This window comes from Rhizobium cauense, assembly GCF_019511525.1.
GTDB lineage: Bacteria > Pseudomonadota > Alphaproteobacteria > Rhizobiales > Rhizobiaceae > Rhizobium > Rhizobium cauense.
On record NZ_JAEUAT010000014.1, the window covers coordinates 1 to 115,343 of the forward strand.

Below are 115,343 nucleotides of genomic sequence, written 5' to 3' on the forward strand. Positions count from 1 at the left end.
AGATAAATCGGAAGCAGAGCTTCAGCTTCAGTCGCTGGGTCTATAGGCAGCGAAATCAAGTGGAGAGGTTTTTCAATCGTATCAAACACATGCGGGGCTTGGCCACGCGCTACGACCGCCGCCCTGATAATTACCTTGCTGCACTGAAACTCGTTGCGACAAGAATTTGGATCAATTCAGTTTGCGAGTCCACGTCCTAGACCGAGCTCGCGTCCGTTCTTCACAATGCGCTCGATGGCACTGCGCGAGACGCCAATGTCGGCGAGCGTGTGATCGTCAAGACTTTGAAGCTGTGTCACGGCACGACGCGCTCGGACATACCGAACCAGTTGCTCGAAGCGATGAACCAGTTGGCTACACCTCGCTCTCGGGTCAAGCATATCGTTCCTCCTTTCCGGCGACCATCCTTCTTCGCCGCAGAGGCTTTCTCCGGTAGGGCGACTACAGTTGAGTTTCCAAACAGCCAATGTAGGTTTCGGCTGAAATCCCGATCGTCGTCATGCCTAGCCTCCCACTACGGATGAAACCAACGAGGGACGATTTGATAACTGTCGCATGTAGTCGAGCTGATATTCCCGGCCGATCGGCATCGGAGGTTCGTATATTGAGCTACCCAAACAATTCGCATCACGGATCGAATGATTGCGCTCATCTGCAGCTGGTGGCAATAAATGGCCGCATTATCGTACCTGGCTTCGACGCAATTACCCTCGACAAAGCATCTGGGAAAAGGGGCAGGCGCTCATTCTGGTGGAGACTGCTGCAGGAATTTGCGTGCGCGTGCGAACTTTACCATCCGGTGCAGCTGCACGAGAGACATCAGGCGTCGCACTGGTCTACCCAAAGGGCGGAAATCACGTAGATCAGCGAGGCTTTTGACCCTAGACTTTGAGATAGTTGTTTCAGATCCATTGGTCCCGTATTGCAAAGCAGCGGAGCTGCACGCTACCAGATACCCGCATTGGCGGTAGCCGCGGTTTGGCGGAAATGTCGGGCTGAGGTTTGTAGTAATGGGAACGGTTTCAATTGTAACATACGATCAAAGATTGAAATGCATTTGAAACCTTGTCGCGCAATACGCAATCCGGGCTTTTCTTGCCTTGCCTTGGGCTCTTGAGGCACTGTTCAAACCCTTTCCAGGAGGCCAAGATGAAGCATATCCTTGTCGTCGATGATGACAGCAAGTTGCGTGGTCTCCTTATTGATTACCTGTCACAGCACGCGTTTCGCGTGACCGGCGTCAAGGACAGCCATCAGCTCGGTCAGGTACTTCAGTCGGAACTGGTGGATCTCGTCATCGTCGACCTTAACCTTGGGCATGAAGACGGGCTTGAAATCGTTCGCACGTTGTCTGGAAAGTCAGACGCACCCATAATCATTATCAGCGGCGACAGGCTTGAGGAGACGGACAAGGTTGTCGGCCTTGAACTTGGCGCATCTGACTACGTGACGAAGCCGTTCGGGTTGCGTGAATTCCTGGCACGAGTTAGGGCCGCGCTTCGCGTGCGTCCAGTCGCGACTGACAAGAAGGACCGAAAGATCTATTCATTCGACAAATGGGTGCTGAACGTAAAGCAACGCCAGCTAAGATCCGGTGACGAGGACGAAGTGAAACTAACGGCCGGCGAGTTCAATCTCCTGACCGCCTTCCTCGATTCTCCTCGTCAGGTTCTTTCCCGCGAGCAACTCCTATCGGCAAGCCGCGTGCACGATGAAGAGATCTTCGATCGAAGCATCGACGTCCTAATCCTGAGACTGCGACGTAAGCTTGAGAATGACCCTTCCACCCCCAAGCTGATACGAACGGAACGTGGCGCTGGCTACATCTTCGACAGTGACGTGTCGGTTGAGATGCGAAGGCGCTCCAGGTGACAGCGTGCATGCGCGCCGGACGCGAGTTAAGCGCACTGAAGCGTGGCCGGTACGTCGTCGCCTGGTTGGTCGCGCTGACAATATCGTTCGGGGTCGAAGCCGTTCGCGCGTTGGACCATGCCAACCCTCGTGAGCCACTGGCGCCCCTGGAAATTCCAAACAGGCTCGACACGTCAAAGGTTCAGCTCGGTGCAGCTCTTTTTTCGGACCCCATCCTCTCCGGCATGAACAAGCTTTCCTGTATCACTTGCCACGATCTGACGAAAGGTGGGACAGTTAACGCGAAACGCACCATAGGGTATAAGGGTCGCCTTCATCGCTTCAATGCGCCAACGATCTTCAACGTCGGCAACAATTATCGCCTGGGTTGGCGAGGCGACTTCACTTCGCTGGAAGATCAGAATGAGCGCGTGCTGCTCGACGAAAATCTTATGGCCGCAACCTGGCCAACGCTTCTCTCACGTCTCAGGGCAAGCCCGCATTACTCGTCGAGTTTTGATCGCATTTATGGTCATCCGATTCAACGCGCCGACGTTCTCGATGCGCTCGCAACATTTCAACGTTCCCTGGTCACTCCGAACTCGCCTTTCGACCGGTACCTGAAAGGTGACGATGGTGCCCTCACGCAAAACGAAATCGAAGGCTATCATCTATTCAAGGAGTATGGCTGTGTCTCCTGCCATCAGGGGTCTAACATCGGCGGGAATATGTTTCAGAAATTTGGGATCTTCTCACCACCCTCCATGGCATCCTCCGAGAATGACGGTGATTTGGGTCGGTTCACGCTGACGGGGAAGGAAGACGATAGGGGCGTTTTCCGCGTTCCCAGTCTCCGCAATGTCGCTGTTACGGCACCATACTTCCATGATGGGCGGGTCTCTTCCCTGCCAGAAGCAGTTGAGATAATGGGACGTAGCCAGCTTGGCAGGAGATTGACCAGCCATGATGTTGATTCCTTAGTTGCCTTTTTAAACACCCTCACCGGCGAGTATAATGGACACAGGCTCCAAGCGGCCCCATCGGCGAGCGACAATTGAGCTATGGCGCATTTCCGTGCTCGTTGTGGGCGCGCTTTGTTTTGCCTTGCTTGCAATTGGGCGGGTGCCATCACGCGACACCCATGAGGCAATCCTCACCGCCCTTCGGGCAATCGACCTAAACCATGCGTCCTTGCAGCGTGACGTCCTGCAAGCAAGGGCGGGCTTGCTGAAAAATTATGATCCGTTGGTCAAGGCCATCGTCAATCTCCACGCCACCGTGGACGAACTCCGGGAGATCTTTCCCGAGAGCGGTGTGGAAAACACGGATATTCTGAATACAGAGCTCACGAACCTCTCCGCATCGATCGATGAAGATGAGGGGCTCATTGAGCGCTTCAAGACGAACAACGCGCTCCTGCAGAACTCACTGTCGATCGCCAATCGGGTGCTCTCGGAGCTTCACGCCAGCCACGACCCCGCCGTCCAGAATGCCCTAGGACGGTCAGCTGATCTTGGAAATCTCATGTTGCGATTTGCTGCTGAACCAAATGAACAGCTTGCAAAATCAATCGAAAGCCAACTGTCAGAGATGCTCCAATCTGACGCCACGGACAATCCTCAGCTTGGATCATACGTCGAAAATGCCAGAATAATTTTGAGGATACTGCCGGTCGTGGACGACACGATCGAGCTGATACTTGCATCCCGCACCTCCAACGAAGCTCAGATCCTGCAAAAGCAATATCTGGATGCGTTTGGCGTCATCAACGTTCGCTCAGCTTGGAGCCGGATACTTCTTGGCTCAATTGCCGTACTGCTGTGCATTTACATAGCAATTCTGGTGTATCGACTCCGGGAGCAGACCTATCGACTTACACAGCAACTGGACATCGAGAATCTGACCGCCGATATAAAGCGACGTTTCGGCGAAGAATTCGACGCCGTCTCGGCTGCAGTTGAAGATTCGCTGCAGACCGTCGCGGAGTTCTTCGATGCGCACAGATATGGTTTCCTGGTGATCGACGCCCAAACCAAAATGGTCGTCGAAAGTTTCGGAAATGCCGATCGGTCCAGTTTGGATCCCTTCGTTCAGCGATTCTCGGAGCAGGTAACGACTTCAATGATGAACGAGCGGCTTCACTGGGACCGCTTTTTCTATCAGAATCTCCAAGAGTTCCACGTACAGTCCCTTCCCGAAGGAGCGATGAGCGCAGGCTCGGTCGTGGCAACGAGCATCGCATCGCCTTTGGTCGAGCTTTTGCTATTGGAGCATTCCGAGATTCGCAAAAAGCCGGGTGCGGATGAAGTTCGCCTTTTGGGATCTGCGATCATCACACTCGCTCAGTGCCTCAAGGCTCAACGAGAGCGAAAGCAACGACAGGAACTCGAGATCCGCTTGGAACATTCGCAACGCCTGGAGGCCGTTGGGACGCTCGCCGGCGGCATTGCGCACGAATTTAACAACGCGCTCGGTGCAATAATGGGTTACGGCGAGATGGCGCTACAGCTCAACCGCGGCACGTCTCGGACCCGTCAATATCTGCAGGAGATCGTATCAAGCGGTCAGCGCGCCAAGCATATCATTGACCAGATCCTGACCTTCAGTCGTAAGCGAGACCGGGTGAGCAAGCCCTTTGACACGAAGGAGGCTGTTGAAGATATCCTGCCACTTGTGAGGCTTTCGATCTCAGACGCAGTTCAAGTGACCGTCGAGATCCCAAACGATTTGCCAGCAATTGTCGGGAACCCGCTTGAACTTCAGCAAATCATAATGAACCTGTCTATCAACGCTGCTCAATCTTTTGGAGCGAATGGTCGCATTCACATCAAGGCTGACCGAACGGTTACAAGCGAAAGCGTACCACTTTCCCATTCGCTCCTGCCTCCCGGAAAATACCTGATGCTTAGCGTCATCGACAACGGTAGTGGCATTGCACCAGGTATCTTTCCACACATCTTCGAACCGTTCTTTACATCCAGATCGAAGGCGGGAGGTACCGGTCTTGGTTTGGCAGCAGTCCACGGTCATGTCACTGCCATGGCGGGAAAAATCGACGTCCAGAGTACTTCGGGCGAAGGGACAACGTTCAAGCTCTATCTGCCCTATACGGCGCAGAAACCGGTCCCCCTGGCGCAATTCTTCAATGAACGAACAGTGCCGCTTGGCAACGGTGAAGTGGTCGTCATTGCCCAGCGAGAACACAATGTGCGCATGATGTTCGAGGAGAAAATTGCTGCACTCGGTTACGAGCCCGTCGGGTTTGCGAGTTTGAGCAGCTTGAAGAAATGGTTGTCCGCGAACGACAGAGAACCAGATCTCATCTTGCTTGATCTTGATCTATGGCAGACAGCGCCCGACCTTCGGGCCGTCGCAAGCGACTTCCTACCGGTCACCATTCTCTTCATGGCCGACCCGGAACGCGATGAGTTGGATCAACGAGCGTTTGCGGAAATACCCATGCTGCGAAAGCCAATCAGTTCGATTGGCCTGGCAAGTGCTCTTTTCAAGGCGATGAGCGACCGTCAGGTTCGACATTCGCTATCATAGGTTTTTGGGGTCCAGGCTCGTCGCGAGAAGATGGCGATCGCCGTCCATGGCGTAGTGCACCCTTCATCGTCGAAAAATATGCGCCGAGTAACAATGTCAGGACGCTGATGAATAGAAGGTAGTATGCGTGTGAAAACGGGTAGAGCGGAAGCAAGGCCGTCAGCACGACAGGTGTCAGACCGCCAAACACCGCGTAAGAAACATTGTATGAGAATGAGACGCCGGAAAAACGCACTGCTGCCGGGAAGCACGACACCATTGCTACAGGAACACCGGTTACCACTCCTCCCGAGAGACCAACAAGCGCGCATAACAGATAGGCGTACGAGGGATCTACCCATGAGATACCGACGAACGCAACGTCCCCAAGGGCCAGGACGACACCGCCTAGAATGAAGAACCTGGCCGGGCCAATTCGGTCGACAACAAGACCGGCGAACCCCACGCTCACCGTGAGCGATATCGCGCTGACAGCAGCTGCAATCAATGCAGCCTGATGGTCAAAGTGATAGGACCGTTCCAGGATCGTGGGGACCATAAGCGTCAGCATCACGACTCCTGCCGACAGGATCCAGGTGCACAACATCGACACGGCCACGCCGCGCGGATAACTCGTTACCACGACCTTGAGGGGAAGCTCGGGAACAAGAAGCTTCCGCGCTCGCAAGGCAAGAAATATTGGCGTTTCCTGAAGCATTCGCCGGAGCTGCACGCCGACAAGACCAAAACCTCCACCCAGAATAAAAGGCAGCCGCCATCCATAGCTGAGCATCGTTGCAGGTGTGAAAACCCAGGACATGAGAGCTGTTGTTGCAGCACCGAAAAACACTCCCAGACCAAGGCCCGCACAGACAACGCCACATGCCAGCCCAACCTGGCGCGACGAAATGTGCTCCGCGACGAAGGTCCATGCGCCTGGTACTTCGCCCCCTATAGCAATTCCTTGCAAGATACGCAGCACGATGAGCAAAAGCGGTGCTGCAATTCCAATGCTTTGATAGGAGGGCAACAACCCAACGGCCAACGTCGACAGCGCCATCAGAAGAATCGAGAATGCGAAGACGCGCTTGCGGCCAAAGATGTCACCAAAGTGAGCCAGGACAACTCCTCCAAGGGGCCGGAATACGTAGCCAGCGGCGAAGATCCCGAGCGTTTGTACGTTCGTTAGCCAAAGAGGCAAACCGGGCGGGAAGAAGAGGACCCCAATCAGATCGGCAAGAAAAACGAAGATTACAAAATCATAGAACTCCAGCGCTCCACCCGCGGCCGCCAGGGCGAGCATTCGCAAAATCCTCTGATGAGGTTCGGGCAAACCGGAATCTCGGTGCGTTGCGTCACTCAAATGCAATGTCTGGTCAGAAGGGGTCACAATGGATCAAGCTGGTTGAATGCAGGCAAATTTAAATCCTTCTAATATTTACCGGTTGTCGCAGGAAAGTATTTCTCGGTTACAGATGTAAGAAATACCGACTGGCACCTGGAGGTCGCATGATCTCTACGTTCTTGGAACCATTGCGAGCGTCCCACAGGCCAAGCTTCCATCAACGGGCCTCCCCGCAGTTACTGCCATCAGGCGTCGTTGCACGAGTGAGAGCCAGGTCTTTGGACTGTGGCACCGCTACATTTGCAATCAGAAAGGGACTGCTTGAAGTCTCGCTGAAATCACCTGTGAATACCGGGTTCTTGACGACACAAAATCGTCCTTGCTGAAACGAAATACGGGAAACAACACGTCGATGAGGATACTTATTGTAGGATCCGGAATTGCCGGACTTGCCGTGGCAAAGGCCCTGGAATTGGAAGGCTTCACGCCTGACGTTGTCGACCGATTCAATACTCCACCGACATCCGGGCAGGGCATCTTCCTACTTGGCAACGCGACACGCGCGCTGGGTGAACTTGGACTATTGGACGAAGTGCATCGATCTTCCTTTCCAATTGCCGCGCAGAGGATCCTGTCTGCCACTGGCAAATTGCTGAACGATGTCGCAACGGATTCTTTTTGGGGCGCTTGCGGTCCCTGCCTGGCACTTCCCCGCCGCGTACTTCTCGATGTGCTCCTGTCGTCGCTAAAGAGGACGCGCGTAAGCTTTGGAAGAGCGGTGATAGGAACTGAGGGCCATGCCACAGTCCGCACTGTGGATTTCGAAGATGGCAGCCGTTCGGAGTACGATCTGGTGATTGGAGCCGATGGAGTTCGCTCACTCCTGCGGAGTTCCGCGTTTGCAGATGCCCACCCGCGATCTTTGGGTCTGTCCTGTTGGCGTATGGTTGTGAGAAATCCTGGCCATCTGGACGCCTGGACCGCAATGTTGGGCAAACGTAGAACTGCCCTGGCGATACCGCTGAACGCATCGGATCTTTACGTCTATGCGGATTGCTCCACCGAAGAGTTCGCGGATGGCTCAATCCCGACCCTCAAGACATTGTTCGCAGACTTCGGCGATCCACTTGGATCGATGATCTCAAGCTTGCCAGCGAATGTCGTTATCCATCGCGCACGATTGGAAGAGATTCCGGCCGGCCGATACATTGCCGATCGCCTTGTGATAGTGGGCGACGGTTCCCACGCCAGTTCGCCCAGTATGGCCCAAGGTGCGGGCATGGCGATCGAAGACGCGATTGCCCTTGCAGATTGCGCATGGCTCCCAATGCCGTTCGAAATCTGCTTCTGCGCCACGTTGGCAACGCACTCTACAGACGCTCCTATGAACCGCTTACGGAACGATTCTAGGCTAAGCACACATGACGTCGGTGCTCATTCCTATCCGCTTTGATGTCCATGTGGCTCGCGCCAGTGGACAAATTTTGACCGCCATCAAGGTAGGCCTTCCGCTATGGAATGGCATTGTGTAGGGGCAGCCCAACAGAGAATCGACGAATGTTCTCCGCTACAGCTCGCGCTATGTCGCCAAGAGAGATGTCGGTGATTCCCGCGATGTGAGGCGTGACCATTACATTCGGGTTTTGTAGAAACGGATCGTCAATTCCAGCAGGCTCCTTCCAAAACACATCCAATCCCACACCACTGAGATGGCCGTCCCCCAGGCAGTTCTCGACTGCCGTTCGATCAATGAGCCCAGCACGTGCAATATTGATCAATACCGCACCCGGCCGCAACAACCTCAATTGCTTCTCGTCGATCAGTCCCGTTGTCTCGGGGGTGTGCTTGACGCAGACGATCAACACATCAGTCTGGGCGAAGCAGGCTTGCGCGTTCTCCATCGAATAACACCGGTCAAGATGGAACTCGGCAACTTTTCGCGGATCAGGCGTTCTCGTTAAGCCGACCAGCCTCACATCGAAGGCCTTCAGCCGTTTGGAGATCGCCTTGGCAACAGCTCCGAGACCATAAAGGCAAACCGTCTTTCCAGATAGCGCCCGACCGGTCGGTGCCCCCAATATCCCCTCCAAGACATTTCGCTGTGCCCGCACTCCCTGTCTCAGGAGCATCAGCAGCAACAGCATTGCATGTTCTGCAACCGAATCCGCATTTCCCCCCGTCCCCGGAACGTTGGCTACGGGGATACCTCTCGCTCGGGCGGCCGCGGCGTCTACCCCATCAAGTCCTACGCCAAACTGCTGTATGAACCGTACCTTGCCACGGTCCATATCAACCGCCCCTACCTGCAATGCACGCGGAATGAGGACGTCAATATTGGTCGGCATTGTTTCCGGATTGCCATCCCATACGGTAATGTCGTGTCCGCCATCGAGCGCTTGCTCGAGATATGCGGGCATATCTGGAAAGGTGTTCCCACAAAATACGATCTTCATGTGCCTCTCTTTCGATAGGTGCCTTGTTCAGGATTCAGCTGGGCCGTCGCGGACAGTGGGGAACCTGTTCTGTGTTTCGGATCGGTCGGCGTCTGTGCATCAATGCCTTCCAATCGTTAAGAAAAACAGGCTGCGCAGAATTCGTCTGGCATTCCGATAGCGGCCATCTGGGATGTGACGCGCCATGATCAGGCCGCGTGGGCCCGATCGGCTACGCTTCTGAAATGGGCAATTCCCGTGATCGCCCGGATGACGGGCATTTCGATACCACGGCGATTTGCCAATTCGATCACCGCGTCGCAAATAGAGGCAAGCTCAAGTCGATTCCCTTGTTCGAAATCCTGCAGCATTGACGTCTTGACATCGCCAAGGCTGCGTCCGGATTCAAGTATAGTCTGCGGATCGACCTCGAGATTTGCGCCGTAGGCCGCGATGACTGGAAGAACTTCCTGAAGCATCTGCCGGCTGATATCTGCAAGGTATTGGTTGCCAAAATTCTCACGCAACGTCGCGCCGGTGATGGCAGTCACAGGGTTGGAGATCAGATTCCGGACCACTTTTGTCCAAACGGCATCCCGAATGCGCGGAGCAATTCGCACAGCAATCCCTGCTAGGGTAAGAATGTCTGACAGGTCCGACAATCGTTCGGACTGCTGGTCATCGAGTTCGCCGATTGTCATCTGCAAGGGGTTGAATGTTCTTGCGGTTCCCACGCGCAAACGCTCTGCAGTTATGATCGTGGTCGTGCCGATCACCTGGCGGGAAGGAAGAAGTCCCTTCAAGACTTGGTTGGGATCTACAGACTTGATGCTCGGCCCGTCCCACTGCCCTCCAACGCCATCGAAGTACCACCACGGCATCCCGTTGACAACGGGAACGATCGTCGTGTGCTCTCCAATCAATGGCTGGAGCGCCGCAGCCATTTCGGGCAAATCGTGCGATTTCGGGCACAAAAACAGCACATCCTGGATGCCGAAATCCGTCGCCGTCCCGACGTCAACTTGCACACGATGGTCACCTTCTCGATCAATGAGGCGAATGCCGTTCGCCTTGATAAACGATAGGCTGTCACCCCTGGCAACCAGACGAACCGGAAACCCGGCAATCGAAAGGCGGGCGGCCAGCGTAAGGCCTATTGCACCTGGACCAGCCACACAGATTGGGCGTTGAAGCTTGTCGGGCATGCTCACGATGAATTCTCCTGGTTCTTTTGATCGAGAATTCAGCACGACGGCTTTGGGGCTATTACAGGCTTCGCCAGGAAGCGCTACAGATTTAACAGAACCGGGGCTCTCCTGCGTGTGACGGGTCGACCGTTGTCGACACCATCACCGACAGACGGTGCGCAGGATCTCGAGAGCCTCGGCAAGAATGGATATCTGGTGACCGGGGACCGCCTCAATAAATCTCATCTCACCAGTCGCGGTGCAAACCCCGACAAAACGCTCGTCTTTCAAACGAGCTTGTCCCACCGGTCCCCAGATTGCTTCAAGTTCTACGTCTGCTATTCGCGTGCGTATTGGCAGCGCGCCGAGATTGGAAACGACAGCGTCGTAGCTGAGTGAGCCCAATAGACCGGATGCCAGTGCTGGGCTGCAATTGGCCGATAGCAGGCGACCGAGTGTCGCGGTGGTCTGTTCAACATATCCAGGCGAGCGAAGTCGTTTCATCCAATCGCTATGGCGACGAGCATTGACCCAAAAGTCCTCTTCTATATTCGACATGGTAATGGTGCCAGCGATCGCTCGCATCGCACAGTCTGTGCGGTTCATTTCGAGAAGCGGCCGCACGTCGATCGCACTCAGTATCGAATAGTCGCTCTTGCCCTCTTGCTCATGGGCGGCAGTTGCCAAGGCGACACAGATGGCGCTGTTAACTGTCGACGCATGCAGACGAGCGAGCATCCTGAACCGATGCACTGCCGTAGTGTCGAGCGCTGCCGTTCTGATCGAGACTTCGTCACCATCAAAGGAGCGCCAGAGTGGCCGTCTCGCGATCTCAAGGAAACCCTGCTTCTGCGCCCAGTCCTGGTCATCGCTCCCTGTGCTTCCGGCCACTGTCGCGACGTTGAGGAACCCGTCGACAGCGCATGGCACACCCAAAGGCGCCAGGGTGTCCCCGGCTAAAGCGCGCAGCAGATCTTCAACTACGGCGGTCGCTGCAACACCATCGCTGATGGCGTGATGATAGGTAAATACGATGGTCGCCCCAAATGCATCGTAAAGAACCACGGCCCTGAACAACGCCTCCGCTTCGCTAAAGTCGGTTTCAAGTTCGCGCTCAACTACCTCGGTCCAATGCCAGTGCTGGTCACGAGACAGGATTGTCGGTTCTTGCAGCACTCCGCATTCGTAGAAATAAGGATTCCCGGCTGAATTCTAATCGATGTTTGCTCGCATTAACGGATGCTTCGCTTGCACGGCCTTTAGCGCGCGTAGATAATCGCTGCCGGATCTGTCAGCCTTGATTTGAGCGATGATACAAAAGTGTCGCGGATGCGACCTCGAGTAGTAGTACATCAGGCGCTCATGCGCACCCAGCATTCGGTAAAGCCGTCGTTTGACTTCCATCATTCGCCTCAACGCTATGCAGAAAACCAGCTTTGGTCTCTCACGGCGATGATCGCTGAATTTCAATTGGTTCTCTTTCGTTTCATATGAAGGACTGGCATCCTCATCTCAAGGCTCAGATAGTTTCAGTTGAAACCCGATGCCGCGTATCACGAAATCGCTAAGTGGCCACCAGATGGGAAGGTGTAATTCCCGGTCCAACGCCCACGCAAAAGAGGAGGCTGATGTGCAGTATCAAATGTCACGCTTTATCGGGTCAGACCCGACAATCAGGATACCTGCGATTGGTCTCAGTCTGCGAGTGCGGGTCCAACCTTCAGTAAATGATGGGAAGTTCTGTTTCATCGAAACGACCAATCAACCCGGATTTGGCCCTCCACTCCATCGCCACCCAGAGACGGAAGTGTTCCGGATATTGGAGGGCCGATATCTATTTGAAGTCGATGGGCAGAGATTTTACGCAGACGAAGGGGATGTTGTCTCGGTGCCAGGCGGTAGCGCTCATGCTTTCGTCAATCTCTCAGCGGCACCCGCGCGCCAGTACATCCTGATTGCTCCGGCAATGGATGCCGCCCGCTTCTTCACCGGCCTGGGAGAAAAGCTCGCCAACGGCCCACCGTCAATCGAGGCGCTGAACGAGTTCGGCATGGCCTGGGGAGTAGAATTCCTTGGGCCACCGATATCCGCTCCAAAAGGAAACTGAATGCCCGCAGGGCAGCACAAGCACTCCTGTGTGGAGAACGAGGGGGGGGGCTTGGTGCGGTCCAAAAGGCTTTAGCTGCCGCAGATGCTTGGGGTCGATGTCCGCGCCGCGAGGCGAAGGCGCCCCACATCCCGAAACCCAAACGCAAAGAGATATGTACCGATGCAAACGCTAGCTGGCCGAGCCCTGTCGGCATTCATCACGATTGTTCTATTGCTTGACGCCAGCGTCAACTACTTCGCACCTGACCTCCTCAAAGATGAGATGAATGCGGTACAGTTCCCTACCGACCGTGCTCCCGCGCTGGCCATTATCATGGTCGTTTGTGCTCTGCTCTATTCAATACCAAGGACCGCATTGTTGGGAGCAATTCTAGTTACCGGCTTCTTTGGTGGAGCCATTTGCGTCCATCTGCGCATGGGGGAGCTATTTTCTCCTCCGCAGCTGATTGCGTTGCTTCTAGGCACTGCCGCCTGGGGCGGGCTCTACCTCAGGTATGCGCGGCTCCGGGAACTGATCTTACGCGGTCTGGCCTAGGGACCTGCAGGTACCGGCCACGGTGATCGGAGAACCACCCGCTCATCGTGCCGCCATCCCAGGCGGCATGGTGGCATCACATTTATTGACTGATCATTCCATTATCGATATGTCATAACCCACCGGCTCCCAATCCGCTCTGCACTCCCGGTGCTATGGGGCGCATTCAGTTTACAGAAGCCGAAACGGGATCGCATCAATGCGAAGGAGATTGGCGCGTGAAACACCAGCAGTTGGCCCCATGAGACTGGCTCGCCAAAAGATTGCCGATCTTTCGGAAACAGGTGCGTACAAAGCTCGGCTTGTCGAGGCCCGGCCGATCGCTTTCCTGGCGGGAGCAGCGATGGCCGGGGTTTACCTTGGCATCGGCGATGTCGTGTTGTTTACCCTGGGTTCGTATGTCGGCCCGGCATGGTCGCATGTCATCATGAGCGTCGTTTTGGTCGCAACGCTTACGATCGTCGTGTCAGCGGGCTCGGAACTGTTTATTGGCGCTGCCCTCGTCATGCCGCTTGCGGTATTGACACGTCTGTCGTCAGTTCGCGGCATGCTGTCTGTATGGTTCATCTCCTGGATCGGCAACCTTGTCGGGGCGTTATCTCTCGCGGCGCTTGTCCATTTTGCTGGTGGGGGCGACTTGCTTGTCGACGGGAGCACAAAATTCTTTTCCGCCGTAGAGGCGAGAATGTCGGCGAGCGCCGTTCAACTCCTTGTTGGAGGAGCGCTTTGCAATTGGCTTGTGTGTCTCGCAATAAGCATGGGCCAGAGTGCCAAAAACACAACCAACAAAATACTCGTGATTTCGTTGCCGATCGGCTTCTTCGTCGTCCTTGGCCTCGAAGCGCTCTGTGTCGCAAACATGTTCACATTCGCTCTCGCTCTCATCGGTGACCACCCCAAAACGGTGACGCTCACTGGCGCAGCGCACAACCTTGGTTGGCTCACACTCGGAAATCTGATCGGTGCCCTGGCCTTCGCCGGGCCTGCATACTGGCTTGTCTGCCGCAAAAGAATGCGGCTCACCTAATCCTCATTGCCGATCCACAGCCCTCAAGATCCAAACCGCGCGAAGCCTGTCAGGCACGAAAAGAGCCGATGAATTCTTTCACAGTCGAACAGAATTCGTAAGGCTCTTCCATAAACGGAAAGTGGCCGGAGGCCGGAAACTCTACCAGCTTTGATTGTCGGATCGACCTGGCAATGAGGCGGCTAGCCCGCGGCGGACAAACCCAGTCATAGTGCCCAACCAGCACCAGCACCGGAGCTGTGATCTCGTGCAACCTCGACCGCAGGTCGTAGGACGGTGCGATACTGTGCATGAAATGACGCATCATCCCGATATCGGGCGAGCATATTTCCAACAATTGCTGCACACGATCCATATGCGAAGGCGCGGCATAGTAGGGTACCACTTCCTTGAAAAACAGCGAGATGGTCTCGGGCGTGATCTCGCCCGAGAATATTCTAGCGGCAACAGCCATTGCCTCAGCGGAGGCTCTTGATGCGAGGGTCGGGCTCGGCGAGCCCTCGTCGTCCTCCAGCGAAGCCGTTGTGGGGCTGCTGCTGCACAGGATAACGCCACGAGAAAAGGCGGGATGCTTCAACGCAATATGGAGGGCGATAAACCCACCCGCCGAGTGACCAAAGATGAAAGGAGACACAATCCCCAGTTGGCCACACAGGGAGACGATGTCATCAGCCATTTGCTCGAGTGTACAGGTATCAAGATCCGGCCTGCCGGATCGGCCTTGCCCTCTAAGATCGATAAAAACAATCTGGGCCACATCGCTTAGCCAGCTCAGATCTGGCTTCAAGTAGGCATGATCAAATCCCAACCCACCATGCAGGACGACGATCGTCGGCTTGGGAACCAGTCGCCCCGCCTGGACCGCAAGGCCGCTCCCAGCAATATCGAAGAAAATTCGGGTGTTATTCAAATTTGCGTACATTTCGAAGTCCAGGATGGTGACCGGAGCCTTCATCACTATCGACGAGAGCCGACCATGACGTTTCAATGCCCGCCTATTGGATTACAGATGAAACGCCGTCACCCGGATCCTCAGAAGAAAAGCGCGTCATCGACGCCCGATGAAGGCCTCCAACTTCAGCTCCTTCAGCAGAACCGCAAAACATGAGCCTGAAGCAGCAGGTCTCGCAGTCGAGCGAGACGGCAACGACGTTGGTTCTGGTCAATGTTGCGCGCGAAAAACCGGGTCTCTTGCATTATCTCGTGTGGCAGACTTGACGGCAACAGCAGGCACAAAGGAGTTTTGGGATTTCGCAAGATCAGACAGACCTGTATGACGGGCAAAAGAACATGGTCAAAAGGGGAAATTGTGGAACCAGCTCTACAACTGATAAGGGTCTCGCGTTCCTTGGGCAGGCGAGCCATCCTGCAAGACATAACGCTCGAGATCGGCCGCGGTGAGATCATTTCACTCGTCGGTCACTCCGGCTGCGGCAAATCTACGCTCCTGCGCATCATCGCCGGTGTCGAGACAATAGACACCGGACAAGTGTTAATTGAGGGTCAAGAGGTTGATGGGGCGAACTTCGTGGAGCCGGAGGCCAGGGCCGTTGGCTTTGTCTTCCAGGACTATGCGCTGTTTCCCCACTTGAGTGTTAGAGACAACATCCTTTTCGGCCTGAAACGAAGCCCCCGACAACAGGCAGCCGAAGCCGCCGCCGACATCATGCGGCGGATTGGCATCGAACATCTTGCAGACCGCTTCCCGCATACGCTATCCGGCGGAGAGCAGCAGCGCGTGGCGCTTGCACGGGCGCTCGCACCTCGTCCTGGCATCATATTGATGGATGAGCCTTTTTCGAACCTCGACCAGGGGCTCCGCGGCCAGGTTCGCGCGAATACGCTTTCACTTCTGCGGTCTCTCAATGCCACCGTTATTCTGGTGACACATGATCCGCAGGAAGCGCTTTCCGCTGGAGATCGGGTGGTGCTGATGCGCGGTGGCAGGATTGTACAAGCCGGTACACCCTACGATCTTCATGACAACCCTGCCAATCCATATGCGGCGGAGTTCTTCTGCGCCTACAATAAGGTGTCCGGCTCCTATCGCGACGGCACCATTGAGACAGTCCTCGGTGCATTTCCATGGTCAGGTCCAGTGAGACCGGACAGCCAGCCGACACTCTACATCCGCCCGCAGGCGATCACACTCTCCCGCGACGATGGTGAATTCACCGCGCGGATCTCATCGCGGTCATTCCACGGGGAAACGGAGCAGTTCGAGCTTAACGTGGACGGGCTTGAAAGTTCCTTGAGGGCTGTGACAAGGGAACGGTTTCCCGCCGAGATCGACGTCGTCAAAGTCTCCATTTCTCCCGAAGGTGTCCTGGTGTTTTGATCGGCTCTCCCCTCCTGCCGTGCGGTAACACCTGCGTGAGGATCGAGAAAAATGAAAGTTAAAACTTGACGTGCACGGTCAAGAACTGCTGGAAGCGGTAAGCGTTCAAACTTGGGGGAGTTTCATGAAACCGCACGCAATCCTAACATCCACACTTCTCGCAGCGTCTATGCTGACCGCACCTGCGCTTGCTTCGGCTGCGGAAATAAACGTCTACACGACCCGCGAGCCGGCGCTGATCGCGCCGCTTCTGGAGGCATTCACCAAGGCGACTGGTACCAAGGTCAATACCGTTTTCCTGAAGGATGGCCTTGCAGAGCGCGTCGCGTCCGAAGGAGAAAGTTCTCCCGCTGACATTTTGATGGCCGTCGATGCGGGCAACCTCGTCGATCTTGTCGACAAGGGAGTGACGCAGCCGATCGAATCGTCGGTCCTCACATCGTCGATCCCCGAACAGTTGCGGGACGCCAAGGGGCATTGGTTCGGCTTATCCATGCGTGCCCGCGTTCTCTACGCCGCCAAGGACCTTGATGTCACCGCGTTCAACTATGAGGATCTTGCCGACCCCAAGTGGAAAGGCAAGGTGTGCATCCGCTCCGGACAGCATCCGTACAACACGGCGCTGATTGCGGACTACATCGCCCACTACGGCGCGGATGAAACTGAGAAGTGGCTGACGGGTGTCAGGGCGAACCTTGCACGCAAGGCAGCCGGCGGCGATCGAGATGCGGCCAAGGACATCCTCGGCGGCATTTGTGACATCGGCATAGCCAACTCGTACTATGTCGGACTAATGAAGTCAGGCAAGGGTGGCGAAGAGCAGGTGAAATGGGCCGAAGCCATCAAGGTCATCCTTCCGACCTTCAAGAATGGTGGGACGCAGGTCAACATCAGCGGTGCCGCTATTGCCAAGCACTCGCCGAACAAGGCGGAGGCCGTGAAGCTGCTCGAATACCTCGTCTCTGACGAGGCGCAGAAGATCTACGCCGAAGCCAACTACGAGTATCCGGTCAAGCCTGGTGCTCCGACTGATCCGATCATCTCCTCTTTCGGTGAGCTCAAGATCGACAGCAAGCCACTGTCCGAAATTGTCGGGCATCGCAAGCAGGCAAGCGAACTGGTCGACAAGGTGGGCTTTGACAGCTAACGAATAGCGGGAGGTGCTCGCGAGGGCGCCTCCCTTCATGCTCCATGGATCCCTCTCGATGCCGGCCAGCACCTCGGTTTTTGTCTTGGCAAGTCGGTCAGGCCGCCGCTGTCTGACCTTTGCCGCATTCATCGCCATCGCCGTGGTTCTCCCGATTGGCGGACTGTTGATCGAGGCATTTCACGGGTCAGCGGGCCTTTGGGCGCATCTCTTCTCTACCATCCTGCCGTCCGCCTTGCTGGACACGATTGTCCTCCTGGTCGGAGTCGGCTGTGTCACGTCCTTCATCGGCACCACGACCGCGTGGCTTGTGACGGCCTATGAATTTCCTGGGCGCCGGATGCTCGAATGGATGCTTTTGTTGCCGTTGGCGGTCCCGACCTACATCATCGCCTATGCCTACCTCGACATCCTGCATCCCATCGGCTCGGTACAAGGTGCGTTGCGCTGGGTGCTCGGTTACGACAGCCCTCGGCAATTCCGTCTGCCAGACATAAGATCGATGACCGGCTGCATCCTTCTGCTCGGATTTGTTCTATATCCTTATGTCTATATCCCGACGCGGGCAATGTTTCTCACGCAGTCGGCAAACCTGATCGATGCTGCCCGCACTCTTGGTATTTCGCGCAGCAGGGTCTTCTGGCGTGTCGCCCTGCCACTGGCGCGCCCAGCAGTCGCGGTCGGCATTGCGCTCGCGCTTATGGAGACATTGAACGACGTGGGCGCCGCAGAATTCCTCGGGGTCAGAACGATCACGGTCTCCATATATACGACATGGATCACCCGCTCCGATCTCCCGGGAGCCGCGCAGATTGCGCTTGCCCTCCTGACGATCGTGGTTGGGTTGGTGGCGTTGGAGCGTTGGGCGCGACGCAAACAGCGCTACGCCACGGATTCGAGGAGGAGCCGCAGCCTTTCGCCGCGACCAGTGTCTCGCAGGATCGGCGTTGCTCTGCTCCTCCTCGGGCTGGCGCCGGTGCTGTTGGGTTTCGGCGCGCCAGCGTTCTATCTGGCCGTTGAAGCCTGGAAACGCTTCCAGTTTGCCGGCATCTCGTCTCGGATCGTCTCCGAGGCCGTCGCCACAACGGCTATCGCGTCAATCGCCACGCTAATAACAATCGCCTTCGGGTTGGTCGTCGCCTATGCCACGCGTATCGCTCCCGGGGCAAGGTCGTCATCGTTGCTTCGTCTTTCGACGATGGGATATGCCGCTCCCGGTACCGTCATTGCGATCGGCGTTCTGATCGTGCTTGGCGGTTTCGACCGGTTCATAGACCAGTTGACCCGGGAATGGCTGGGGTTCGGAAGCGGGCTCCTCTTCATTGGGTCCGGTGCCGCTCTTGTCTACGCGCTGACCGTTCGCTTCCTTGCGATTTCCGCCGGAGGTATTGAGGCCGGACTGTCGCGCATTCCGGTTGCGCTGGATCATGCCTCGCGCACGCTTGGTCAGTCGGTGGCCGGGACCTTCCGCCACTTGCACCTACCACTATCCAGGGCGTCTATCGCCGCAGCTGCCCTCCTTGTTTTCGTCGATTGCGTCAAGGAGTTGCCTGCGACCTTGCTGCTGCGTCCGCTCAATCTTGAAACGTTTGCGACCCATCTTTACGGGGAGGCTGCGCGTGGCACCTATGAGGAAGCTTCGATCGCCGCACTCGCCATCGTCGCCATCAGCACGCTCCCCGTGATTCTACTGTCGCGCGTCGCTCGCGTTGAGCAACAACATGCCTAGGGTCAAGAGTTGGGCGAGGCTAAGCGTCGCTTGAGTGATCGCGGCGTTGGCCATACTATCATTCGGGGACACTCTCCGCGTGGCAATCCACCGCACGCTATCGCCCCAGCAGGACGGCCATGCCTATCACCACTGGCCCCATTAGCGGTAGGAGGACGTTCGAAATCGCATAGGTGACCGTGTAGCCGATGACCGGAATAGAATTTCCAGCCTGGGAGACGAGCGTGCTGATCGTCGGTGTGCTGCAATGTTGGCCCGCAATCACCCCAAGCAGGATCGGAGGCTCGATTTTCATCAACCGGGAGCCGACAAAAAGCGACAGTGCCGCAGGCAGAACGGAAATCAGCAGGCCAAGGACTGGAAGGATCAAACCGTATTCGAGGATTAGACCAAGTGCGTGCGGACCGGCATCAAGGCCAATCGCGGCAATGAAGGCGGCAAGGCCAAAGTCCTTGGCAAACTCTGCCGCTGGAAGCGGAAACCCACCTCGCGTGGGGTTGCGCATATTGAGCCAGCCGAAGATCAACCCGGCCACAAGCGCGCCCCCGCCGGAACCAAGCGTTAGCCTAAGAGCACCGATTTCAAAGCTAAGGTGACCGATCAGGAGGCCTGCAACGATCCCGGCACCGAGAAAGGTGAGATCGGTCTTGTCTCCGGCCAAAATCGGCTTGCCGAGCGCTTCCGCAGCCCCTGAGACAGCCTTCTCAGGGCCGTACAGCGTGACGACATCTCCCTGCTGGAGTACGGTGCCGGAAAGAGCCGGAATGTTCTGACCAAGACGGCGGACATTCGAAACGAATACGCCGCGGTGTAGTTCTGGTGAGGCCAGATGTCGAAGGTCCCTTATCTGGCGACCAAAGGCCTCCTTGCGGGCAAGGACGACGTCGCGGGTTGCCACAATAATGCTTGTTCCATCGGGGACCGGAACTTCGTCACCAAACAACTCGCTCGCCGCTATCACAGCATTGCGTCGTCCGCGAACGAAAACGATATCAGCTGGTTCCAGCAGGAGATCGGGGGACGCTTCGAGGTCCTCGCTCAATCCTCGCCGAACGCGCTCGATGGCGATCGTCCAATTGCGGCCCTTCTCCAGCTCTCCTACCGATTTGCCCGCGGCGTTCCCCACTCGGAATGCACGACCAACCAGGAGCGGCAGGCCTTCCGCCTGATCCCCATCGTCTTCCGGCGAGCCTAGCCTGCGTGCCAGTTCTGATGCTTCCTTCTTGATGTCCACCCCGAGGAGCATGGGTGCGATCTGTGTCGTAAAGACTACGATACCGATCAGCCCGAAGAGGTACGTCAGACTGTAGGCAGTCGCTATGTTGGCCTGCAGCACCTGGATGTCTGCGTCTGCCAAAGGCAGGTGCGATATGGCCTCCGAGGCGGTTCCAACAACAGCGGACTCCGTTGCCGATCCCGCAAACAAGCCAGCGGCGGTGCCTATATCGAGATGAAAAATCACCACGGCGGCTGCGGCAAGCAGCAACGCGCAGGCGACCTCCATAATCGAGAAAATCCCATATCGCCAACCGCCGCGGATATTGGCGAAAAACTGTGGGCCTGCAGAAAATCCAAGCGCGTAAATAAAGAGTGCAAAGGCGCTTTCCTTCAGATCAGGACCGATCCGCACACCTGACTGGCCGAGCGCCAACGCCACAAGAAGCGTGCCGCATATCCCACCCAGCTGGATTGGACCAACGCGAAGTCGACCAATGAAGTAGCCGAGCGCGAGGGATACAAAGAGTGCAATCACCGGATTAGTGATCAACGGCATGGTCCGTCCCCTCGTTTGCGAGATCGAAATTTACGGTCATCTCGGCGCCACGCCGCTATTGCTCACAGCCGAGTGATCGGCATCAACCTTTGAATGATCATTCACAAGCTCGAAAATCGATATCTCCTCGAGGCGTCCCTTAAGCTGAGCATGCCCCAATGCCCGAAACTCGAACAAGTCCGCCACCTTGGCCTGAACTGCGCCGCTGGTCAGAATGCTGGTACCGAATTCCTTGTTCATCCCTTCGAGGCGTGATGCGACGTTTACGGTGTCGCCCATGGCCGTATACTGACACCGGCCTTTTGCGCCGACACTGCCGACGACAGCATGCCCCGTGTTCAACCCGAAACGGGTCACAAGCTCGGGACGTCCCGATCGATGGCTGGTGGCATTCAGGTCGTCGATTGCCGTTTTCATCGCCAGTGCGCATCGACAGGAATTTTTCGACATGACGGTCATCGCATGTCGGCGCGTTCCACATGCCGAAGATCGAGTCTCCAAGATACTGCACGATGGTGCCGTTGTGGCGCTCCACGGTTTCATTGAGGAGCTCGAAGTAGCCCGATAGCAGGTCCACGACATCTTCCGGAGAGTGCTTTTCGGAAATCGTGGTGAAATCCCTGATATCGGTGAACAGAACTGTGATTTCCTGCCTGTCGGCCGATCCGACAGCGGCCTGACCGGACGAAACAATACGGCGTACAAGCTCGCGTGGGACGTAAAGTGAGAATGTTGCAATAGTATTGCGCGCCGCGCCCAACGCGCGCGCCAGCACGTTAATTTCGGCGATCCACGAATGGGGAAGCCGACGAACTTCGAACTTCAGGTCACCTATGCGTCGAGCCTCGTCGGCTAGTGCAAACAGCGACTTGCTGATCAACCGGGCAAGTACGATCGCCGCAACGATGCCGGCTGCAACGAATGCAACCGCCGTTAGAAGGTTCTTGGCAAGAAGCCGATCGGTCGGCCCCACGAGATCGTCCAGGGGTGCAGCAATGACGACCGCGTTTCCCTTAAGCATGCCCGAAAACTCCACCGGAGAGATTTGTGCGACGTACGGTTTGCCGCTAACATCGAACTGAACAATCCCACCTGCAGTGCCTTGACGGGCGCTTAGTAGAGCACGGATCGGTGCTATTGCGAGGTCGGCCTCTTCAGAAACGGAGGCGCGACCTGTCCCCAGCGTTTCGAGGATGCCCGCCATGACATTCTCGTCCGAGTGAACGATGAGGCGGCCGCTGCCGTCGAACACATAACCTCGCGCATTATCTGAAATGGCTTCCTTGTTAAGTAGCCGACTGACTGTCTGCAGGAGGACATCGGTACCAACGACAATCGCAGGATCCTTGTTCATCGGCATTGCAAGAGTGAGGCTTAGAGACTTTGTCGTCGCGGTCACATATGGCCCGACCGACACCTGCCCCTTCTTGTCGAAGGCCGCCTGATACCAGGGGCGGGTTCGGGGATCGTAGGTTTCGTTTCTATCTTCGCGCTTTGCGATTTCAACGCCGTTCGCCCAAGAAACCGCCACAGCGCAGTCGTCGCACCCAGGCTCGTGGAAATGGTGCGTATCGCAAATGCTGTACCCCTTGGGGTTGCCAAGGCTTTGCTCCAGGCAGGATTTGCAGCGACATTGACCGCCTGAACGAAGCTACCGTCAGGATATCCAGCATAGATGCCGTCTATATAGTCCGCGCTTTGAAGCACTCTCAGCAGATAGTCGCTCTTCGCGTCGAAATCCTGTGACGGCGGCGACAGCATCTGCGGAAGGACCGACGCAGTAGCAACCGCGGAATATCCGTCTCCAAAGACGCTCTTGTAGTTCTCCACGACGCGCAAGCCGAGTTGGCGCATCTGCGATTCTCCGGATGCGAGCGCGGTCGCGCGACCCTGCTCATAAGCCATCCACATCAGTGGAGCCGAGATGCAGATCAGCAGGCCAACAATGACGACACTGAGGTGAACCCTCAGTGGCTTCGACCACCGATCGGCTTTGGGTTCTACATCCTGAGGAGCGGCTTCGTTTGCATCCATCTGTAGTCGGGGCAAGAGTCCTGTGGAAGTGAGTTCTTACCTGAAACATGCGCCCTTCCCGGCAATTGCGGAAGTACGTTACTGTAAATCCCGGCGTAAATTCTTTACGGGTGGTGACGCGGAGAAACCGTCCAAGGAGATTGTGCTTGCGGTCAGCGTGCTTCGTCAAATACTGACACCCCGAGCGGTAGAGAAAGGGAGGCGGTACATGGCGGAGGATCAATCTCCGATTGTCGTATGGTTTCGGGAGGATCTTCGCCTTTCCGACAATCCAGCCCTCTGGAACGCGGTAAACTCAGACCAGCCACTTCTTTGCGTATTTATTCTCGACGAGCAAAGCGCCGGGATCCGCCCGTTTGGGGGCGCCGCCCGGTGGTGGTTACACGGCTCGCTTGAGGCATTGGGCAATGCACTGGCCGATCGCGGTGGACAGCTGCATATATTTCGGGGCTCGGCGAACGAACTCATTTTACGCATAGCAACTGCGAGCAAGGCGTCAGCAGTTTTCTGGAACCGCCGGTACGGTGCGGCCGAGCGGAAAATCGATGAGACGGCAAAGCAGACGCTTCGCGAACAGGGTATTGCGGCCGAAAGCTTCAACGGACACCTCATTCACGAGCCTTGGACGGTGAAGAACAGCAGTCAACGTCCCTATCGCGTCTTCTCAGCCTTCTGGCGTGCGGTTCAAAGTCTCGGTTCGCCGGCCCAACCTCACCCCCGTCCCGAGCACCTCAGGCCCTCAGCGCTGCCCGCGGAGCTGTCCCGGTCTCTGGTCTCGCTCGACGACTTGAATCTCGAGCCACATCAGCCTGATTGGGCTTCGGGGCTGCGATTGACCTGGCAGCGAGGGGAGAGTGGTGCTCAACACTGCCTGGAGGAGTTTCTTGACGACCGTCTCACCTCCTATGCCACGGCACGCGATCGGCCCGACCAGGCTGGAACCTCACGCCTGTCGCCCTATTTGCGGTTCGGCAATATTTCCGTTCGAGAAGTCTGGTATGCCGCCCTCGCAAAAGGCGCGGCAAGTCTCGAATTCGGCACTGAACGCAATCTCGAGAAGATGTTGTCAGAGCTCGGCTGGCGGGAGTTTTCCTACCATTTGCTCTATCACCACCCTGAACTCGCCACTCGCAATTTCGACAGCCGCTTCGACGAAATAGCCTGGCGCTCTGATCCGCCGGCCATAGCCGCATGGCAGAAGGGACGTACGGGCTACCCACTTGTCGATGCGGGAATGCGCGAACTGTGGACGACAGGCTGGATGCACAACCGCGTTCGCATGATTGTCGCATCGTTTCTGACCAAACACCTGTTTGTTGACTGGCGCGAAGGGGAGCGATGGTTCTGGGAGACCCTGGTCGACGCAGACCCGGCAAACAATCCGGCGAGTTGGCAGTGGGTCGCAGGATCCGGGGCTGATGCCGCTCCCTATTTCCGGATATTCAACCCTGTTCTCCAGGGGGAGAAGTTCGATCCGGACGGAAATTATGTAAAGCGCTGGGTACCCGAGCTATCGAAACTCCCATCCGCCTTCGTGCACAAACCCTGGAAGGCGTCACCGGTCCAGCTACAGGCAGCCGAGGTCGTACTCGGTGAGACCTATCCCCATCGCATCGTGGATCACGAGTTTGCCAGGGATCGCGCCCTCGAGGGGTTTCGTGGGCTCAAGTCCTCACCCGCAAAGGCAAAGTGAACCTTCCCTGGAGAGGTGCGCGTAACGCCCCCCCCGAGATTTGGGGCACGTTCACATAGGATGACAAAAATTTTTCGAACGACGGAATAAACCTTCACTGGCTTCCGTATACTCAATCATGGAACGAAAAGAACGCCCATTCGATGTCATCGGTCAGCTCGCAGCGCTTCGTCGCTATGCGCGCGCGCTGGTGCGCAATTTGGATGATGCGGAAGACCTCGTTCAGGATGCCCTGTTGCGGGCTTACGAGAAAAAACAGAGCTTTCGTCGCGGGGGTAACCTGCGCACCTGGCTCCTGTCGATCCTGCACAACGCTCACATAGATCGCGTTCGACAGGATCGCTCGCTGGCACGTCGGCACGACGAAGCCGCCGTCGAAGCGGACCAATCGCTCCAGGCCGGCCAGGAGCATGCGGTGCGCCTCCAGCAGGTGCGGAACGCATTCTTCGATCTTCCCGAGGAGCAGCGCGAGGCGCTGCATCTGGTCGCAATCGAAGACCTTTCCTACCAGGAAGCGGCCGCAGCACTGGGCATACCGATTGGTACCTTGATGTCGCGCATTTCGCGTGCACGCGCACAGCTTCGCGATTTCGAGGAGAAGACACCCCGCGCAACACACCTGAGACTCATCGGAGGGAACGGCAATGAAGGCAATTGATCCTATCATCGACGCTGACCTCGACGCCTATGTCGATGGCGAACTCGACGTGGCCCGACGCATCCAAGTTGAGACCTTTCTCTCCGAGAATCCGACGATTGCCGCGAAGGTGATGGCAGACTTGAGCATGCGAGGGGAATTGCGCCTCGCGCTGGCAAGCGAAAGCGCGTTCGGTCGCCCGGAAACGCGTGATGCCGCACGGCGTCTCGAGCGCGGGCTCGCCTATGGCCGTATTCTCCATTCGATGCAGCGCATCGCAGCCGTTGGCGTTCTGGTCGCGGCGGGCTGGGTCGCGCACACGTCTTTCGGCGCATTTACGGCAACCGAGGTTTCGGCTTCCGTTCCGGCCCCTGCCTATGTCGAGGACGCCGTTCGCGCCTTCCATACAGCGATGTTGCGTCAGACCGTGCCCTCTCAGACGGTGGCAAGTTACAAACCGGAAGATATTCGCGCGGCAACTGCAATCGTAATGCCGCAACTGCCGGAGGACTGGAAGATCGCCGACGTGCAGATATTCCCGTCCGAGTTTGGTCCGAGTGTCGAGATGGCAATCAAGACACCATCGGGCAAACAGCTGTCGCTCTTTGCCGTGCGGCCGGGCGTATTCGCCGTGCAGTCGGTCAATCATGTCGCGCTCGACAAGGCAGAGGCCTCCTATTGGCAGATCGGTGATGTTGCCTATGCCCTCGTCGCCGGCGATCGCGAAATAAACCTGGATGCGGCGGCCGAAGGGCTTTCCCGTACTCTCTACTAGTTCAACCGAGGAGATCAGTATGAACCCGATCAATTCCCGTTACGGCTATGGCTCGGCTGCAGGCTCGCAAGCGCTGTTTGACGAGGGCCTGCGTCAGCATATGCTGCGCGTCTACAACTATATGGGCCTCGGCCTCGTCATCACAGGTATTGTCGCCTTCGTGGTCGGCAGTACACCGGCGCTCTACGTTCCGATCTTCCAGTCTCCGCTGAAGTGGGTCGTGATGCTCGCCCCTCTCGCCTTCGTCTTTTTCTTCTCGTTCAAGATTCAGACAATGTCGGCCAGCACTGCGCAAATGACCTTCTGGGCGTTCTGTGCGGTCATGGGCCTGTCACTCGCATCCGTCTTCCTGGTGTTTACGGGCACGAGCATTGCGCGGACCTTCTTTATCGCTGCCACCATGTTTGGCGCCACCAGTCTTTACGGCTACGTGACCAAGAAGGATCTGTCCCGTTTCGGCTCGTTCCTGATGATGGGGCTGATTGGCGTTATCATCGCGAGCATCGTTAACATCTTCCTTGGCTCGAGTGCACTGCAGTTCGCCATCTCTGTGATCGGCATTCTCGTCTTCGTCGGCCTGACCGCCTATGACACGCAGAACATCAAGGAACAGTATTCCGACAACTACGATCAGGAATCGAACCAGAAGCTTGCCGTCTTCGGCGCGCTCTCGCTCTACCTGAACTTCGTCAACATCTTCCAGCTTCTGCTCAATTTCACGGGTGAGCGGGAGTAAAAAGACAAGCGCTTCTGGGGGCAATGGAAGCGCTCGGGCACCCGGTTCGTACTCTGTGACAGGAGGTGCGGGCCGGGTGCTCATCTTTTACCAGCCTGGTTGCCACATGACTGGCTCGGTCGATTGAAGGTTCACGCGCAATCTGTCACCCTGCGGATGATGACATTAGCTTCGGTCAACTGTTCGGCATTTGCCGATCCACTCCCGCATAATGCGGGGCCGATATTGTTCCTTCAAGCCAAGCTGGCGTCAGAAAGATCCAAAAAGGCTTCCGATCGCGATCACGAAAACAAGAGCCACAAGCGCGCTTGCGATCGCTGCCATGGCAAGATCAAGGTATCCATCCTTGTGCGATACGCCGCATACGGCAAGGAGCGTCACGACCGCCCCATTATGCGGCAAACTGTCCAGCGTCCCCGCGCCGATAACCGCAACCCGATGCATGAGCTCGGGATTGAGGCCGGTTTTTGCGGCAATATCCATGTAGGTTGGCCCGAGCGCATCCAGTGCGATGGTTAGCCCGCCTGATGCCGAACCGGTTAGCGCGGCAAGGATGTTCGTCGCAACAGCAAGCGAGACTAGTGGCCCTCCTTCGATACCAAGCACCCATCCCTTGACCTGATCAAATGCGGGAAGCGCTGCGACCACTGCTCCAAAGCCTACCAGGCTGGCGACACTCAGCATTGGCAGGACCGCAGCACTGGCGCCTGCATCAATAACGGCACGTAGGCCAGTCAGACGTCTGAGATTGAGGAAAACAAGTATGACGATGCCGGCAAAAAGCGCCACGATCACCGACCATACACCAGCGACGGCCGACAGCGATGTCGCACCCCAGCGAGGTTCTGCCAGGAATCCAGCATCTATTCGGGGCAAAACGGCAAAGGACATTATGAGGTTGGTCGTGACCACGACAAGCAGCGGGAGTGCAGCAATCAAAAAGCTCGGCCGACCCGCCGCATGCCCGCCACGCTCAATCTCCCTCGGATCGAAGTCATGCGCGACTGCACCCCGTTCGCGAATAGTGTCGTCACTGGAAACGGTATTGATGGAGCTACCGCCGCTATAGCGATAGGTGTCATCCACAAGCCTTGCGCTCCGCCGGGCCCTTTCCAGCCACCACATTCCAAAACCGAACATAATCGCTGAGGCAATGATGCCAAGGCCCGGGGCCGCGAACGAATTCGTGCCGAAAAACGGCATCGGAATGGCATTCTGGATTGCCGGTGTACCTGGCATTGCGGACATGGTGAAGGTAGACGTGCCAAGCGCGATCGACGCGGGCATAAGCCTATGCGGAATGTCGGCTGCCTTGAAGACGGCGTGTCCCATTGGCGCAAGGACGAAAAAGGCAACAAACAGACTGACGCCTCCGTAGGTAACGAAAGCACCAGCAAGGACAACTGCGAGAATCGCGCGCCCGGAGCCGAGCTTTTCGGTCATCGCCGCAGCGATCGCCTCGACCGATCCGCTGGATTCCATGAGTTTGCCGAACAGCGCACCAAGTAAGAAGATCGGAAAGAACTGGGCAACGAAGTCGGCGGCGTTGCGCATGAAGGTCTGCGTCCAATTGGCAAGGACTGGCTGGCCTGCCAGCAGTGCGGCAAGCATGGCGCAAAGAGGTGCGAGAAGAAGAATGCTCCAACCACGGTACGCGAGCGCGACAAGGACACTCAGAGCAATCAGGACACCGGCGATACCCATGACGTGCCTCCCACGCTCACTGCAGGAGTGTATCGAGGAGACTTTCTATCTCGAAAGTTTCCCGCGTTCCGATATCAACGCCATGCCGGGCGAGGAATTCATCTGCGGCTGCCCGTCCCTCTTGGTGAAGCATTGAGAGAAAACCCCATTCGCCATTCATCTTTGAAGAAGCACTCATCTCCACCATGGTCGGTGGCGTTGCAATTCGGTGAAGGCGCATGCTTGTCCACTCTTTCGCCCAAGGGATTTGAGCGGGCTCTACACCATTGTCTGAAAGCATCTTCTTCAGCACGGCCATCGCTCGCAATTCCTTCTTCAAGCTGGAATTGAAGGAAATCTCGTTCATACGATTGAGAATTTCGCGGGCTGTCCTTGGCACACCTGGACGTTCGACGGGATTGACTTGAACAAGAAGGATGTCGCGCGCCGGGCTCTCCCTGACGGCAGGTGTTAGCAATGGGTTTCCGGAGAAGCCGCCATCCCAATAAGGGTCGCCGTCGATTTCGATTGCCTGATGCATCATCGGCAAACAGGCAGAGGCAAGTACGGCATTGGCCGTCAGATCTGCGTTGCGAAACACCCGGGGCAACCCCGTCCGCACATTTGTCGCATTGATGAACAGCTTGATCGGCGAGCGCTTTACGACATCAAAATCCACACATTCTTCTAGGATATCTCTAAGTGGGTTGATGTTGCCGGGATTGACCTCATATGGCGAAAACAATCGGCTGATAAGATCAAAGAACAGGTAGGCCGGTGAATTGTCGAGCGACCAATTGCCGGTGATCACGTCGAAAGCGGTTCGCTGAAAGGGACTGAAGCGGGCCGCTTTGCTCACTTCCTGCCAGAAGGTTTCGAGCGCCACTTTTGCACCCTCCCGGCCACCGACCGCGTAGCCGTGTGCAAGAACTACCGCATTCATCGCTCCGGCCGACGTCCCAGTGATGCTTGATACTGATATCCAGGGCTCCTCCAGGATCCGCTCGATTACGCCCCATGTGAAAGCACCGTGCGCTCCACCACCCTGTAAGGCCAGATCAATTGGGACCGGTTCGCGATCGGATCGCGCGGAGCGGGACATGCTGTGCGGTTCTGGTGGCATCGGGACCCCCGTGTTCAGCACCTCTACCTTAAAGGGAATGCTGCAGCGCAGCAATAGGCAATAGGTGTTACAAGGGGGCCTCAGGTGACAACTACGCCTTGATGCGTTTGAGAAGAAACGCGGAGCGCCAGGGACAGGCGCTTCAGTCGATGCCAGTATTAAATACTCACCAAAAGAGGATCAGTCGAACAGACATGCTACTCAACTCTGTGACTGCAAGGGTGCGGATGTAAGGTCATTGTGCGCTTCGCTGACCTGCTCCAGCAATCTCAGGAATGCCGCTTTGCCTTCATCATCCAGCGGCTCAACAATGCGTTCCTGGACACGGGCGACCGCCGGCTCGACATCGTCGAGCATCTTTTCTCCCGCCAGTGTGAGCCGCAAGAGCTTTACGCGACGATCCGTGGGGCTCGCCTCCCGCGTTATCCAACCCTTTGCCTCAAGGCGATCCAGCACACCGCCAATCGTTGCGCGATCGAAAGCAATGAGGCCAGACAACCGGGTGGCGTCGAGATCCTTGTGACTACGAACAGCCAGTAGCGCGGCATACTGTATCGACGTCAGGTCGTAAGCTGCGCACTCCTGGGCAAAAATCGCTGTGCTAATCTGGTGGGCCCGGCGAATGAGATGACCCGGCATGGTGTAAAGTGTTTTCATACGGCAAACCATAAGCCCATTGCCCGTCCCGAGGGAAGATGCGGGCCCCGCGCCAGATCGGCAATCATCTCTGCCGCAGCATGAAGCCGTCAAAGAACGCAGCCAGTTCGGTGTGTGCGTCGATTGGCAGAATATTCGCCACGTACTGATCGGGGCGAACGACGACCACGCAACCTTGCTCACGATTGACGCCGCGCATGTCAAAAATGTCGCTACCATTCCGAAGGTCGGCGCAGTAGATCTTTTCATAGTCTCGCAGACCATAGCACCCCTTTTTTGGGAGCAGGAGCGGTGGCGCGGCTTCAAGATCCAACAGACGATGATCCTGCTGGAAGACCGCTCTGAAATCGATCACCGCGTCTACGTCCGCATCAGGTGCGGTATGGCGAAGTATGGGCGAGCAAGGCGATTGGGCGAGGAACGCACAGAGCTTCTCAACGGCGGAGTTCGGTTCCCGCGGGTCTTCCGCGTCCGAAAAGACAATGATGCGCCAGCGGCCGTCCGCCTTGAATTCATGACCTAGATGGAGAGGTCTGGCATCCGCGAGCCGCACGACCGGCGCCGAATGGAGGCGCATACCGATGGTGAAACCTGGTGCCAGGTGCTGGTGGTCGGGCCGGGCGGAAATCACCGATGGATTGTATTGCGTCGCTGTTCCCGCCGTGAAGCGGCCCTGCTTAACGAAGTAGTTCTGGAATTCCACCGGATCGACGCCATCGCCGCCCTTGTCCGCCGAACTCTTTGGGCGCGCGCTGAACATTTTTGCGAACTCGCGGTCGAAATCGATCAATTCTTTGGCGATCGCCTGGCGCTCGGTCGAATAGGTGTGCAGGAGGTCCGGTGGTGACCGCCCCTCAAGAACAGCCGCCAGCTTCCAGCCCAGGTTGAACGTGTCCTGCATGGAAACATTCATGCCCTGCCCCGCCTTCGGGCTGTGCGTATGGCAGGCATCCCCTGCGATAAACACGTTGGGAGCAAGGCCCCCGCCTTGTTCGGGAGCGATATCGTCAAATCTGCCGCAAATCCGCTGGCCGATCTCGTAGACCGACCACCAGGCAATCTCTTTCACCTCCAGCGTGTATGGGCGAAGAATTCGCTTGGCTGCCTCCACGAGCTGATCGGAGGTGATGTTGCGACTGGAAACCCGCTCGTCCTCCCGCAGCTTGTCCAGTTCGATGTAGAAGCGAACCAGGTAGCCGCCTTCGCGTGGAATGATGAGAATACTGCCTTCATCGGCTGAATGGATCGCCGTCTTCAGGCGTATGTCGGGAAAATCGCTGACTGCCAGCACATCCATCACGCCCCACGCCTGATTGGCAGAATCACCCTCAAGGCTGAGGCCAAGCGATTTTCGCACCACACTACGCGCGCCATCGCAACCGACGACATAGCGTGCCTTTACCGTCTCGACCTGGCCTTCGTGTTCCTGATCGATGCGCTCAAGCTTCACGGTCACTGGATGACCCTGGGTTGCGGACCGATCTATCTCGATTTCGAGCAATCGGCGCGAATAGTCGGGCCGCATCCTGGCACTCGAATTGCGCATGACCTCCAAATAGAAATCATGCACCCGCGCCTGATTGAGAATCACATGCGGGAACTCGGACAGGCCCTCCTCGGTATCCCTGATGCGTCCGCCACGAGTTATCTTTTCCCTTTGACCGTCAGCTGGCTTCCAGAAAGTCGTTTCATTGACCCAGTAAGCCTCGTTCATCACGCGGTCGACAAAACCAAAGGCGTTGAACATTTCCATCGTGCGACAGGCAATGCCATCGGCCTGCCCAAGAAGGAGCGGGCCACCTTTCTGCTCGACAATTCGGGTCTTGATACCGGGAAAGGCCGCCAGTTGCGCCGCAAGCGTCAGACCGGCCGGACCACAGCCGATGATCAGGACATCGACTTCGCCGGGAAGCGCCGACGTATCGAAGGCATTTTCCCGGCATCCGATCGGCTCGAGGACTGCCGGATCCCCGGCGCGAAAGCCATTGAGATGAAATTGCATGATACCGTGTCCTCCATCTTCGCACGGAAAGCCTCGCCGCATCAAAAGGCGCACTGGGTCATTTGCCCGATGGCCTCGCCACACTTATAGTGTACACATATATTCAGTATACTGTCAATTTTGAATGCAAGCGATCGCTCGCCAGTTTTTGCTCTGCCCTGCCCGGACTTACGGAATAGAAATGTGAACCGCAGGGAAACGAATGTCAGGCAGACCTTGGCTGCGACCTGACACGAGCAAGCCTCTCACAAGATGCTACAAGTCCTTGATGCACTCGTGATCACGAGATAACGTATACATCACCGAAAACATTCCTGAAGTCTCATGTCCTCGAATTCCGACCGGGTAGACGTTGCCCATCGCACTCTCCGACAGGCCATTATCGAACAGGCGCTGAAAGCCGGCACCAAGTTGCCGGAGGACGAGATTGGCAGACACTTCGCAATGAGCAGAACGCTGGTTCGTGCCGTGCTGGCAAAACTGCAGGCTCAAGGGCTCGTCGACACCTACCACAAGCGAACCGCCACGGTGGCGCAGCCAAGCCTCGATGAGGCGCGTGATGCGTTTGCTGTTCGCCGCGCACTTGAACGGGAGGTGATGAAGGCGGTGATTGCGCGCTGGAGTCCGGCAATCGAAAAGATCCTGTGCGATCACGTGCGGGAAGAAGAGGCTGCCCATGCCAAGGGAGATGTGCGCCTCTCGACGAGACTGGCCGGCGAATTTCACCTCAAGCTTGCGGAACTCTCAGGCAATGCCCTGCTCGAACGATATCTGTCCGAACTCGTATCCCGCTGTTCGCTGATCCTTGCCATGTACAGCCGACCGCACTCAAGCGAGTGCGCCATTAGTGAACATTCCGGACTGATCGGCGCGCTCAAGAAAGGGGATATCCGTGCGGCTGAGGATTTGATGGACGACCACTTGTCATCGGTGGAGAGCAGGGCCCTATTCGAGGACGACACCGCGGCGGAGCTCGATCTCGGCTCGATCCTGTCGCGTTTCTCCGCCCGCGCCAGCGCGTAGGCTGCCGCTTTTTCAATCATGTATACATGATTATGCAATTTGCGTAGACACCAATCGGTGGTCGCGATGCATCGGCATCCGTTGTCGCACGCAGGTTTCCTTGAACGAATCCATATATCTAGCCTCAGGATAGCCTTCACCGGCCCTTCTCGATACAATCTGGCACCATTGTTGCATACATGATTTTCATAATCATGTAGCCAAGATTGCTCCTATGCCACACACGATATCGACACATACGGAACACCGCCTTGAACTGCGCAGCATTCGCAAGGCCTATCCGGCTGTCGTCGCCAATGACGGCATCGATCTCAGCGTCCGCCCGGGCGAAATCCATGCCGTCGTCGGCGAAAACGGCGCCGGGAAATCGACGCTGATGAAGATTATCTACGGCATGGTCCGCCCCGATTCCGGCGACGTGCTGTGGGATGGACGTGAGGTATCGATCGCCTCGCCAGCCGACGCCCAGAAGCTCGGAATCGGCATGGTGTTCCAACATTTCGCACTGTTCGACACACTGACTGTGGCGGAAAACATCGCGCTCGCGCTGCCGGGCAGGCCCGGCATCGAAACGCTATCGAAGAGGATTTCCGAGGTCGCCACCCGCTACGGACTGCCGGTGGAGCCAGGACGCTACATCTACACCATGTCGGTCGGAGAGCGGCAGCGCGTGGAGATCACCCGGGCGCTGCTGCAGAATCCGCGCCTCCTCATCCTCGACGAGCCGACGTCGGTTTTGACACCACAAGCGGTGGAGACGCTATTCGTCACGCTCCGGCAGATCGCGGCCGAAGGCTGCAGCATTCTTTATATCAGCCACAAGCTGAACGAGATCAGGGATCTCTGCCAAAGGGCAACGATCCTGCGCGGTGGCCGCGTCACCGGCACCTGCGACCCGAGGCAGGAAAGCCCCGCCTCGATGGCCCGGATGATGATCGGCGCTGATTTGCCGGGCTTTCGCCGGCGCGCCGGCACAATAGCAGGCAAGAAGCGTTTTGACGTCTCCGGCCTGACGCTTGCCACCGACGATCCCTTCGGAACGGCGCTTACCAATATTTCGTTTTCGGTTCGCGGCGGCGAAATCCTCGGCATTGCTGGCGTCTCGGGCAATGGCCAGCAGGAGTTGCTGGCGGCGCTCTCGGGCGAGGCACCCCTCTCCGAGGCTGACGTAATCACCATCGACGGCAAGCCGGCCGCAGATCTCAATCCCGCCAAGCGCCGCCGCCTCGGCCTTTGCTCGGTTCCGGAGGACCGACTGAAGCAAGGCTCGGTTCCGTCGCTGCCGCTCTCCGAAAACGTGCTCCTGACAGCCAATCGCGATGGCACCGTGCAGGCCGGACTGATCCGTTTCGATCGCGTCGCAGCCTTTGCCGAGCGTTGCATCAAGGCCTTCGACGTACGCACACCGGGACCAAAGGCTGCGGCCGGCAGCCTGTCCGGCGGCAATCTCCAGAAGTTCATCATCGGCCGGGAAATTTTGCAGGAACCCGGCGTGCTGGTCGTCTCGCAGCCGACCTGGGGCGTCGATGTTGGCGCAGCACTCGTCATCCGCCAGGCCTTGCTCGACCTTCGCGACCGGGGCGTGGCGATTGTCGTCATATCCGAGGAGCTCGATGAGCTCTTCGAGCTTGCCGACTGCATCGCCGTTTTATCGGGCGGTCGGCTCACAGAGGCTGAGCCGATAGCCGAAGCAAGCCGCGACGCAATCGGCATCGCCATGTCGGGTCATCCATCCCGCGAACTGGCGCGCGACCGCACGAACGAGGAGCTTGCCCATGCGCTTTGAGCCGCGCCCAAACCCTTCGAAAATCATGGTGCTGATGTCACCTGTCATCGCGATCGCGCTAACATCGCTTGTTGCCATGGTAATCTTCGCGTCCGCGGGTCTGAACCCCTTCGAAGCTCTCCTTACCTTCCTGACTGCGCCTTTGGCCGACCTCTATGGCCTCGGCGAACTGCTGATCAAGGCGGCGCCACTGGTGCTGATCGGCATCGGACTCGCCATAGGCTTCAGGGCAGGCATCTGGAACGTCGGCGCCGAGGGACAGTTGACGGTCGGCGTCATCTTTTCCGGCTACATAGCCCTGAAATATGGACCGGGGGACGGCATGTGGGTTCTGCCGGTCATGGTCCTGGCAGGCGCCATAGGCGGGATGGCCTGGGCAGCGATTCCCGCCTGCTTGCGGGTGGCATTCAATGCCAGCGAAATCCTCGTCAGCCTGATGTTGAACTATGTCGCCGCCCTCTGGCTTTCCTGGTTGATCTTCGGGCTCTGGCGCGACCCAGCCGGCTTCAATTTTCCGCAATCGGAACCGTTGGCACCGGCAGCGCTTTTCCCGACCCTGATCGAGGACACGCGTGCAAACATAAGTGTTCTCTTCGCGCTCGCAGCGATCTTTGCCGGCTGGCTGTTCATGAGCCGTAGCTTCGCAGGCTTCCAACTCAAGGTGACGGGTCTTTCCGAGGGGGCGGCGCGATATGCCGGCTTCGGCGTCAGGCGTGCAGTCTGGATTGGCATGCTAGCCAGCGGCGCTGCGGCGGGGATTGCCGGCGTCGGCGAGATTGCGGGCCCACTCGCCCAGATATTCCCGACCGCCTCCCCTGGGTACGGTTATGCGGCGATCATCGTCGCCTTCCTCGGCCGCCTCAATCCGATTGGCATCCTGTTTTCGGGCCTGTTGATGGCACTTCTCTATCTCGCCGGTGACCTCGCACAGATGTCGCTCGGCATGCCGTCCTCGATCACCGGCCTGCTGCAGAGCACTATGCTCTTTTTCCTGCTCACGACTGATGTCTTCATCCAATACCGCATCCGCTTCCAGTCCTCGAACCGGCAGGGAGCCTCCGCATGATAGACCAGGCCCTCCCCATCATCGTCGCAACACTGGTTGCCGGCACGCCCCTGATCTATGCCGCGCTCGGGGAACTCGTCGCCGAACGCTCCGGCGTTCTCAACATGGGCGTCGAAGGCATGATGGTCGTCGGTGCGGTGACCGCATTCGTCGTCATGATGGTAACGGGCAGCCTCTGGCTCGCCGTAGTTGCGTCCATGCTGGCGGCCATGCTTCTGGCGCTGATGTTCGCCGTGCTGGCCGTGAGCTTCCGCGCCAATCAGATCGCGATCGGGCTTGCCCTGACGATCTTCGGAACCAGCCTCGCTTCCTTCATCGGAAAACCCTATATCGGCATGGCAATCGTGATGGAGCCCTCTTCGGCCTCGATGCTCGCTGCCAGGATCCCATTTTTGGGCATCGTGCTCAGCCAGCTTCATCCGCTGACCTGGCTGTCATGGGCATTCTTCGCAGGTGTCTGGTATTTTCTCAATCGCAGCCGGACGGGGCTGATCCTGCGGGCCGTTGGCGAATCCCCGACATCAGCCCACGCGCTCGGTTATCCGGTCAATACAATCCGTTATCTCGCAACCCTTTTCGGTGGGGCCAGCGCCGGCATTGCGGGCGCTTATGTGTCGATTGTCTACACCTCGCTCTGGACCGAGGGCCTGATTGCCGGGCGTGGCTGGATCGCGGTCGCACTCGTTGTCTTTGCCACCTGGCGGCCGGGCCGCTGTTTCATGGGCGCATACCTGTTTGGCGGGGCCACCATCGCTCAGCTCTTCGCCCAGAGCGCTGGCATCGGCTTGCCGTCCGAGCTGATGTCCGCCCTCCCCTACCTCGTCACCATCGTCGTGCTGGTGCTGATCTCACGCAATGCCGCGCTGATGCGTCTCAACGTCCCCGCTTCCCTCGGCAAACCATTCGCTGCAGAGGGCTGAGCCTGCCTGACCAACCACCCGAACAACAATAGAGGGAACCGACATGACCACATTTTCCAGACGCGACTTCCTCAGGACCAGTGCGGCCGGCGCGCTCGCGCTCGGCGCCGGCACGAGGCCCCTGTTTGCGGAAGAGGAGCCGCTTAAGGTCGGTGTTATCCATATGGGCGCAATCTCCGACACGGGCTGGGAATATTTCCAGGCCAACGCCTGGAAATCGCTTGAGAAGGAGTTCGGCGACAAGGTTAAGGTGACGGTGCTCGAAAACATCGCTCAGGTCCAGGATTGCGAGCGGCTGTTCCGCCAGCTTTCCGCCCAGGGCAACAAGCTGATCTTTGGCACAACGTTCTCGCAGTATGCTTCGCTGAAGAAGCTCGCACCGACGCTACCCAAATCGCATTTCGAATGCTGCGCTGGTATCGAAGCCGGCAACAATCTCGGCGTGTTTGAAGCCCGTCACTATGAAGGCACCTATCTTACCGGAATCGCGGCTGGTCGGATGACCAAAACCAATGTTCTTGGCTGGGTAGGCGCTTTCCCCGTGCCACAGGTCATCTATAGCCTCAACGCCTTCCTGCTAGGGGCCCGTTCGGTCAATCCCGACGTCACGCTGAAAGTGGTCTGGGCCAATGCCTGGGTCGATCCGGGCAAGGAAAAAGATGCCGTGGCCGCCTTGATCGCACAGGGCGCTGACGTGCTTTCCGGCAGCCCGAATACACCCGTCCAGGGCCTAGCGGCTGAGGAAAAGGGCGTCTGGTCGATCGGTTCGACCGGCGATTTCTCGGCCTATGTGAAGAAGAAGCAGCTGGTCTCATTCGAACTCGACTGGAGTGCTGCCCATATCAACGCTGCCAAGGGCGTCATGGCTGGCAGCTGGAAACCGGAAAGCCGCTGGCTCGGCCTTGGGCCGGGCGGCTATGTCAAGATGACGACGAGCAATCCGGACCTGCCAGAGCCGGTCGCCGCCGAAATGAAGGCCGCAGAGGCCGCGATTGTCAGTGGCAAGCTGAAGCCGTTTTCTGGCGAGATCAAGGACCAGAATGGCAATGTAAAGGTTGCCAAGGGTCAGGAACTGGCCGATGCCGATATCAAGGGCATGACCTGGCTGATCGAAGGCGTGCAGGGAACCTTGCCGCAGAACTGATCGTCGCTCGACGATCGATTGACAGGCCTCCTCCCCGATCCCGTCGGGGAGGAGCATTGTTGATGACGACACAAGAAGACATCAAGGGAGATCCCGGTGACCAAAACACTCTTTACAAACGCCAAGCTGGCCGACGGCACGCTCAACGACATCCTGGTCTCCGACGGCCGCATTTCTGCCATCACTACGGCTGGCTCGAGCTCCGGCGCTACACCAACCGTCGATATTGCCGGTGCGCTTCTCGTCCCGAGCTTCGTCGAGGGCCACATCCACCTGGACACCAGCTTCTACGGCGACAAATGGATCCCGCATAAGCCATGTACCAACGGCTTTAACGTTCATGAGCGCGTCGCATTCCAGGCCGAGAACCTCGCGACCGCTGCACCTATGGACGAACGCGCCCGCAACCAGCTCGACCTCTGCATTTCAAACGGCGCTCTTCAAATGCGCAGCCATGTCATGGTCGATGGATCGGTTGGGCTCAAATCACTCGAAACCATCCTGGCCGTCCGCGATGAATACAAGGACATCATCGACATTCAGCTCGTGGCCTTCCCGCAGAACGGTATCCTCAAGAGCCCCAGCACGCCTGACCTGATGGACGAGGCGATTGGCATGGGGGCCGATCTGGTTGGCGGGCTCGATCCGTTGTCCTTCGATCGTGATATCAAGGGCCATCTCGACGTGGTGTTCGGAATTGCCGAAAGGCGCGGCGTCGATGTCGATATCCATCTCCATGATGCCGGCACGATGGGCGCGATGACGATCGAGGAGATCTGCGCGCGCACCGTGGCACTCGGCATGCAAGGTCATGTCGCGGTCAGCCACGCCTACGGGCTTGGCGATCTCGGGCTCGATGCCGCCAAGAAGATCGCCACCGTCATTGCAGAAAGCGGCGTCTCGATCATGACCAATGCACCCGGAAATCACAATTTCCCACCGGTCGCATTGCTGCGGGCCGCCGGGGTCAATGTCTTTTCAGGCAATGACAATATCCGCGATTCGTGGTGGCCCTTCGGCGACGGCGACATGCTCCGCCGAGCCGAAATCATCGCCTATCGCTCCGGCTTCTATACCGATCCCGAGCTTTGTGCCGCCTTCGATGTGGTAACGACAGCGGGCGCCAAGGCGCTCAATCTTCAAGGCTATGGCATAGCAGTTGGCGCCAAGGCCGATTTCGTGACACTCGCCGCCGAACATGTACCGGAGGCGGTCGTTGCCGTCCCCAAACCACGGCGCGTCTTCAAGCAGGGCCGGCTCGTGGCCGAAAACGGTGTAGTGGTCCGCTGATGCAATTTGCGAGCAGGCAGACCAGAACGGCCGGCGCGAAATCGCGTTATGGCATCGTGACAACACCGCACTGGCTGGCAAGCGAAGCCGGTGCCAGAGTGCTGGCACGCGGTGGCAATGCGATCGAGGCGCTGGTAGCAGCGGGAGCCGCGCTCTCGGTCGTCTACCCGCATTTCTGTGGTCTCGGTGGAGACGCGGTCTGGATGGTCGCCAACGAGACCGGCGATGCGCGGACGTTCCTCGGTATTGGCCAGGCGGCTGCGGATGCCGCGCCCAGCCAGCCGATTCCGCTTCGCGGCCCCGCCTCAACCTTGACGACAGCCGGCCTGGTCGACAGCTGGGACAAGGTACTCACCTATTCGGCGACTGCATGGGGTGGTACCGAGGGCCTGTCGGCGTTGCTGGACGATGCCATCGCCTTGGCCGGGAACGGCTATGTCGTGAGCGCTTCGCAGACTTTCTGGTTCGACTTCCGCGCCGAGGAATCCGCGATGTGGCCGGGTTTTCGCGATCTCTTCAGGCGCGACGGTATCCAGTGCCAGCCGGCTCTGGCAAGGAGTCTTGAAGCAATCGCCAGGAACGGCCCACGCGAATTCTACGAGGGGGAGCTAGGCAACAGCATTGCTCTTGGTCTTGGCGCAGCTGGTTCGCCACTCACCACTGCTGATCTTGCCGCGACGTGCACTCAGATCGTTGAGCCCGTGCGGCTACCCTACGGTGAAACGGTTCTTTTGGCGCCGCCACCCCCCACCCAGGGCTTGACCACACTCGGCATCATGGGTGTGCTCGCTCATCTGTCGCCGGCGGACAAGGCAGTTGGTAGCGCCTCCTATTACCACCTGTTGGTCGAGGCGGTAAAACAGGCCTTTATCGACCGGCATCTGATTGCTGACCCGAATTTCAGCGACGATGTCTCAGCCGCGCTCCTTGATCCCGATCGCCTTGCCAGCAAGGCCGCAGCAATTGACCCGACCCGTGCCACCGCCTGGCCGCATCCCTATCGGCAAGGCGACACGTCACTTCTGGCCGCGGTTGACTCCATGGGCCGGGCAGCCTCGATGCTTCAAAGCATATATTTCGATTGGGGCAGCGGCGTCGTTGCCGGGAATACCGGCATTCTCTGGCAAAACCGGGGCGCCGCCTTCAGCATTGATACCGTCAGCCCAAACCGCTACCAGCCCGGAAAGCGACCATTCTATACCCTCAATCCTGGCTTGGCGCTCAAGGACGGCCGCCCGCATCTGGTCTATGGTACACAAGGTGCCGATGGTCAGCCGCAGACACTGGCACTGCTCCTTAGCCTCCTTATCGACCATGGCCTTGATCCCCTGGCGGCCCTCTCGAGACCACGCTTCCTGCTTGGTCGTACCTTTTCCGATAGCCGCGACAACCTGAAGATCGAGGAGGATATCGGCGGGAAGGCGATCGCCGAACTTGCCTCGATGGGCCACGAGGTCGCGCCCATCACCCCACTTAGTCCTCTCGGCGGTCAGGCAGGCATCATCCGCATCGATGGTCGCGGCCAGTTGGAGGCAGCGCACGACCCTCGAAGCGACGGCGGAGCAATCGGCCTATGAGTGCTGTGAGCGATACTCCGCTTGACCTTCTCATCCGTAATGTCCGGGTGGAAGGGTATGGTGTACTCGTCGATATCGCCGTGCGTGGCAACCAAGTCATCGCAATCGAGCCCGGGTTTCGGTGCGAGGCCGTGGAGGACTTCGACGGCGACGGCGCGTTTGCGTTTGGTGGTTTCGTCGACACGCATGTCCATCTGGACAAGGCCTGCATCCTCGATCGCTGTTCGATCTGTGAGGGCACTCTTGCTGAAGCCGTGCGCGAAACCGCCGGCGCCAAGGTAAGCTTCACCGAGACAGATGTTTATGATCGCGCCGTCCAGGTCGTCGAAAAAGCGATCTCACACGGCACAGTGCGGATGCGAACCTTTGTCGAGGTCGACCCGCGCGCCGGCTTCCGCTCATTTGAGGCACTCAAGCGCATCAGGACGGAATACGCTTTCGCAATGGATATTGAAATCTGCGCGTTCGCGCAGGACGGCATTACCAACGAGCCCCAGTCCCTGGTCATGCTCGACCGAGCACTTGCCGAGGGTGCCGATCTCGTTGGCGGCTGTCCTTACACCGATCCCGATCCCGTCAGGCATGTTGACCTGATCTTCGAGCTCGCGGTCAGGCACGGCGTCGCAATCGATTTCCATCTCGACTTCCATCTCGATCCCGGCAATTCCGATTTGCCAGCGGTTATAGAGGCCACCGAGCGTCATGGCTGGCAGGGACGCGTTGCAATCGGCCACGTCACTAACCTTTCGGCCATGCCACTCACAGATGTCATTGATATCGCCGACAAGCTTGCCGCAGCGGGCATCGCGCTCACCGTGCTCCCGGCAACAGACCTTTTCCTCACTGGACGCACGCATGACCGGCTGGTGCCTCGCGGCGTCGCACCGGCACATGTCATCGCCAAGCGTGGCGTCGTAACCTCGATTGCTACCAACAATGTGATGAACCCATTCACACCCTTTGGCGACGCCTCGCTGATACGGATGGCCAACCTCTATGCCAATGTCGCGCAGCTTTCGCGAAACGATGACGTGCAGTCGGTCTTTGAAATGGTGGGGCGGTCAGCAGCGCGCCAGCTCGGCGCTCCCTATGGCCTCGCGGTCGGCAGTGAAGCGACCATCGTGCTTCTCGATACAGTCGGCCCTGTGGCGGCCGTGCGAGAAGTCGGGCGCGTCCTCGCCGGCTGGAAGAATGGCCACATGAGTTTCAACAACGGTCGAACTGATATCCGCAGATGTACGTCCGTCCGAAACCAGGTACGATATCGGCCATGAAACCGGTTGGTCCCTTGTGGGGGCTCTAGTCTGGGTACGAGGCTCCAGATCAGATCAAGGGTTGGAGGACCCTGTTTCAGCGCAGAAGTGCCAGCCATTGAACGACAAGAAAATTGACGCTATGTGCTCGGGCAGTGGAGCGCCACCCCTCCCAGTCGGTTGACGCTCATCGACGATGAAAATCGCCTGTCGCCTGCTCAGGCCTGACCAGATCACGATCGCATTGTGTAGGACTGGATCGTCGTAATCTTGGATCGGGCTGAATTTCAGATCCGCAGCCAACCAACTTCAGGCCTTCTGCCGACCATAGAGCAAAAGCATGCCTATGATCACTACGCCATAGATTAGCTGGCGACCGGCCTCTTCAATTTGCATTACAGAGAGGATCGACTGCAACAGGGTAATCAGGATAACGCCTGCCACGGTACCAAGGTAGGTCCCTTTCCCACCAAGCACGTGGGTTCCACCAAGCACAACCGCTGCGATTGACGGAAGAAGATAGGCGTCTCCCATCGACTGCGAAGCCTTTGACGCATAACCGGCCAGCAAGACCCCACCAAGCGCGCTGAGCGAACCCGAAATAACAAAGGCGATCATAGTAATTCGCCGCGTGTCGATACCGGACATGTAGGCCGCCCGCTCCCGGTTTCCAATCGCATAGAGCGACCGCCCGAAGGTGGTTCTGGTCAGGAGGAAGACCGCAAGGATGCCAACCGAAAGCCATACCAGAACGCCGTTGGGAACGGTGGGTATGATGTAGCCAGTCGCAAGAAATCGCATCGCTCTGGAGGCAGAGTCCTGTGGAGAGAACCCGCCAGTATAGACAACCATCAAGCCCTGCACGACGGCGTTGGTCGCAAGGGTGATGATCATGGAAGGAATGCGCAGGTAGGCGACGGCTAGTCCGTTCACCATTCCAATCGCTGCACCGCAGGCAATTCCGAAGGGAATTGCAAGAAACGATCCTCCTGCACCATAAGCAGTCGCAGCGCAGGCCATCATCGCGCCGGCGGTCACTGTCCACGGAACCGACAGATCAATCTGCCCAAGCAGGATAACCATCATCATCCCCGTCGCGATCACACCGAGGAAAGAGGCGACCTTCAACTGTTGCAGGAGATAGTCGGGCGAGAGGAAGTTCGAAGAATAGATCGAGCCACCAAGCAGCAAGAGCAGGATGCAACCGAAGGCGATCGCAACGGCGGGATCTCTTCCCCGCATACGAAGAGGGACGATTGAATGCCGCATGCCGAATGCATCCTCGCTCATTGGAACCATTCCAGTCGATTTCGTACACGGGCCAGTCCAATCGAACCAATGCCGATCGCCAGCATCAACACGATGCCCTGGAACAGGGGCTGCCAAAGTGGATCGAGATCGAACACGAAAAGTAGGTCGCCGATGGTGCGGAAGGCAAGCGCCCCGAACACGGCGCCGATAGCACTGCCCTTGCCCCCCGCCAAAGACACGCCTCCGAGGACAACTGCAGCAATGGAGTAGAGCGTGTAGGCGTTGCCGCTCGCAAACGCCGCCTCGCCGGTATAGGAAAAGAAGGTCAGATAAAGTCCGCCCATAGCCGACAAAAGCCCAGCAAGGGCGTAGGCCAGAAGCTTCGCCCGCTTGAGCGGCATACCAGACATGTAGGCAGCATTCTCAGCCGAGCCCGCCGCATAGGCCGCACGCCCATAGACCGACCGGCTGAACGGAACCCAGACGATCAATATCGTGGCAGCAAGCACGACAAGGCTGGTGGGCAACACCCCGAACATCTTGGAAGTAAAGACGTCCGCGAGGGTCTCGTTGACAGAGCCGCCCGGTGTTGGTCGCAACAGTAGCGCAAGCCCGAAAAAGATGGCACTGGTGGCGATGGTCGTCACAATCGGCTGCAGTCTGCCGAAGATGATGATCAGGCCGTTCAAGGTGCCGCAGGCAAGACCTGCCGCCAGCACGGCGACGATGCCTATGCCCGTCTGCAGCGGCGTACCCACAACCAGCCAGGAAGCGAGACAGTTGCACAGCACGAGGACCATCCCGGCAGAAAGGTCTATGCCTGCCGTGATGACCACGAGACATTGCGCCATTGCGACGAAGGCGAGCAGGGTTGCCTTGTTGGATGCTGTTTGCACGACATTCGGTGTGAAGCCCGCCGGGTGGTTGGAAACATAGATGACGAACATCACCACAAATAGGGTCGCGGCGAGAAGCGTCCCCCTGTGAAGCTCGTACCGGAATCGCCATTCGCCGACCGTTCCTGTGCTCACTGTGTTGGCCTCCGCTCCACCTGTCTGGCAGCAATGTTCAGCGCACTGCCGATCAGCTCGCGTTCATTGATGTGGTCACCTTCAAGCATGCGAGCGATCCTGCCGTCGTACATGACGAGTACTCGATCACAGCAACCAATCAGTTCGTCGTAGTCTGTCGAATAAAAGATGATCGCCGCACCATCGTCTGCAAGCTTTCGCAACAGTTGGTAGATCTCCTGCTTGGTCCCGACGTCGATGCCGCGTGTGGGATCGTTCAACAGAATGATCCGCGGTCGGTTCATCAGCCATTTGGCAATGACGACCTTTTGCTGGTTTCCACCGGACAGATTGCTCACCGGCATGTCGATGTTCGCCGCCTTGATGGCGAGGAGCTTCAAGAGTTCGTCAACGCGAGCTGCCTCCTCACTGCGATCGATGATGCCTTTGCGCGAAACACTGCCGAGTGCCGCTATCGAAAGGTTCTCCCGCACGGTCATCGGCAGCATCAGACCCTCGGTCTTTCGATCCTCCGGGATGAGTGCGATGGAGGTTGCCCGCGACTTCGCCTCCTTTGGACTGGCCAGGCGCACGCCGTGTCCATCGATGCGCACCTCCCCCCTGACGTCACGAAGCACGCCGAAAAGCGCCAGCAGGAGCTCACGCTGGCCCTGCCCGTCCAGGCCGCCCACACCTACAATTTCGCCCGGGCGTGCATCGAATGTAATGTCGGTCAAACGATCCCCCCAACATAGGCCAGAGCAGGAAAGGACGGGTTGTCGCGAAGGGTCGACGCCCGGCTTGGCAGGAAACACACTTTTGTATTCCCGACCGATCATCAGTTCCACGACCTGCTGATCAGTCTTTGTACCAGCTTTATAGGATTCGATGCTGCGACCATTCCGGAACACGGTACAGTCGTCGGCAAGCTCTGCAATTTCATGCATTCGATGCGAAATGTAGACAAGCGCCAACCCCTCCGATCGTAGTCGCTTCAAAACATTGAAGACCTTTTCGACATCAGACTTGCTCAAGGCAGAGGTAGCCTCATCAAGGATCATCAGCCGGGGGCTGCGGGCAAGAGCCTTGACAATCTCGACCATTTGCCTTCGGGAAAGCGGGAGGTCCTTGACCAACGATGACGGATGAATGTCGAGGGCACCTGCGCGTGAAAGGGCTTCTTCGGCGATCCTTCTCTGGGCGCGCCTGTCGATCATGCCGAAACGCTTGGGCGGATTACTGATGACGATGTTGTCGGCGACCGAAAGGTCGGGAATAAGCGACAACTCCTGAAACACCGAAACGATTCCGGTCGCATTCGCCATCGCAGGCGACGAGAAGGATACCGCCTTGCCGTCCAGAAGCATTCGGCCGTCGTCTGGTACCGTCACCCCGGCCATGATTTTGATCAGCGTTGATTTTCCAGCGCCGTTCTCGCCAAGCACGGCATGGATCGCGCCCGGTCGGATTGCAATATCAGCTTCGTTGAGGGCTATGACACCGCCGTAGCGTTTCGATATGCCTTCCATGCGCAACAGCGGTTCTGACAAGATCACGCGCCCCCTCCCATCGGGTGCACTTCACCTCTGACTGCGAGCACGAATGCCCGCAGTCAATCTCATGAGCACTGGCTGCTATTGGTTTTCCTTGGTCTGCCCCATGATTTCCTGCGCCGTGAAATTGATGCCGCAAGTGGGGAAGGAGTTGCCGACGAAGAAGTTGTCAGACTGATCAGGGTAAAAATCCTGATCCTTCTTGAAATCGGGATGCGACACAAGTGCCGTCGGCAGCTTGACGGCCTGCGGGACAACCTGGCCCTCAAGGGCTGCGATAGCGGTCTTTATCGCCACAGCCACCTGGGCAGGCCCTGTCCCGGCTGACGAGCAAACCAGCCCGTCACCCGAATGAGCGGCGCAAAGCTTGCGGAAGCCGTTTTCGGTCTCACCACCGAATGGCACGAAGGGGTGTTTCGCGTCGATCATCGCCTGAACGACACCGGTGTCGCCACCCTGGGCGGTGATTCCGTCAAAAGGTCCGTTTGTCGCGATGGCATCTGCGGTCGCCTTCTGGGCGACGCCGTCATCCCATTTGCCGACGACCTCGGTTACCTCGAACTTCTTGCCAGAGGCTTCAAGTGTTTCCTTGATGCCGTTATGACGGTCAGTATCAACGGAGGTGCCGGCGACACCCCTGACTTCCAGGATCTTGCCACCGTTCGGCAGGTGCTTGACAAGCCACTCGGCCCAGGTGACCCCAAGGCCCTTCTGATCGACGTTGACGTTGATCGCGTCCTTTGTATCCAGCGTGTTGTCGAAGGCGACGAGTACGACACCAGCCTCCTTGGCTCGCTTGATAACTGGGCCGAAGGCTGTCGGGTTCTGGGCATTGACGACGATCGCATCATAGCCGGCATCGATGAAGTTATTGATTGCCGAAATCTGTGCCGGAACGTCCTCGCCGGTTGAGACAACCTTGAATTCCTTCAGCTTTGCCTTGACGTCGGGTTGGGCTGCATAGGCTTTCGCAGTCTGGACCATTTGGATGCGCCATGTATTGGCAATATAGCCATTGGCGAGCGCAATACGGTAAGGCCCTTCCTTTTTCGGATACTGCAGAAACTGTGTATCGGAAGCCCAAGGCGTCATGCAGCCTGGATCTGCTGCCGGTCCGCTCACGACCTTTGGTTCCGCATATGCAGCGCCGCATAACAGCGCAAGGATTGGTGCGGAAACTGCTGCAACGCGCGCAGAATTCGCTTTCACATCTCTAAGCATGGATGTTCTCCTCCGCAGGCGGACGTGGCCGCCCTCCTCTATTTTCAACCTCCAGTATTTTCATTGGCATGTCTGGTCCGAAAGGGCTCCACCCCATCCTTTACGGAACGAACGAAACGTTAACACACATGACAGCGCTGTCAAATTCTATTTGATAGCGCTGTCAATTGTAGAGTATCACTTTCTTCTGCTTGATTGTCCGTCCCGCTAAGCTTTCTGTATTGGGGCAATGCTTTGATGCGCCGAATAACTCTCGAGGACGTTGCGAGCCTGGCGGGTGTTAGCCCGATCACGGTTTCGCGCGTGCTCCGCAAGCCGGCCACGGTTTCGGAAGCCTTGCGGCTGCGCGTTACTGAGGCCGTCGAAAAGTTGGGCTACGTGCCGAATGTGGCGGCGAGCCGGCTGGCCTCCTCGCGCACCCACACGATCGGGGTGATCGTGCCGACTCTCTATAACGTAATCTTTGCGGAGTACCTTTTTGCGCTGCACGAAGTTTTAATCGCCGCAGGCTTCCAGGTCATCGTCGTGAACAGCCGATACTCGGAAGTGGAGGAGGAGAACGCGATCAAGGCTCTCCTTGGTCAGCGGGTGGAAGCGATCATCATTGCGGGCATCCACCACACCGCTCTTTCGCGTCAGCTCCTGGTCCAGGCGAGACTTCCGGTCGTCCAGACCTTCGAATTGTCCGAGGATCCAATAGACCTAAACATCGGCATGTCACAGGAGCATGCGGGCCATATTGCGACCCGCCATCTCATCGACCGCGGGTTCCGACGAATTGCGTTCCTGACAGGCAATCTCGACCATCGCGCCCAGTCACGCTTCGACGGGTATCACAGTGCGATGCAGGAATTTGGCCTGAAAAGTCTCGAAATGATAGCGCATCGACCGCGCCACAGTTCGGTGGCGCTCGGGTCCGAGCTCTTTGGTGAGATGCATGAACGTGGCGACCTACCCGAGGCGATTTTCTGTACGGACGACAACCTGGCGCTCGGCGCAATGCAGGAGTGCAGGAAGCGACGCATCCGCGTGCCGGACGATATTTCGATTATCGGTTTTCACGACCTAGAATTCTCAGCGTGCGCGGCACCGTCCCTCTCGTCAATCGCCACCCGGCGCTACGAAACCGGCAGGCTAGCTGCCGAGAAGGTCCTTTTGGCGCTCGATGCATCGACAAGGTCCGGCATCGAGCAGATCGATATGGGGTTCTCGCTCGTCGTGCGTGAAAGCACATCCAGCGAAGCTGGGATTGGCGAACTGCAATAGCTATCCAAGGGCCGCGCAGAGAGGCGATGCTCGAACCCTGGGGGTGCCGGAGGCCGATGTCGGCAAGCGGACCGGATGTGCCGGCGGGTCAGTTTCGGTCTTGTCAAATGGTATCCCCAGTCAACCAGCGCCTGCTTCAGAAGGGCAGTTCGATCGATCCTCCACAACTACGATTAACTTTAGCCATCACGTATACGCTCTGATAAATCGAACCATGCTACAACCCAGAGAGGTTACTCAGGGGCGCAATATGAAGTTTCCAGCGGTTGTAGGGTTATGCTCGATAGCGGCATTCTTGGGAGCGGGCGGCTATACCGTGCTACCGGATGCCGTGACTGGTCCAATTGCTACTTCATTTGGCTCGCCGTCACAGCCGATGATCATTGACAACGGAGTGATCGTCCAACGAGGATCGACCTGCAATATCAAGGGTAACGTCAGCATCAATTCGGGCGAGCGCATTTATCACGTTCCAGGCCAGTACTACTACGCGGCCACGAAGATATCGCCACAGTACGGCGAACGCTGGTTCTGCTCCGAAGCAGAAGCGCGGGCGGCGGGCTGGCGCAAGGCAGGGTACTGAAGCATTCCCTTAGATCGGCGATCATATGCCTGGGTAGCCGGCCAACGCGGCGCAAAGAGGACGAGAATGGGCGACACCATGTCTCGTCGCTCCTCTGCACGGCATCGGTCCCGGTGGCCACCTTCTGCGGCGTCTTTACATCCGCAATCCCAGACCCTTCTTCAGCCCCCACGTCAGGTTGTACTCGCGACTGATTTCCTCGTACTCGGCGCGGCAGACAAGGCGAGCAATATCTTTTAGGCGTTGGATGCCCACCTCATCGCTCAACCCTAGCCGATCGAGCTCTTTCTTGAAGTTGCGCGGATCCGAACTGCCGAACCGCTTTTTAAGGGCATTCGCGACAGTCTTTGTCTCCTCCAACACCTGCTGTCCCTCCGGCGTGCCGGAGAGATTTGTAAGGAACCGCTGCTTTTTTTCCAAAGGTAAAGCGTCCAACTGCTTCAGGATGTTTTCACTGCGCATCGTGAGACCTGGAACTTCAACTACGTCTCTATTCCGGCGATGCCAGGCTTCTGATTGGCGTTCCTCGTCAAGCCGGTGCGTCCAGGTTTTGGCGGCCGAAGCAACATGATGACCGAGTGGTTTGGAATAGTGATGAGCTGCTTTGCGGTGACTGTCGTTTCCAAAGAAGCCTGCTTTGCCGCGCAACTCCCCAAATCTTTCAGGATGCTCGGCAACGGAGTTGGCGAGGGCATGCCCGTCTACCCGTAGATTAACGATCGCCGTGCCAATTCTGGCGGCGGCACTTTCGGGGTCGACATAGACATGTCTCCCCAAGTATCGGACCCTTTCCATAGCGCGATCGAAGTCAGGCATGGCCTTTTCGCGCGCGATATCCTCTATGCTGCGCGCATATGTCGTGATCGCCGTGATGAGTGGTTTGACGCTCTCGCCTGCGAGCGCGGGGTCCGGTTGGGCGGCTCCATGAAATGGCGTGATGGCGATTTCACTTCGTATGCCGAACTCTCCAGCAAGGCCTCGGCGCGTCGCAAAGGACTTGGTGTAGTCGAGTGTTGTTTCCTTCGCACCGGATCGTCCCATGCTGGCGCCGAGAACCTTGGTGTCCGTCATCTCATCCCTGCCGACGTAAAGCCTTGCATCCTCGCGATGTCGGGTCATTGCGACATAGGTCAGATGCCGGTCCATGGTGGTGGACGCCATGACGAAGGCGCGATCGAAGGTTGCTCCTTGCGACTTGTGAATCGTCGTCGCGTAGCCGTGATCAAAGGATCGATAACTGTCGACCGGAATCAAGACCGTGCGGACGCTTTTGCCGGCGCCGGCACTTCCGTCGAGACATACACGTAGCGCGTCCGTTTCGACGGCCTCAACGGTGCCAAGCATGCCGTTTCTTACGCCAAGATCGCGGTTGTTTTCGAGCAGAATGATGCGGTCGCCACGGGCGAAGGCACGTTCTCCGTCGTGCGTGTTGTACACGTGCTCCCGCCCCAACACCTCATTTTCTTCCTCCCCGCGTGCGAGCCGCCCTCGCTCCTGAAGACCCGACCGAATGTCAGCATTGATCGCGCGGACATCGGTGCGGCGATGCGCGAGTGCTATGCGCGAACCAGCCGCACGGGTCCCGTTGTCCTCTAGATAGTCGCGCACCAAAACCGCTCGAGCCTTTTCGCGATCATCGAGAAATTGAATTGCGCCGTGCTCCGCATAGATAGTTAGCCCCATCCCCGTCCGGTGCGTCGCAAAAGCCGTCGACGCCTCGCGCTGCCAAGCTTCCTCCTGACGACGGATTTCGGAAAGTTCGATCGCTCCAACCCGTTCCGCAATTGCGCGGAAGGGGGACCCGGCGCCGATGGCCTGCAACTGTTCGTGATCGCCGACGAGAACGAGCTTGAAGCCCTTCGATTCAGCCTCGTTCACAAAGCGTGTAAGCTGGCGACTTGCAACCATACCCGCCTCATCGATGACGAGGATGTCCTCCTTTCCCAGCAACCCTTTCTCATTGCGCCAGCCATATTCCCAGGATGCCAATGTGCGTGCCGCAATCCCGGAGGATTCCTCCAGTCCTTCGGCCGCCTTGCCTGCAAGCGTTGCCCCGTGAACACGATAGCCTTGGAACTCCCAGGCTCCACGCGCTGCCGCCAGCATCGTGGATTTGCCTGCGCCGGCAAATCCAATGACGGTCGAGATCTGCTCGGGTCCGGTGATGTGGTGGACCGCCGCACGCTGCTCGTCGCTGAGGCCAACGCGCGTCGACTTTTCTTCGTGATCAAACGGAGACTGGTATTTTTCACTGGTCTTCGCTGGACTCAAAGATGAAGCGCTCGCTCGAATGGCATTGTCCTCGTTACTCAATGCCCACTCGACATAGGAAGGATGAACAGGGTGGCTGGGCGATCGGCTCATGCGGTCTGCACTCGACGCCATCGCATACTCGATCTCAACCATTTCCCTCGTCGAGTATCGCGCCAGTTCCGTTGCGGTTTCAGCCTTTAGTTCAACAAGCGCTGGCGATGCCATGACCGAAGCAAACGCGTTTCGAAATTGATCGGGGTCGTCGATGTAGCGATGCAGGGCGCGCGCGACATCATGACGATCAAATACGCTCTTCTCGCCGGTGATGACTGAGAGGACCTCTTCGGGTTTTCTGCGGATCAATTCGCCGTTGGACCGACCCGCCATTTTATCGATCCGTCCGCGCGACACGTCCACGCCGCGCCGATCCATCTGCGACGCGTGCACGCCCATATGCTCCGTCGGCTCGATCTCCAGACCACGCTCCAGATGCGAGCGATGATCGACGCGGATGTCCAATCCAAGCCTGGCCAGATGCCTGTTTGTTTGGTGTTCCCAGAGTTGCCGGATATCACGAAGCTGCATGTGCGAGGTTGGCTGGTCGTGGTTCAGCAGCCATTTGTTCTCGCGCTCGATCAATGTCTTCTCACCCAGCCCGTTCTCCGCCAGGACCCGCGTCGTCATTACGACATGCGCGTGGACGTTCCGGATGTCGCTATTGCCCAGGGGCTGGTGGATCGAGAAATCGACGGCTGCGCCGTAGCGGTTCGCAAGCTCACAGGCGAAATCGCGCGTCAGCGCCAGGCGATCGCCAGCGGCCATCTCATGCGGAAGTGCGACCTCGAACTCGCGCGCGACACGTGCATCTTTGCGTCTCTCGGCGCGTTCAACCGTGTTCCAGAGTGTTGAACGATCAAGCGCCCACGCCGCGTCCACGCCATTGGGGAGCACGATCTCGGAATGCTCAACCCCTTGCTTTCGGCGAAAGTCGTGCGCTATGCCGTCGCGCTCGTTAACGATTTTTGTCGCCGTGCGATACGCAATGGCAGCGACTGCGCTTCGGCCTCCACTTCGAGCAATTGACTTCATACTGCAATGGTAGACCGCCAAAGAACACACTCTCCGGTTGCTCAGCCACTTTTATTGCATCGTTATGCGCGTAGTAGACCGCGCGCCTCCGGCCTTCGAGAAGCATATGGCGATCGCCGAGTGGATTGGGTATGCCGTAAATTCGGCTGCGGCTAGTCGCAAAACTGCTAGGTACGCGAACTCAAGGTGGGATTGACGTTTGTGCGACGCGACGCCGCGCGACAACCGCCTTCTTCACGCTCAGTTGAGTTCTTCCGCGTGTTCGATGAGAAATCCTTCGGGCCCTCGGATGTAGCGAAGTAAATAGGGATCCTCATAGCTGACCACCTCCGCGACCATCTGCGCACCGGGCTTGCGGAGCCTGCCAAGGTTCTTGCCGATGTCGTTCAAAGCAAAACATCACGCGGAGGCAACCAAAAGCGTTGACCGGGACGCTCCGGTGATCTGGGACAACGGACGGTGCTTGTCGCCCAAGACCCGTGATACGTCCGGCTTATTCTCCTTCGATCTCGTCCGGCCTTCGAACTCGAGGCGAAGCTCGCGGTAGAAACTCAATCGTCGGGACGACGATCTCCGACGACGATCCTACGTTGTCCAGCCGTTTTAGCGCCATTCGTTCCCCTGCGAAATAATAGCACTGTCCAGAATCGCGGGCGAAACCGCCATTCGGTCGTCAGGACAAGCATTAAGAGCAGGCCAACGATTGAATCGGTGCGTTATAAGGCATTGGCAGAACCTTATAGCATTGACGTCAGTAGTTGAAGTTATAAGGTATTGGCAAACACTTATAGCGTAGATGGAATGAATGAAGTTGACTATCGCGAGGGCGCCACAGTCGCAAAGGAGCGGTGATGATGAAAGAGGTCGACATCAGCTATCGGACAATGTTCGCGGAGCTAACTCAGCGGACGTTGGACCCGCAATTTTCTGCGGATTTCCCCTTGGAGGGATGGTTTGTAACCGTAACCGTGAAGAACCGCGAGTACTGGTATTTTGACCTCCCAACGCCGGCGGGCAAAGACAAGCGAAGCTACATCGGCCCCGCTAGCGACGAAGCGATCACCGAGCGGGTGAAGGCGCACATGGAGATCAAGGACAACATCCGGGAGCGGAGGCGGATGGTCAGCACACTTCGCCGTGCTGGCCTACCTGGCCCAGACTCATTTGCCGGTAACGTCACAAAGGCCCTGGCCGACGCCGGCCTGTTCCGTCTGCGGGCCGTCTTGATCGGGTCGGTGGCATTCAGTACCTACGCAGGAATGTTAGGGGTCCGGCTGCCTGCAGCGTCCATGCAGACAGGCGACGCGGATTTCGCCCAAGATTTCGCGATCTCAGCCGAAGTCCAAGACAGCCTGCCGCCAATCCTCGACATCCTCCGGTCGGTGGATCCCGAATTTCGAGCGGTTCCGCACCAGGCTGACAAAGCCGAGGTGGTCGCGTTCGTGAACAGAAAGAGCTACCGGGTGGAGTTCCTGACCGGGAATCGGGGATCGGACGAATACACGGGCAAGCCGTCGCCAATGCCGGCTCTCGGCGGCGCGTCGGCGGAAAGCCTGCGGTTCCTTGACTACCTGATCTATGACCCTGTCCGCACGGTGCTACTCTTCCGTGAAGGCGTGAACGTTCTTGTCCCGGCGCCCGAGAGGTATGCCGTCCACAAGCTGATCGTCTCCTCCCGAAGGCATAGGGACGCGTTAGGACGCTTGAAGGCGGACAAAGACTTGTTGCAGGCAGCATTACTCTTCGAGGCCCTCAAGGAGACGCGGCATGGAGATGAATTGGCTGATGCTTGGGAAGAAGCATGGGAGCGCGGAGATGCCTGGAAGGAAGCCATCGTCAGCGGTCTATCGAGGCTGCCCAAAAACGGGGTGAAGGCTCTGGAAGGGGCCCTCGGTCCCGGCGTGGTCGAAGCCCTTCTGCAAAGGAGACCTCGGGGCAACTTGCCTGAATGATAGGCTGCTGGGACCAAACATCATCGTAAAATGGGGTTGGGTGGGATCCCGTCATGCTGAGTTTGGCACTAAGTTCACTTCATAGCGGCACATCGTATAGTGTCCTACTGGCTTGCAACTTTCATGCTGCCAGGCTGGTGCCGGAGCCTGGCCAGGCCAGCTACACGCTCCTCTCTCAAAACGAAAAAAGTCCGCCTCAGAGACGGACCAATTTCAATGCCTATTCGATGTTGCCTATCGCAACCCATTACTTATGCGACGGGGATAGAATGCACTACGATCGTTAAGCCTTCGCTAATGTACAAAAGGTTCTCACGGCGTCGTCCGCAGTAATGCGTCAGCTTAACAACACCCGCCGCATCATGCTAACGGGTTAGAATCATTGGCGCTTTCCATCCTGCCTTCGGGATCACCGACTAAAAGCTGAAATAGACGGTCACACCTGACCTACGATGATAGGGGTAGTAGTCGCGATAGCCGTACCGCGGATACCCGTAATAGCGCTCACGGTAGCAGTTCCCATAATAGCGGCACGAACGGTATGCGTACCGACGATTCCAATCCCGATCTGATCGCCAACGGCCATGGTGCCGGTTTTTGACCTGCACGATATCGCCGGTCTGCACCTGCTCTGCTTTCGGCATGTGGATGGGTGCGGCGTTTAGCGGTAGTGCAAAAGACGCAGTCAAGACTACTGCTACGAGCGCGGAGAAGAGTTTTTTCATGATCGCATCCTTCCAGGTTGCGATTCTGGGTTAACGGGCATTAACCTCCCATGAACATGCTCCCGCTACAGACTCCCTAAGAAGCTTCAGTTGGCGCGATTTGCTGGCGCAAAACAGGGTTCTCGAGATCCTACTCGCGTGCTACACGTCGCGATCGTTTGGGCAAAAAGCCTTTCCTCTGCGCAAAAACCTTTTCTATTTTAGGCATTCCTAATGTTCCGAGATACTCGTCAGCTACTTGCTTTCTCGGCTGCCATCGTTGTGCGCGCCCGCCGCCATGATGACGTGCCGTTCTGATTAACAGTCACCATTGGCCGACGCTGCGCGCCTTGGTAACGCTGCTACCTCTTTGCACCAGTCGACAGCACCCGGTGTGTTGCATCGTCAAGCGCGTTACTTGTTTGGACACCATCCTGCTTCAAGCCGTACGCGGTGTTGGCGCAACCGGATAGGCAGAGCAAGGCAATGCAGATTGGGACGCCACCGCGACCACTCCTCGGCTGCTGACGGTTATCGGACCATCGTAACCATGGCCCCAAGCTACCAGTTGGTGAGTGCCCCGTCCTCGCGATAGAAGATCGGCAGGCTGGTCTGCTCGAAAGGATAGCGAGAAAGGCCATCCCAATCGACTTCGAGACCGAGACCCGGCTCGTCTGAGGCGATCAGCCAGCCGTTTTCCCAGCGGTGCGAACTGGTGATCACGTCGGCGAGGCTCTCGCCCGGCCGGCGCGGCAGTTCCTGGACCAGCATGTTCGGCGTTGCCAGATTGAAATGCAGGCAGGCAGCGGTGGAAACAGGGCCGATCGGATTGTGCACGGCAATGTCGATAAGATGCGTTTCGCACCAGCCGGCGATCTTGCGCGATTCCGTGAAGCCGGCGGCGATGCACATGTCGATACGCGCATAGTCGATCAGTTCTTCTTCGATCAGGGCGCGGAACTGCCACTTGGTGCCCAACTGTTCGCCGGCAGCAATCGGCACGGCGGTCTGCTGACGTAGCCGGCGGTAGGATTCCGGGTTTTCGACGCGCAGCGGATCCTCGATGAACATCGGACGATAAGGCTCGACACCGCGGCAGAGGCGAACGGCGTCAGCGACGCTGGTGCGGGTATGGGCGTCGAAGGCCAGCTCGATCTTGGGGCCGAGTTCGGTGCGAAGAAGCTTGAAGGCTTCGATGCTCCAGTCGACCGCATGCCGTGGGGCATAAAGTGTGGCGCCGAACGGGCCGCTGTCCCAGCGCAGGCAGTTCCAGCCTTCGGCGGCGCGCTGGCGGGCGACACCCAGCAGTTCCTCCGGCGAGGCCGCCGCCATATGGCAATAGGTATCGACCTTGTCGCGGACTTTGCCGCCAAGCAGTTGGTAGACCGGCACGCCCAGCGCCTTGCCCTTGATGTCCCAGAGCGCGATGTCGACGGCGGCGATCGCCGAGGTCAGTACCTGGTTGGAGGGATGAAAGCCGCTTCGCCACATCAGCTGCCAGAGGTGCTCGGAGCGCATCGCATCCTGCCCGACCAGCAGCGGCGCCAGGGATTCGATCACGCCCGCGACGCCCAATTCGCGCGACGTCAGCCCGCCTTCGCCGATACCCACAATGCCCTCGTCGGTCTCGACCTTGACGAACAGCATGGTGCGCCATTCCTTGACGAGATAGGGGGTGACTGCAATGATTTTCATATCGCTATACTCTCGTTACGGGCGCTGCGGCCCTTTAGCCTTACCAATTGGTGACAGAGCCATCGCGCCGGCTGAGCATCGGCGCCTGCCAGAACTTGAAATCCTGCTTACGCACAAGTTCCTCATTGATCTCGATGCCGAGACCCGGTGCATCGGGAACGGGATAGGTGGCACGCTCCAGCCGCGGCTGCACCGGAAAGAGGTCGGAATTGTCGAAGCCAAGATGCTTCTCTGCGGGCGAAGAGCGGGTTTCCAGCCAGGAAAAGTTGGCGACAGCCGCCGCAAAATGCACTGTCGCTGCGGTGCAGATCGGGCCTAGCGGATTATGTGGCATCAGGTCGACATAATGCGCTTCGCTCCAGCCCGCGACCTTCATCGCTTCGGTGAGGCCGCCGACATTACAGACATCGATGCGGTTGAACTGGTGAATGTCGCGCTCGATGTAAGGGAGGAACTGCCACTTGGAGGCAAATTCCTCGCCGATGGCGAAGGGGATATCGGTCATCCGGCGCAGGGCTTCATAGGCTTCCGGCGCTTCGTCCCGGATCGGCTCTTCAAGGAAGTCGAGCGTGCCGCTCGGCATTTTCTGGCAGAAGCTGGCGGCTTCGGCGACTGACAGGCGATGGTGATAGTCGACACCGAGAACGACATCGGACCCCAGAGCCTCGCGCGCCTTCACGCACCATTTCGCCGTCGTTGCAATGTGCTCGCGCGGTTCGTAGATCGTCTCGTCGTGGCCGGAGGGGGAGAGCCGCATTGCGGTCCAGCCTTCTTCCATCAGCATCTGCGCCTGTTCGATCATCGCCTCGCCGGGCTCGCCCGAGGTCGTGGCGAATGTCGGAATGCGTTCGCGTTGCTTGCCGCCGAGCAGCTGATAGACCGGCACGCCGAGCGCCTTGCCCTTTATATCATAGAGCGCGATGTCGATGGCCGATTGGGCTGCCGCCAGCACACGGCCGCCTTCGAAATACTGGCTTCGATAGAGCTTCTGCCAGATGCCAGCGATGTTGAACGGGTCCATGTCGACGATGATTTCGGCAAAATGCTCGAGCGCGCCGACCACGGCCTTTTCGCGCCCGGTCAAGCCGCTCTCACCCCAGCCGAAAATGCCCTCGTCGGTTTCGACCTTCACCAGGAGCTGCGTGCGAATGCCGACCCAGACCGGGAAGGGGCGAATGGCAGTAATTTTCATGGGATGTCCTTGATGTCCGGGTACGGGAGGCGCTACCAGTGCCAGAGCGTGCCGTCCTCGAGACGGTTCACCGGCAGATAGGCGCGTTGATAGGGGTATTTTGTCGCCAGTTCCTCGTTGATGTCGACGCCGTGGCCATGCGCATTGCCCGGGTGCAACATGCCATCTTCGAGGGTCCAGGCGCTCGGGAACACTTCGAGGATTTCCGGTAGGTAGCCCGAGAATTCCTGGATGCCGAAATTGGGTGCCCAGAGATCGAGATGGAGGTTGGCGCCGAGGCAGATGGGCGACATGTCCATCGCTCCATGGCAGCCCGTCCGCACGGAATAGACGGAGGCGAAATCCATGACCCGGCGCATCGGAGTGATGCCGCCGGCATGCACCACGGTCATGCGGATATAGTCGATCAGCTGCTCTTCTATGAGCAGGCGGGCGTCCCAGATGGTGTTGAACACTTCGCCCACGGCCAAGGGCGTGGTGGTGTGCTTCCGGATCAGCCTGAAACCTTCCTGCAATTCGGCTGCAACCGTGTCCTCAAGCCAGAAGAGATTGTAGGGCTCGAGCGACTTGCCGAGCCGCGCCGCCTCGATCGGCGTCAGGCGGTGGTGGGTATCGTGGAGAAGATGGACATCCTCTCCGTAGGTCGCGCGCACCGAGTCGAACAGTTTCGGGACGTAGTTCAGATATTTGGGCGTCGACCAGACCTCTTCGCGCGGCATGGCGTCATCGGCGGCATTGGTCGTGACCGCGTATTTTCCGGTTCCGTAGACATTGGGAAGACTCGGAATGCCGGTCTGGCATCGGATCGCCTTGAACCCCTGATCGAGTTTCGCACCGACGGCCTCGACGCATTCGGCGATATCGGTTCCCTGGGCATGCGTGTAGCAGAGGACGCGGTCGCGCGAGGCGCCGCCGAACAGCTCATAAAGCGGCATGCCAGCCGCCTTGGCCTTGATGTCCCAGAGGGCCGTATCGATGCCTGAGATCGCGCACATCGTCACCGGGCCGCGACGCCAATAGGCACCGCGATAGAGATACTGCCAGATGTCTTCGATCTGGCGCGCATCGCGCCCGATCAGGCAGGGGATGATGTGTTCCTCGAGATAGGCGACAACCGACAGTTCGCGGCCGTTCAGTGTGGCATCACCGACGCCATAGAGGCCTTGGTCGGTCATGATCTTGACGGTGACGAAATTGCGTCCGGGCGAGCAGACGATGACCTTGATGTCGATAATCTTCACGAAAGAGCCTCCTGGTAACGGACGCGGTTTTCCAGGCGCCGGTCACGCGGATCGGGATGGGGAATGGCGGAAAGCAGTGCGCGGGTATAGGCGTGCTGCGGATTACCGGTGACATCGTCAGTCGTTCCGGTTTCGACGATACGGCCGCGATACATCACGGCAACCCGGTCGCACATGTAGCGAATGACCGACATGTCGTGGGAGATGAAGATGAAGGAGAGACCCATCTCGTCCTGCAGCTTCATCATCAGGTCCAGCATCTGGCTGCGCAACGACACATCGAGAGCCGAGGTCGCTTCATCGGCGATGATGAGGCGCGGCTTGACGGCGATGGCGCGGGCAATACCGATACGCTGGCGCTGTCCGCCGGAAAAGGCATGCGGATAGCGCTCGCGCCAGGAGGGTTCGAGGCCGACCTGCTCCATCAGGGCCGCCACGCGCGCATCCAGTTCCTTGCCGCGGGCGAGCTTGGCGAGCTTCAGCGGTTCGGCGATGATATCGGCAACGGTCTTGCGCGGATTGAGCGAACCGACGGGATCCTGGAAGATCATGCGGATATCGCGTCGCGCCGATTTCAGCGCTTCGCCCTGGGCCGAGCACAGGTCGACGATCGAGCCGTCGGCCCGGCGGAAATTCGCCGTTCCTTCCTGCGGATCATAGACGCGCAGCAGGCATCGGCCCATGGTCGTCTTGCCGGAGCCGCTTTCGCCGACGATGCCGAGGGTTTCGCCGGGGGAGACTGTCAACGAGACATTGTCCAGCGCCTTGAGGCCGCTTGGGAATGTCAGGCTCATGCCGCGGACGTCGAGCAGGGTGTCGGGGGCCATCGACACCGGTTCACGCTGGACCCGGATCTCGGCCTTGCTTTCGAGCTTCACCACGGAGCCGATCAGCATCCGCGTGTAATCATTTTGCGGGGCATGGAATATCTGGTCGACAGGACCGCGCTCCATCACCTTTCCGCGGAACATCACCAGCACTTCGTCGGCGATCTCCGCCACCACGCCCATGTCGTGGGTGATGAACAGCACCGCCATGCCGTGCTCTGCCTGAAGCCGCTTGATCAATGACAGGATTTCCGCCTGCGTGGTCACGTCGAGGGCGGTCGTCGGCTCGTCGGCAATGAGGATGGAAGGATTGCAGGCCAGCGCCATGGCAATCATCACCCGCTGGCGCATGCCGCCAGAGAACTCGAACGTATAGCGGTCGATCGCCTTTTCCGGGTTCGGGATCTCGACATGCTTGAGAAGTTCGATCACCCGGGCGCGGCGCTCCGCCTTCGGCGTGCCGAAATGAATGCGCAGGGATTCGCCGATCTGCTCGCCGATACGGTGGATCGGCGAGAGAGACGACATTGGCTCCTGGAAGATCATGGCGATCTCCCGGCCGCGGATGGCGCGGATGTCACGGCCGCGCGGGTCGAGCGTAGCTATGTCGACGCTGCTGCCGTCGGCATGCGTCAATTCGATCGAGCCGCCGACGATGCGGCCGGGACGATCGACGATCTGCAGCACGGCGCGCGCCGAGACCGACTTGCCCGAGCCACTCTCGCCGACCACGCAGAGCGTCTTGCCGCGATAGAGATCGAAGGACACGTCGTCCACGGCCTTGACCACGCCGGTACGCGTCGGGAATTGCACTTTCAGGTTCCGGACGCTGAGAACGGACTGATTATCGGGAATGGAAGTCATCAATGCGCCTCATACGGGTCGGCAGCGTCGCGCAGGCCGTCGCCCAGGAAGTTCAGGCTGAGGATGGAAATCACGATAGCCACGCCAGGCACGAACAGGAGCCAGGGAGCTTGCGAAACCGCGCGGATGTTCTGCGCTTCCTGCAGCAGGGTGCCCCACGAGACGATCGGCGGCTGCAGGCCGATGCCGAGGAAGGAGAGGGCGGTTTCGGCGAGGATCATGCTCGGTATCGCCAGCGTCAGCGTGGCGATGATGTGGCTCATGAAGGACGGCACCAGATGGTGAAAGATGATGCCGATCTCGCTCATGCCGTCGAGCCGGGCGGCAATGACGAAGTCCTCGTTGCGCAGCGACAGAAAGCGTCCACGGACTTCGCGGGCAAGCGATGTCCAGCCCAGAAGTGAAACGATAAGGGTGATGACGAAATAGGTCTGCAGCGGTGGCCAGGACAGCGGAATGGCGGCGGCGAGACCCATCCAGAGCGGAATGGTCGGGATCGATCGCAGGAACTCGATGACGCGCTGGATGACCGTGTCGGTGAGGCCGCCGAAGAAACCGGAAATGCCGCCGATGGTGACGCCTAGGATGAGGCTGAGAAACACCCCGACAAGACCGATGGACAGCGAGATGCGGGCGCCGTGTACCACGCGGGAGAAGATATCGCGGCCAAGCCGGTCCGCACCGAAGAGATACATGGAATCGCCGGGACCGGCGCCGATCATGCCCACGAGCTTGTGCTGCATGGGGATGAGACCCATGAGGCTATAGGGCTCAGAGGGCACGAAGAAGCCGACCTTTACCGGCTTTTGCGGATCCGGCGTGAAGACGCGCCGCATGGATTCGGTGTTCAGTTTCATCGCCAGGCCGTCCACATGGGGGGCGAACTGACCGTCGAGGAAAAGGCCGAGCGTCTGCGGCGGCGCATAGGTGAAGCGTGCGTTGGTCTTGTTCGGGTCATAGGGCGCGATGAAATCGGCCAGCGCCGCGACCAGATACAGGAACAGCACGAGGAAGAGGCTGACCACCGCGACCCGGTGCTTGATGAATTTCAGCCAGAACAGCTTCCATTGTCCGGCAACGGCGATCTCTGCATTGCGCGGATCAATGAGGGTATGGTCGATACCCGAGGATGGCAGTTCGGAAATTTCTGTGGTCATTGCAGGCGGATCCTGGGGTCGGTGATGGCCAGGAGCACGTCTGAGATCAACGTGCCGATGACGGTCAGTACGGAGATGAGAAGGATCAGCGAACCGGCGAGATACATGTCCTGGGACAGCAGCGCCCGCAGGAGCAGCGGCCCTGTCGTCGGCAGGCTCATGACCACCGAGACGATGATTTCGCCCGACACCACGGCCGGCAGGATCCAGCCGAGCGTCGAGATCAGCGGATTGAGCGCCATGCGCACTGGATAACGCAGCAGCAGTTCGAGCTCGGACATGCCCTTGGCGCGCGCCGTCGTGACATAGGGGCGGTGCAGTTCGTCGAGCAGGTTCGCACGCATGATGCGAACCAGGGCGGCGAGGCTGCCGATGCCGATGACGAAGACCGGCAGCCAGACATGGGAGGCGAAATCCCACAGGCGCCCGAGGCTCCAGGGGGCATCGGTATATTGCGGCGAGAACAGTCCGCCGACGCTCAGCCCGAAATAGCTCGACAGCACGTACATCGAAACCAGCGCCAGAAGGAAGTCCGGCACCGCCAGCATGAAGAAGGCGATGAAGGTCAGGCTGTAGTCGGTGATGGAATATTGCCGCACGGCCGAGATGATGCCGATCGGGATCGCCAGTGCCCAGACGAAGCAGAGCGTCAAACAGGCAAGCAGGAAGGAGAAGCCGAGCCGTCCCCAGATGACCTCGGTCACCGGGCGGTTGAGTTCGAAGGAGATGCCGAAATCGCCGTAGAGGACGATGCTGGACACCCACTTCAAATACTGGATGTAGATCGGCTGGTCGAGGCCGAAGCGCTCGCGCAAAGCCGCCACGGTGCCCTCTTCGACGGCACCGCCCTGGCTCGCGAGGTCGGCCATCAAAGTCGAGAGATAATCGCCCGGCGGCAACTGGATGATGATGAACGCGACGATCGAAATCGCGATCAGCGTGGGAATGGCAAAGAGCAGGCGTCTGAGGATGAAGGTAAGCAGCTTTGCCTCCACTGAGTCATGTCAGGAAAGAACGGGGTGGCGGTCTCGCCACCCCGAGGGCTGGGAGGAGCCTTATTCAGCCCGGTCGAAATACCACTGGGTCAGCGTCGGAGCCGGATGCCAGAGGTTGCCGGTGATCGGGATGCCCTGCACGACATTCTTGATGTCGTTGTTGACGAGCATGTATTTCGGCATCGGACGCGAGATGCCGATGGTGAAGAGGTTGTCCGCGCTGATGGCGAGAAACTCCTTCATCTTTTCCAGACGATCCTTGTCGGTGACGGCGGCCTTGACGGCGTCGTAGGCAGCATAGGCATCCTTGACGCGCTGGGGAGGCTCTTCACCTGTCTTCGGGTCGGAATACCATTCGGACCACTTCGAAGCGAAGAAGATGTCCGCCTTCTGGAACGGGATGTAGCAGCGTACATCCGTATAGGCTTCGGACAGACCGCCGACGCAGTTCCAGATGTAGGCATCCTGCTCGTTTGCGTACCACATGGTGTTGAGACGCGCGCGGTCGGTGGTGCGGATCTGGATGTCGATGCCGACGTCGACAGCGTAGCGCTGCACCATCTGCATGATATCAGGGTAGGACAGACCGAAAACGTCGGCGACCATGAAGTTGATGGTGAAGCGCTTGCCATCGGGGCCGAGGCGGAAGCCCTGGGCATCCTTCTCCGGCATGATCTTGTCGAGCATCTGATTGGCGAGGGCCGGGTCGTACTGCGTGTACTGGGTCGACATCGTCTCGTTGTAGAGCTCATGCTCCGGCTGCGGCGCTACCTGCGAAGGAGCACCCTGACCTACGTAAACCAGATCGATGATCTCCTGCCGGTTGATCGCGTGGCTCATCGCGATGCGGAAGTCCTTGTTGTTGAAGATCTTATTCTTCACAGGATCCTTAACGTTGAGGTTGAGCAGCAATGTCGCATCGTTGGCCGGCAGGTCCTTGACGTCGACGAAATGGTACTTGCCCGTCTCCTGGCCGTCGAACAGCACCGACTTGTAGGTCGAGTTGTTGATGTGGCGGAAGGCGAAGTCGAGCTCACCGCTGGTCATGCGCAGCAGCATGAGCTGCGGGTCGTCGAGCTTGGCCCAGGTGACACGATCGATATAGGGCAGCTGATTGCCTGCCGTGTCGACCTTCCAGTAGTAGGGGTTGCGCACCGCTTCCACCCGGTCGCTGTCGGCATAGGGAACCGTCAGGACATAGGGATTGAGGGTCGGCAGGTCGAGGTTCTGCCAGTAGGCCGGCTGGAAGCTGACCGAAACCTTGGAGTTGAACAGCGCCACCCAGTCGGAAGCGGTCGCATTGCCCTTCAGCAGGGCTGGAATGCCTTCTGCATTGTACTTCTCGTGGAACTGCTTGAGATAATGCTTGGGATAGATGATCGGCAGGTGGCCCTGGCCATAGGCCAGCTGCTGCAGGAACAGGCCATATGGCGAGGCGAACTTGAACTCGACCGTCCGGTCGTCGATCTTGGTGACGACAACAGGCTTGCCGCCGACGACGAAGATCGGGTTCTTGTCGGGGCTCAGCGCCGGGTTCATGAACACGTCTTCATACCAGAACATGATGTCATCGGCAGTGAAGGGCTGGCCATCAGACCATTTCAGGCCTTCGCGCAGGCGGAACTTGTATGTCGTGGCATCGTCGGACGCGATGACTTCCTCGGCCAGCGACGGAACGACCTTCGTCCAGTCCGGCGTCCAGCGCACCAGAAGCTCGTTGGCGATGGTGCGCGTCAGATTGTAGTGGTCGCCATTGGCAAGAATAGTGGTGCGCAGCGTGCCGCCATATTTGCCGACGCCATCGACCATCGTTTCCTTGTAGGGGTTGGCCGGCAGTCGCTTGTCGACGGGCGGCAATTCACCTGACTGGACGCGCGCGTCCAGCATCGGCGCCTGATGGAAATCCTGCGCCCACGCCATGGAGCTTGATGCCATCAAGGCGGCAAACAGAGATGCAGCCGCGAGTTTAGCGAGGCCGTTCCCGGCCAATTTCAAAGACATGTCTCCTCCTCCGCCGACGGTAGCTGTCGGCCCCCAATAGGACTTTCTTGATTGCAGAAAAGTCCTCTTTCTCCATCGAACTTTTCAGCTTTCTAATGCGCTGATGCGTGATCCTTTTCAGATTGTACATTATCTGTCAATATCAGAGTAATATTTTGCAATTGGCGTACGACACAGATTCGCTTAAGACTAGCCCATGAGTTCAATCCTTCCCTCACCGCCCCCACCCTCTTTGCTGACCGCCGAACCCTACGCGGAGGTAAGCATCTACGATCAGATCCTGCGTGATATCCTTGAGGGACGGCTCGAGGCCAACGAGCGGCTGAAGGTGACAGCCCTCGCCAGCCGCTACGGAACCAGCACCAATCCGGTGCGCGAGGCGCTGCAGCAATTGCGGGGTGAAGGCTACGTGATCATCACGCCCAATCGGGGCGCCCGGGTTCGCCCCATCGATGAGGATTTCGCCCGTGACATCTACGAGGTCGAGGCGCTGATCGAGCCCTATCTGACAGCCTGGTTCGTCAGCATCGCCACGGACGAGGCGATCAAGAAGCTGGAAGCGGTTCAGGATGAGATCGAGGCGCTGGGCTTCGAGGATCCGCTGCGCCACTCCGAGCTCGACACGCGCTTCCACCAGATCGTCTACGACGGCCACTATAACCGCCACGCCGCCGACCTCTGGTGGCGGCACCGCGAAATCCTTCGGGCCATCGCACGGCGCTTTCCCTACTCGATGGTGCGGCGCAAGGAAATCCTCACCGAGCATCGCCAGATCATCGAGAAAATCAAGGCGCAGGACGCTGCCGGGGCGGCCGAGGTGGTGCGCACGCATATCCTGGGTTCGGGACGCCATATCGTGGAACACATGCGCGCCGCCCGAAACCGCAAGCTGAGCGCGAACGCTACAAGATCCTGATCGGCACGGTGATTCCGCGGATTGCCTTCTGGAACTCGACGGCGATTTCGGCGCTATTCTCGAAACACTCGATGAGCCTTGGCGTAGCGGACGATACCGTCGTCGTGTTCTCCGGTGACAACGGTCCGCAAGAACTGGAGCCGTGGCGCGGCCACCCTGGCTTCTTAGACGGATCATACTTTACCGGAATGGAGGGGTCGCTTCGAACGCCTTGCCTTATTCGATGGCCGGGACAGGTCCCAAGCGGCAGACAAAGCAACGAGGTGGTTCACATCACCGACATGTTCACGACCCTGCTGAGTTGGGCGGGGCTCCGGTCCCCCCTCTGGCCGGGTGGTCGACGGTATTCATCAGCGCAGCAAATCTGCGCGAGAGGGATTTCCATTCTGGATGGGAGACGTGCTGTACGGAGTGAAATGGAAAAACTTCAAAATGGCGATGTACACGTAGCGAACGTCGCTGGGACCCTCACTCAAGCTTGCCAGCCCGCATATCATCAATCTGCTCGTCGACCCGAAAGAGCGGAACGCCATCGATCTGCCTTACATCCACTCCTGGACAGCCGTTCATTCGGACGGATTCTAAAGGATTTTGCCGCCAGTGTTCGTCGGGAGCCCCTCATCACAGCAGGTTCGCCACTCGCCTTTGTACCGTAAGCCCACGGTGAAGGCCGTCTTGCGATGACGGTCTGCTGACTGTGAGTCCTAGAGCGTTTCATCTTTTAACGGAACCATATCCGGCATTTTCGAGATAGTTCTGGCATTCGGCGGGCTGGATGGTTTCGACCAGCCTGCCAATATACCGCCATGTGTCGTGGACGGTGCGCTTTTGTGCATTTCTCATCCAATGTTTGATCTTGGAGAAGGCCTGTTCGATCGGATTGAGGTCTGGCGAATAGGGCGGCAGGAACCAGAGCCGCGCACCGGCGGCTTTGATCAATTGACGGATGGTTGCGGACTTGTGGCTGCCGAGATTGTCCATGACGACGATGTCGCCTGGCTTGAGCACCGGCACCAACTGCTGCTCGACATAGGCGCGGAAGCACTGGCCGTTCATCGGTCCATCGAGACACAGGGTGCTGTAAGCCGATCGTTTCTCAAGGCGCCCAGGAATGTCAGCGTGCGCCAGTGGCCATGCGGTGCAAATGCCCGCAGTCGCTTGCCTTTTGGCCCCCAGCCCCTGATCGGCGACATGTTGGTCTTGATCCAGGTCTCATCAATGAAGACCAGCCGTTCGGGATCGAGATGATTTTGCAGGGCCTTCCACCGCTGTCTTCTGCGAGCGACATCGGCACGAGCCTGCTCAAGGGCGAACAGTGTTTTTTTTGAAGCGCAGCCCTTCGCTGCGAAGGAATTCCCAGATCGTATTGTGCGAGACGGAAATCCCCCGCTCGGACAGCTCCGCCTTCAGGCCATGGAGTGTCAGGTGCGGGTTCTCGGCGAGCCGTTGCACAATGACATCACGATGCGGTTCGAGTATCCGCTTGCGATGGCCGCCCATCTTGCCGGGATGAACCGATCCGGTCGCACGATGACGCTGCGACCATTTCACGACTGAAGACGCGGCAACTTCAAACCGCATCGCCACTGAACGAACGCTTTCGCCACTCAGTACGGCGGCAACAACGCGCTCGCGAAGATCATTCGATATCGGTGCGGTCATCGGATGCTGGCCTCCATCCAGCCAGCATCAATGAATCAGAACAAAACTGATTTGATGTTGTGGAACGGCTCTGCTCCCACCCTATCCTGAAAAGAGGCCGAGCATCCTGTTCGGTAAACAGCTTGGAGCGTTCTTATGACTTTGATCACGACAATCGGTCTCGACACGGCCAAACAAGTCTTTCAGTTGCATGGAGTAGACAACGAAGGGACGACAATCCTTCGTAGGCAGCTTCGACGCTCTGAGGTTTTGAGGTTCTTCAGGAAGATCCCGTCGTGTGTCGTTGGATTGGAGGCGTGCGGAGGCGCTCATTACTGGGCACGAGAGATCAAGGCTCTCGGACATGAAGTTCGGTTGATCCCACCTGCTTACGTGAAGCCCTATGTCAAAAGAGGCAAGAATGACGCGGCAGACGCTGAGGCGATATGCGAAGCTGTAGGCCGACCGTCGATGCGTTTTGTGCCGCTCAAGACCGTCGGCCAGCAAGCGACGGCTATGCTCTTGAAGGCAAGAGACCTGCTGGTTCGGCAGCGCACCCAAACGATCAACGCTTTGCGCGGTCATCTTACCGAAGGGCATTACCACATCCAGAGGTGTGGGAAAGATCGACGACCTTGCCGCCATCGTCCGTGACGAGGATGATGCCCGCTTGCCGCCCTTGGCCCGCATCGCCCTGTTGCCCCTGACCCATCAGATAGAGGCCTACACGTCGGAGATCGTTAAGTTGGAGAAGCACATGATCCGCGAAAGCCGACAGGATGCGACATTGAGCCGGCTGACCTCAATTCCAGGTGTGGGTCCAATCACTGCCAGCTCCATCGCGGCATTTGTACCCGACCCAAAGGCCTTCAAGTCTGGGCGTCATTTTGCGGCTTGGATAGGCCTGACCCCGAAATCAAATTCCACAGGCGGGAAAACCAGATTGGGAAGAATCTCAAAAATGGGAAACCCGGTCTTACGATCTCTTTTGGTTGTGGGAGCGTCCGCCGTTATCCAGCACGCACGTCGAGGCGCAAAGGCCTCAGCCTGGCTAACTGAGTTGCTGAGGCGCAGGCCATATAAAGTCGCCGCCATTGCGCTGGCCAACAAGATGGCCCGCATTGTTTGGGCTCTTCTAGTGAGAGGTGGTCAATTCCATAGCACGGCGAACGAAACGATGGCGGCCTAGGACCGAATGCAGATCGCTTGTCGTCGCTGACAAGCTGAGGCCCAAGGTGCAAGATCAATGATGACCCCGAGGAAAGACATCCGGATTGGATCAAGACCGTGATTCCCAACGTGCTTCGAGCTCGCTGATTTGTTTAGGTCACTCCAGTCGCGAACGTCATCAAGGCCAGTAGCCCAATTGCTGCGCGAAAAGGCCGGACATATGGGCGCACCAGCCCTCGGAATATCAACGATTGAACACCTTGACCGCAGAGCCGTTCCACATATGGGAATCGCTGTCGATTCAGAAAAACACGGAAACGCTCTAGTGGTAACACTAAAGCGTATCGCATCTTACGTGATTCAGGGTTGAACTAAGCCGCTAATCGCGGCGGATTTGAGCTGACTTTGAGAATGGCCTCTTGGCTGAGAGGATGAAGGTGTTGCGAACCCACCTTCCGACAGGAGACCCAGATGGCCGAGATAAGCCCTCTACGGCGCCGGATGGTCGAGGACATGACAGTCCGCAATCTATCACCGGCCACCGTTATGATATCGCGGAGTTTAACGTCCTACCGATCGGCTGTAACGGCCGGGGAAACTTTGTCCGCTATTCCGCGCCCCGGCCTGGCTAAAGACCGTGCGATATCGACGATGTCGTCACGGGAAGCTGTTGGATCCTCCTTATTCCAGGCAACACCAAGCCCGATCCGGAAGTCGATCCCCCTCACCTTCTTGAGCTCAAAGGCGCGGTTCGGCAGCTCAAGCGTCCATTCCGGCGCAAAGCCGATGCCAAGACCGGCCGAGACCAGTGATACCAGCGACCAGGTGTCATCGCAGGAGTAGGCGATGTTCTTGGTCAGGTCGTATTCCTCGAACTTCTCATTGAAGTACCGTTCCGTGAACGACAGGTTCTGCCGGTTGAAGGCGATGATCTTCTGGTCGCGCAGATCATCGATCGAAATGTCATCGCGCTTTGCCAGCGGATTGGAATGGCCAACGGCCAGATAGTAGCGCTCATGGGCAATCGAGAAGAAGCGCAGTGAGCCGATGTTTTCCACCGGGCGGATGAAGCCAAGATTGATCTGGCCACTCTCCAGGTTGCGGATGATGTCGCCGGTATTGCCCGATGAGATATGGATGCGGACATCGGGGAACTTGCGGGCGATCTTCGACAGGAATGTCGGCAGCATGCCGATGGTGGCGGGATAGACGGTGCCGATCCTGATCTGGCGGATGCGGCTACCGCCGGCCGCCCTCGTCAGCTCGGTGCCGAGCTCGACCTCGCTGAGGATACGCACACAGCGATCGTAGAACGTCTCCCCTGCCCTGGTCAGTTCGACCCGTCTGGTCGAGCGGATGAAGAGCGCGCAGCCAAGCTCCCGTTCCAGCGACATGACATGATTGCTCAGCGCTGGCTGGGCAATCCGCATCTTGGCTGCCGCCCTGCCGAAGTGCAGTTCCTCGGCCACTGCCTTGAAGTACGAGAGTTGGCGCAATTCCATAGACCACCTCCGACGCACGTGCCCTTTATTGCAACGATGCCTCGCAAAAGATAAGTTAGAGCGTCCTATCACGCGTCTGTTTTGTTTTCAATACTCAACTTTCTAAAAACGAAAGTTTTATGCTAAAGCCACCTCAATGTCGCGCCGCCAGAGCGCTTTTGGACTGGACCCAGAATGACCTTGCTGGGCGGACAGCAATAAGCGCGGTCTCCATACGCGCATTCGAGAAGGGCGGCGAAATGCGTGAAAGCAATCTCCGCCTCCTGAAATTGACTTTCGAAGCAGCGGGTGTCGTTTTTCAAGATGAAGGCGAAATGTCTTCAGGGGGGATCGGAGTGCGGCTACGATCACGCGATGAAGGTGCGCGCTGATGCGCGTGTTTAGGCTCCACGCTCGACCCTCCGGCCCAACAAAAGCGCGTCCTGCGAAGAACCACCTTCTCCGGCATGCCCCGCCAGAGGCGCTCCGCGCGTCAACAATGAGTACAAAAGGACAATCTGTAACGTCTGATGAAGGTGCGACCAGTCAACGCTGTGCGGCGCTGGGCTCGTATAGGCGGCATGGACGTGCCTGACATACGCCCCAAGAAGCAAGCCCGGCTATGCCTGTCGTTGATGCTCTTGCCCCTTCCGTGGGCCGAAACAAAACAGCCTCCAAACGCAGGAACGAGGCACTACCGACGTTTTAGGCTAGTGAACAGCAACCGATGTCGGCGCATTGACATGAGCGACGGGCACACCAGGAAACCGAGCAATAAGCATCCCGGTGAGTTCTTCTTGCGTACGATGACCGCGGTTGAAAAGGTCGACTGCGGCGCTGCAGATGACTTCCGACGTCCTGTCATCTGGCTTAGCCTTGTAATGTCGGTACCACGACTGAACGGAAAGCGAGAGTACGGCCAAATCGGCTTCCAGGATACTCGTGACTAGCATTCCTCATCTCCCCCAAGAAACAAACGTTGATGCTGAGCCCGGACCTGTAGCGAGCGCGCCGGTCCCCAGCCGATTGATTGGCACCGCCAGACGATCTGGCGTCTATTACGAAGCGACCGTCTGTCCTCCATCGTTCGCAAGATGCGCAACAATAGCGCGCCGGATTTCGGTAACCGTATCGAAGAGCCTGTTGTCCAGATCAATGACACTGAATCGGACAGCGATGAACTTCAGACGGCTTTCTACGGGAACAGCGATCCCGACTTCCTGACCGTTGAATATGACAGCCTGTTTTTGCATGGCAAACCCCGAGTACACACTTATCGTGCGGACCATAAGCAATTTTCGGTGATGGATTTACGACGTGTCAGAGCGACGATGCGGCTCGATATAGGGTCGAAACGCAATGGCACACTCGCCGCAAATTGGCGAAGAAACAAAGTCGCTGAAGCAACGTCTTATCCTCCCTCGAGCGTGGTCATCGACGCCGAGCCCAAGCATCAAGTTTTGATGTAGGGTACCTCTCCCACGAGAAAACGTATTCGAGAAAATCTCGGCAAGCAACTGATTTTTGAGATTTTTTAGCGTTTTGAATAATATGATAATTCCCGCACTTGCGAAGCGGAAAATGACGTACGTGCGTCGCTTCGACGGATGACAACGTCGCCTGGACGGTTACACGGGACGGGTCGACGCCACTCACCGAGTGAAGCTTCTGACTAAGCCGTGCGACTTCAACTGAGTGTTCCGATTTCAAGGGTCTGGCAACCCTGCAAATTGATGGAGCCTTCCGTTGCCGCGGCGAAGACAGCGAGCAAACGCACCCGCGATCAACACGGCCATCCCCTTGGAAAATTGGGGGCTCGAAAGGACCTCTGCGACGAGGATGTGATCGTGCGCCGTCTATTTCGGTTATCGACTGGCGTCCAAGGACATGCCAGCGGATCGCAAACCACTTCCCTCAGGCCTAAAACTCAACCGCATCTACCAGTATTGACGAAAGTCGCCAGTCGCAGACTGCAGGAGAGTGAGCGGATAACGGCCAGGGTGATGAACCAGGGCAGTCATATTGATCGGCCGGTCCCGCTCGTCAAAGGCAATTTGGTCGACAGTGAGTACGGCTGAAGGTGAGGCAAGTTCAAGCATCGCAGCCTCGTCTGAACTGGCCAGGCGTGCGCTGAGTGTCGTCTGCCCCCGTCGCGGCTGGATACCATAGACTTCGCGCAACTCGGCATAGAGCGATCGGTTTGCGACCGTCCAGTCCATGCCTGTCAGTCCCGGCGCGCGGGAGGCTGATATCCAGTCGGTCTGGAGCACGACAGGCACGCCGTCCAGCAGTCGAAGGCGCGATAGCACGATCACATCCGACCCGGGAGGAAGGAGCAGCGGCCGCGTGATGTCGAGAGAGGCTTTGATCACCTCCATCGCTAGGAGGCGATGTCCCGGTGCACGACCGCTTGCCATTGCGGTGCTGGTAAAGCTTCTGAGAACCTCGAGCTCAAACCCCCCACCGTTTTCCGCAACATACAGGCCCTTGCCCGGCTGGCTTTGGACAACACCCTGGCGGATCAGTTCGCGCACCGCGTGGCGCACTGTGATGCGACTGACATCGTAGAGTGAAACGAGTTCCCGCTCGGAGGGTAGCTTGCCGCGCAATGGCACCTTCCCTTCCCGGATGGTCGCCAGCAGGTCTTCATAGACCTGCTGATGAAGCGGACGAGGATCGGTCCGATCGATTGCTGCGTGCCTTTGCTTCGCTGCCACCGGCTGACGGCTTGTCACGTTGCGCTGCTCCCTGCGTCGGTGCCTGTTTGTGCTTTCGCATCTTTGCCCACAAGAGACAGAAGAGTCCAGTTGACATGACTGGTCATAACCAGTCCTATTAGGCTCAGGAACCATAGAGTTCCCCACAGCTCAAGTGTGATAAAGACAGGAACAGCTCATGTTGAAGAAATGCCTTACTGCGGTTGCAGTCTATGCCGGCCTTTGGGCCAGTGCCGCGCATGCGGAAAGCATCTCCGTTTTCTGCGCACCGACTGAGTTCGAACTTTGCACCAAGGTTGCCGACGCCTGGAAGGCGAAGACCGGCAACGAAGCAAAGATCAACAAGATGCCGGCCCTCCTCGACGACGCGATTCCGCTTTACCAGCAATTGCTGGCGGCGAAGTCCAAGGACATCGACGTCCTGTTTCTCGACGTCATCTGGCTTGGGATGTTCAAGGCCAACCTGCTTGATCTGAAGACTATGATTCCTGCGGCCGATCAGGACAAGCACTTCGCCTCTACACTCAACGCCGCCAAGCTGGATGACAACCTGGTCGCGATGCCAGCCTATATGGACGTCGGCCTGATGTTCTACCGCAAGGACTTGTTGGAAAAGTATGGCAAGCAGCCGCCGAAGACCTGGGATGAGCTCGCTGCCACCGCAAAGGATATTCAGGACAAGGAGCGCGCGGCCGGCAACGCCAAGATGTGGGGCTACGCCTGGCAAGCAAAAAGCTATGAAGGCCTGACCTGCGATGCGATCGAGTTGATTGCATCGAACGGCGGCGGCACGATCATCGCGGACGACGGCAAGGTGACTATTGACAACCCGCAGGCAGTTGAAGCGATCGAAAAGGCCAAGGGTTGGATCGGGTCGATCAGCCCGGAGGGCGTTCTGAACTACGACGAGGAAGCATCGCGTGCCGTCTTTGAATCGGGCGACGCCGTTTTCCACCGTAACTGGCCCTACGTCTGGGGCACGTCCCACAAGGAAGGCAGCTCGATCATCGACAAGGTGGGCGTCATGCCGCTTCCGGTCGGCAAGGACGGTCAGAAATCCAGCGGATGCCTTGGGCCGATGTACTATGGTGTCTCCAAGTACAGCGCCAAGCCTGAGGTCGCTGCCGATTTCGTGAACTTCATCACCGGTCCTGACATGCAGAAGATGCGTGCAGTAGAAGCAACCCTCAACCCCTCGATCCAGGCGCTCTACAGCGATCCTGAAGTTCTGGAAAAGATCCCCTTCCTGAAAGACAACCAGCAAGCGTTCGCCGATAGCGCCGTGCGTCCGTCCGGCTACACCGGCACAAGCTACAACCGTGTCTCACAGGCCTTCTACCGCGCCACGCATGACATGCTGTCCGGCAGCGGCGATGCGAAGGACGGCTATGCTTCGCTCGCCAAGCGCCTGGAAAAACTCAAAGAGAGCCGTTGATTAAAGGAAAGATGCGGGAGCGTTGCTCCCGCATCTTGTGCAGCCGGCGCTCCGCGCCGGTCGAGCCCCCATGCGCAAGCCAAGGTGAACGATGGCATCGGTTTCGATGGAGTCCGTTTCGAAGAACTTCGGAACACACAGTGTTATTCATGATGTAGACCTGAAGATCGACGATGGTGAATTCGTTGTCTTCGTCGGCCCCTCCGGATGCGGAAAATCCACGCTGCTGCGCATCGTGGCAGGCCTGATCTCCGCCTCCTCAGGAACGGTCAAGATTGGTGGCGACGATGTCACCGATGTCCCCGCCTCCAAGCGCGGGGTGGCTTTCGTGTTTCAATCCTATGCGCTCTACCCGCATATGACTGTCGCCCGCAATATTGGTTTTGCGCTCGAGACCATGGGCATCCGACGCGAAGCGATTGCTCAGAAGGTGCAGCAGGTTGCCCGCATGCTGAAGGTCGACCATCTGCTTTCCAGGCGGCCGAGAGAGCTGTCCGGCGGCCAGCGCCAGCGTGTTGCGATCGGCCGGGCATTGGTGCGGCAGCCCGAGATATTCCTGTTCGATGAACCGCTCTCCAATCTCGACGCGGATCTGAGAATGGAAATGCGTATGGAGATCGCCAAGCTTCATGCGGATCTCAAGACAACGATGATCTACGTGACGCACGATCAGTCAGAAGCCATGACGCTTGCGGACCGGATCGTTGTTCTCAATCACGGAAGGATCGAGCAGGTCGGCACGCCTTCGGAGCTTTACCGTCAACCTGGCAATCGGTTTGTCGCAGGGTTTATCGGCAGCCCGCGCATGAATTTCCTTGCTGTCGAGACACGAGCATCCTCTGGCGCCGAGCAAATCGTGGGGCCCGGCGGGCTGGCCATAGCGCGCCAGCAAAGCGATGGAGTGCCGGTTGGTGAAATCGGCATTCGCCCGGAGGCGCTGCGCCTCGTGCCGTCTGGAACCGGTCGCCTAGATTGCGTTCTCGAGCGCATCGAGGACCTTGGACATGAACACTTCGCCTATTGCCGGGTTGGGGACAGTTCGATCTGGGTTGTTCGCCTACCTGCCGCCCCCAGTAGCGACGCTATAGGCAAGCCAGCTGCACTCGCCTTCGATGACCATGCGGTGTTTCTCTTCGCCGCCGACGGCAGGAGACTTTTGCCGGCGATCGAGGCGCCAGGCACAATGAGGGCCCTCCCATGAGCGCGCGCCTTGCCCGCCGCGATCACCGTGCTGCCTGGCTCTTCCTGGTACCGGTCATTGTCTCAATGCTCATTGTCGCCGTCTGGCCATTGGGGCGGACATTCTTCTTCGCCTTTACAGATGCCTATCTCGACGACCCCAGCGTCTACTCCATGGTCGGCATCGACAACCTGATCGAGGTTTTCAGTGACCACACTTGGTGGATTGCCGTCAGGAACACACTGACCTTCACTATCATATCTGTAGCAATTGAAACAGCGCTTGGACTGGCAATCGCCCTTCTCATCAACGAGGCGATACCCGGCCGCGGACTTGCACGCGCAGCCATCCTGGTTCCCTGGGCGATCCCCGTCGTGGTCTCGACCAAGATCTGGGAATGGATGCTGAACGACCAGTTTGGTGTCATCAACAAGATGCTGGAAGCCCTTGGTGTCATCGATCATGGTGTCGCCTGGACGGCGAGCGGTTCGTTGATCATGGGTGTCGTCATCTTCATCGATGTTTGGATGACCACCCCGTTCATGGTTTTGCTCATCCTCGCAGGGCTTCAGATGATTTCCCAGGAAATCTTCGAAGCCGCCGAAGTCGATGGCATTCCGACCTGGAAACGCTTCTGGTCGATCACCCTCCCAATGCTGCGGCCGGCAATCGGAGTGGCTGTGCTATTTCGCGTGCTCGATGCGCTTCGCATGTTCGACCTTTCCTACGTGCTTGCTGCAAGCAACGAAAAGGTCATGACGGTGTCGATCTACGCACGCGACCGCCTCATCAGCTTCCAGGAACTCGGTGTCGGTTCGGCGGCCTCGACCTGGGTCTTCCTGCTGGTTGCCCTGGTGGCGATCATCATTATCGGCGCCTTGCGCCTCGACAAGGCAGCGGGGCACTGACCATGACTGACATTGCTCTAGCTCGCCCTGTCCGCAAGTCCAGCGCCTACTACAGGGCGCGACGCCGAGCGCTTCGGGCGCTGCAAATCTTTGCTCTATTGCTGGTGCTGATCTACACGCTGTTCCCATATTACTGGGCTTTCGTTTCGTCGACGAAGCAGGGCGCAGCGCTCTATCGGTCGGTACTTCTGCCAGCGCTCGACTTCACCTACTATCGACAACTGATCGACAATCCGGTGTTCATGGGATCACTCCTGAACTCCGCCTATGTCGCGGTCTCGACAACCTTCCTGTCCCTGGTGATCGGCATCAGTGCGGCCTATGCACTCGGACGCATCGACTTTCCACAGCGGCGCGCCGTCCTGATGGTTATCCTGATGATCTCGATCTTTCCACAGGTCGTCGTGCTTTCAGGCATGTTCGAGCTCATCAACTGGCTTGGGCTCTTTAACCGTCCAAGCGCGCTCATACTGACCTATCTTCTGTCAACGGTGCCGTTCACGACCTGGATTCTGACAACCTTCATTCGCGAGTTTCCACGCGAGTTGGAGGAGGCCGCGATCATCGATGGCTGTTCGCACCTTCGCATCCTTCTGAAGATACTGCTGCCGCTGATGGGACCATCACTTGCAAGCACGGGTATCCTGGCCTTCATACTGGCGTGGAACGAATTTCTCTTTGCCCTGACGTTTACGCTGACGGACGAGAACCGAACCGTGCCGGTCGCGATCGGTTTGATTGCCGGCACCAACCGTTATGAATATCCCTTCGGACAGATCATGGCTGCCTCGGTGACTGTCACGTTGCCGCTGATAGCAGTTGTACTGATCTTCCAGCGCCGCATCGTTGCTGGCCTGACAGCCGGCGCCGTCAAGGGGTGACCATCAAAGGACCAATTTCATGGACATGCTTGTCAAACTCTACGATCTCACGACGGATGTTTCCCTTGACGCGAAAATGCAACGGCAAGGCATTACGATCCGCCGCGTCCTGCCACCTGAACTGAAGGCCCTGACCGATTGGATCACCCCCCGCTTCGGCGCTGGGTGGTCTTCCGAAGCAACCGCAGCCACTATGCGCCAGCCACCGACCTGCTTTATCGCGATCCAGAGCGGCAAGCTGATCGGCTTCGCCTGCCACGACGCAACAGCAAAGGGTTTTTTCGGGCCGACGGGCGTCGACACTGCTGCCCGCGGCCAGGGTGTCGGCCACGCACTGCTTTTGACGACGCTCCTCGATATGTACGCACAAGGATACGCCTATGGCGTGATCGGCGGAGCCGGGCCCATGGATTTCTACCGCCGGAGCGTTGGCGCCATTCCAATCGAAGGGTCGGTCCCCGGAATATATCGGGGAATGTTGTCTGAGGCAGAGCCGGATGAAATCTCGCAATCACACAGTTAGCCGTGGTCGAAGCGATCCCGCCGGTCGGTGCTCTCATTATCTGTTGCAAGGGGGACTGCTTTAAACACGGATAGAGTACCTTTTGGGTCCTCTGCGAGACGTGACGAATGCCGCAAGACCTTGCCAAGAATGGCACCGCTCAGTTCGCGATCGCATGTTGATCATTCAGATTCCACCGACTGCGCCTTGTACTGGGAAGGGCTGCAGCCCACCAGGTCCTGAAATTGTGTGGACAGATGAAAGGCCGAGCTGAACCCTAAAAGACCGGCAACCTCCTTGATGGATTTGTCCGTGTTGGCAAAAATGTCCTGGGCGCGGCGTATTCTCAACGAGACCAGGTGCTGCTTGGGAGAAACACCGGCCTTCTCGCGAAAGACACGTCGGAAGTATGAGTAGCTGACCCCGAGCTCGCGCGCGACATCCTCGACCGATATTCGCTGTGTACAGCGTTCCATCAAGATCACGCGTGCCCGCTCGACGAGGCGATCTGCTGGGGCGGCTGATGCCAGCTCCTTTTGCTGGGACAACAACGCAAGGAGCTGCAGACCGAGTGTCGAAATGAGCGGTTGATTGGCGAGCCCCTCATCTTCGGCCAGACCGTGGATCCTCTCGAAGATGGAAGCAAATTCCGGCGTTGATGGCAGAACCGACCGTGTGGGATCGATCAGCCCCGCCATTCGCGCGAACTCGAACGCACTGCTGCGGCATTCGATCCAGTTTTCTGTCCATCCGAGATCGGGATCCGGCGCAAAGCGATGCCAAACGCCTGGAAACAAAAGAACGATCGATCCAGCCTCAACCAGCTGGCTCCTGCCTCGACGTCCGAATTCGAACAGGCCACGCCCTTCAGCGATGAGAATCACTTGGTAGGCCTGCAGGATGCGGCCTCTCTTCCAGTCGAAATGGTGGTCATCGGGATGGCGGATTGGGGGATAGACGGAATGAGGTAGTATTTTCGTATGCCCAGTGGAGATCGCGGTGCAACCCCATGCAGAACATAGCCGATTATCGGGTAAATAGACGAAATAATTCTGCGTCATGGGTCATCGCAAAGGATCAGTTTTTGTATGCTTCAGATCATTTTTGAAGAAAAGACCGGGATGTCAACTCGTATCTCGGGTGTTAGGTTCTAATCCAGAGGATAGGACCGGCAACGCAAGTTGCCGCTAAAGGCATAAAGCCACGCCGCAAGCCCAGTTTTGCGGCTCTGGAGGAGACAAGACAGTGTTATCGCTTTTGAGCGCGGCGGGCGTGCGCCTGCTGCAAGGTCCCGCGCGTTGTTTGCGAATGGCGTGCCGGGCATGACGGAACGCAAATTGAAAGTCGGCTTGTTTGGAATTGGCCTGGCAACATACTGGCCCCAATTCGAGGGGCTAGAGCAAAGGCTTTCGGGCTATGTCATGCAGATGGCCGAGAAACTGTCCCGTCCTGATATCGACGTCATCAATCTTGGCCTGATCGATACGCCAGAAAAAGCACTTGATGCTGGTCATCTCTTTCGTGAAGCGGATGTCGACATTATTTTTCTGCACGTCACCACCTATGCGCTGTCATCGACGGTCTTGCCGGTCGTTAGGCGAGCCCGGGTTCCTGTTGTCATCCTGAACCTGCAGCCGGAAGCGGCGATCGATTACCGAACCTTCAACGACCTCGGGGACCGCACAAGGATGACCGGCGAATGGCTTGCCCATTGCGGCGCCTGCCCGGTACCGGAAATCGCCAACGTTTTCCGCCGGTCACGCATCGCGTTCCATCAGATCACCGGCATGCTGCACGGCGACGAGGAGGTCGATCGGGAAGTCGCCGACTGGATCGATGCGGCGCGCGTCGCTCATGTAATGGCACACAACAGACTGGGCGTCATGGGCCACTACTACAACGGCATGCTCGATATTTACTCCGACCTCACTGCCCACGCGGCGGCTTTCGGCACACATATCGAAGTCGTCGAGATCGACGAATTGGCACGCCTGCGAAGGGAAGTGACGGAAGCGGACATCACGAGCTTGCTCGCAGTGATCGGGGAAGAGTTCGACATCGATCCGGACTGTGATCCAGTCGAGCTGCGCAGGGCAGCCAAGACGGCCGTAGCGCTCAGCAAGTTCATCGATGCCAGGAAACTCGGCTCCCTTGCATATTACTATGAATCCACACCCGGCCATGAGCATGAAGACGTGATCACCTCGGTCATCGTCGGTTGCTCTCTCCTGACGGCACAAGGCATACCGGTTGCTGGTGAATACGAGATCAAGAACGTGCACGCCATGAAGATCATGGACAGTTTCGGCGCTGGCGGATCCTTCACCGAATACTACGCCATGGATTTCAACGATGATGTCGTCCTCATGGGCCACGACGGGCCTGGCCATATCATGGTCGCCGAAGGAAAGACAAAAATCCGGCCTCTCAAGGTCTATCATGGGAAGGTCGGATCAGGCGTCAGTGTCGAAATGTCCGTCAAGCATGGGCCGGTGACGCTCCTTTCGGTGGTCGAGCGCGAGGGGCGCATTGTTCTCTTGTGTGCTGAGGGACAGTCGGTTCCAGGGCCGATCCTGGAGATCGGCAATACCAACAGCCGCTATAAGTTCCCAATCGGCGCGCGTCGTTTCGTCGAGAATTGGAATGCCGAAGGCCCGGCGCACCATTGCGCAGTCGGCGTCGGACATATCGCAACAAAAATCGGAAAACTCGGCAAGCTTCTGGATCTCGAGGTGGTCCAGGTCTGCTGAACAGGCTCAAGCAGGACCGTGACCCTAATCGTCCGGGAGAACAGATCAACAGGTGAGGAGGACCTGACATGGTAATGTTGAATTCGAAAGATCGATCTCGCAGACACGGCCTGCGTGGAATGGTTTTTGCAGCCACTCTTGCGCTCGCCGGCCAGACAGTGAGTGCTGCCGAGATCCATCTCGACGCGCCCGCGCCAACCCCACCTGTCGAAGTGGCAAAGTTCGAGCCCATCGCACCGGACAGCGCCAAGGGCCTGACTCTCGGCTTTACGCAGCTCATTCTTGGCGTTCCGTTCACCGACGCCCTGCAGCGCGGCATGGAAAAGGCATCCGAGACTGCCGGCTTCAAGCTTGTAACCTGCGATTCCAAGATGGACGCGGCGACGGCACTTGCCTGTGTCCGTCAGTTCAAGACGCAGAACGTCGATGGTCTCGTAACCTTCCAGGCGGATGCCGCAGCTGCCGCCAATATCTGCGCCGAGGGTCCGAAGGTTCCGGTCATTGCCATTGATATTGAACAGAAGCCATGTGAGACCGCCTTCGTCGGCGCAGCCAATTCCTATGCCGGGGAAATCGTCGGCCACGAGCTTGGCATGTATTTCGCAAAGAACTTCAATTGCGAATATGATGCTTTCGTCTCGCTGGAATCGACGGCTGTAGGCGTCGTCAACGATCAGCGCATGGGCGGTATCCGCAAAGCCTTCGAGGCCGTCTGCGGACCGGTCCAAAATCTGCGCATCATCGACACCGGAGCCGGCGGCCAGGCCGACGCTGCACAGCGCCAGGTTACCGACACGTTGACTGCGCTTCCGGGGGCAGCCAAGGTCATCACGGTCGGCATCAACGAAGACGTGATCACGGCGGCACTGGCGGCTGCGCGCACTCAGGGTCGAACACAGGACCTTTATCTTGGTGTTCAGAACTTCGATCCGGACAATTGCCAGATCTGGACCGCGCCGCATTTCATCGCAACGGCTGCGTATTTCCCGGAGCGTTATGCCGATCTGATCGTTCCCAATCTGGTCAAGGCCATCAAGGGCGAGAAGATCAACAACCAGATCCTGGTTCCACACGAGCTGATCACGCCTGAAAATATCGCCAAGGTCTATCCGGAGTATGCCTGCAAATGACCGCCGACTTCCTTGCCGTACGCGGCATCCGGAAATCGTTTGGCCCGGTTGAGGTCCTGCATGGCGTGGACCTTGACCTTGCCGCCGGAACGATCACCGCGCTCCTCGGAGAGAACGGTGCCGGCAAATCGACCTTCGTACGTATTCTGGCCGGTGACCACCGGCCAGACGAAGGAACGATATCCGTCGACGGCAAGGCATCTTCCTTCCACGGGGTGGGCGATGCAAGGCAGGCCGGCATAAGGCTAATAGCTCAGGAAATTGCCGACGCCCCGACGCTTACGGTCGCCGAAAACATCGTTCTCGGCACATGGCCGACCAAACGCGGCCTTCTCGATCCTCGAGCCATGAACAGGATGGCGCGTGATGCACTCGATCTCCTCGGTGCCGACCTGCCGCTGACGGCGAAGGTCGCAAATCTAAGACTCGGGGAGCGTCAGATCATCGAGATCGCCCGGGCCACGATCGGCGCCTCGAAATGCATAATTTTCGACGAGGCGACCGCCGCCCTCTCGGACGCCGAAGCGCGCAAGCTCTTTCAGCTGATCCGTCGCCTGGCCAAGCGCGGTGTCGCCGTTCTCTACATCACCCACAGGCTCGATGAGGTCTTTGCACTGGCCGACCGGGTCTGCGTGCTTCGTGATGGTCGCGTTTCACTTGATCGTCCAACGACTCAGGTCGACCCGGAACAAGTGATCGAGGCCATGGTTGGACGCGCTATCGCCCATTCCCGCCATTCGGTTCCGGCGTCCTCGCCTTCGGCAAGGGCCATTCTTGAGGCTGAACGGCTGGGATCCGATGCATTTTCGGACATTTCCTTTTCGCTGCGACCCGGCGAGATCCTCGGCATGTACGGCAAGGTCGGCTCCGGCGTTCAGGAGCTTTCAGCGTCGTTGGTGGGGGCAAGCTCGTTCGACAGGGGCGCGCTTCTGCTCGACGGCAAGCCTGTGCGCTTCCGTAACCCGGCCGAGGCAATCGACGCTTCCATCGGGCACCTGCCCGCCGACCGTGCCACAGAGGGTCTGCTGCGCACGATGACGCTCGCTGAAAACCTGTCGGCGCCCAGCTGGTCGCGACTTTCGCGCTGCGGCATGTTGAGGGCCGAGCGGCTAAGTGCAGCCTACAGCCGCTGGCATCGAGAGCTGCGCATCAAAGCAGAGCCGACCGGCACCCAGACCATCACAGAATTGTCCGGTGGCAATCAGCAGAAGGTCCTGCTTGGCCGCTGGCTGGAGGCCGGCTCCAGGATCCTCGTTCTGGCCGAGCCGACACGCGGGGTCGACGTGGGCGCCCGACAGGAGATCTATCGCGTTCTTGCTGACCTGGCATCCAAGGGCCATGCCATCATCATCGCGACGTCCGACTACGAGGACATTAATGCAGTCGCCAGTCGCGCGCTGGTCCTGGTTCGTGGGCAGCTGATCGCGGAAATTCCGCATGACCGTATTTCGACCGAAACCCTGACCGAAGCCGCGGGAGGCGGTGTCCATGCATGACAAGCTTCAATCCGAGTCCATCACCGCGATGACGGATATCGACGCAAATGGCGACAAGATCAGCTTCTGGCGCAGGACACCGGAATCAGCCGCGCTGCTGGCCTTCCTGCTGGCCGAGATCGTCTTCTTCTCGCTAAGCTCACCGTACTTCCTGACGTGGGGAAACTGGGTCAACGTGATCACCGCTCTGTCGATCACTGGCGTCCTTGCGGCTGGTGGAACGATGCTCCTGATTGCCGGCCAGTTCGATCTGTCGGTCGGCAGTGGCGTTGCCTTTGTTGCACTTGTGATGGCCCTGACTGTCAACAGTATTGGAATCGTTCCGGCAAGCGCTCTGGCGTTGCTCGTCGGCATGGGTATTGGCGTCATCAACGGCTTCCTGGTCACCAGGATCGGCGTCAACGCACTGATCACCACGCTTGGAACGTTGGCGATCTTCCGCGGCCTGACGCAATCGATCGGCGGCGGCAAGAACATGCTGATCGCGAACTTCGACTGGGCGATATGGCGCCCATTCTTCAACATTCCGCTTTCCGCGCTGGTCTTCGTTCTGGTTGCCATCGTTGTTGGCGTTGTCCTCAAGCGCACGGTTTTTGGCAGATCCATCTATGCGATCGGAGCCAACGAGAATGCAGCGCGATTGGTGGGGATCAAGACGAAACGCGTGGTATTTCTAAGCTTCCTGCTGTCAGGCGCGTTCATCGGTCTCGGCGGGCTGATGAGCGCATCGCAGCTCGGATCGACGTCTGGCACGACAGGTCTTGGCCTGGAACTTGCGGTTGTCACAGCTGTCATCCTCGGCGGGACATCGCTCAAGGGCGGCACCGGTTCGATGTTCGGCACGGTGATCGGTCTTTTGATCGTCGGCGTGCTGAACAATGGTCTGACGTTGATGAACATCAACTCTTCATGGCAGCAGGCCGCCACCGGTTTTCTGCTCATTCTTGCCGTCTCCTTCGATCAGCTGCGGCAGCGACTCGTCGGGGGGCGTTGAGAAAAGATCATGACGATAGAAGCAAGCTTCAGGCTGCTCGACAATCTCGATGTGGCAATGCGGGATGGTGTCATTCTGAAGACCGACATCTGGCTACCCGCAACGCAAGAGCCCTGCCCGGTTTTACTCCAGCGGACGCCTTATCGTAAGGAAACGCCATTCGGCTCGCAATATATTTCGGCGCTCGAGTTCCAGGCGGCACTGCGACAAGGCTTTGCTATTGCAGTCCAGGACACGCGCGGGCGTTATCAGTCAGGTGGCGATTTCATTCCTTTCGAGCAAGAGGGTCGAGATAGCGCCGATACGATCTCCTGGTTGACGGGCCAGTCATTCTGCGATGGAAAAGTGGCCATGTTCGGCGCGTCCTATGTCGGCGCGACCCAGGTTCTTGCACTGTCCGAGAACCCAGTCGGCCTGAAAGCGATTGCGCCACAGTTGACAACTGCACGCCATGGCGAAACCTGGATGTATCGCGGCGGCGCGGTTGAACTTGCCTTCCTGCTGCTATGGGTGATCGAGTCGCTCGGCCCCGACCACATTGAACACCGCACCACGGCTATGCCTTCAGATATCCGAAAGCGCGCTCAGGCCTTGCTCGAAAAAATGCGTGAGGATCCGGCGGCTGCCTTTGCCCGGCTCCCCATCCTTGATGGAGCGATCGCAGAGCTTGCACCATACTTGAATGACTGGTTCGACCCGCAGGCAATCAGCGGCAAGCGCCCATCTGACAGCAGAGACTGGGTCGGGACGAGCCAGACAGCCATGCTCGTTGTGGCAGGCTGGAATGACATCTTTCTCGAGGGCTCACTCGAACTCTTCGAAAAGGCAAAGTCACGCTGGGCAGGCAAAAGCCAAATGCCCGACCGCCTCATCATAGGACCCTGGTCTCACGGAAATCCGAGCGACTGGCAGGGTCAGGAGTGGCTCGGCTATGGTGCGTCGACAGCAGAGTTGCCTGGAGAAACCCTGGCCTTTTTTGACAGCGTGCTGGATGGAAGGCAACCGGCCTCATCTGCGGTACGCTACTTCCGTTCGGGATCGAATAGCTGGCATGCCGCAGAGGATTGGCCGCTGCCGGATACGATCAATGTGCCACACTTTCTCGATTGCGGCCGCAGCGCTCTTTCTTCCACATTGGGGTCAAAGGCAAGCAGCACATACACGTCCGATCCATCAAATCCGATCCCAAGCCTCGGGGGCGCGACCTTCCTTCCCGGCCTCCTTCAGGGACGCAATTCCGGCCCGATCGACCAGGCGACGATTGAGGCACGCGATGACGTCCTGGTCTTTACAGGACAGCCGCTTCGCGACGACCTTGACGTGACGGGGCTTGTTACAGCCAAGCTCTTTGTCGCCTCTTCGGCGACTACCTGCGACTGGACAGCGAAGCTTTGCGAGGTGGATCCTGACGGCAGGAGCCTTGGCATTGTTGATGGTATCTTGCGATGGGAGCCTGCGGGCGCATGCGAAGAGCCCGTTGAGATCGTCGTTCGGCTCGGGCACATCAGCCGTTTGTTCAAGAGGGGGCATCGACTGAGGCTCCAGGTCGCCTCGTCAAATTTCCCACGCTTCGATCGCAATCCACAGTCAGGCGTGGCGCCGACGCTTGCCAAGGCATCGGATTTTGTCCCCGCAAAACAGCGGGTGTTTTCAGGACCTGCATGTCCGAGCTGCCTCATCCTCCCAGTCGTGCAGGTGACCTCCCCCCCGGCCAGGTCACTGACCGGGTTGTAGGATCCAGCACCGACGTGACGGACCGTTCTGAAAGCGCCCCGCTGTCAAAACAGGTCAGGCGAAGATCGCCTGACTCAGGCTGATCCCCTGGCGACGAGGGTGCAGGGCAGTCTCTCAACACGAGGCTCCAGCTTTTCACCGCGAGACAGGCCGAGAATGGCCAGTCCGGCCTGGTGACCGAGTTCCTTCAACTCCATATCGATCGTCGTCAAAGGTGGACGCGTCTGCTTCGAGACGACCTCCCAGTTGTCGAAACCGACAACGGCAATGTCACCCGGAATGGAAATATCCCTGTCTCGCAGGGCATCGATAACGCCACGCGCAATCTCGTCGCTACCACAAAAGATCGAGTCAGGTCTTGGCCCCGGTCGCGCAAACACCCTCTCGATCGCCGCATGGCCCCATTCCTCGGACCACTCCCCAAACATGACCTGTGCCGAGGCGCCGACGATCTCGTGGTAGGCTTCGGCCCGGATGCGAGCCGCACGGTAGTTCTGCTCACCGGTAATGTGCAGTATCCGCGACCGGTTCAGTCCTTGAAGATGTTGAACGGCCAGGCGCGCGCCTTGCGCGTCGTCCGGATGAAAGCTGACACTGCCCGACGGTCCCTGCGCGAATGCGTAGACGACAGGTATGTTCAGCTTGGTCAGCTCTGGAGGCGGCTCCAGATCGATACGCGTCGCGGTAAAAATAATGCCGTCGACCTGTCTGTCGAGAAGTGCCTCGAGGTGCAATCTCGAAAGGCGCGGATCGTTGTTGGTGGCACACAGAAAGAGAGAGACACCGTGATCCACCAAGATTTCAGACACACCCGCCGCCATTGGCAGCGTCAGTCTGCCATAGGTATCGTTGGTCAGCATGCCTATTGCGTGGCTGCGCCGTGTTAGCAACCCACGCGCGAGTGCATTCGGACGGAAACCGAGCTCGTCAGCAATCCGCCTGACTTTTTCACGTGTCTCCGGATTGGTTCGCCCGGTGCCGTTGAGGGCATTCGAGGCCGTCGAAATGCTCACGCCGGCGGCCTGCGCCACATCGCGGATTGTATGGCGTCCGCCGCCTGGTTGCTTCAAATCAGCCTCCATTTAACTGTCATGCTAAAACCTTTTAGCAGAAATAATGTTGATGTTAAAAGGTTTTAGCAAAAAGCTGCCTAGAGAGCGTCTCCGACCTGTCGACATAAAAAATTTTCTCAACTAACGTCGTCTCCGTTCTTAGGCCCGAAGGGGCAATATAATAGAAGGGGAACACGCATGTTACGTCTTAAATCGACAATTGCTGCTGTCGCATTGCTGGCAAGTTCTTCCCTCGCCAATGCCGAGGAAATCACGCTATGGGTGCGCACATCGTCCGGCGCGGTACTACAGGGGCTGGCCGAAAAATACAACGCTACTCATTCCGACAAGGTCAACGTCACGCAGATCACCGCCGAGCAGATGGTACCAAAACTCGGCGCGGCCATCGCTGGCGGAGCTGCACCGGAAGGCGCCGTCCTCGACCTGATCTACTTGCCGACCTTTGCAGCCAGCGACAGCCTTGAAGACATTTCCGGCTTCGTCAAGGACCTCCCCTACGCGGATGCCCTGAGCCCTTCGCATATCCGCCTGGCGACCTATGATGGCAAGATTTACGGTGTTCCTGCGCTGCCCGATGCCTCGATCATCGCTTACAACACTGACCTCTTCAAGAAGGCGGGCCTTGACCCCGACAAGGCACCAGCGTCTCTGGACGAAATTGCCTCTGCCGCCAAAAAGATCCATGCGCTCGACAAGGAAACCTACGGCTTCTATTTCGTTGCCAATTCCGGCAGTTGGCTGATTTACGACTTCCTGCCGCACCTGTGGGCAGCGAATGCCGATGTCTTGAGCGACGACGGCCGGACTGCCACCGTAGATACTCCTGCACTGCGTGAAACCATCTCAGCCTATCGCGACATGTGGCAGGCTGGCGCCATCCATCCGACGTCGCGCTCAGGCAACGGCAACAATGCCGTCGAAGCCTTCGCCTCCGGCAAGGTCGGCATCCTCATGACTGGCTCCTACATCGTCAACCTGCTGACGAGCAAATACCCAGACATCAAGTTTGCTGTCGCGCCGATCCCCGGCCCCAAGGGCGGTGCGTCGAGCTTTGCTGGTGGTGACAGCCTGGCACTCATCAAGGGCATCAGCGACGAAAAGAAGAAGGTCGCGCTCGACTTCGTCAAGTTCTACATGGAACCCGAGCAGCAGCTCTACATCACACAAGAATCCGGAATGCCGTCGCGCACCGATCTTGCTAAGGAAGCTTACGCCAAGTTCGATCCGCGCAACCTGACCGCCTATGACATTCTGGCCAAGGCGCGCACACCTTACACCTTCTCCTCGGACGAATTGTTCGTCAGCCGCACCGGCCCGTTCCTCAACCTGATCCAGGGTACTATCTTTGGCGAGGACGTCGATGGCTCGCTTAAGAAGGCGCAGGACGACTTCACCAAGATCCTCGAACGCACCAATCCCTGATTCCGCTTTGCGGGGCCTGCGCTGTCGCGCGTGCCCCGCATCCAGACGGCTGCGAAGCAGCGGCTTCTTAAAGTCTCAAGGAACGACAGTGCTCGACACACCAATAAAGCAACCGGTTCAACCGATTTCCGGGGACCCGGAGCCAAAAGGCTGGCTTGGCCTTGCCTTCATCCTGCCAGGCTTCCTGTTCATCCTCGTTCTGTTTCTCATCCCGCTTGCCATGACCGTCTGGATGAGTTTCTACAACTGGCCGCTGCTCGGCCGCAGGAAGTTCATTGGTCTTGCCAACTACAGTGAGTTGGCAGGCGACATGCAGCTGTGGCATTCCCTAGGCTTCACGCTTCTTTATACTGTGCTGGTGACGGCTGCCATCTTCGTTGTAGCCTTCCCGCTTGCTCTTCTGGTCGACCGCCCACTGCGCTCGGCAGGCTTCTTCCGCACGATCTTCTTCATGCCCGTCGTCATCGGTTTCGGCGCCGCATCCACGCTCTGGATGTGGCTGTTAAACCCAGACAGTGGCGTTTTCGCCCAGGTACTGCGTGGCATTGGTCTGATCAGCTCCGCGCCCCGACCACTAGAAAGCTTCTGGCCAGCCCTTGCCGTGATCATCCTCATGGTTGTCTGGAAGACCTCAGGCTTCACCATGGTCATCTTGTTAACTGGCCTGCAGGGCATTTCCAACGACGTTATAGAGGCTGCCAAGATCGACGGCGCGAATGTCTTCAGCCGCTTTCGCCGTATCACCTTGCCCCTGATGCGCAATTCACTGGTGCTGGCGTTGGTCCTGAATGTCACGTCGTCCATGCTCGCCTTCGACCAGTTCTTCATCATCACCCAGGGAGGACCGGAAAACAGTACGATCTCGGCCGTCTTCTCGATCTATCTCGCATCGTTCTCGTCCTATCGTCTCGGCTATGGCTCGGCGCTCTCCTTCGCACTGCTTGTCGTGCTTGTGGCCATCAGTGCCATCCAGTTCGTACTGCTGCGCGAACGTCCGGAGGAAGGTTGATGACAACGTCCCCCACTAAGGCGAACCCGCGTGGCGGCCAGGCTAGCTACCTGCTCTTCCTGTTGGCATCGATCCTCTTCGCAATCTTTTTCATCATGCCGATCGTGTGGTCCTTCGCCAACTCGTTCAAGCCTGCGGCCGAGGCTCTCGCCAATCCGGCCGCGTTGTTCTCCAAGTCGTTCTCGCTGGAAAACTACAGACGGCTGGAAAACGTTGGTGCCGGTTGGTACGTCTATGCCGGCAACTCCGTACTGATTGCCATCGGGACAGTGGCGTTGACCGTCATCGTCTCGGTGCCGGCGGGCTATGGCTTTTCAAAGTTCCGGTTTCCCGGCCAGTCCATTCTATTTGTACTCATCATGGCAACGATGATGATCCCGTTCCAGTCGATCCTGACACCGCTGTTCCTGATCCTGAAGATGCTCGGTCTGCAAAACAGCATCTACGGCCTGGTCCTGATCTACGTCACCTTTCAGCTGCCTTTCTCGGTTTTCATGATGCGAAATGCCTTCGACGCCGTGCCAAAGGCCCTCATCGAGGCAGCGCGCATAGACGGTGCGTCTCAGGCCACGATCCTGCGCCGTATCATGCTGCCGATTGCACTGCCCGGCGTGGCAACGGTGGCGATGTTTGCCTTTCTCAACTCGTGGAACGAGTTTCTGGCCGCTCTTATTTTCCTGTCTGATCAGAACAAGTTCACCTTGCCGATTATGCTCGTGAACGTGTCATCGGGCCTTTATGGCATCATCGACTGGGGCGCTTTGCAGGCAGGTATCGTGGTCACGATGATCCCCTGCATTCTGCTCTTCCTTCTTTTGCAACGTTACTACGTGCGCGGCCTGACGGCCGGCGCCGTGAAATGATAGCGGCACGCCCGCTCAAGGAGCCCCCATGCCTACTGCAGAGAAATTGAAGCAGCGCTCGCTGATCGAGCGCTATGTACCGGTCGACCACACCCAGGTGAAATTTGATGGTGGGTTCTGGAAAAGCTGGACAGAGACAGTGCGCGACGTGACCATTCCGACGCAGCACATGCGGCTGGAAGAGGAAGGATTTCTCGAGGTGCTCGACTTCGACAAACCCGCCGGCCCGCTGGTCCGCCCGATCCAGCCGAGTGGGCTCTCGATGCAGCACTTCTTCGATTCCGATTTCGGCAAGTGGATCGAGGCGGCAAGCTATACCTTGAGGGCTCATCCGAACCCCGACACAGAGGCCAGGATCGACTCGATTGTTGAAAAGCTAGAAGCCGGTCAGATGGCCGACGGCTATCTCAACAGCTGGTTCATTCGTCGCGAACCGGACAAGCGCTGGACCAACCTTCGCGATCTGCACGAAATGTACTCGATGGGACACCTCCTCGAAGGAGCCGTTGCCTACTTCGACGCGACCGGCAAGCGACGTTTTCTGGACGTCATGATCCGCGCCGTCGACCATATCATTGACACGTTCGGTCGCGAGCCGGGTAAACTTCGTGGCTACGACGCTCACGAAGAGATCGAGCTTGCACTCATCAAGCTTTACCGTGTGACAAAGGATCCGCGCCACCTGAAACTTGCGACCTACTTCGTCGATGAGCGTGGCCAGATGCCATCCTACTATGACGACGAAGCGCGAAGGCGTGGAGAGGATCCGTCTGACTACGTCTTCCAGACCTATGCCTACAGCCAGGCGCATATGCCAGTGCGCGAACAAACGCAGGTAGTCGGGCACGCAGTGCGTGCCATGTATCTCTTCTCGGCGATGGCTGATCTTTCGGTAGAGAACGACGACGAAAGCCTGAAGGTTGCCTGTGAGCGCCTGTTCGACAACCTGGTGGGACGCCAGCTTTATGTCACCGGTGGCCTTGGCCCCTCCGCGTCGAACGAAGGCTTCACACGCGAGTATGATCTACCGAACGAGACTGCGTACGCCGAGACCTGCGCTGCCGTGGCGCTCGGCTTCTTCAGCCATCGCATGGCTCAGATCGAACTCGACAGCAAGTTCACTGACAAGCTTGAAACAGTCCTCTACAACGGTGCGCTCTCAGGGATCTCGCGCGATGGCGAACACTACTTCTATGAAAACGTGCTCGAGAGCCATGGACAGAACCGCCGATGGAAGTGGCACTATTGCCCCTGCTGCCCAACCAACATCGCTCGCTTCATTACATCGCTTGGCCAATACTTCTATTCAACCAGGTGTGACGAGGTCGCCATCCACCTCTACGGCGAAAGTTCTGCAGAACTGTCAGTGGGTGATACTCTCCTGCGTCTCAAGCAGACGACCGAATATCCGTGGAACGGTGATGTCAGGATTTCGGTTGGCCTTGATCGGCAGAAGCGTTTTGCCATGCGTGTGCGCGTTCCGGGCTGGTGCCGTCAAGCGAAGGCATCCGTCAATGGAGAGAGCATAGCGCTCAATGTGATCAAAGGATATGCAGCAATCGAGCGTGAGTGGCTTGACGGCGACGAAGTGCGACTTGACTTCAACATGCCCGTCGATCGCCTCTATGCGCATCCGGCCGCAACGGAGGATAACGGCCGCTTTGCGCTGCGCCGTGGACCGGTCATTTTTTGCGTGGAGGAAGCCGACATTGGTACGGAACCGCAGCGACTGCGGTTGCCCTCGCGAGGCGAGATTGCAGTGAGGTACGACGACACACTTCTAGGCGGCGCGACGGTCCTGGAGGGCGACGCCATGGAGGCAGACGCAACCGACTGGAAGGAAACTCTCTATCGCACGCAGCCGCCCGCGTTAAAGCCGACACGCTTCAAGGCTATCCCCTACCACCTGTGGGCCAACCGCGAGCCCGGCGCGATGGCCGTTTGGCTGCACGAGAAGTAAGGAGGCGACGATGGCACGGCTCGAACTGCGAAATGTAGTCAAATCCTACGGCATCTATGAAGCCGTACGCGGCATCAATCTTGAGATTGAGGACAACGAGTTCGTTGTCTTTGTAGGTCCGTCGGGCTGCGGCAAGTCGACGACACTCAGAATGATCGCCGGGCTGGAGCACATAACAGGCGGCGATATCGTCATCGGCGATCAGGTGGTAAACCGCCTTGGTCCGGGTCGACGCGATATCGCAATGGTGTTTCAAAACTACGCTCTCTATCCGCATATGAGCGTACGTGAGAACATTTCCTTCTGCCTCGAACAACAGAAGCTGCCGCAGTCCGAAATTGACAGCCGCATATCCCGTGCAGCTGAAACGCTCCATATTACGGAGTTGCTGTCGCGCCGTCCGGGCCAGCTTTCTGGTGGACAGCGCCAACGGGTCGCCATGGGGCGCGCCATCGTACGCAATCCCAAGGTCTTTCTGTTCGATGAACCGCTGTCCAATCTCGATGCCAAACTGCGCGTGCAGATGCGCACCGAGATAAAGAGGCTGCATCAGCTTCTTCCGACCACGACCGTCTATGTGACACACGACCAGGTCGAAGCAATGACAATGGCTGACCGCGTCGTCGTCATGAACGGTGGCATCATCGAGCAAGCGGGACCGCCTCAGGAGCTCTACCACCATCCCGTCAGCCAGTTCGTGGCCGGTTTCATCGGTTCGCCGGCGATGAATTTCCTTTCGGCGCGACTGGAAGGATATGATGATGGACTTGTCGTGGTCCTCGAGGACGGAACCCGGCTTGCGGTACCTCCCGCCAGAGCCGAAGCTTATAAGGCTCACGCGGGCAGGCCTGTCGTCTTCGGTATCCGACCAGAAGCAATCTCGTCTGAAGCGTCGAAGCCTGGTTTCGAAACCATCAAAGCGGATGTTGATCTGGTTGAGCCACTCGGGCCTGAAACGATGATCTATTTCAACATTGGCTCGGTCATTATTTGCGCAAGCATTGATCCTGAAAGCGACCCGCGCCCTGGCACCCGAATGCCCCTCTCGTTCAACATGAACCGCATGCACCTGTTTGACCCGGACGGAGGCAGATCGCTTTCGCTCTGATGGCCACCGTCAGTGTGAACAAAGCGGTCTGAGTTCACTCCCGAGCGAACAGGGGTGAACTCGTCCGCCTTGATCGTTTGCCGGTCAATGTTAGCTAGCGAGCGGCCCTCCGCGATCACGCACCATCTGCCTGAGCCGCGAAAAGACAGCTGGTGATTGACGTACGCCGTCATGTTCGAACTCGTTGGTGACCCAGGTTTGAACGTTGCCAACGAGGCGCGCGGTCTCCAACGACAGTTCCGCGTCAACGTACATGTCGTCGAAGTAGACTGCGGCAGCCACAGGAATCTCGTTTGATGCGAGTCTCGCCGGCTCGTAAAGTTGCTCGAACCGATCGTAGCGCGCCAACCCCTCCACTGCGTTACGGAACGGGCGCAGTGAACGGATTTCCTCAAACATCCATGGGTACATCATCTCGCCCGTTAGATAGAGCGGGCGCTCTGACACACCGAACTCCGGAAAGTCTGACCGCACGCGCTCGGCCGCCCATCCTGTTGGCTCTGTCGCCTGTCCGTAGATGCTTTCCTGAAGCGCCGCGAACATCGGGTTGCCATCATAAGAGGTCAGGGACATGACAGCGCTAAGGAAGGCATCAGAAAATCGCGTTTCCTCAGGATCAGCAAAAGCCTCATCAACAAGCCAGTGAATATTCTCGTAACCGGGCGCCATCCCAAAATCGATGCCGATGGTCTGAAATCTGCGCACCGTCAGGCAGTCTCCGTCCGGAAGCCTAACATCGCCCGCAGCGATACAGTCAGCAATCCGACCAATTCGATCGTGGTCTGTAGGATAGCGCTTGTAAAACTCACGGTTTTTGGCGGCCACCCGGGGATATGTGCGGCGGTAAACCTCATCGGCTGTAGCTGACAAGCCGGCAAGCCCGCCGGTGACATAGCACGCCGCCAATCCTTCTGGTGCCTGCGAGAGATAGGTGAGTGTCAAAAAGCCGCCGTAGCTTTGGCCGAGCGTTTCCCATCGTCCACCACCGAAAACTGTCCTTCTGATATGTTCGCAGTCGGCAACAATGCTGTCGGCGCGAAAATGACTGAGGTACTCGGCCGCCGCTTTCCCATTGCCGAAACCCGCCATGGTGGCGCTCTCGATGCGTGTGCTCCTGCCCGTGCCGCGTTGGTCGAGAAGAACCACGCGGTGCGTCTTCAGTGCCTCACCTAGCCAGGGCGGACCGCCTCCGACAGGACGCGGCGATTTTCCGCCGGGGCCCCCTTGCAGGAAGAGAAGGATCGGCAAGGTGTCCTTCCTGCGTGTCGGATCTGATACCTCGCGCGCGAACACCTTGATCGTTGCCTGTTCCTGGCGCTTCCAGTCCAGGGGAACGTCGACGAGATGATCGCGGATGTGAATGCCTGGAATCGTGTATTCGCTGATGAGCATGTTACAAACCTGGATTTGCGTGTCGACAACTTGCCTACAATTGCCCTAACCTGGAATCAAGCATCTCGTTTCGAAGCATTGGTCGCAGGTAGATAGTCGCATGTTGCATTCCCCCTGGTCTCATCCCGTCTCGGCAATCACGCAAGAGGAGCGCTACGGCCGTTTGTCGCGACTGCGTGAACGGATGCACACCGATGGCGTCACGGCAACCTTCCTTGGGCCAAGCGAGAGCCTGCGCTACTTCACCGGTCTTGTCTGGCATCTGAGCGAGAGACTGCTGGGCGCAGTCGTGACAGACGAGACACTCACCTACATCGTGCCGGGCTTCGAGCGCAGTCGCGTTGAGTCACTCCCTCACCTGCCGGGTGACATTCTTGGTTGGGAAGAGGACGAAAATGGCGTCGAGCTCGTTGCGAGATTGCTCGGTCCAATAGGCAGCCTCGCACTTGATGACGCGCTCCCGCTTGCCTTCTACCATGCATTTGCCGAAGAGATGGGTGCTGCCCGGCTTGTTGACGCCGGACCACTCCTCCGCTCGATACGGGCGATCAAGTCACCAGGCGAGATCGCTCTAATACAATACGCAATGAACATCACGTTGGGCATCCACCGTGAGATTCGAAGCACGATCGCGCCTGGTGTCGCCGCATCGGAAGTGGCTCGCCTGATCGACAAGATGCATCGGGATGCCGGTGCCGACAATGGCTCGAGTTTCTGCATAGTGTCATTTGGAGCCGCGACATCGCTGCCGCACGGCGCAGATGGTGAGCAGGTCCTCGAACCTGGTGACGTCATTCTGGTTGATACCGGCTGCCGCATTGACGGATATCACTCTGACCTGACACGCACTTACATGCTTGACGGTGGCGATCGCGATTTCGAGCGAGCATGGTCAATCGAACGCCAAGGACAGGAGGCGGTGTTCGAGGCGGCGAAGCTCGGTGCGCCGTGCGAAAGCCTCGACGATGCGGCTCGCAATGTGTTTGCCCGTCATGGCCTCGGCCCGGACTATCGTCTGCCTGGCTTGCCGCACCGCGCCGGTCATGGCCTCGGTCTCGAGATCCATGAGGCACCGTTCATCGTCAGGGGGAACAAAACACAACTTGCTCCGGGAATGTGTTTTTCGAACGAGCCAATGATTGTCTTTCCCGGTGCATTCGGCGTCAGATTAGAGGATCACATCCACATGACCGAAGCCGGTCCGCACTGGTTCACGACGCCCGCAGGAAGTCCAACCGAGGTTTAGAGCGAGAACTGCAGCCGCTGAAAATCCGCTTCGCCGTCAGCGAGGCCCCTTAGGCTGATCGCAACCAAATTTGTCACCGCCGTTCGCTGCATCAGGCAGCCGGCAAAGAGGGCGGTGATGGCCACTGAGCCTTCTCCGTCACTGCCGGCGGTTCCTATTTTTCCTCGACCGAGATCCCCTTCTCGCCGATCGAAATATTAACCCCTGAAGGCTTTGTTTCCTCGCGGAAAATGTAAATCCCCATGCCCAATACCACGACTATCAAAATTCCGATCAGGAGGTACGGGCCATTGCGCATGTTTGTTATCCTCTTGCTATTGAACAGTTTAACATAGGAAGCCAGCATGCGTTGGCAACTCAGTCAGCGGGAGTGCGCCGTGACATCGCAAATCCATGCCGTCCAATTTCTGGGTTTCGACACCTTCGGCACGATCGTTGACTGGAGGACGGGCGTTGCGCGAGCGGTAAATTCGTTTGCAAGCGAACATGGTCTCTCAATCGACCCTTTTGACTTCGCCGACCGATGGCGGGCACTCTATCAGCCAGCGATGGAGGAGGTTCGTTCCGGCAGGCGTGGATGGGTAGCGCTCGAAGTTCTGCATCGTGAAAACCTGGAAACAGTCCTTCGCACCATGGGATTGGATGTCGCCGCCTTCGACGATCAGCAGCTCGCGCACGTCAACCGTGCCTGGGAGCGGCTCGATCCGTGGCCGGACTCCGTCGAAGGTTTACGACGCCTCAAGAAGCGCTATACGATCGCTCCCATTTCGAACGGAAGCATTGCCGGCATGACGGAACTAGCGCGGTTTGGTGGCTTGCCGTGGCAGTTTATCCTTGGAGCAGAGATCACAAGGACCTACAAGCCGCAGCCGCAGACCTATCTCGGATCGGTGAAGGCAGCAGGGCAGAGACCGAAAACAAGTGCAATGGTCGCCGCTCACAACAGCGATCTATCAGCGGCACGCGCTCTGGGCATGGCGACAGTGTTCATTCGTCGACCAATCGAACATGGCCCAGATCAGACAACAGATCTCGAACCAGAGGACGACTGGGATATCATAGCTCAGAACCTGATCGAAGTGGCCGAACGCCTTGGATGCTGACGCATGGCCAAAGAGCCCGCCAATGTGCCGACGCCAATGGCGTCGCAGTCCCTCCCGCGTTCACGCGGCGCATGCTGCAAGGACCTCTCATCTTATGGGCGCTCCAGATGGAATTGGTACACGTCAATCGTGCCGATGCGGAACCCTGTGGCGCAGTAATGCAGATAGTACCGCCACATCCGATGGAACCGCTCGTCGAACCCCAGCGTCCGAATGCGTGTCCAGTTTTCGACGAATGAGCGCTCCCAGTGAAGCAGTGTCCTCTCGTAATCACGACCGAAAGCGAATTCATCGGCGAGGACCAGTCCGGATCCTTCGGCCCTCTCCCTGAAGATCGTCGGTGATGGAAGCATGCCCCCAGGAAAAATGTAGGCCTGAATGAAGTCAGCGTTGTGCCGGTAGCGTTCGAAACGCGTCTCATCAATGGTGATGACCTGGATCATCGCCTGGCCGCTCGGCACGAGCAGTTCTCTCAGGTGATTGAAGAAGCCCCGCCAATTCTCCTCGCCAACCGCCTCGAACATCTCGATCGATACCACCTTGGTGAAGGGTCCCTCACAATCGCGATAGTCCTGCAAGCGGACCTCGGCCCTATTGGCGAGACCCGAGGCCAACAAACGCTGGCGCGTGTACTGCGCCTGCTTTGCCGACAGCGTCAGTCCGGTGACGCGGCAACCCGTTCGCGAGACAGCGTGTTCCATGAACCCGCCCCAACCGCATCCGATCTCGAGAACGTGGTCCTGCGGACCGATCCGAAGCGCCTGAAGAATCCGGTCGTACTTGGTACGCTGCGCCTCGTGCAATGATTGTCCCTCCTGCGTGAAGATGGCGGCCGAGTACGTCATCGTTTCGTCGAGCCAGGCGGCGTAGAAAGCGTTGCCGAGATCGTAATGGAAGGAAGCGTTGCGGCGACTGCCCGCAGGAGAGTTCCGCCGCAAGCGGTGCCTGAGATAGGCAAGCCGGCCAAGCACCGGGAAGGATGCGAGAACTGTCCGCAGCGACGCCTCGTTGGAGATCGCCATTTCCATGACCGCTCCAAGATCCGGCGTGTCCCAGTCACCATCGAGATAGGCACGCGAAAAGCCGAGGCTGCCACCTGTCACAAGCCTCCAGAACGGTCTCGCATTGTGGAACCGGATGGCGGCGGACGGACCAGCCTTCTTCCCCGTAACCACGTGCTTTCCACCGTTCGGAAACTGGAGCAGAAGGTGTCCGCGCTCGATCCCCTCGGCCCAACGACAAACAATCTGCTGCCAAAGCGACCAACTGGCGGCGAGGAAATCTCGAGCCTCCTCTTCAGCCTGACTCATGCTGTGACTCTTTCAACGAATTGAGGGGAACGACGGTCGTAGCAATGGTGGTGCGAGCGGTAACGTGGCGATGGACCGGAACGCCCTTCAACCAGAGGCGCAGTGCCTCCCAATGGATGCCGCCGATGACCTTCAACGTCATCAGCGGATAAGTGAAAAGCATTGAAAGCAGGCGGCGGTCAGACAATTCGACGCGTGCTCCGGTGAAACTGGCAACGAGCACCGGCCCCTTGCTGTCGTGCTCGTTAATCACAATCGCTACACGCTCTTCCGGCAGCGATATCCGGAAATTGTAGAAGCAGTCCATGGGAATGAAAGGCGAGACATAGAGGGCTTTTGGACAGGACTGTCGGATCACGTCACCGCTGGGGTCGGCAACAGGGATCACATAGGTGTGCCGCTCCTGAAACGTATTGCAGACCTCATAGAGAACAGCACGAACCCTCCCGTCATGCCCGCTGCAAAAATAGACCGTCAGCGGATTGAATACAAAGCCAAGGATACGTGGATAGCAGACGATACCGATCCGGATGCCGTCGATAGCGACGCCGGCTGCCACGAGTTGGCGCACGATCCAGGCGCGGAGTCCACCGGGCAACCCGTCACCGTGATCGCTGTCATGGAATGAGTAGATCGCCCGCCGGTTATGTCCGAACAGCCGAAGATTGTGGTCGAGCACCGGCAATTCGTCGAGGTCCAGAAGCACGGCGAAAACGCTGTATCGCAGCCGATGCCAGCGCGGACGATGGCGCTGATGCGTGACCTGACCGGCATAAAGGCAAGAGTTGCATGTCATTGGACCATCGCAACGTTCGCAGTGGACGGGAGCAAGCCGGACCCACCTGCCCAGGGACGAACCTCCCCGCTGATGGTCTCGGCGACGGAAAGTCCCGATTGCAGACCGTCCTCATGAAAGCCGCTGCCGAAGTGGGCACCACAGTACCACACCCCACCGCGCCCCTGCAGCCGCCAGAGTTCCTTCTGCGTCCCAAGTGTCGATGTATCGAACAGTGGATGGTCATAATCGAACTCTGCGAGGACCCGTTCGGGCGCGATCTCTCGGTGTGGGTTCAGCGTGACGAACAGTGGCGTGGCCGGATCGATACCCTGCAGCCGGTTCATCCAGTATGTAACGCAGAGCGGCCGATCGCCGCCACGCTCCGGGTCTGCGATGTAGTTCCAGCTCGACCAGATCTTTCGGCGCCTCGGCATCAACTGATCGTCGGTGTGCAGCACGGCCCTGTTGGTTGTGTATCCGATCGTGCCCAGCAAGGCCCGCTCCTGCCGGTCTGGATCCGCCAGCATGGCCAGTGCACAGTCTGCATGTGTTGCAATCACAACGTCGGTGAAGATGTCGCGATTGCCGCTTCGTTCCGTGACAACCACACCGCCATTGTCGCGACGAACCTCTTTGACAGCGCTGCTTAGGCGGATCTCACCGGAGAAATCTTTGAGGAGCCGTTTGACATACTCGCGACTGCCGCCAGTGACCGTTCGCCAACGCGGGCGATCGGAAAGGGCAAGCAGGCCATGACGTTCGAAGAAGCGGACGAATGCTTGGAGGGGGTAGTCGCGTATCTGCGTTGCAGTCGTTGACCAGATCGCCGCCCCCATCGGCAGCAGGTGATCTTTTACGAAAGCGTCGTTGTAGCAGTTTTCGTCGAGATATTCACCGAGCGTCTTCAATTCCAGTTCCTTTTGGAGAAGCGCGCCCGGCGCCTGACGATAAAAGCGCAGCGTCTCGGAGAGCATGCGCCAGAAGCGCGGCCGCAAAATGTTGCTGGGCTGGCCGAGCAAGCCGCCAATACCGGAGCCGGAATATTCGAACGCGCCCCCATCGAGCGATGCCGCGAAAGACATTTCCGAGCCTCGTGTCGTCACCTTGAGATGCTCGAAGAGGGCAACGAGGTTTGGGTAAGTGCGATCGTTATAGACAATGAAGCCCGTGTCGACCGCGACAAGTCCTGAACGCGTTAGCACTGATACCGTATTAGCGTGTCCGCCGGGGCTGTTTGTGGCCTCATAAAGTACCACGTCCATGCTGCGGCTGAGAAGCCAAGCCGCGGACATTCCAGATATGCCAGCACCGATCACGGCCACCCGCCGGCGCGAAGCAACGGCACGATCGCGATCGATGCGCATTATATCCTCTTCCGTCAGCCACAGTTCTGCTTGTCATTACGGCGGGAACCTACGACCGGATCTACGCAACCTCAGTTTTTTGAGCGGCGGTGATCCGGCACTCTGCCTCCACCGTAACGGACCCCGTCCAGGCGATTGCACGATCAAGCCCATTGGCCACAGCGCAGCGAAGGTTTCGTCGTTCGCTGACGCGATGGGGGCCACTCACTCCAAAGGAGCATGCAGCGAAATGGCCTACCTGATTTCGTACGCAGCAACGGCTCTGGTGTTCCTCGGCCTCGATTTCATCTGGCTGACGCGCATCTCGCCAGCATTCTATCGCAGCCACATCGGCGAGCTTCTGATGGCGCAGCCAAACTTGATCGCAGCCGCTACATTCTACCTTCTCTATGTGGCTGGCATCGTTTTCTTCGCTATCGCGCCGGCGTTGAGCACGGGCAGCTGGACCACTGCCCTCCTCTCCGGCGCAGTCCTCGGGCTTGTCGCATTCGGCACCTACGATATGACGAACCTCGCGACGCTAAAGGGGTGGTCTGTACAAGTTTGCATCGTCGACATGCTCTGGGGCATGGCAATCACGGCCACGTCCGCTACTGCTGGGTACATGGTGACCGTGCTGTCACGTTCAATCGGGAACGCATGACATCATCCCCCTAAAATAAGCGACCTCTGTCCGTTTGAGATCAAGCTCAGGTGGCAACAGGTTATTTCCTAGTGCCCTTCACAAGGCTGCGACCACGAACCTGCTCGACGAAATCGCCGAGCTTTGTACACAGGTGATTACTGGAGCGTTGAGGCTGTAGCGCTAATCCGACGCAGACAGAAAACTGAGACAGACCCGCCGCAGCCCCCGGACCGCACGCGAACAGTCAGCGGCAGATGCGAGCAGCGCATTTCTTCAAGCAGACTGATGAACTCCGTCAGGTCGGTAGACCAACGCTGCGGATAACCCAAGACGTACGATCCATTGCGCGCAGTCGACCCGACCATGGTGAAGACGTACAATTCACAGAAGCCAAGTGCTCACAGGAGGCTGCCAAGTGGCCAGTCATATTGCTTTGACCCCTTCCGCGCGCCGATTGATGATGGATATAGGCGCTGTGTGGGACGACGACATTGCAAGGCATCGTGACGTTGTTCTTAACGTCTACGGCGAAATTCTGCGTAAGTCCTCCAACACGGGAGTGTCGGTAACGCGTGACATTCCTTACGGCGCGCATCCGCGCCAGGTGCTTGACTGTTTTGTCCCGGATGACGCCAGCAATTCGCCTGTAATGTTTTTCTTGCACGGAGGGTCATTCGTCGGCGGCTGTAAACGCGTAACCGACGAAGTTTACGACAATGTGCTCTATTGGGCTGCGCGACAGGGTTTTGTCGGCATCAATGTGGAGTATCGCCTTGCTCCTGAATCTGTGTGGCCGGGCGGGGCCGACGACTTCGCACTGGCATTGGAATGGATGCAGACCAATGTATCAAGGTATGGAGGAAACCCGGCATCGGTTTTCGCGATGGGGCATTCAGCTGGGGGCACGCACCTTGGCACCTATGCCTTTGACCCCGCCGCGGCTTACTTTGGACGCGGTCTGAAGGGCCTTGTCTTGCTCTCGCCCCGGATGCGGGCTGACGCTCTACCGGAAAATCCGTTCGCCGGGAGCGTCCGGTCCTATTTTGGAGCCGACGATGCACTCTATGACGCGCGTTCACCTGCGACGCATGTTGGAATATCCATGCTTCCGCTTATGATCGCTATCTCGGAGTTCGAGAACCCGCTACTGGATGTCTATGGCCTGGAATTGGCATATAGAGTTGCCTCAGCACGCAGGAAAGCCCCCCGTTTCATCCGGTTGGCCGGACATAACCACATTTCCATGATTGCACATTTCAACACATGCGAAGATGATTTGGGCCAGGAAATAGTAGCGTTTACGCGCTATCTTATGTAGCAGGCTTGGCTTCCACCAGCCTGCGAAAGGGCAGGCACCGCCACACCGTTGCAAGCATGCAATGACGTTGGCCCTGGACGCGCGCTCGCAAGCCTCGCCTCACCCTAAAAAAAGGTGCAGGCCGCCCCGGCGCCACATGAACACCGTTGAACTGCTGCCAAGCTCCAGTGTCACGCGTACGATGCTGCGCGAACCGTGCCGGCACGCAATAGCACCGTTGGCCTAGTCCTGACGCGCAACCGCCGGCAGCGAACTTTCGTCGTGCAGGCGGCCTTCCGTCTGTCGAGCTGCCGCCACGAGGCGGCGCTGTGCTCGAATGGCATGCCATTGCTGGTCGATAAGCACGCCGATAAGGATCACACCACCCATCACGGCAAAGTTCAATGACGACGGGATGCCGAGCAGGTTCACAAGGTTCTGCAATTCCTGGAGCAAGACTGTGCCAAGCACGACACCGACAATCGACCCCTCGCCGCCACGCAGCGAAAACCCGCCGAGCACTGCAGCAGCAATCGCATAGAGTTCGTAGAATTGGCCATGGCTTGCCGGTGAGATCGAGCGCGTGTACATCGCAAAATAGATCGCCGAAAGAGCCGTAAGCAATCCACAGATGACGTAGGCCGACATGATCATTCGGCCGGTGCGGATGCCGGAATAACGGGCTGCTTCCTCGTTCTTCCCAATGGCATAGAGGTAACGCCCGAATACGGAACGGTGCAACACCACCCACATCACCACCGTGATGATCACAAGCGCAATGAAGGTGTTGGGTACGCCGTAAAATCGACCGGCCGTCAGGAATTCGAGGTCCGGGAAATTCTGGCCAAATGCAAATCCCGCTGTCCCATCAGCAGTGTAGAAACGAGCCGCACCGCGATAGATCAGCAAGCCACACAAGGTGACGACAAAGGGTTGCAGATTGAGCCGGGTTATCAGCCAGCCGTGAATGGCCCCGATGAGTGCGCCGAGCACAAGAATGAGCGGCAGCGCCAGCATCCAGGACATCTCCTGAACCGCAATAAAATCGATGAAAAGGACACCGAGAAGCGCGACGAGCGAGCCCACGGAAAGCTCGATACCACCTGTAATGATGACAAAGGCCTGGCCAATGGAAAGGATACCGAACAGACCGATCAGGTTGGCGGTGTTGGCCAGGTTGATCGGCAGCAGGAAACGTGGATTGATGATGGCGACGACGATGCCGACGACGACGATCAAAAGCAGCAGTCCGAGGTCTTTTTTTATCATTGGAGATCCGTTCCCCGATACTTGGTTTTACGTGGCCGCGGCCGTTAGTTTACTCTCTTGCCGACGGCAAGCAAAAGCACGCTTTCCTGGCTGAAGTGATCCTCGTCCAAAATGCCGGAGATTTGCCCCTCGTGCATGACCGCGATGCGATCAGATACGCCGATCACCTCTTCCATATCGCTTGAGATCATCAGGATGGCGACTCCAGCGTCGGCAAGCGCTCGCATCAGGCCGTAAATCTCGTTCTTGGCCCCGATGTCAATGCCACGTGTCGGCTCATCAAAGATCATCACCTTCGGCTTCATCGAAAGCCATTTGGCAAGGACCACCTTCTGCTGATTGCCGCCCGACAGCGTGCCAGTCCGGGTCGAAACGGAAGGCGCCTTGATGCCCAGGCGAACCCGTTGCTTCTCGGCGGCCGCCGTTTCCCGGTCGGCAGAAAGCATGTGGCGGGTCGCAAGCTTGGGAAGATCGGCAAGGGTAATGTTTTGAGCTATCGGAAAATCAAGAAGAATGCCGTTGCGCTTGCGATCTTCCGGCACCAGGAAAATACCGCGCGAGACAGCGTCACGCGCAGAGCGGATCGCAATTTGCTGACCGTCCTGCAGAACGGCTCCGCCATAACTCTTGTCAATTCCAAAGAGTACCCTTGCAAGCTCGGTACGCCCTGAACCGACAAGTCCGGCAAGCCCGAGGATCTCTCCATAACGAATATCCAGATCAACTGGTCGGGACGGGTAGGCCTCAGTGCGCACACCGCGCGCTGTCAGGGCAACTGACCCAGGCGCCCGCTGAGGCTTTGCCGTGCGGGCCGCAAGCACTCGGCCAATCATGAGCTTGACCATCTGGTCATGGCCGATCTCAGTCTTGGCCAGCGTGCCGACGAGCGAGCCATCGCGCAACACAACGACCCGGTCGGCCACACGCTCGACCTCGTGGAGGCGATGGGAAATGAAGATGACACTGATGCCATCGGCCTTCAGCGACTTGATGATGCTCAACAGCCGCTCGGTTTCGGCCAGCGGAAGGCTGGATGTCGGTTCGTCGAAAATGACGAGCCTGGCGTTGATGGACAAGGCCTTGGCGATCTCAACCATCTGCTGCTCTGCAAGCGAAAGCGATGCGACGGGCGTGTCAGCAGAAAAATGCGCGCCCACGCGCTTCAGGAGCGGCCTTACCATTTCTCTTAGCCGATCACGATCTACGAGCTTGAAGAGACCCGCCTTCAGCGGCTCACGGCCGAGGAAGATATTGGCGGCGACGTCGAGATTTTCGAAGAGATTGAGTTCCTGGTGGACGAAAGCGATGCCGGAAGAAATACTCGACTCTACACTGAGCGAGTGCAGTTCCTGACCGTCAAGCAGGATCGTACCCCGGTCAGGCGCGATCACGCCGCCGAGGATCTTCATGAGCGTCGATTTTCCTGCCCCGTTTTCGCCGACGAGGCCGATGACCTCCCCCGGCATGATGTCCATTGACAGGCCATCAAGTGCGACGACGCCCGGATATGTCTTGCCAACACCGGAAAGAGAAAGGAACGGTGTCGCTGGTACGTCCGGCGACGGGATGTCGGAGCTGTGGTTCATTACCTGACCATGGCTGCTGATGCTTGGCTTGATACGTCGCTCGCGGCGGCAACACGCGTCACCGCCGCGAGGATCTGTTACTTGCCTGCCATGGCTTTCAGGTTGGCGGCATATTTGTCGACGTCGTCCTTGCCGATGATAACCGTCGGGATGATGATCAACCCATTGGCGGGAACGCCTGATTTGTCGCCCTTCAGATAGGCAGCCATCAGCTTCATACCCTGGTAGGCCCACTCGAAGGGTTGCTGCACCACGGTGCCGGCGATCGTTCCTTCCTTGACGCCACCAAGAGTGATCGGATCGTCATCAAAACCGACGACGGTGACCTGGCCGAGTTTGCCTGCGTCGCGCAGCGCCTCATAGATGCGCGGCGTATTGTAGGAGTAGAAGCCGACCATGCAGGTTACGTCGGGGCTGGCAACCAGCGCATCCTCGACATTCTTCTTGGCACGGGTCTGGTCGATATCGTCGCCGCGCACGTCGGCGAGCTCGATCTTCGTACCCTTCAGCCCCTCCTTCATGCCCTCGATGCGTTCCTTGGCATTGTCTGCACCAAGTAGCCCAACGAAGCCGATGCACTTGCCGCCATCAGGCATCGCCTTCTTGGCGATTTCAGCGGCCTGCTTGCCGGCATCAACGTTCGACGAGCCGATATAGGCGACGCGGTTGGTCTGCGGAGCATCGCTGTCGGTTGTAAAGAGTGCCGTCTGCGAGCCGATCTTGTTCAGACCATCGGTCTGGGTCTTGGGATCGACGGCGGAAACCATGACCCCTTTGACACCGGCGCTGACAAGGTCTTCCATCAGGCGCTGTTGAACTGCGACCGAAGCCTGCTCAGGATATTTCAGCTGCATGTCGTAGTCTGGCATTTCGCCCTGGGCCTTCTTCACACCTGCCTCGGCGGCCTTCCAGAAGTCGGAAGCCCCGTTGACCACGAATGCGAGCGTGGGCTTGTCGGCGGCATGGGATACCGCCATAGGCGCGGCGCTCAGCATCAATCCGGCGAAGAACAAGGCTGCATTGCGTTTCAGCTGATTCATAATACACCTCCCGAAGGGCCGCAGTAGCAAGGGCCCGATTGCAACTTGCGGCCGGCCGGATGCGCGCCCCCTCCTAGGGCGGTCGCAGAGCGACGAGTGGCATAAGGTTCCGATCGCTCCATGACGGTATACAAGAATTTTAATTAGTAAATAGTATTATCAATCAAGATCAAAACATTTCATGGAATGGTTGCGGAAGATGCGCATTTGTTTAGATCAGACGAGGTGCGTTCGCGCTTATAGCAATTCATGCGATTGCTAGCGTGGCCTTCTCAGTGCTAATATTAATTATCAACGCCACGCAATGATTTACCTTTACAGATTTGTGCAAGCGGATTTTCAAGAATGCGGAAGAACAACATTTCGGACGGAAACGAGCCTGCGACAAGCAAGCCTTCGCGAGGGCGAAAGGCGTCTCGTCCGGAACGCGTGACGATGATGGATATCGCCAAGGCCGCGGGTTGCTCTCAGGCGGCCGTCTCCTTCGTCCTCAACAACACGCCCGGCACCCGCATTTCGCAGCAGACCCGCGATCGGGTGTTCGAGGCTGCTCGAGCGCTAGGCTATGTTGGAGCAACATATCCAACGCCAGCCTCTTACTCGGGCCTGGATAACGTCATTGGCTTCGCTGTCGACCAGCTTGCGACCAGCCCTGAAGCGATCGTTGCGATTGAAGGCGCCCGACAGGCCTCCTGGAAAGCCGGTAATGTCCTGTTGGTGGCGCAAACTCTTAGCGATCCGGTCATGGAGCCGAGGGCAATCAAGGCGCTGACGAGCGGCGGCATATCGGCGCTGATTTACATGACGATCTTTACCCGCGAGGTTGAACTCCCTCCCTATATCTACAAGCTCAACATCCCAACCGTGCTTCTAAACTGCTATACCGCTGATTACGCCTTTCCCTCCGTGGTACCGAGCGAAATCGCGGGAGGACAGAGTTCCACGCGTCACCTGATTGCGCACGGACACCATCGTATCGCGACGATCACCGGAGAAATCTGGATGCAGGCCGCGCAAGACCGGCTTACCGGATACCGTCGCGCGCTGGCGACAGCCGATATTCCTTTCGATCCGGAGCTGGTCATCGAAGGCGACTGGTCGGCCAGCGCCGGTTATGCCGCGACGACGAAGCTGCTCGCTCTGAAGGAGCCGCCCACGGCGATTTTCTGCCAGAACGACAGGACGGCGATTGGGTGCTACGAAGCACTAAAGGATGCCGGTCTTCGCATACCGCAGGACATGTCGGTGGTGGGTTACGACGACGAAGACATCTCGCGACATCTCGTACCGCCGCTGACGACTTCTATCCTTCCCCATCTCGCCATGGGGCAATGGGCGATCGAACATCTCAACCCGGAAAGCCTTCCAGGCAAGAAGCGCTATCCGATTACGAAGCTCGAATGCTCGCTCGTCAAGCGCCTCTCCGTCGCCGCGCCGAAAACCAAAGCGCCACAGATTCTCGACGGGGCGCTCACTCTGAAATAGGCCTCGATATCGAGCCTCGGGAAAGACGACGCGCATGGCAAAGCTTCGGTTCCAAAACCTCGTTCGAGCGTTAGGCCATTGCAAACTCTCTTTGGATTATAGCCAGCGGAAGGATGCTCTGCCCCGCCGATTGAGGTCATGCAATGTAATCAATTCCGAAAGACCACTTGTTGGATCCGAAAGCCGTAACCCTCTTTTTCCGACCATCAAGGAAAGCAGACGAGGGCATCCGCGGATCGTTCCGCCGTCGGTGTTCGCTGTAAAAATACAAGGGCCCGACAGGCTCGTGCCATAGAGGCCAATTCTTCCGCTTTTTGGCATGTCAATTTCCAACGAGTTTCACGTGGCAGATAATGGCCGCATGCATCATCTGTGTGACAGAAGGGGCCCAACGGATGAAGGTGCGACGCAGTGAGCGCAAGCACGTGGCCAGGAGTGCCGTGGAAAGCCTAGTCTCTTTAGGTGCACAGCCGATGCCGTGGTGTCAGGTGCGCCTATACCTAAGTTCAATTACGATGCGCCGTTGCACTGGTTTAACTCTCCCTTAGATTGACGATCTGCGAAACAAGGGCTTCCGCGCCCTACAGTAGCTTTCTGATCTAGCGCGGGCTGTCTCTCCCGCATTTGCTTCAAACGTGTCGCAGCAGCAACCCGACCATGGAGGAGCCCGAATTAGTCGCCAGGCATCAGCCTCCAATCGCAACAACCGACATACCGGCCACTCCCGTGACTTAGCGGTTGGACACACGGCGTACGACAGGCAGGCTAGACTTAGCCAAAGTCTTCAACTCAAAAGCCGCTACTCCGATTCAACCTGAAAGGAAGTACCAATGCAGAACGAAGAGCGCCCACCGTTTCCGCCGTTTACAAGAGAGACCGCAATCTTGAAAGTTCGGGCAGCAGAAGACGCCTGGAACAGCTGCAACCCACAAAGGGTATCGCTCGCATACACGCAAGATAGCCATTGGCGTAATCGTGCAGAATTCATCAACGGCCGTGCTGCAATCGTGGATTTCCTATCCAGGAAATGGACGCGCGAGTTGGACTATCGGCTAATCAAGGAACTATGGGCGGCAAATGAGAACCGCATTGCGGTCAGATTCGCCTACGAGTGGCATGACGATTCCGGCAATTGGTTCAGGTCTTACGGCAACGAAAACTGGGAGTTCGCCGCAAATGGCCTGATGCTTCGTCGTTTTGCTTGCATCAACGACCTTCCAATTGGAGAGCAGGACCGTAAATACAGGTGGGATCGTAGCGGCCCACGCCCGGCCGATCATCCAGGCCTTACGGACCTCGGCCTATGACGGACCACCGCCTCGGCGAAACTGCGACCGCGCCTCTCGCGGGCGGACGATAAGGCTAGTGACGGGCGACCAACCGAGTTTCGGGTGGAGCAAAGGGTTCCGCCAGGTGGCATTAGCCCAGCATTGTCATTTGCGAGGCCACTTGCTCCTCGAAGAATTTCGAGAAAGTAGCAATGCGCGGCGGCAGTGCCTGATAGGGCGGATAATATAACGTCAGCCAAAGGTCTGGAGGCGCCCAGCCCTTGAACACATGTACGAGACGCCCCGTTCGCAGATGTTCGGCAATGTGGAAGCCGGGCAGCATCGCAACACCCGTCCCATCGGTCGCCATGTCGGCCAGGACTTCACCATTGTTGGCGCTGAAGGAGCGCCCCGCCGAAATCGTCATGCTCGACCCGCCGTCCGAAAGCACCCAGGTCTCCCTTCGGCTCTCGCCGCTGTAGGCTAGGCAATCGTCCGGTGTAAGCTCGCCTGGATGCTGCATGGTTGCGTAGCGGCTTCCGGGCGCCGCCACGAGAATACGGGGCACGACGCGGATCTTGCGCCAGATGGTGAACTTGTCGGACGGCTCGGAGGATATGCGGATCGCCAGGTCATAGTCCTCATCGACAATATTCACGAGCCCGTCCGACAGCGAAATCTCGAAGCTTATCTTTGGGTACCGCTCCCTGAAGCCCGAAAGTATGGGCGGCAGCACAGCCTTGCCGAACCAGGTCGGCGCGCTGATCCTTAAACGCCCCTCATCAGCCTTGTGAGCATTCATCACCTCCTTGCGCGCATCCTCCAGCATAGCGATCGCCGGCTGTATCTGGGCGGCAAACACAGCGCCGTCGGTCGTCAGCGACACTTGGCGCGTGGTGCGTACGAAAAGTTGAAGGCCGAGATCGGCCTCGAGTGCGGCAATTGCTCGCGTCACGGCAGCGGGGGTCATGTCGAGTTCACGTGCGACCTGGGCGAAGTTACGCTTCTCGGCCGCCAGGAGAAAGGTTTTCAGGGCTTTATAGTCGTTCATCTCGATTATTTCAAAAATGGTAATTCAATCGAAAGGAATATTGCAATTCCGGAGATTGATCAATCGGCTTACATCTTCGTCATCAAACAGACCAATGCCCGAGAGAAAGGCCAGGAACATGATCAAAGACATCAAGGGACTGCATCACGTCACATCGATGGCGTCGGACGCCCTCCAGAACAACCGGTTCTTCACCGACACGCTCGGCCTGCGCCGCGTCAAGCAGACCGTAAACTTCGACGACCCGAGTGTTTACCACCTCTATTATGGTGACGAGAACGGTTCGGCCGGCACGGTCATGACTTACTTCCCCTTCGAGCACATGATGCGCGGTCGGGCCGGTGTCGGCGAAGTTGGCGAAACCCAGTTCTCAGTGCCGAAGGGCTCGCTTGCCTTCTGGCGTGACCGTCTTACCGCACAGAGTGTTGGCGGCCTGCAGGAAGACACGGTCTTCGGCGCCAGGCGCCTGCGCTTCAACGGCCCTGATGGAGACGGCTTTGCGCTCATCGAGACACCCGATGACGCCCGACCTGCCTGGACTGGCGCTGATGTCAGCCAAGAGGCCGCGATCAGAGGTTTTTCCGGAGCTCGCCTCAACCTGCATGACACTGCTGCGACGGAAGAACTGCTCGGCTTCATGGGCTACGAGCGCACCGGCAAGGAGGGGGATGTCACCCGCTTCGTCATCCCGGGCGGCAATGGTGCCGACACGATCGATCTCGTCGCCTTGCCAGAAACGCCCTTTGCCCGTCAGGGCGCGGGTTCGGTCCATCATATAGCGTTTGCCGTCGAAAATCGCCAAAAGCAGATCGAAGTGCGCAAGGCGCTTATGGATACCGGCTACCAGGTAACCCCTGTCATCGATCGGGACTACTTCTGGGCCATCTATTTTCGCACGCCGGGTGGGGTCCTGTTCGAGATTGCGACGAACGAACCTGGCTTTAATCGTGACGAGGACACCGCCCATCTCGGCGAAGTGCTGAAACTGCCGACCCGTTACGAGCCGTTCCGCGATAGGATCGAAGCCAATCTCCAGCCTCTGGCTGCCTGACGGACCCCTTGGCGATAGACGCCGGCAATTCCAAGCGCCGCAGGACTAACCTCCTGCGGCGCTTCACGATTTTGTGTTCTGCGGATTGTCGCAAACGTGCCTTGAAGAGGCGTGGCACCGCCCGTAAACGAACGTTCGGCTCACTAGGCGATTACCGTCGCGAGCTGCGGCATCGAGATGCCGTACCGAATGCTTCGAACGGAAGGTTGCTGACTTGGGACTCATCTCTATCGATCACACCAAACCCGTCCAGTTAAAGCCAACGGACAGTTTTGGCTGCCCATTTGATAAGCTCTACAAGGACCAGTCGGTCGTGGGTGCCGATATCGCCTTTTTCCGCAAGGGCAGTCGCGACGGCCATCTGCAGCAGGTTGAGGCCCCGGCCAGCGATCGCGGTTTCGTCGTGGGCGTATCCACGAGCGGCGGGCATTCCCGGCGTGTCTTCCATGAGCACCACGCGACCAATCATGCCTTCGATCGGGACGCAATCTACATCCGAGACCTGTCCGACCATTACAAGGCCGACCTCGGCGGCGCTTTCGACTTTCTGCTCCTTCAAATTTCACCGGCCTCGCTGGAACGGATAGCTGCGGAGGCTGAGCTTGCCGGCGTGAATTCGCTCGCTGCGGAAATGGCGTCGAAGGATGTCGTGCTCTCTAACCTTGCCCGCGTGCTGATACCCGCGCTGGAAAGCCCCGAAGAGGCGCCGCAATTATTTGTCGACCAGATGGCGACCGCAATCGGCAGCTACCTCGTACAGCGCTATGGGAAGAGATCGGCGCCTAACACGCCCCGGTCCAGAAAACTGTCGCGCGTTCAGGAGACGCGGGCCAAGAGCCTTCTCCTCGACAACCTCGATGGCGAGATATCTGTCCTAGACGTCGCCAGGGCATGCAACCTGTCGCGCGGCTACTTCATTCAGGCCTTTCGCCAGACGACGGGCATGACACCTTACCAGTGGCTCCTCAACGAACGGGTTTCGCGTGCGCGAGAGCTCTTGCGCACGCCCGATATCTCGCTTTCCGAAGTCGCAATCTCATGCGGCTTTGCAGACCAGAGCCATTTCACGCGTGTTTTCACCAGTCTCCTCGGCACGACGCCTGGAAACTGGCGGCGCAGTTGCTGACCTCAGCGCTGCGTGCAACGGTGATTTCTAGGTTTTGTCAAATGCAAGTACATTTCGTCCTATCGACCTGACTTTTGGACAAGACCCGCCTCCGCAATTGAGCGATTCTCCGCCCCATTAAAATTAGGGGGTTTTCCGGTGGAGCCTGTAATCTTAAAGGGACTATTACCAGATTAATTATTGCACCCAGAGCAATTCAATCGGAATTAATATTGCAATTCCGGCACGCGCCAAATCGGTCTAGGTTTCGTTTCAGCAGCCAAGACGAAGTGAAAGAGACCGGCCGCTAACACTGATTAACCGGCTCCGGCCATCCACGAGCACTCTGAAAGCCACCCCGCGCCGACCAGAAAAGTGCGTCATAGTAACCCGCCGCATTAGCGGCTCAAGAAGACGGAAGAGGAACCTGAAATGTCCAAGAAGCTCGAAGTCCTGACCCCGAAGAACAGCCAGCTCATCTTCATCGACCAGCAGCCGCAGATGGCCTTCGGCGTCCAGTCGATGGACCGCCAGGTCCTGAAAAACAACGTTGTCGGCCTCGCCAAGGCTGCCAAGATCTTCAACATCCCGACGACCATCACGACCGTCGAGACACTGTCCTTTTCTGGCCACACCTTCCCTGAGCTCCTCGCCGTCTTCCCGGAAAATGACATTCTCGAACGGACCTCGATGAATTCCTGGGATGACCAGAACGTCCGCGACGCACTGGGCAGGAACGCCGCCGAAGGCCGCAAGAAGATCGTCGTTTCCGGCCTGTGGACAGAAGTCTGCAACACCACCTTCGCGCTGTCTGCGATGCACGACATGCCGGACTACGAGATCTACATGGTGGCCGACGCTTCGGGCGGCACGTCGTCCGACGCCCACAAATACGCGATGGACCGGATGGTTCAGGCCGGCGTGGTTCCGGTAACCTGGCAGCAGGTCTTGCTCGAATGGCAGCGCGACTGGGCTCACCGGGAAACCTATGACGCGGTCACCTCGCTTGCCAAGGAGCATTCCGGCGCCTACGGCATGGGCATCGATTATGCCTACACGATGGTCCACGACGCAGCTGAACGCGTCACCCACGGCAAGCGCATCGGCCCGAACCCGGCCAAGTAAGTCCGCCATCCAACCCATTCGGCCCGCTTTGGCAGTATGACGAACGATGTCTTGCCGAAGCGGCGCCTCCATCGTCGAGGACGCAGTGATGAAACTTTACCTCCTGTCTCTGGGTGCCGGTCTCCTGGTCGGCATTGTCTATAGCCTGCTGAACGTCCGCTCTCCGGCTCCGCCGGTGGTCGCGCTGATCGGCCTTCTCGGCATCCTCGTCGGAGAGCAGATCATTCCCCTTGCCAAGTCCTACTGGAGCAAGGAGCCAGCTGCCATTTCCTGGATCAATCAGATCAAGCCGCACATGTTCGGCCACATGCCGAAGGGCACCAGCGCGGATCTGACGGCAGCCCGCAAATCACCGGCCAAGGTCGAAAGCTGATGACAGCGAGGGCGTTAATACTGCCGTCGCGATCAAGGACGGTAACTTTCTGGAGGTTGGCACCGATGCCGAAGTCATGGCCTTCGCCGGCCCCGACACCAGGATCGTCGACCTCAAGGGCAAGCGTGTCCTGCCGGGCCTGATCGATAACCACACCCACGTCGTGCGTGGTGGCCTGAACTTCAACATGGAACTGCGCTGGGATGGCGTTCGCTCGCTTGCCGATGCCATGGACATGCTGAAGCACCAGGTTGCGGTGACACCTGCCCCGCAATGGGTGCGCGTCGTCGGCGGCTTTACCGAGCACCAGTTCGTCGAAAAGCGCCTGCCCACGATCGAGGAGATTAATGCGATTGCGCCCGACACGCCGGTCTTCCTGCTGCATCTTTATGACCGGGCGCTCTTGAATGGTGCAGCCCTTCGTTCCGTAGGCTACACAAAGGACACGCCGAACCCGCCAGGCGGCGAGATTACCCGCGACGCCAATGGCAACCCGACCGGCATGCTTCTGGCCAAGCCGAACGCTGGCATTCTCTATTCGACGCTGGCCAAGGGTCCGAAACTGCCCTTCGACTACCAGGTCAATTCCACCCGCCACTTCATGCGTGAACTGAACCGGCTTGGAATTACCGGCGTCATTGATGCCGGCGGCGGTTTCCAGAACTATCCGGACGACTACGAAGTCATCCAGAAACTGTCGGACGAAAACCAGCTCACCGTCCGCCTCGCCTACAACCTCTTCACCCAGAAGCCCAAGGCCGAAAAGGAGGACTTCCTCAACTGGACGTCCTCGGTTAAGTACAAGCAGGGCAATGATTACTTCCGCCACAACGGCGCCGGCGAGATGCTGGTCTTCTCAGCCGCCGATTTTGAGGATTTTCGCCAGCCGCGACCAGAAATGGCACCGGAAATGGAGGGCGAGCTCGAAGAGGTCGTCCGCGTTCTCGCCGAAAACCGCTGGCCCTGGCGCATGCACGCTACTTATGACGAAACCATCTCGCGCGCACTCGACGTCTTCGAGAAGGTCAACAAGGACATTCCTCTCGAAGGCCTGAACTGGTTCTTTGACCATGCCGAAACGATCTCGGAACGCTCGATCGACCGCATCGCAGCACTTGGCGGCGGCATCGCCACCCAGCATCGCATGGCCTATCAGGGCGAATACTTCGTGGAGCGATACGGCCATGGCGTTGCCGAGGCAACTCCGCCGATCCGCCGTATGCTCGACAAGGGCGTCAACGTTTCGGCCG

The 115,343-nt window shown here is 58.1% G+C and carries 94 protein-coding genes and 6 pseudogenes (1 of these 100 running past the window's edge); 55 read left to right on the forward strand and 45 right to left on the reverse strand.

Annotated elements, in window-relative coordinates:
- Positions 1–200, forward strand: a pseudogene (locus JNB88_RS22870) (IS5/IS1182 family transposase); the annotation flags it as partial.
- Here JNB88_RS22870 and JNB88_RS22875 read toward each other — a convergent pair.
- A complete protein-coding gene (locus JNB88_RS22875; protein ID WP_220357426.1) occupies positions 177–380 on the reverse strand; it encodes a DUF1127 domain-containing protein in 204 nt (67 codons plus the stop codon). The pseudogene JNB88_RS22870 and the gene JNB88_RS22875 sit on opposite strands and share 24 nt — an antisense overlap.
- 769 nt (positions 381–1,149) lie before the next feature.
- On the opposite strand from JNB88_RS22875, the gene JNB88_RS22880 reads away from it, so the two are divergent.
- The 3 genes from JNB88_RS22880 (at position 1,150) to JNB88_RS22890 (ending at position 5,400) form a co-directional block, all read left to right on the forward strand.
- Complete coding sequence (locus tag JNB88_RS22880; RefSeq protein ID WP_037135546.1) at positions 1,150–1,872, forward strand: response regulator; 723 nt, start codon at positions 1,150–1,152, stop codon at positions 1,870–1,872.
- A 110-nt stretch (positions 1,873–1,982) separates the two neighbouring features.
- Positions 1,983–2,909 carry a cytochrome-c peroxidase gene (locus JNB88_RS22885; protein ID WP_223217296.1) on the forward strand — a complete coding sequence of 309 codons (927 nt, stop codon included), beginning with the start codon at positions 1,983–1,985 and terminating at the stop codon, positions 2,907–2,909.
- Complete coding sequence (locus JNB88_RS22890; RefSeq protein WP_220357428.1) at positions 2,866–5,400, forward strand: two-component system VirA-like sensor kinase; 2,535 nt, start codon at positions 2,866–2,868, stop codon at positions 5,398–5,400. The genes JNB88_RS22885 and JNB88_RS22890 overlap by 44 nt, the downstream gene beginning before the upstream one ends.
- Here the strand turns inward: JNB88_RS22890 and JNB88_RS22895 are convergent.
- Positions 5,357–6,682, reverse strand: a complete 1,326-nt coding sequence (locus tag JNB88_RS22895) for an MFS transporter (RefSeq protein WP_220357429.1) — start codon at positions 6,680–6,682, stop codon at positions 5,357–5,359. The two genes, JNB88_RS22890 and JNB88_RS22895, sit on opposite strands and share 44 nt — an antisense overlap.
- 454 nt (positions 6,683–7,136) lie before the next feature.
- On the opposite strand from JNB88_RS22895, the gene JNB88_RS22900 reads away from it, so the two are divergent.
- Positions 7,137–8,177, forward strand: a complete 1,041-nt coding sequence (locus JNB88_RS22900) for an FAD-dependent monooxygenase (protein ID WP_223217297.1) — start codon at positions 7,137–7,139, stop codon at positions 8,175–8,177.
- Between the two features lie 58 nt (positions 8,178–8,235).
- On the opposite strand, the gene JNB88_RS22905 is transcribed toward JNB88_RS22900, so the two are convergent.
- From JNB88_RS22905 to JNB88_RS22915, 3 genes are all read right to left on the reverse strand, one after another.
- A complete protein-coding gene (locus JNB88_RS22905; protein WP_220357430.1) occupies positions 8,236–9,177 on the reverse strand; it encodes a 2-hydroxyacid dehydrogenase in 942 nt (313 codons plus the stop codon).
- Positions 9,178–9,365: 188 nt separating this feature from the next.
- Positions 9,366–10,361 carry a ketopantoate reductase family protein gene (locus tag JNB88_RS22910; RefSeq protein WP_220357531.1) on the reverse strand — a complete coding sequence of 332 codons (996 nt, stop codon included), beginning with the start codon at positions 10,359–10,361 and terminating at the stop codon, positions 9,366–9,368.
- Between the two features lie 144 nt (positions 10,362–10,505).
- Positions 10,506–11,519: a condensation domain-containing protein gene (locus JNB88_RS22915; RefSeq protein ID WP_220357431.1), complete on the reverse strand. Its 1,014-nt coding sequence runs from the start codon at positions 11,517–11,519 to the stop codon at positions 10,506–10,508.
- A gap of 466 nt (positions 11,520–11,985) precedes the next feature.
- Here JNB88_RS22915 and JNB88_RS22920 point away from each other — a divergent pair, with 466 nt between their 5' ends.
- The 3 genes from JNB88_RS22920 to JNB88_RS22930 all read left to right on the forward strand — a co-directional run bounded on the left by JNB88_RS22920 (position 11,986) and on the right by JNB88_RS22930 (position 14,014).
- Positions 11,986–12,450, forward strand: coding sequence for a cupin domain-containing protein (locus JNB88_RS22920; protein WP_220357432.1), 465 nt, complete (start codon positions 11,986–11,988; stop codon positions 12,448–12,450).
- A gap of 162 nt (positions 12,451–12,612) precedes the next feature.
- Entirely contained in the window at positions 12,613–12,987 is a 375-nt protein-coding gene (locus JNB88_RS22925; RefSeq protein ID WP_220357433.1) for a DoxX family protein, read from the forward strand.
- A gap of 241 nt (positions 12,988–13,228) precedes the next feature.
- Positions 13,229–14,014: a formate/nitrite transporter family protein gene (locus tag JNB88_RS22930; RefSeq protein ID WP_220357434.1), complete on the forward strand. Its 786-nt coding sequence runs from the start codon at positions 13,229–13,231 to the stop codon at positions 14,012–14,014.
- Positions 14,015–14,063: 49 nt separating this feature from the next.
- Here the strand turns inward: JNB88_RS22930 and JNB88_RS22935 are convergent, their stop codons facing one another.
- Complete coding sequence (locus JNB88_RS22935) at positions 14,064–14,969, reverse strand: alpha/beta fold hydrolase (protein ID WP_220357435.1); 906 nt, start codon at positions 14,967–14,969, stop codon at positions 14,064–14,066.
- A gap of 354 nt (positions 14,970–15,323) precedes the next feature.
- Between JNB88_RS22935 and JNB88_RS22940 the strand changes: the two genes are divergently transcribed.
- The 3 genes from JNB88_RS22940 to JNB88_RS22950 all read left to right on the forward strand — a co-directional run bounded on the left by JNB88_RS22940 (position 15,324) and on the right by JNB88_RS22950 (position 19,228).
- Positions 15,324–16,352: an ABC transporter ATP-binding protein gene (locus JNB88_RS22940; protein ID WP_420832209.1), complete on the forward strand. Its 1,029-nt coding sequence runs from the start codon at positions 15,324–15,326 to the stop codon at positions 16,350–16,352.
- A gap of 169 nt (positions 16,353–16,521) precedes the next feature.
- Positions 16,522–17,499: a Fe(3+) ABC transporter substrate-binding protein gene (locus tag JNB88_RS22945; protein ID WP_223217305.1), complete on the forward strand. Its 978-nt coding sequence runs from the start codon at positions 16,522–16,524 to the stop codon at positions 17,497–17,499.
- Between the two features lie 58 nt (positions 17,500–17,557).
- Complete coding sequence (locus JNB88_RS22950; RefSeq protein WP_420832210.1) at positions 17,558–19,228, forward strand: ABC transporter permease; 1,671 nt, start codon at positions 17,558–17,560, stop codon at positions 19,226–19,228.
- Between the two features lie 97 nt (positions 19,229–19,325).
- Here the strand turns inward: JNB88_RS22950 and aspT are convergent, their stop codons facing one another.
- Together aspT and JNB88_RS22960 are read right to left on the reverse strand one after the other, a co-directional pair.
- The gene (gene aspT, locus JNB88_RS22955; protein WP_220357439.1) at positions 19,326–21,002 is read right to left on the reverse strand and encodes an aspartate-alanine antiporter; all 1,677 of its coding nucleotides are present in this window, start codon (positions 21,000–21,002) and stop codon (positions 19,326–19,328) included.
- Between the two features lie 36 nt (positions 21,003–21,038).
- A pseudogene (locus JNB88_RS22960) lies at positions 21,039–23,036 on the reverse strand (adenylate/guanylate cyclase domain-containing protein).
- A gap of 208 nt (positions 23,037–23,244) precedes the next feature.
- Here JNB88_RS22960 and JNB88_RS22965 point away from each other — a divergent pair.
- The 4 genes from JNB88_RS22965 to JNB88_RS22980 all read left to right on the forward strand — a co-directional run bounded on the left by JNB88_RS22965 (position 23,245) and on the right by JNB88_RS22980 (position 26,877).
- Positions 23,245–24,729, forward strand: coding sequence for a cryptochrome/photolyase family protein (locus JNB88_RS22965; protein ID WP_220357440.1), 1,485 nt, complete (start codon positions 23,245–23,247; stop codon positions 24,727–24,729).
- A 118-nt stretch (positions 24,730–24,847) separates the two neighbouring features.
- A complete protein-coding gene (locus tag JNB88_RS22970) occupies positions 24,848–25,387 on the forward strand; it encodes a sigma-70 family RNA polymerase sigma factor (protein ID WP_220357441.1) in 540 nt (179 codons plus the stop codon).
- The gene (locus JNB88_RS22975) at positions 25,374–26,141 is read left to right on the forward strand and encodes an anti-sigma factor family protein (RefSeq protein ID WP_220357442.1); all 768 of its coding nucleotides are present in this window, start codon (positions 25,374–25,376) and stop codon (positions 26,139–26,141) included. The genes JNB88_RS22970 and JNB88_RS22975 overlap by 14 nt, the downstream gene beginning before the upstream one ends.
- A 19-nt stretch (positions 26,142–26,160) precedes the next feature.
- Entirely contained in the window at positions 26,161–26,877 is a 717-nt protein-coding gene (locus JNB88_RS22980) for a Bax inhibitor-1/YccA family protein (protein ID WP_037135530.1), read from the forward strand.
- Positions 26,878–27,126: 249 nt separating this feature from the next.
- Here the strand turns inward: JNB88_RS22980 and JNB88_RS22985 are convergent, their stop codons facing one another.
- The 4 genes from JNB88_RS22985 to JNB88_RS23000 form a co-directional block, all read right to left on the reverse strand.
- Positions 27,127–28,581 carry a GntP family permease gene (locus JNB88_RS22985; RefSeq protein WP_220357443.1) on the reverse strand — a complete coding sequence of 485 codons (1,455 nt, stop codon included), beginning with the start codon at positions 28,579–28,581 and terminating at the stop codon, positions 27,127–27,129.
- Between the two features lie 16 nt (positions 28,582–28,597).
- On the reverse strand, positions 28,598–29,683 hold the full coding sequence (locus JNB88_RS22990) for a patatin-like phospholipase family protein (RefSeq protein ID WP_220357444.1): 1,086 nt from the start codon (positions 29,681–29,683) through the stop codon (positions 28,598–28,600).
- Positions 29,684–29,884: 201 nt separating this feature from the next.
- Positions 29,885–30,340 (reverse strand): MarR family winged helix-turn-helix transcriptional regulator, encoded by a 456-nt coding sequence (locus JNB88_RS22995; RefSeq protein WP_037135595.1) that lies wholly within the window; start codon positions 30,338–30,340, stop codon positions 29,885–29,887.
- 64 nt (positions 30,341–30,404) lie between these two features.
- On the reverse strand, positions 30,405–32,342 hold the full coding sequence (locus tag JNB88_RS23000) for an FAD-binding monooxygenase (RefSeq protein ID WP_220357445.1): 1,938 nt from the start codon (positions 32,340–32,342) through the stop codon (positions 30,405–30,407).
- A 324-nt stretch (positions 32,343–32,666) separates the two neighbouring features.
- Between JNB88_RS23000 and JNB88_RS23005 the strand changes: the two genes are divergently transcribed.
- From JNB88_RS23005 to JNB88_RS23040, 8 genes are all read left to right on the forward strand, one after another.
- Positions 32,667–33,365, forward strand: a complete 699-nt coding sequence (locus tag JNB88_RS23005) for a GntR family transcriptional regulator (RefSeq protein ID WP_037135527.1) — start codon at positions 32,667–32,669, stop codon at positions 33,363–33,365.
- 214 nt (positions 33,366–33,579) lie between these two features.
- On the forward strand, positions 33,580–35,151 hold the full coding sequence (locus JNB88_RS23010; RefSeq protein ID WP_220357446.1) for an ABC transporter ATP-binding protein: 1,572 nt from the start codon (positions 33,580–33,582) through the stop codon (positions 35,149–35,151).
- Complete coding sequence (locus JNB88_RS23015; protein WP_220357447.1) at positions 35,141–36,217, forward strand: ABC transporter permease; 1,077 nt, start codon at positions 35,141–35,143, stop codon at positions 36,215–36,217. The genes JNB88_RS23010 and JNB88_RS23015 overlap by 11 nt, the downstream gene beginning before the upstream one ends.
- Positions 36,214–37,137 (forward strand): ABC transporter permease, encoded by a 924-nt coding sequence (locus JNB88_RS23020; protein WP_220357448.1) that lies wholly within the window; start codon positions 36,214–36,216, stop codon positions 37,135–37,137. The genes JNB88_RS23015 and JNB88_RS23020 overlap by 4 nt, the downstream gene beginning before the upstream one ends.
- Positions 37,138–37,180: 43 nt before the next feature.
- Positions 37,181–38,281 carry a BMP family ABC transporter substrate-binding protein gene (locus JNB88_RS23025; protein ID WP_220357449.1) on the forward strand — a complete coding sequence of 367 codons (1,101 nt, stop codon included), beginning with the start codon at positions 37,181–37,183 and terminating at the stop codon, positions 38,279–38,281.
- Between the two features lie 96 nt (positions 38,282–38,377).
- On the forward strand, positions 38,378–39,571 hold the full coding sequence (locus JNB88_RS23030; protein WP_420832211.1) for an amidohydrolase family protein: 1,194 nt from the start codon (positions 38,378–38,380) through the stop codon (positions 39,569–39,571).
- Positions 39,571–41,148 (forward strand): gamma-glutamyltransferase family protein, encoded by a 1,578-nt coding sequence (locus JNB88_RS23035; RefSeq protein ID WP_220357450.1) that lies wholly within the window; start codon positions 39,571–39,573, stop codon positions 41,146–41,148. The genes JNB88_RS23030 and JNB88_RS23035 overlap by 1 nt, the downstream gene beginning before the upstream one ends.
- Positions 41,145–42,422 (forward strand): amidohydrolase family protein, encoded by a 1,278-nt coding sequence (locus tag JNB88_RS23040; protein ID WP_051977089.1) that lies wholly within the window; start codon positions 41,145–41,147, stop codon positions 42,420–42,422. The genes JNB88_RS23035 and JNB88_RS23040 overlap by 4 nt, the downstream gene beginning before the upstream one ends.
- 288 nt (positions 42,423–42,710) lie before the next feature.
- Here the strand turns inward: JNB88_RS23040 and JNB88_RS23045 are convergent, their stop codons facing one another.
- The 4 genes from JNB88_RS23045 to JNB88_RS23060 form a co-directional block, all read right to left on the reverse strand.
- On the reverse strand, positions 42,711–43,691 hold the full coding sequence (locus JNB88_RS23045) for an ABC transporter permease (protein ID WP_220357451.1): 981 nt from the start codon (positions 43,689–43,691) through the stop codon (positions 42,711–42,713).
- Positions 43,688–44,683 carry an ABC transporter permease subunit gene (locus JNB88_RS23050; protein WP_037135518.1) on the reverse strand — a complete coding sequence of 332 codons (996 nt, stop codon included), beginning with the start codon at positions 44,681–44,683 and terminating at the stop codon, positions 43,688–43,690. The genes JNB88_RS23045 and JNB88_RS23050 overlap by 4 nt, the downstream gene beginning before the upstream one ends.
- A complete protein-coding gene (locus tag JNB88_RS23055) occupies positions 44,680–46,191 on the reverse strand; it encodes a sugar ABC transporter ATP-binding protein (protein ID WP_222858112.1) in 1,512 nt (503 codons plus the stop codon). The genes JNB88_RS23050 and JNB88_RS23055 overlap by 4 nt, the downstream gene beginning before the upstream one ends.
- A gap of 105 nt (positions 46,192–46,296) precedes the next feature.
- Entirely contained in the window at positions 46,297–47,436 is a 1,140-nt protein-coding gene (locus tag JNB88_RS23060; protein ID WP_037135514.1) for a sugar ABC transporter substrate-binding protein, read from the reverse strand.
- Positions 47,437–47,673: 237 nt separating this feature from the next.
- Between JNB88_RS23060 and JNB88_RS23065 the strand changes: the two genes are divergently transcribed.
- Both JNB88_RS23065 and JNB88_RS23070 read left to right on the forward strand, forming a co-directional pair.
- Positions 47,674–48,702, forward strand: coding sequence for a LacI family DNA-binding transcriptional regulator (locus tag JNB88_RS23065; RefSeq protein WP_220357453.1), 1,029 nt, complete (start codon positions 47,674–47,676; stop codon positions 48,700–48,702).
- A 250-nt stretch (positions 48,703–48,952) separates the two neighbouring features.
- Positions 48,953–49,285: a sunset domain-containing protein gene (locus JNB88_RS23070; RefSeq protein ID WP_220357454.1), complete on the forward strand. Its 333-nt coding sequence runs from the start codon at positions 48,953–48,955 to the stop codon at positions 49,283–49,285.
- Positions 49,286–49,420: 135 nt separating this feature from the next.
- On the opposite strand, the gene traA is transcribed toward JNB88_RS23070, so the two are convergent.
- Together traA and JNB88_RS23080 are read right to left on the reverse strand one after the other, a co-directional pair.
- Positions 49,421–52,648 carry a Ti-type conjugative transfer relaxase TraA gene (gene traA, locus JNB88_RS23075; RefSeq protein WP_220357455.1) on the reverse strand — a complete coding sequence of 1,076 codons (3,228 nt, stop codon included), beginning with the start codon at positions 52,646–52,648 and terminating at the stop codon, positions 49,421–49,423.
- 219 nt (positions 52,649–52,867) lie between these two features.
- Positions 52,868–53,240 (reverse strand): annotated as a pseudogene (locus JNB88_RS23080) (VOC family protein).
- 238 nt (positions 53,241–53,478) lie between these two features.
- Here JNB88_RS23080 and JNB88_RS23085 point away from each other — a divergent pair.
- The gene (locus tag JNB88_RS23085; RefSeq protein WP_220357456.1) at positions 53,479–54,579 is read left to right on the forward strand and encodes a nucleotidyltransferase family protein; all 1,101 of its coding nucleotides are present in this window, start codon (positions 53,479–53,481) and stop codon (positions 54,577–54,579) included.
- Between the two features lie 416 nt (positions 54,580–54,995).
- Here the strand turns inward: JNB88_RS23085 and JNB88_RS23090 are convergent, their stop codons facing one another.
- The 9 genes from JNB88_RS23090 to JNB88_RS23125 form a co-directional block, all read right to left on the reverse strand.
- Positions 54,996–55,304 carry a hypothetical protein gene (locus tag JNB88_RS23090; RefSeq protein ID WP_220357457.1) on the reverse strand — a complete coding sequence of 103 codons (309 nt, stop codon included), beginning with the start codon at positions 55,302–55,304 and terminating at the stop codon, positions 54,996–54,998.
- A 341-nt stretch (positions 55,305–55,645) separates the two neighbouring features.
- Positions 55,646–55,777, reverse strand: a complete 132-nt coding sequence (locus tag JNB88_RS33770) for an entericidin (protein ID WP_338111029.1) — start codon at positions 55,775–55,777, stop codon at positions 55,646–55,648.
- Positions 55,778–55,844: 67 nt separating this feature from the next.
- Positions 55,845–56,930, reverse strand: coding sequence for a mandelate racemase/muconate lactonizing enzyme family protein (locus JNB88_RS23095; protein ID WP_220357458.1), 1,086 nt, complete (start codon positions 56,928–56,930; stop codon positions 55,845–55,847).
- An 88-nt stretch (positions 56,931–57,018) separates the two neighbouring features.
- Entirely contained in the window at positions 57,019–58,170 is a 1,152-nt protein-coding gene (locus JNB88_RS23100; protein ID WP_220357459.1) for a mandelate racemase/muconate lactonizing enzyme family protein, read from the reverse strand.
- 32 nt (positions 58,171–58,202) lie between these two features.
- The gene (manD, locus tag JNB88_RS23105; protein WP_220357460.1) at positions 58,203–59,411 is read right to left on the reverse strand and encodes a D-mannonate dehydratase ManD; all 1,209 of its coding nucleotides are present in this window, start codon (positions 59,409–59,411) and stop codon (positions 58,203–58,205) included.
- A complete protein-coding gene (locus JNB88_RS23110; protein ID WP_220357461.1) occupies positions 59,408–61,102 on the reverse strand; it encodes an ABC transporter ATP-binding protein in 1,695 nt (564 codons plus the stop codon). The genes manD and JNB88_RS23110 overlap by 4 nt, the downstream gene beginning before the upstream one ends.
- Positions 61,102–62,259: an ABC transporter permease gene (locus JNB88_RS23115; protein ID WP_220357462.1), complete on the reverse strand. Its 1,158-nt coding sequence runs from the start codon at positions 62,257–62,259 to the stop codon at positions 61,102–61,104. The genes JNB88_RS23110 and JNB88_RS23115 overlap by 1 nt, the downstream gene beginning before the upstream one ends.
- Entirely contained in the window at positions 62,256–63,242 is a 987-nt protein-coding gene (locus JNB88_RS23120) for an ABC transporter permease (RefSeq protein ID WP_220357533.1), read from the reverse strand. The genes JNB88_RS23115 and JNB88_RS23120 overlap by 4 nt, the downstream gene beginning before the upstream one ends.
- Before the next feature lie 72 nt (positions 63,243–63,314).
- On the reverse strand, positions 63,315–65,255 hold the full coding sequence (locus JNB88_RS23125) for an ABC transporter substrate-binding protein (protein ID WP_220357463.1): 1,941 nt from the start codon (positions 65,253–65,255) through the stop codon (positions 63,315–63,317).
- A 196-nt stretch (positions 65,256–65,451) separates the two neighbouring features.
- On the opposite strand from JNB88_RS23125, the gene JNB88_RS23130 reads away from it, so the two are divergent.
- Both JNB88_RS23130 and JNB88_RS23135 read left to right on the forward strand, forming a co-directional pair.
- Positions 65,452–66,171: a GntR family transcriptional regulator gene (locus tag JNB88_RS23130; protein ID WP_220357464.1), complete on the forward strand. Its 720-nt coding sequence runs from the start codon at positions 65,452–65,454 to the stop codon at positions 66,169–66,171.
- Between the two features lie 71 nt (positions 66,172–66,242).
- A complete protein-coding gene (locus JNB88_RS23135) occupies positions 66,243–66,827 on the forward strand; it encodes a sulfatase-like hydrolase/transferase (protein WP_223217306.1) in 585 nt (194 codons plus the stop codon).
- Positions 66,828–66,885: 58 nt separating this feature from the next.
- On the opposite strand, the pseudogene JNB88_RS34185 reads toward JNB88_RS23135, so the two are convergent.
- Both JNB88_RS34185 and JNB88_RS34190 read right to left on the reverse strand, forming a co-directional pair.
- Positions 66,886–67,364: pseudogene (locus JNB88_RS34185) on the reverse strand (IS630 family transposase).
- A 109-nt stretch (positions 67,365–67,473) separates the two neighbouring features.
- Positions 67,474–67,833, reverse strand: a complete 360-nt coding sequence (locus JNB88_RS34190; RefSeq protein WP_262928086.1) for a transposase — start codon at positions 67,831–67,833, stop codon at positions 67,474–67,476.
- Positions 67,834–67,968: 135 nt separating this feature from the next.
- On the opposite strand from JNB88_RS34190, the pseudogene JNB88_RS23145 reads away from it, so the two are divergent.
- Positions 67,969–69,001: pseudogene (locus tag JNB88_RS23145) on the forward strand (IS110 family RNA-guided transposase).
- 550 nt (positions 69,002–69,551) lie between these two features.
- Here the strand turns inward: JNB88_RS23145 and JNB88_RS23150 are convergent.
- The 4 genes from JNB88_RS23150 to JNB88_RS23165 all read right to left on the reverse strand — a co-directional run bounded on the left by JNB88_RS23150 (position 69,552) and on the right by JNB88_RS23165 (position 73,180).
- Positions 69,552–70,484, reverse strand: a complete 933-nt coding sequence (locus JNB88_RS23150; RefSeq protein ID WP_220357465.1) for a LysR family transcriptional regulator — start codon at positions 70,482–70,484, stop codon at positions 69,552–69,554.
- Between the two features lie 689 nt (positions 70,485–71,173).
- Entirely contained in the window at positions 71,174–71,416 is a 243-nt protein-coding gene (locus JNB88_RS23155) for a hypothetical protein (protein WP_220357466.1), read from the reverse strand.
- 105 nt (positions 71,417–71,521) lie between these two features.
- Positions 71,522–71,716 (reverse strand): hypothetical protein, encoded by a 195-nt coding sequence (locus JNB88_RS33780; RefSeq protein WP_223217300.1) that lies wholly within the window; start codon positions 71,714–71,716, stop codon positions 71,522–71,524.
- 684 nt (positions 71,717–72,400) lie between these two features.
- Positions 72,401–73,180, reverse strand: a complete 780-nt coding sequence (locus JNB88_RS23165; protein ID WP_037135590.1) for a UTRA domain-containing protein — start codon at positions 73,178–73,180, stop codon at positions 72,401–72,403.
- A 178-nt stretch (positions 73,181–73,358) separates the two neighbouring features.
- On the opposite strand from JNB88_RS23165, the gene JNB88_RS23170 reads away from it, so the two are divergent.
- The 5 genes from JNB88_RS23170 to JNB88_RS23190 all read left to right on the forward strand — a co-directional run bounded on the left by JNB88_RS23170 (position 73,359) and on the right by JNB88_RS23190 (position 78,107).
- The gene (locus JNB88_RS23170; RefSeq protein ID WP_220357468.1) at positions 73,359–74,615 is read left to right on the forward strand and encodes an ABC transporter substrate-binding protein; all 1,257 of its coding nucleotides are present in this window, start codon (positions 73,359–73,361) and stop codon (positions 74,613–74,615) included.
- Positions 74,616–74,706: 91 nt separating this feature from the next.
- Positions 74,707–75,816 (forward strand): ABC transporter ATP-binding protein, encoded by a 1,110-nt coding sequence (locus tag JNB88_RS23175; RefSeq protein WP_220357469.1) that lies wholly within the window; start codon positions 74,707–74,709, stop codon positions 75,814–75,816.
- Positions 75,813–76,703: a carbohydrate ABC transporter permease gene (locus JNB88_RS23180; protein ID WP_220357470.1), complete on the forward strand. Its 891-nt coding sequence runs from the start codon at positions 75,813–75,815 to the stop codon at positions 76,701–76,703. The genes JNB88_RS23175 and JNB88_RS23180 overlap by 4 nt, the downstream gene beginning before the upstream one ends.
- A gap of 2 nt (positions 76,704–76,705) precedes the next feature.
- A complete protein-coding gene (locus JNB88_RS23185; RefSeq protein WP_037135442.1) occupies positions 76,706–77,584 on the forward strand; it encodes a carbohydrate ABC transporter permease in 879 nt (292 codons plus the stop codon).
- Positions 77,585–77,603: 19 nt separating this feature from the next.
- A complete protein-coding gene (locus JNB88_RS23190; RefSeq protein ID WP_037135441.1) occupies positions 77,604–78,107 on the forward strand; it encodes a GNAT family N-acetyltransferase in 504 nt (167 codons plus the stop codon).
- A 161-nt stretch (positions 78,108–78,268) separates the two neighbouring features.
- Here JNB88_RS23190 and JNB88_RS23195 read toward each other — a convergent pair whose 3' ends face one another.
- Entirely contained in the window at positions 78,269–79,147 is an 879-nt protein-coding gene (locus JNB88_RS23195; RefSeq protein WP_220357471.1) for a helix-turn-helix domain-containing protein, read from the reverse strand.
- Positions 79,148–79,408: 261 nt separating this feature from the next.
- Between JNB88_RS23195 and JNB88_RS23200 the strand changes: the two genes are divergently transcribed.
- From JNB88_RS23200 to JNB88_RS23220, 5 genes are all read left to right on the forward strand, one after another.
- Positions 79,409–80,836: an arabinose isomerase gene (locus JNB88_RS23200; RefSeq protein ID WP_220357472.1), complete on the forward strand. Its 1,428-nt coding sequence runs from the start codon at positions 79,409–79,411 to the stop codon at positions 80,834–80,836.
- 68 nt (positions 80,837–80,904) lie between these two features.
- Positions 80,905–81,966 (forward strand): sugar ABC transporter substrate-binding protein, encoded by a 1,062-nt coding sequence (locus JNB88_RS23205; protein ID WP_220357473.1) that lies wholly within the window; start codon positions 80,905–80,907, stop codon positions 81,964–81,966.
- Positions 81,963–83,462, forward strand: coding sequence for a sugar ABC transporter ATP-binding protein (locus tag JNB88_RS23210; RefSeq protein WP_220357474.1), 1,500 nt, complete (start codon positions 81,963–81,965; stop codon positions 83,460–83,462). Before JNB88_RS23205 ends, JNB88_RS23210 begins: the two co-directional genes overlap by 4 nt.
- Positions 83,455–84,456 carry an ABC transporter permease gene (locus JNB88_RS23215; RefSeq protein WP_220357475.1) on the forward strand — a complete coding sequence of 334 codons (1,002 nt, stop codon included), beginning with the start codon at positions 83,455–83,457 and terminating at the stop codon, positions 84,454–84,456. The genes JNB88_RS23210 and JNB88_RS23215 overlap by 8 nt, the downstream gene beginning before the upstream one ends.
- Before the next feature lie 9 nt (positions 84,457–84,465).
- On the forward strand, positions 84,466–86,190 hold the full coding sequence (locus JNB88_RS23220; RefSeq protein ID WP_220357476.1) for a CocE/NonD family hydrolase: 1,725 nt from the start codon (positions 84,466–84,468) through the stop codon (positions 86,188–86,190).
- A gap of 74 nt (positions 86,191–86,264) precedes the next feature.
- On the opposite strand, the gene JNB88_RS23225 is transcribed toward JNB88_RS23220, so the two are convergent.
- Complete coding sequence (locus tag JNB88_RS23225; protein ID WP_220357477.1) at positions 86,265–87,272, reverse strand: LacI family DNA-binding transcriptional regulator; 1,008 nt, start codon at positions 87,270–87,272, stop codon at positions 86,265–86,267.
- A gap of 168 nt (positions 87,273–87,440) precedes the next feature.
- Here JNB88_RS23225 and JNB88_RS23230 point away from each other — a divergent pair, with 168 nt between their 5' ends.
- The 5 genes from JNB88_RS23230 to JNB88_RS23250 all read left to right on the forward strand — a co-directional run bounded on the left by JNB88_RS23230 (position 87,441) and on the right by JNB88_RS23250 (position 93,625).
- Positions 87,441–88,685, forward strand: coding sequence for an extracellular solute-binding protein (locus JNB88_RS23230; RefSeq protein ID WP_220357478.1), 1,245 nt, complete (start codon positions 87,441–87,443; stop codon positions 88,683–88,685).
- A gap of 88 nt (positions 88,686–88,773) precedes the next feature.
- Positions 88,774–89,694 carry a carbohydrate ABC transporter permease gene (locus JNB88_RS23235; protein ID WP_220357479.1) on the forward strand — a complete coding sequence of 307 codons (921 nt, stop codon included), beginning with the start codon at positions 88,774–88,776 and terminating at the stop codon, positions 89,692–89,694.
- Positions 89,694–90,557 (forward strand): carbohydrate ABC transporter permease, encoded by an 864-nt coding sequence (locus JNB88_RS23240; protein ID WP_037135412.1) that lies wholly within the window; start codon positions 89,694–89,696, stop codon positions 90,555–90,557. The genes JNB88_RS23235 and JNB88_RS23240 overlap by 1 nt, the downstream gene beginning before the upstream one ends.
- Positions 90,558–90,585: 28 nt before the next feature.
- Positions 90,586–92,517: a glycoside hydrolase family 127 protein gene (locus JNB88_RS23245; protein ID WP_220357480.1), complete on the forward strand. Its 1,932-nt coding sequence runs from the start codon at positions 90,586–90,588 to the stop codon at positions 92,515–92,517.
- A 10-nt stretch (positions 92,518–92,527) separates the two neighbouring features.
- Positions 92,528–93,625, forward strand: a complete 1,098-nt coding sequence (locus JNB88_RS23250) for an ABC transporter ATP-binding protein (protein WP_220357481.1) — start codon at positions 92,528–92,530, stop codon at positions 93,623–93,625.
- 90 nt (positions 93,626–93,715) lie between these two features.
- Here JNB88_RS23250 and JNB88_RS23255 read toward each other — a convergent pair whose 3' ends face one another.
- Complete coding sequence (locus tag JNB88_RS23255; protein WP_220357482.1) at positions 93,716–95,017, reverse strand: alpha/beta fold hydrolase; 1,302 nt, start codon at positions 95,015–95,017, stop codon at positions 93,716–93,718.
- A 100-nt stretch (positions 95,018–95,117) separates the two neighbouring features.
- Here JNB88_RS23255 and JNB88_RS23260 point away from each other — a divergent pair, with 100 nt between their 5' ends.
- Complete coding sequence (locus tag JNB88_RS23260) at positions 95,118–96,263, forward strand: M24 family metallopeptidase (RefSeq protein WP_220357483.1); 1,146 nt, start codon at positions 95,118–95,120, stop codon at positions 96,261–96,263.
- Here JNB88_RS23260 and JNB88_RS34195 read toward each other — a convergent pair.
- Both JNB88_RS34195 and JNB88_RS23265 read right to left on the reverse strand, forming a co-directional pair.
- Positions 96,260–96,388 carry a hypothetical protein gene (locus tag JNB88_RS34195; RefSeq protein ID WP_262928087.1) on the reverse strand — a complete coding sequence of 43 codons (129 nt, stop codon included), beginning with the start codon at positions 96,386–96,388 and terminating at the stop codon, positions 96,260–96,262. The two genes, JNB88_RS23260 and JNB88_RS34195, sit on opposite strands and share 4 nt — an antisense overlap.
- A 29-nt stretch (positions 96,389–96,417) precedes the next feature.
- The gene (locus JNB88_RS23265) at positions 96,418–96,561 is read right to left on the reverse strand and encodes a hypothetical protein (RefSeq protein ID WP_220357484.1); all 144 of its coding nucleotides are present in this window, start codon (positions 96,559–96,561) and stop codon (positions 96,418–96,420) included.
- Positions 96,562–96,640: 79 nt separating this feature from the next.
- On the opposite strand from JNB88_RS23265, the gene JNB88_RS23270 reads away from it, so the two are divergent.
- A complete protein-coding gene (locus tag JNB88_RS23270) occupies positions 96,641–97,366 on the forward strand; it encodes a haloacid dehalogenase type II (RefSeq protein WP_338111027.1) in 726 nt (241 codons plus the stop codon).
- A gap of 92 nt (positions 97,367–97,458) precedes the next feature.
- On the opposite strand, the gene JNB88_RS23275 is transcribed toward JNB88_RS23270, so the two are convergent.
- Genes JNB88_RS23275 through JNB88_RS23285 form a run of 3 tightly spaced genes read right to left on the reverse strand, consistent with a single transcriptional unit; the run spans position 97,459 to position 100,818 of the window.
- Positions 97,459–98,676 carry an SAM-dependent methyltransferase gene (locus tag JNB88_RS23275; protein ID WP_220357486.1) on the reverse strand — a complete coding sequence of 406 codons (1,218 nt, stop codon included), beginning with the start codon at positions 98,674–98,676 and terminating at the stop codon, positions 97,459–97,461.
- Complete coding sequence (locus JNB88_RS23280; RefSeq protein WP_220357487.1) at positions 98,663–99,472, reverse strand: DUF1365 domain-containing protein; 810 nt, start codon at positions 99,470–99,472, stop codon at positions 98,663–98,665. The genes JNB88_RS23275 and JNB88_RS23280 overlap by 14 nt, the downstream gene beginning before the upstream one ends.
- Positions 99,469–100,818, reverse strand: a complete 1,350-nt coding sequence (locus tag JNB88_RS23285; RefSeq protein WP_220357488.1) for an NAD(P)/FAD-dependent oxidoreductase — start codon at positions 100,816–100,818, stop codon at positions 99,469–99,471. The genes JNB88_RS23280 and JNB88_RS23285 overlap by 4 nt, the downstream gene beginning before the upstream one ends.
- 229 nt (positions 100,819–101,047) lie before the next feature.
- On the opposite strand from JNB88_RS23285, the gene JNB88_RS23290 reads away from it, so the two are divergent.
- A complete protein-coding gene (locus JNB88_RS23290) occupies positions 101,048–101,461 on the forward strand; it encodes a DUF2177 family protein (protein WP_220357489.1) in 414 nt (137 codons plus the stop codon).
- Positions 101,462–101,837: 376 nt separating this feature from the next.
- On the forward strand, positions 101,838–102,761 hold the full coding sequence (locus tag JNB88_RS23295) for an alpha/beta hydrolase (protein ID WP_220357490.1): 924 nt from the start codon (positions 101,838–101,840) through the stop codon (positions 102,759–102,761).
- A 222-nt stretch (positions 102,762–102,983) separates the two neighbouring features.
- Here the strand turns inward: JNB88_RS23295 and JNB88_RS23300 are convergent, their stop codons facing one another.
- From JNB88_RS23300 to JNB88_RS23310, 3 genes are all read right to left on the reverse strand, one after another.
- Positions 102,984–104,009: an ABC transporter permease gene (locus JNB88_RS23300; RefSeq protein WP_220357491.1), complete on the reverse strand. Its 1,026-nt coding sequence runs from the start codon at positions 104,007–104,009 to the stop codon at positions 102,984–102,986.
- 44 nt (positions 104,010–104,053) lie between these two features.
- On the reverse strand, positions 104,054–105,595 hold the full coding sequence (locus JNB88_RS23305) for a sugar ABC transporter ATP-binding protein (protein WP_220357492.1): 1,542 nt from the start codon (positions 105,593–105,595) through the stop codon (positions 104,054–104,056).
- Between the two features lie 77 nt (positions 105,596–105,672).
- Entirely contained in the window at positions 105,673–106,635 is a 963-nt protein-coding gene (locus JNB88_RS23310; RefSeq protein WP_037135395.1) for a sugar-binding protein, read from the reverse strand.
- 435 nt (positions 106,636–107,070) lie between these two features.
- On the opposite strand from JNB88_RS23310, the gene JNB88_RS23315 reads away from it, so the two are divergent.
- Positions 107,071–108,120 carry a LacI family DNA-binding transcriptional regulator gene (locus JNB88_RS23315; protein ID WP_156142594.1) on the forward strand — a complete coding sequence of 350 codons (1,050 nt, stop codon included), beginning with the start codon at positions 107,071–107,073 and terminating at the stop codon, positions 108,118–108,120.
- Between the two features lie 830 nt (positions 108,121–108,950).
- Positions 108,951–109,427 (forward strand): nuclear transport factor 2 family protein, encoded by a 477-nt coding sequence (locus tag JNB88_RS23320; RefSeq protein ID WP_037135393.1) that lies wholly within the window; start codon positions 108,951–108,953, stop codon positions 109,425–109,427.
- Between the two features lie 112 nt (positions 109,428–109,539).
- Here JNB88_RS23320 and JNB88_RS23325 read toward each other — a convergent pair whose 3' ends face one another.
- A complete protein-coding gene (locus JNB88_RS23325) occupies positions 109,540–110,439 on the reverse strand; it encodes a LysR family transcriptional regulator (protein WP_220357493.1) in 900 nt (299 codons plus the stop codon).
- Between the two features lie 118 nt (positions 110,440–110,557).
- Here JNB88_RS23325 and JNB88_RS23330 point away from each other — a divergent pair, with 118 nt between their 5' ends.
- From JNB88_RS23330 to JNB88_RS23350, 5 genes and pseudogenes are all read left to right on the forward strand, one after another.
- Complete coding sequence (locus tag JNB88_RS23330) at positions 110,558–111,490, forward strand: VOC family protein (RefSeq protein WP_220357494.1); 933 nt, start codon at positions 110,558–110,560, stop codon at positions 111,488–111,490.
- Between the two features lie 214 nt (positions 111,491–111,704).
- Entirely contained in the window at positions 111,705–112,616 is a 912-nt protein-coding gene (locus JNB88_RS23335) for an AraC family transcriptional regulator (RefSeq protein WP_220357495.1), read from the forward strand.
- A gap of 411 nt (positions 112,617–113,027) precedes the next feature.
- Positions 113,028–113,720, forward strand: a complete 693-nt coding sequence (locus JNB88_RS23340) for a hydrolase (RefSeq protein WP_037135388.1) — start codon at positions 113,028–113,030, stop codon at positions 113,718–113,720.
- Positions 113,721–113,808: 88 nt separating this feature from the next.
- Positions 113,809–114,093: a XapX domain-containing protein gene (locus JNB88_RS23345; RefSeq protein WP_223217301.1), complete on the forward strand. Its 285-nt coding sequence runs from the start codon at positions 113,809–113,811 to the stop codon at positions 114,091–114,093.
- A gap of 19 nt (positions 114,094–114,112) precedes the next feature.
- Positions 114,113–115,343 (forward strand): annotated as a pseudogene (locus JNB88_RS23350) (amidohydrolase); its annotated part runs 581 nt beyond the window's last position; the annotation flags it as partial.

What these genes read in the sequence shown, in the direction of transcription:
- JNB88_RS22875 (WP_220357426.1), bottom strand. Translation starts at nt 380, where the DNA reads ATGCTTGACCCGAGAGCGAGGTGTAGCCAACTGGTTCATCGCTTCGAG.
- JNB88_RS22880 (WP_037135546.1), top strand. Translation starts at nt 1,150, where the DNA reads ATGAAGCATATCCTTGTCGTCGATGATGACAGCAAGTTGCGTGGTCTC.
- JNB88_RS22890 (WP_220357428.1), top strand. Translation starts at nt 2,866, where the DNA reads ATGGACACAGGCTCCAAGCGGCCCCATCGGCGAGCGACAATTGAGCTA.
- JNB88_RS22895 (WP_220357429.1), bottom strand. Translation starts at nt 6,682, where the DNA reads ATGCTCGCCCTGGCGGCCGCGGGTGGAGCGCTGGAGTTCTATGATTTT.
- JNB88_RS22900 (WP_223217297.1), top strand. Translation starts at nt 7,137, where the DNA reads ATGAGGATACTTATTGTAGGATCCGGAATTGCCGGACTTGCCGTGGCA.
- JNB88_RS22905 (WP_220357430.1), bottom strand. Translation starts at nt 9,177, where the DNA reads ATGAAGATCGTATTTTGTGGGAACACCTTTCCAGATATGCCCGCATAT.
- JNB88_RS22910 (WP_220357531.1), bottom strand. Translation starts at nt 10,361, where the DNA reads ATGCCCGACAAGCTTCAACGCCCAATCTGTGTGGCTGGTCCAGGTGCA.
- JNB88_RS22920 (WP_220357432.1), top strand. Translation starts at nt 11,986, where the DNA reads ATGTCACGCTTTATCGGGTCAGACCCGACAATCAGGATACCTGCGATT.
- JNB88_RS22925 (WP_220357433.1), top strand. Translation starts at nt 12,613, where the DNA reads ATGCAAACGCTAGCTGGCCGAGCCCTGTCGGCATTCATCACGATTGTT.
- JNB88_RS22930 (WP_220357434.1), top strand. Translation starts at nt 13,229, where the DNA reads ATGAGACTGGCTCGCCAAAAGATTGCCGATCTTTCGGAAACAGGTGCG.
- JNB88_RS22935 (WP_220357435.1), bottom strand. Translation starts at nt 14,969, where the DNA reads ATGAAGGCTCCGGTCACCATCCTGGACTTCGAAATGTACGCAAATTTG.
- JNB88_RS22945 (WP_223217305.1), top strand. Translation starts at nt 16,522, where the DNA reads ATGCTGACCGCACCTGCGCTTGCTTCGGCTGCGGAAATAAACGTCTAC.
- JNB88_RS22950 (WP_420832210.1), top strand. Translation starts at nt 17,558, where the DNA reads ATGCCGGCCAGCACCTCGGTTTTTGTCTTGGCAAGTCGGTCAGGCCGC.
- aspT (WP_220357439.1), bottom strand. Translation starts at nt 21,002, where the DNA reads ATGCCGTTGATCACTAATCCGGTGATTGCACTCTTTGTATCCCTCGCG.
- JNB88_RS22965 (WP_220357440.1), top strand. Translation starts at nt 23,245, where the DNA reads ATGGCGGAGGATCAATCTCCGATTGTCGTATGGTTTCGGGAGGATCTT.
- JNB88_RS22970 (WP_220357441.1), top strand. Translation starts at nt 24,848, where the DNA reads ATGGAACGAAAAGAACGCCCATTCGATGTCATCGGTCAGCTCGCAGCG.
- JNB88_RS22975 (WP_220357442.1), top strand. Translation starts at nt 25,374, where the DNA reads ATGAAGGCAATTGATCCTATCATCGACGCTGACCTCGACGCCTATGTC.
- JNB88_RS22980 (WP_037135530.1), top strand. Translation starts at nt 26,161, where the DNA reads ATGAACCCGATCAATTCCCGTTACGGCTATGGCTCGGCTGCAGGCTCG.
- JNB88_RS22985 (WP_220357443.1), bottom strand. Translation starts at nt 28,581, where the DNA reads ATGGGTATCGCCGGTGTCCTGATTGCTCTGAGTGTCCTTGTCGCGCTC.
- JNB88_RS22990 (WP_220357444.1), bottom strand. Translation starts at nt 29,683, where the DNA reads ATGCCACCAGAACCGCACAGCATGTCCCGCTCCGCGCGATCCGATCGC.
- JNB88_RS22995 (WP_037135595.1), bottom strand. Translation starts at nt 30,340, where the DNA reads ATGAAAACACTTTACACCATGCCGGGTCATCTCATTCGCCGGGCCCAC.
- JNB88_RS23000 (WP_220357445.1), bottom strand. Translation starts at nt 32,342, where the DNA reads ATGCAATTTCATCTCAATGGCTTTCGCGCCGGGGATCCGGCAGTCCTC.
- JNB88_RS23005 (WP_037135527.1), top strand. Translation starts at nt 32,667, where the DNA reads ATGTCCTCGAATTCCGACCGGGTAGACGTTGCCCATCGCACTCTCCGA.
- JNB88_RS23010 (WP_220357446.1), top strand. Translation starts at nt 33,580, where the DNA reads ATGCCACACACGATATCGACACATACGGAACACCGCCTTGAACTGCGC.
- JNB88_RS23015 (WP_220357447.1), top strand. Translation starts at nt 35,141, where the DNA reads ATGCGCTTTGAGCCGCGCCCAAACCCTTCGAAAATCATGGTGCTGATG.
- JNB88_RS23020 (WP_220357448.1), top strand. Translation starts at nt 36,214, where the DNA reads ATGATAGACCAGGCCCTCCCCATCATCGTCGCAACACTGGTTGCCGGC.
- JNB88_RS23025 (WP_220357449.1), top strand. Translation starts at nt 37,181, where the DNA reads ATGACCACATTTTCCAGACGCGACTTCCTCAGGACCAGTGCGGCCGGC.
- JNB88_RS23035 (WP_220357450.1), top strand. Translation starts at nt 39,571, where the DNA reads ATGCAATTTGCGAGCAGGCAGACCAGAACGGCCGGCGCGAAATCGCGT.
- JNB88_RS23040 (WP_051977089.1), top strand. Translation starts at nt 41,145, where the DNA reads ATGAGTGCTGTGAGCGATACTCCGCTTGACCTTCTCATCCGTAATGTC.
- JNB88_RS23045 (WP_220357451.1), bottom strand. Translation starts at nt 43,691, where the DNA reads ATGAGCGAGGATGCATTCGGCATGCGGCATTCAATCGTCCCTCTTCGT.
- JNB88_RS23055 (WP_222858112.1), bottom strand. Translation starts at nt 46,191, where the DNA reads ATGGAAGGCATATCGAAACGCTACGGCGGTGTCATAGCCCTCAACGAA.
- JNB88_RS23060 (WP_037135514.1), bottom strand. Translation starts at nt 47,436, where the DNA reads ATGCTTAGAGATGTGAAAGCGAATTCTGCGCGCGTTGCAGCAGTTTCC.
- JNB88_RS23065 (WP_220357453.1), top strand. Translation starts at nt 47,674, where the DNA reads ATGCGCCGAATAACTCTCGAGGACGTTGCGAGCCTGGCGGGTGTTAGC.
- JNB88_RS23070 (WP_220357454.1), top strand. Translation starts at nt 48,953, where the DNA reads ATGAAGTTTCCAGCGGTTGTAGGGTTATGCTCGATAGCGGCATTCTTG.
- JNB88_RS23085 (WP_220357456.1), top strand. Translation starts at nt 53,479, where the DNA reads ATGATGAAAGAGGTCGACATCAGCTATCGGACAATGTTCGCGGAGCTA.
- JNB88_RS23090 (WP_220357457.1), bottom strand. Translation starts at nt 55,304, where the DNA reads ATGAAAAAACTCTTCTCCGCGCTCGTAGCAGTAGTCTTGACTGCGTCT.
- JNB88_RS23095 (WP_220357458.1), bottom strand. Translation starts at nt 56,930, where the DNA reads ATGCTGTTCGTCAAGGTCGAGACCGACGAGGGCATTGTGGGTATCGGC.
- JNB88_RS23100 (WP_220357459.1), bottom strand. Translation starts at nt 58,170, where the DNA reads ATGAAAATTACTGCCATTCGCCCCTTCCCGGTCTGGGTCGGCATTCGC.
- JNB88_RS23110 (WP_220357461.1), bottom strand. Translation starts at nt 61,102, where the DNA reads ATGACTTCCATTCCCGATAATCAGTCCGTTCTCAGCGTCCGGAACCTG.
- JNB88_RS23115 (WP_220357462.1), bottom strand. Translation starts at nt 62,259, where the DNA reads ATGACCACAGAAATTTCCGAACTGCCATCCTCGGGTATCGACCATACC.
- JNB88_RS23125 (WP_220357463.1), bottom strand. Translation starts at nt 65,255, where the DNA reads ATGTCTTTGAAATTGGCCGGGAACGGCCTCGCTAAACTCGCGGCTGCA.
- JNB88_RS23130 (WP_220357464.1), top strand. Translation starts at nt 65,452, where the DNA reads ATGAGTTCAATCCTTCCCTCACCGCCCCCACCCTCTTTGCTGACCGCC.
- JNB88_RS23135 (WP_223217306.1), top strand. Translation starts at nt 66,243, where the DNA reads ATGAGCCTTGGCGTAGCGGACGATACCGTCGTCGTGTTCTCCGGTGAC.
- JNB88_RS34190 (WP_262928086.1), bottom strand. Translation starts at nt 67,833, where the DNA reads ATGACCGCACCGATATCGAATGATCTTCGCGAGCGCGTTGTTGCCGCC.
- JNB88_RS23150 (WP_220357465.1), bottom strand. Translation starts at nt 70,484, where the DNA reads ATGGAATTGCGCCAACTCTCGTACTTCAAGGCAGTGGCCGAGGAACTG.
- JNB88_RS23155 (WP_220357466.1), bottom strand. Translation starts at nt 71,416, where the DNA reads ATGCTAGTCACGAGTATCCTGGAAGCCGATTTGGCCGTACTCTCGCTT.
- JNB88_RS33780 (WP_223217300.1), bottom strand. Translation starts at nt 71,716, where the DNA reads ATGCAAAAACAGGCTGTCATATTCAACGGTCAGGAAGTCGGGATCGCT.
- JNB88_RS23170 (WP_220357468.1), top strand. Translation starts at nt 73,359, where the DNA reads ATGTTGAAGAAATGCCTTACTGCGGTTGCAGTCTATGCCGGCCTTTGG.
- JNB88_RS23175 (WP_220357469.1), top strand. Translation starts at nt 74,707, where the DNA reads ATGGCATCGGTTTCGATGGAGTCCGTTTCGAAGAACTTCGGAACACAC.
- JNB88_RS23180 (WP_220357470.1), top strand. Translation starts at nt 75,813, where the DNA reads ATGAGCGCGCGCCTTGCCCGCCGCGATCACCGTGCTGCCTGGCTCTTC.
- JNB88_RS23185 (WP_037135442.1), top strand. Translation starts at nt 76,706, where the DNA reads ATGACTGACATTGCTCTAGCTCGCCCTGTCCGCAAGTCCAGCGCCTAC.
- JNB88_RS23190 (WP_037135441.1), top strand. Translation starts at nt 77,604, where the DNA reads ATGGACATGCTTGTCAAACTCTACGATCTCACGACGGATGTTTCCCTT.
- JNB88_RS23195 (WP_220357471.1), bottom strand. Translation starts at nt 79,147, where the DNA reads ATGACGCAGAATTATTTCGTCTATTTACCCGATAATCGGCTATGTTCT.
- JNB88_RS23200 (WP_220357472.1), top strand. Translation starts at nt 79,409, where the DNA reads ATGACGGAACGCAAATTGAAAGTCGGCTTGTTTGGAATTGGCCTGGCA.
- JNB88_RS23205 (WP_220357473.1), top strand. Translation starts at nt 80,905, where the DNA reads ATGGTAATGTTGAATTCGAAAGATCGATCTCGCAGACACGGCCTGCGT.
- JNB88_RS23210 (WP_220357474.1), top strand. Translation starts at nt 81,963, where the DNA reads ATGACCGCCGACTTCCTTGCCGTACGCGGCATCCGGAAATCGTTTGGC.
- JNB88_RS23215 (WP_220357475.1), top strand. Translation starts at nt 83,455, where the DNA reads ATGCATGACAAGCTTCAATCCGAGTCCATCACCGCGATGACGGATATC.
- JNB88_RS23220 (WP_220357476.1), top strand. Translation starts at nt 84,466, where the DNA reads ATGACGATAGAAGCAAGCTTCAGGCTGCTCGACAATCTCGATGTGGCA.
- JNB88_RS23225 (WP_220357477.1), bottom strand. Translation starts at nt 87,272, where the DNA reads ATGGAGGCTGATTTGAAGCAACCAGGCGGCGGACGCCATACAATCCGC.
- JNB88_RS23230 (WP_220357478.1), top strand. Translation starts at nt 87,441, where the DNA reads ATGTTACGTCTTAAATCGACAATTGCTGCTGTCGCATTGCTGGCAAGT.
- JNB88_RS23240 (WP_037135412.1), top strand. Translation starts at nt 89,694, where the DNA reads ATGACAACGTCCCCCACTAAGGCGAACCCGCGTGGCGGCCAGGCTAGC.
- JNB88_RS23245 (WP_220357480.1), top strand. Translation starts at nt 90,586, where the DNA reads ATGCCTACTGCAGAGAAATTGAAGCAGCGCTCGCTGATCGAGCGCTAT.
- JNB88_RS23250 (WP_220357481.1), top strand. Translation starts at nt 92,528, where the DNA reads ATGGCACGGCTCGAACTGCGAAATGTAGTCAAATCCTACGGCATCTAT.
- JNB88_RS23255 (WP_220357482.1), bottom strand. Translation starts at nt 95,017, where the DNA reads ATGCTCATCAGCGAATACACGATTCCAGGCATTCACATCCGCGATCAT.
- JNB88_RS23260 (WP_220357483.1), top strand. Translation starts at nt 95,118, where the DNA reads ATGTTGCATTCCCCCTGGTCTCATCCCGTCTCGGCAATCACGCAAGAG.
- JNB88_RS23265 (WP_220357484.1), bottom strand. Translation starts at nt 96,561, where the DNA reads ATGCGCAATGGCCCGTACCTCCTGATCGGAATTTTGATAGTCGTGGTA.
- JNB88_RS23275 (WP_220357486.1), bottom strand. Translation starts at nt 98,676, where the DNA reads ATGAGTCAGGCTGAAGAGGAGGCTCGAGATTTCCTCGCCGCCAGTTGG.
- JNB88_RS23280 (WP_220357487.1), bottom strand. Translation starts at nt 99,472, where the DNA reads ATGACATGCAACTCTTGCCTTTATGCCGGTCAGGTCACGCATCAGCGC.
- JNB88_RS23285 (WP_220357488.1), bottom strand. Translation starts at nt 100,818, where the DNA reads ATGCGCATCGATCGCGATCGTGCCGTTGCTTCGCGCCGGCGGGTGGCC.
- JNB88_RS23290 (WP_220357489.1), top strand. Translation starts at nt 101,048, where the DNA reads ATGGCCTACCTGATTTCGTACGCAGCAACGGCTCTGGTGTTCCTCGGC.
- JNB88_RS23300 (WP_220357491.1), bottom strand. Translation starts at nt 104,009, where the DNA reads ATGATAAAAAAAGACCTCGGACTGCTGCTTTTGATCGTCGTCGTCGGC.
- JNB88_RS23305 (WP_220357492.1), bottom strand. Translation starts at nt 105,595, where the DNA reads ATGAACCACAGCTCCGACATCCCGTCGCCGGACGTACCAGCGACACCG.
- JNB88_RS23310 (WP_037135395.1), bottom strand. Translation starts at nt 106,635, where the DNA reads ATGAATCAGCTGAAACGCAATGCAGCCTTGTTCTTCGCCGGATTGATG.
- JNB88_RS23315 (WP_156142594.1), top strand. Translation starts at nt 107,071, where the DNA reads ATGATGGATATCGCCAAGGCCGCGGGTTGCTCTCAGGCGGCCGTCTCC.
- JNB88_RS23320 (WP_037135393.1), top strand. Translation starts at nt 108,951, where the DNA reads ATGCAGAACGAAGAGCGCCCACCGTTTCCGCCGTTTACAAGAGAGACC.
- JNB88_RS23325 (WP_220357493.1), bottom strand. Translation starts at nt 110,439, where the DNA reads ATGAACGACTATAAAGCCCTGAAAACCTTTCTCCTGGCGGCCGAGAAG.
- JNB88_RS23330 (WP_220357494.1), top strand. Translation starts at nt 110,558, where the DNA reads ATGATCAAAGACATCAAGGGACTGCATCACGTCACATCGATGGCGTCG.
- JNB88_RS23340 (WP_037135388.1), top strand. Translation starts at nt 113,028, where the DNA reads ATGTCCAAGAAGCTCGAAGTCCTGACCCCGAAGAACAGCCAGCTCATC.
- JNB88_RS23345 (WP_223217301.1), top strand. Translation starts at nt 113,809, where the DNA reads ATGAAACTTTACCTCCTGTCTCTGGGTGCCGGTCTCCTGGTCGGCATT.